105 protein-coding genes, 4 pseudogenes and 1 riboswitch (2 of these 110 running past the window's edge) are annotated in these 111,997 nt (G+C 65.2%); of the genes and pseudogenes, 61 read left to right on the top strand and 48 right to left on the bottom strand.

Going from position 1 to position 111,997, the window contains the following annotated elements; all coding sequences use genetic code 11:
* Window positions 1–658 carry the 3' portion of a TetR/AcrR family transcriptional regulator gene (locus PQV96_RS20915; protein WP_273624131.1) on the top strand. It extends 47 nt beyond the left edge of the window, so only the last 658 of its 705 coding nucleotides appear in the window; its start codon lies beyond the left edge, outside the window; the stop codon is at window positions 656–658.
* 12 nt (window positions 659–670) lie between these two features.
* Here the strand turns inward: PQV96_RS20915 and PQV96_RS20910 are convergent, their stop codons facing one another.
* The 9 genes from PQV96_RS20910 to PQV96_RS20870 all read right to left on the bottom strand — a co-directional run bounded on the left by PQV96_RS20910 (window position 671) and on the right by PQV96_RS20870 (window position 10,115).
* Window positions 671–4,153, bottom strand: a complete 3,483-nt coding sequence (locus tag PQV96_RS20910) for a DEAD/DEAH box helicase family protein (RefSeq protein ID WP_273624130.1) — start codon at window positions 4,151–4,153, stop codon at window positions 671–673.
* Complete coding sequence (locus tag PQV96_RS20905) at window positions 4,150–4,404, bottom strand: helix-turn-helix domain-containing protein (protein WP_273624129.1); 255 nt, start codon at window positions 4,402–4,404, stop codon at window positions 4,150–4,152. The genes PQV96_RS20910 and PQV96_RS20905 overlap by 4 nt, the downstream gene beginning before the upstream one ends.
* Window positions 4,405–4,936: 532 nt before the next feature.
* Window positions 4,937–5,308: a HepT-like ribonuclease domain-containing protein gene (locus PQV96_RS20900; protein WP_273624127.1), complete on the bottom strand. Its 372-nt coding sequence runs from the start codon at window positions 5,306–5,308 to the stop codon at window positions 4,937–4,939.
* Complete coding sequence (locus PQV96_RS20895) at window positions 5,305–5,595, bottom strand: nucleotidyltransferase family protein (protein WP_273624126.1); 291 nt, start codon at window positions 5,593–5,595, stop codon at window positions 5,305–5,307. The genes PQV96_RS20900 and PQV96_RS20895 overlap by 4 nt, the downstream gene beginning before the upstream one ends.
* Before the next feature lie 212 nt (window positions 5,596–5,807).
* Window positions 5,808–6,644: a hypothetical protein gene (locus tag PQV96_RS20890; protein ID WP_273624125.1), complete on the bottom strand. Its 837-nt coding sequence runs from the start codon at window positions 6,642–6,644 to the stop codon at window positions 5,808–5,810.
* Entirely contained in the window at window positions 6,645–7,739 is a 1,095-nt protein-coding gene (locus tag PQV96_RS20885) for a restriction endonuclease subunit S (protein WP_273624124.1), read from the bottom strand. It abuts the gene before it with no gap.
* A complete protein-coding gene (locus PQV96_RS20880) occupies window positions 7,736–9,298 on the bottom strand; it encodes a type I restriction-modification system subunit M (RefSeq protein ID WP_273624123.1) in 1,563 nt (520 codons plus the stop codon). The genes PQV96_RS20885 and PQV96_RS20880 overlap by 4 nt, the downstream gene beginning before the upstream one ends.
* Window positions 9,299–9,447: 149 nt before the next feature.
* Entirely contained in the window at window positions 9,448–9,918 is a 471-nt protein-coding gene (gene cueR / locus PQV96_RS20875) for a Cu(I)-responsive transcriptional regulator (RefSeq protein ID WP_273624122.1), read from the bottom strand.
* Window positions 9,915–10,115, bottom strand: a complete 201-nt coding sequence (locus PQV96_RS20870; RefSeq protein WP_198847673.1) for a heavy-metal-associated domain-containing protein — start codon at window positions 10,113–10,115, stop codon at window positions 9,915–9,917. Before PQV96_RS20870 ends, cueR begins: the two co-directional genes overlap by 4 nt.
* Before the next feature lie 134 nt (window positions 10,116–10,249).
* On the opposite strand from PQV96_RS20870, the gene PQV96_RS20865 reads away from it, so the two are divergent.
* From PQV96_RS20865 to PQV96_RS22330, 4 genes are all read left to right on the top strand, one after another.
* On the top strand, window positions 10,250–12,571 hold the full coding sequence (locus PQV96_RS20865) for a heavy metal translocating P-type ATPase (protein ID WP_420482170.1): 2,322 nt from the start codon (window positions 10,250–10,252) through the stop codon (window positions 12,569–12,571).
* Window positions 12,572–12,691: 120 nt separating this feature from the next.
* On the top strand, window positions 12,692–14,347 hold the full coding sequence (locus PQV96_RS20860; RefSeq protein ID WP_273624121.1) for a methyl-accepting chemotaxis protein: 1,656 nt from the start codon (window positions 12,692–12,694) through the stop codon (window positions 14,345–14,347).
* 175 nt (window positions 14,348–14,522) lie between these two features.
* On the top strand, window positions 14,523–14,735 hold the full coding sequence (locus PQV96_RS22335) for a hemerythrin domain-containing protein (RefSeq protein WP_337931196.1): 213 nt from the start codon (window positions 14,523–14,525) through the stop codon (window positions 14,733–14,735).
* A gap of 12 nt (window positions 14,736–14,747) precedes the next feature.
* Complete coding sequence (locus PQV96_RS22330; protein WP_337931194.1) at window positions 14,748–15,101, top strand: hemerythrin domain-containing protein; 354 nt, start codon at window positions 14,748–14,750, stop codon at window positions 15,099–15,101.
* A gap of 31 nt (window positions 15,102–15,132) precedes the next feature.
* Here PQV96_RS22330 and PQV96_RS20850 read toward each other — a convergent pair whose 3' ends face one another.
* The 5 genes from PQV96_RS20850 to PQV96_RS20830 form a co-directional block, all read right to left on the bottom strand.
* On the bottom strand, window positions 15,133–16,236 hold the full coding sequence (locus PQV96_RS20850) for an alkene reductase (RefSeq protein WP_198847780.1): 1,104 nt from the start codon (window positions 16,234–16,236) through the stop codon (window positions 15,133–15,135).
* Window positions 16,237–16,487: 251 nt separating this feature from the next.
* Entirely contained in the window at window positions 16,488–17,093 is a 606-nt protein-coding gene (gene gstA / locus PQV96_RS20845) for a glutathione transferase GstA (RefSeq protein ID WP_273624120.1), read from the bottom strand.
* Between the two features lie 112 nt (window positions 17,094–17,205).
* On the bottom strand, window positions 17,206–17,568 hold the full coding sequence (locus PQV96_RS20840) for a hypothetical protein (protein WP_066697984.1): 363 nt from the start codon (window positions 17,566–17,568) through the stop codon (window positions 17,206–17,208).
* A gap of 676 nt (window positions 17,569–18,244) precedes the next feature.
* Window positions 18,245–18,505: a YkgJ family cysteine cluster protein gene (locus PQV96_RS20835; protein WP_142085126.1), complete on the bottom strand. Its 261-nt coding sequence runs from the start codon at window positions 18,503–18,505 to the stop codon at window positions 18,245–18,247.
* A 67-nt stretch (window positions 18,506–18,572) separates the two neighbouring features.
* On the bottom strand, window positions 18,573–19,169 hold the full coding sequence (locus PQV96_RS20830; protein ID WP_142085128.1) for an NADPH-dependent FMN reductase: 597 nt from the start codon (window positions 19,167–19,169) through the stop codon (window positions 18,573–18,575).
* Between the two features lie 217 nt (window positions 19,170–19,386).
* Here PQV96_RS20830 and mnmG point away from each other — a divergent pair, with 217 nt between their 5' ends.
* From mnmG to PQV96_RS20715, 23 genes are all read left to right on the top strand, one after another.
* The gene (gene mnmG, locus PQV96_RS20825; RefSeq protein ID WP_273624119.1) at window positions 19,387–21,363 is read left to right on the top strand and encodes a tRNA uridine-5-carboxymethylaminomethyl(34) synthesis enzyme MnmG; all 1,977 of its coding nucleotides are present in this window, start codon (window positions 19,387–19,389) and stop codon (window positions 21,361–21,363) included.
* Window positions 21,360–22,043, top strand: coding sequence for a 16S rRNA (guanine(527)-N(7))-methyltransferase RsmG (rsmG, locus tag PQV96_RS20820; RefSeq protein ID WP_273624118.1), 684 nt, complete (start codon window positions 21,360–21,362; stop codon window positions 22,041–22,043). The genes mnmG and rsmG overlap by 4 nt, the downstream gene beginning before the upstream one ends.
* Before the next feature lie 134 nt (window positions 22,044–22,177).
* Window positions 22,178–22,792, top strand: a complete 615-nt coding sequence (locus tag PQV96_RS20815) for a LysE family transporter (RefSeq protein ID WP_044397197.1) — start codon at window positions 22,178–22,180, stop codon at window positions 22,790–22,792.
* 15 nt (window positions 22,793–22,807) lie between these two features.
* Complete coding sequence (locus tag PQV96_RS20810; protein WP_273624117.1) at window positions 22,808–23,608, top strand: ParA family protein; 801 nt, start codon at window positions 22,808–22,810, stop codon at window positions 23,606–23,608.
* A gap of 25 nt (window positions 23,609–23,633) precedes the next feature.
* The gene (locus PQV96_RS20805) at window positions 23,634–24,182 is read left to right on the top strand and encodes an RBBP9/YdeN family alpha/beta hydrolase (protein ID WP_273624116.1); all 549 of its coding nucleotides are present in this window, start codon (window positions 23,634–23,636) and stop codon (window positions 24,180–24,182) included.
* 35 nt (window positions 24,183–24,217) lie between these two features.
* Complete coding sequence (locus PQV96_RS20800) at window positions 24,218–25,135, top strand: ParB/RepB/Spo0J family partition protein (protein ID WP_066693070.1); 918 nt, start codon at window positions 24,218–24,220, stop codon at window positions 25,133–25,135.
* 305 nt (window positions 25,136–25,440) lie between these two features.
* Window positions 25,441–26,187 (top strand): class I SAM-dependent methyltransferase, encoded by a 747-nt coding sequence (locus PQV96_RS20795; RefSeq protein WP_273624115.1) that lies wholly within the window; start codon window positions 25,441–25,443, stop codon window positions 26,185–26,187.
* Window positions 26,188–26,523: 336 nt separating this feature from the next.
* Window positions 26,524–28,047 (top strand): COG3014 family protein, encoded by a 1,524-nt coding sequence (locus PQV96_RS20790; RefSeq protein WP_273624114.1) that lies wholly within the window; start codon window positions 26,524–26,526, stop codon window positions 28,045–28,047.
* Between the two features lie 43 nt (window positions 28,048–28,090).
* Complete coding sequence (locus PQV96_RS20785; RefSeq protein ID WP_066786019.1) at window positions 28,091–28,486, top strand: YcfL family putative periplasmic lipoprotein; 396 nt, start codon at window positions 28,091–28,093, stop codon at window positions 28,484–28,486.
* A 194-nt stretch (window positions 28,487–28,680) separates the two neighbouring features.
* Entirely contained in the window at window positions 28,681–29,295 is a 615-nt protein-coding gene (lpoB, locus tag PQV96_RS20780; RefSeq protein ID WP_044397274.1) for a penicillin-binding protein activator LpoB, read from the top strand.
* A gap of 11 nt (window positions 29,296–29,306) precedes the next feature.
* Window positions 29,307–30,272 carry a hypothetical protein gene (locus tag PQV96_RS20775; protein WP_273624112.1) on the top strand — a complete coding sequence of 322 codons (966 nt, stop codon included), beginning with the start codon at window positions 29,307–29,309 and terminating at the stop codon, window positions 30,270–30,272.
* 51 nt (window positions 30,273–30,323) lie between these two features.
* Window positions 30,324–31,307: an alpha/beta hydrolase gene (locus tag PQV96_RS20770; RefSeq protein WP_273624111.1), complete on the top strand. Its 984-nt coding sequence runs from the start codon at window positions 30,324–30,326 to the stop codon at window positions 31,305–31,307.
* 15 nt (window positions 31,308–31,322) lie between these two features.
* Window positions 31,323–31,559: riboswitch (cobalamin riboswitch) on the top strand.
* 156 nt (window positions 31,560–31,715) lie between these two features.
* A complete protein-coding gene (gene cobM, locus PQV96_RS20765) occupies window positions 31,716–32,522 on the top strand; it encodes a precorrin-4 C(11)-methyltransferase (protein WP_066694683.1) in 807 nt (268 codons plus the stop codon).
* Window positions 32,522–33,532: a sirohydrochlorin chelatase gene (locus PQV96_RS20760; RefSeq protein ID WP_207373671.1), complete on the top strand. Its 1,011-nt coding sequence runs from the start codon at window positions 32,522–32,524 to the stop codon at window positions 33,530–33,532. The genes cobM and PQV96_RS20760 overlap by 1 nt, the downstream gene beginning before the upstream one ends.
* Window positions 33,529–34,266, top strand: coding sequence for a precorrin-8X methylmutase (locus tag PQV96_RS20755; RefSeq protein ID WP_207373672.1), 738 nt, complete (start codon window positions 33,529–33,531; stop codon window positions 34,264–34,266). The genes PQV96_RS20760 and PQV96_RS20755 overlap by 4 nt, the downstream gene beginning before the upstream one ends.
* Before the next feature lie 13 nt (window positions 34,267–34,279).
* Window positions 34,280–35,428 (top strand): cobalt-precorrin-5B (C(1))-methyltransferase, encoded by a 1,149-nt coding sequence (locus PQV96_RS20750; RefSeq protein WP_207373673.1) that lies wholly within the window; start codon window positions 34,280–34,282, stop codon window positions 35,426–35,428.
* Window positions 35,425–36,765 (top strand): precorrin-6y C5,15-methyltransferase (decarboxylating) subunit CbiE, encoded by a 1,341-nt coding sequence (cbiE, locus tag PQV96_RS20745; RefSeq protein ID WP_273624110.1) that lies wholly within the window; start codon window positions 35,425–35,427, stop codon window positions 36,763–36,765. The genes PQV96_RS20750 and cbiE overlap by 4 nt, the downstream gene beginning before the upstream one ends.
* Window positions 36,766–36,773: 8 nt before the next feature.
* Window positions 36,774–37,616 (top strand): precorrin-2 C(20)-methyltransferase, encoded by an 843-nt coding sequence (cobI, locus tag PQV96_RS20740; RefSeq protein ID WP_273624109.1) that lies wholly within the window; start codon window positions 36,774–36,776, stop codon window positions 37,614–37,616.
* A complete protein-coding gene (locus tag PQV96_RS20735; RefSeq protein WP_273624108.1) occupies window positions 37,613–38,422 on the top strand; it encodes a cobalamin biosynthesis central domain-containing protein in 810 nt (269 codons plus the stop codon). Before cobI ends, PQV96_RS20735 begins: the two co-directional genes overlap by 4 nt.
* 3 nt (window positions 38,423–38,425) lie before the next feature.
* Window positions 38,426–38,896, top strand: a complete 471-nt coding sequence (locus PQV96_RS20730; RefSeq protein ID WP_273624107.1) for a cobalamin biosynthesis protein — start codon at window positions 38,426–38,428, stop codon at window positions 38,894–38,896.
* 13 nt (window positions 38,897–38,909) lie between these two features.
* Window positions 38,910–39,578, top strand: a complete 669-nt coding sequence (locus PQV96_RS20725; RefSeq protein WP_273624106.1) for an energy-coupling factor ABC transporter permease — start codon at window positions 38,910–38,912, stop codon at window positions 39,576–39,578.
* Between the two features lie 20 nt (window positions 39,579–39,598).
* Window positions 39,599–40,606 carry a precorrin-3B C(17)-methyltransferase gene (cobJ, locus tag PQV96_RS20720; protein ID WP_142085157.1) on the top strand — a complete coding sequence of 336 codons (1,008 nt, stop codon included), beginning with the start codon at window positions 39,599–39,601 and terminating at the stop codon, window positions 40,604–40,606.
* Window positions 40,603–40,998: a (2Fe-2S) ferredoxin domain-containing protein gene (locus PQV96_RS20715; RefSeq protein WP_273624105.1), complete on the top strand. Its 396-nt coding sequence runs from the start codon at window positions 40,603–40,605 to the stop codon at window positions 40,996–40,998. Before cobJ ends, PQV96_RS20715 begins: the two co-directional genes overlap by 4 nt.
* A gap of 84 nt (window positions 40,999–41,082) precedes the next feature.
* Here the strand turns inward: PQV96_RS20715 and PQV96_RS20710 are convergent, their stop codons facing one another.
* From PQV96_RS20710 to PQV96_RS20700, 3 genes are all read right to left on the bottom strand, one after another.
* A complete protein-coding gene (locus PQV96_RS20710) occupies window positions 41,083–41,706 on the bottom strand; it encodes a flavin reductase family protein (protein WP_066698100.1) in 624 nt (207 codons plus the stop codon).
* A 120-nt stretch (window positions 41,707–41,826) separates the two neighbouring features.
* Entirely contained in the window at window positions 41,827–42,729 is a 903-nt protein-coding gene (locus PQV96_RS20705) for a DMT family transporter (RefSeq protein ID WP_273624104.1), read from the bottom strand.
* A 131-nt stretch (window positions 42,730–42,860) separates the two neighbouring features.
* Window positions 42,861–43,073, bottom strand: a complete 213-nt coding sequence (locus PQV96_RS20700) for a hypothetical protein (protein WP_198847804.1) — start codon at window positions 43,071–43,073, stop codon at window positions 42,861–42,863.
* Here PQV96_RS20700 and PQV96_RS20695 point away from each other — a divergent pair.
* Complete coding sequence (locus PQV96_RS20695; protein ID WP_273624103.1) at window positions 43,063–45,627, top strand: bifunctional diguanylate cyclase/phosphodiesterase; 2,565 nt, start codon at window positions 43,063–43,065, stop codon at window positions 45,625–45,627. The two genes, PQV96_RS20700 and PQV96_RS20695, sit on opposite strands and share 11 nt — an antisense overlap.
* A gap of 231 nt (window positions 45,628–45,858) precedes the next feature.
* On the opposite strand, the gene PQV96_RS20690 is transcribed toward PQV96_RS20695, so the two are convergent.
* Window positions 45,859–46,755, bottom strand: coding sequence for an AraC family transcriptional regulator (locus PQV96_RS20690; protein WP_273624102.1), 897 nt, complete (start codon window positions 46,753–46,755; stop codon window positions 45,859–45,861).
* Window positions 46,756–46,820: 65 nt separating this feature from the next.
* Here PQV96_RS20690 and PQV96_RS20685 point away from each other — a divergent pair, with 65 nt between their 5' ends.
* The gene (locus PQV96_RS20685; RefSeq protein WP_067511713.1) at window positions 46,821–48,104 is read left to right on the top strand and encodes an MFS transporter; all 1,284 of its coding nucleotides are present in this window, start codon (window positions 46,821–46,823) and stop codon (window positions 48,102–48,104) included.
* Between the two features lie 313 nt (window positions 48,105–48,417).
* On the opposite strand, the gene PQV96_RS20680 is transcribed toward PQV96_RS20685, so the two are convergent.
* A complete protein-coding gene (locus tag PQV96_RS20680) occupies window positions 48,418–49,251 on the bottom strand; it encodes a tetratricopeptide repeat protein (RefSeq protein ID WP_273624100.1) in 834 nt (277 codons plus the stop codon).
* Between the two features lie 269 nt (window positions 49,252–49,520).
* Between PQV96_RS20680 and PQV96_RS20675 the strand changes: the two genes are divergently transcribed.
* A complete protein-coding gene (locus PQV96_RS20675; protein WP_273624098.1) occupies window positions 49,521–50,894 on the top strand; it encodes a hypothetical protein in 1,374 nt (457 codons plus the stop codon).
* A 4-nt stretch (window positions 50,895–50,898) separates the two neighbouring features.
* On the opposite strand, the gene pdeM is transcribed toward PQV96_RS20675, so the two are convergent.
* From pdeM to PQV96_RS20650, 5 genes are all read right to left on the bottom strand, one after another.
* The gene (gene pdeM, locus PQV96_RS20670; protein ID WP_273624097.1) at window positions 50,899–51,636 is read right to left on the bottom strand and encodes a ligase-associated DNA damage response endonuclease PdeM; all 738 of its coding nucleotides are present in this window, start codon (window positions 51,634–51,636) and stop codon (window positions 50,899–50,901) included.
* 68 nt (window positions 51,637–51,704) lie between these two features.
* The gene (locus PQV96_RS20665) at window positions 51,705–54,347 is read right to left on the bottom strand and encodes a ligase-associated DNA damage response DEXH box helicase (protein ID WP_273624096.1); all 2,643 of its coding nucleotides are present in this window, start codon (window positions 54,345–54,347) and stop codon (window positions 51,705–51,707) included.
* Complete coding sequence (locus tag PQV96_RS20660) at window positions 54,344–56,032, bottom strand: ATP-dependent DNA ligase (protein WP_273624095.1); 1,689 nt, start codon at window positions 56,030–56,032, stop codon at window positions 54,344–54,346. Before PQV96_RS20660 ends, PQV96_RS20665 begins: the two co-directional genes overlap by 4 nt.
* Window positions 56,029–57,090 carry a ligase-associated DNA damage response exonuclease gene (locus PQV96_RS20655; RefSeq protein WP_273625292.1) on the bottom strand — a complete coding sequence of 354 codons (1,062 nt, stop codon included), beginning with the start codon at window positions 57,088–57,090 and terminating at the stop codon, window positions 56,029–56,031. Before PQV96_RS20655 ends, PQV96_RS20660 begins: the two co-directional genes overlap by 4 nt.
* Window positions 57,091–57,299: 209 nt before the next feature.
* Entirely contained in the window at window positions 57,300–57,518 is a 219-nt protein-coding gene (locus PQV96_RS20650) for a hypothetical protein (protein WP_066691191.1), read from the bottom strand.
* 321 nt (window positions 57,519–57,839) lie between these two features.
* Between PQV96_RS20650 and PQV96_RS20645 the strand changes: the two genes are divergently transcribed.
* Window positions 57,840–59,426 (top strand): ABC transporter substrate-binding protein, encoded by a 1,587-nt coding sequence (locus tag PQV96_RS20645; protein WP_273624094.1) that lies wholly within the window; start codon window positions 57,840–57,842, stop codon window positions 59,424–59,426.
* Window positions 59,427–59,552: 126 nt separating this feature from the next.
* Here PQV96_RS20645 and PQV96_RS20640 read toward each other — a convergent pair whose 3' ends face one another.
* The 3 genes from PQV96_RS20640 to PQV96_RS20630 form a co-directional block, all read right to left on the bottom strand.
* Window positions 59,553–59,876, bottom strand: coding sequence for a YnfA family protein (locus PQV96_RS20640; protein ID WP_273624093.1), 324 nt, complete (start codon window positions 59,874–59,876; stop codon window positions 59,553–59,555).
* 66 nt (window positions 59,877–59,942) lie between these two features.
* Window positions 59,943–60,902 (bottom strand): GGDEF domain-containing protein, encoded by a 960-nt coding sequence (locus tag PQV96_RS20635; protein WP_273624092.1) that lies wholly within the window; start codon window positions 60,900–60,902, stop codon window positions 59,943–59,945.
* A 194-nt stretch (window positions 60,903–61,096) separates the two neighbouring features.
* Complete coding sequence (locus PQV96_RS20630; protein ID WP_273624091.1) at window positions 61,097–62,521, bottom strand: FAD-binding oxidoreductase; 1,425 nt, start codon at window positions 62,519–62,521, stop codon at window positions 61,097–61,099.
* Between the two features lie 207 nt (window positions 62,522–62,728).
* Between PQV96_RS20630 and PQV96_RS20625 the strand changes: the two genes are divergently transcribed.
* The 5 genes and pseudogenes from PQV96_RS20625 to PQV96_RS20605 all read left to right on the top strand — a co-directional run bounded on the left by PQV96_RS20625 (window position 62,729) and on the right by PQV96_RS20605 (window position 66,595).
* Entirely contained in the window at window positions 62,729–63,571 is an 843-nt protein-coding gene (locus tag PQV96_RS20625) for a GntR family transcriptional regulator (RefSeq protein ID WP_273624090.1), read from the top strand.
* Window positions 63,568–64,401, top strand: a complete 834-nt coding sequence (locus tag PQV96_RS20620) for a transporter substrate-binding domain-containing protein (protein WP_273624089.1) — start codon at window positions 63,568–63,570, stop codon at window positions 64,399–64,401. The genes PQV96_RS20625 and PQV96_RS20620 overlap by 4 nt, the downstream gene beginning before the upstream one ends.
* 68 nt (window positions 64,402–64,469) lie before the next feature.
* Window positions 64,470–65,144, top strand: coding sequence for an amino acid ABC transporter permease (locus tag PQV96_RS20615; protein ID WP_273624088.1), 675 nt, complete (start codon window positions 64,470–64,472; stop codon window positions 65,142–65,144).
* Window positions 65,145–65,147: 3 nt separating this feature from the next.
* Window positions 65,148–65,801 (top strand): amino acid ABC transporter permease, encoded by a 654-nt coding sequence (locus PQV96_RS20610; RefSeq protein ID WP_273624087.1) that lies wholly within the window; start codon window positions 65,148–65,150, stop codon window positions 65,799–65,801.
* Window positions 65,785–66,595: pseudogene (locus tag PQV96_RS20605) on the top strand (amino acid ABC transporter ATP-binding protein). The gene PQV96_RS20610 and the pseudogene PQV96_RS20605 overlap by 17 nt, the downstream one beginning before the upstream one ends.
* Window positions 66,596–66,801: 206 nt before the next feature.
* Here PQV96_RS20605 and PQV96_RS20600 read toward each other — a convergent pair.
* Window positions 66,802–67,200: an EF-hand domain-containing protein gene (locus PQV96_RS20600; RefSeq protein WP_273624086.1), complete on the bottom strand. Its 399-nt coding sequence runs from the start codon at window positions 67,198–67,200 to the stop codon at window positions 66,802–66,804.
* Window positions 67,201–67,492: 292 nt separating this feature from the next.
* Between PQV96_RS20600 and PQV96_RS20595 the strand changes: the two genes are divergently transcribed.
* Window positions 67,493–67,777: a hypothetical protein gene (locus tag PQV96_RS20595; protein ID WP_273624085.1), complete on the top strand. Its 285-nt coding sequence runs from the start codon at window positions 67,493–67,495 to the stop codon at window positions 67,775–67,777.
* Window positions 67,778–67,826: 49 nt separating this feature from the next.
* Window positions 67,827–68,396, top strand: a complete 570-nt coding sequence (locus tag PQV96_RS20590) for a cob(I)yrinic acid a,c-diamide adenosyltransferase (RefSeq protein ID WP_273624084.1) — start codon at window positions 67,827–67,829, stop codon at window positions 68,394–68,396.
* 53 nt (window positions 68,397–68,449) lie between these two features.
* Here the strand turns inward: PQV96_RS20590 and PQV96_RS20585 are convergent.
* Window positions 68,450–68,755, bottom strand: a pseudogene (locus PQV96_RS20585) (SDR family oxidoreductase); the annotation flags it as partial.
* A 101-nt stretch (window positions 68,756–68,856) separates the two neighbouring features.
* Between PQV96_RS20585 and PQV96_RS20580 the strand changes: the two are divergent.
* The 3 genes from PQV96_RS20580 to PQV96_RS20570 all read left to right on the top strand — a co-directional run bounded on the left by PQV96_RS20580 (window position 68,857) and on the right by PQV96_RS20570 (window position 71,307).
* Window positions 68,857–69,399 (top strand): hypothetical protein, encoded by a 543-nt coding sequence (locus tag PQV96_RS20580; protein WP_273624080.1) that lies wholly within the window; start codon window positions 68,857–68,859, stop codon window positions 69,397–69,399.
* A gap of 375 nt (window positions 69,400–69,774) precedes the next feature.
* Window positions 69,775–70,815: an IS630 family transposase gene (locus PQV96_RS20575; protein ID WP_044395424.1), complete on the top strand. Its 1,041-nt coding sequence runs from the start codon at window positions 69,775–69,777 to the stop codon at window positions 70,813–70,815.
* A gap of 174 nt (window positions 70,816–70,989) precedes the next feature.
* Window positions 70,990–71,307, top strand: coding sequence for a DUF4148 domain-containing protein (locus PQV96_RS20570; protein ID WP_207373694.1), 318 nt, complete (start codon window positions 70,990–70,992; stop codon window positions 71,305–71,307).
* A gap of 99 nt (window positions 71,308–71,406) precedes the next feature.
* Here PQV96_RS20570 and PQV96_RS20565 read toward each other — a convergent pair whose 3' ends face one another.
* The 3 genes from PQV96_RS20565 to PQV96_RS20555 form a co-directional block, all read right to left on the bottom strand.
* Window positions 71,407–71,832, bottom strand: coding sequence for a hotdog fold thioesterase (locus PQV96_RS20565; RefSeq protein ID WP_207373695.1), 426 nt, complete (start codon window positions 71,830–71,832; stop codon window positions 71,407–71,409).
* A gap of 130 nt (window positions 71,833–71,962) precedes the next feature.
* Window positions 71,963–73,477, bottom strand: coding sequence for an acetyl-CoA hydrolase/transferase family protein (locus PQV96_RS20560; protein WP_207373696.1), 1,515 nt, complete (start codon window positions 73,475–73,477; stop codon window positions 71,963–71,965).
* 309 nt (window positions 73,478–73,786) lie between these two features.
* A complete protein-coding gene (locus PQV96_RS20555) occupies window positions 73,787–75,073 on the bottom strand; it encodes a solute carrier family 23 protein (RefSeq protein ID WP_044397249.1) in 1,287 nt (428 codons plus the stop codon).
* 178 nt (window positions 75,074–75,251) lie between these two features.
* Between PQV96_RS20555 and PQV96_RS20550 the strand changes: the two genes are divergently transcribed.
* Complete coding sequence (locus PQV96_RS20550) at window positions 75,252–75,995, top strand: zf-TFIIB domain-containing protein (RefSeq protein ID WP_273624078.1); 744 nt, start codon at window positions 75,252–75,254, stop codon at window positions 75,993–75,995.
* 24 nt (window positions 75,996–76,019) lie between these two features.
* On the opposite strand, the gene PQV96_RS20545 is transcribed toward PQV96_RS20550, so the two are convergent.
* Window positions 76,020–76,451 (bottom strand): hypothetical protein, encoded by a 432-nt coding sequence (locus tag PQV96_RS20545; RefSeq protein WP_273624077.1) that lies wholly within the window; start codon window positions 76,449–76,451, stop codon window positions 76,020–76,022.
* A 185-nt stretch (window positions 76,452–76,636) separates the two neighbouring features.
* The gene (ubiM, locus tag PQV96_RS20540) at window positions 76,637–77,938 is read right to left on the bottom strand and encodes a 5-demethoxyubiquinol-8 5-hydroxylase UbiM (RefSeq protein ID WP_273624075.1); all 1,302 of its coding nucleotides are present in this window, start codon (window positions 77,936–77,938) and stop codon (window positions 76,637–76,639) included.
* Window positions 77,939–78,346: 408 nt separating this feature from the next.
* Between ubiM and PQV96_RS20535 the strand changes: the two genes are divergently transcribed.
* From PQV96_RS20535 to pssA, 4 genes are all read left to right on the top strand, one after another.
* On the top strand, window positions 78,347–79,177 hold the full coding sequence (locus PQV96_RS20535; RefSeq protein ID WP_273624074.1) for a M48 family metallopeptidase: 831 nt from the start codon (window positions 78,347–78,349) through the stop codon (window positions 79,175–79,177).
* A gap of 504 nt (window positions 79,178–79,681) precedes the next feature.
* On the top strand, window positions 79,682–81,067 hold the full coding sequence (ltrA, locus tag PQV96_RS20530; RefSeq protein ID WP_066691875.1) for a group II intron reverse transcriptase/maturase: 1,386 nt from the start codon (window positions 79,682–79,684) through the stop codon (window positions 81,065–81,067).
* A 198-nt stretch (window positions 81,068–81,265) separates the two neighbouring features.
* Entirely contained in the window at window positions 81,266–83,440 is a 2,175-nt protein-coding gene (locus tag PQV96_RS20525; RefSeq protein WP_273624073.1) for an acetoacetate--CoA ligase, read from the top strand.
* Between the two features lie 207 nt (window positions 83,441–83,647).
* Window positions 83,648–84,274 carry a CDP-diacylglycerol--serine O-phosphatidyltransferase gene (gene pssA / locus PQV96_RS20520; protein ID WP_044397089.1) on the top strand — a complete coding sequence of 209 codons (627 nt, stop codon included), beginning with the start codon at window positions 83,648–83,650 and terminating at the stop codon, window positions 84,272–84,274.
* A 76-nt stretch (window positions 84,275–84,350) separates the two neighbouring features.
* On the opposite strand, the gene PQV96_RS20515 is transcribed toward pssA, so the two are convergent.
* Window positions 84,351–85,274 carry a DMT family transporter gene (locus PQV96_RS20515; RefSeq protein WP_066698882.1) on the bottom strand — a complete coding sequence of 308 codons (924 nt, stop codon included), beginning with the start codon at window positions 85,272–85,274 and terminating at the stop codon, window positions 84,351–84,353.
* 52 nt (window positions 85,275–85,326) lie between these two features.
* Here PQV96_RS20515 and PQV96_RS20510 point away from each other — a divergent pair, with 52 nt between their 5' ends.
* From PQV96_RS20510 to yccS, 5 genes are all read left to right on the top strand, one after another.
* Complete coding sequence (locus PQV96_RS20510) at window positions 85,327–86,208, top strand: ion transporter (protein WP_273624072.1); 882 nt, start codon at window positions 85,327–85,329, stop codon at window positions 86,206–86,208.
* Between the two features lie 136 nt (window positions 86,209–86,344).
* Window positions 86,345–87,100, top strand: coding sequence for a septum site-determining protein MinC (gene minC / locus PQV96_RS20505; RefSeq protein ID WP_273624071.1), 756 nt, complete (start codon window positions 86,345–86,347; stop codon window positions 87,098–87,100).
* A 45-nt stretch (window positions 87,101–87,145) separates the two neighbouring features.
* Window positions 87,146–87,961, top strand: coding sequence for a septum site-determining protein MinD (gene minD, locus PQV96_RS20500; RefSeq protein WP_044397093.1), 816 nt, complete (start codon window positions 87,146–87,148; stop codon window positions 87,959–87,961).
* Between the two features lie 3 nt (window positions 87,962–87,964).
* Window positions 87,965–88,231, top strand: a complete 267-nt coding sequence (minE, locus tag PQV96_RS20495) for a cell division topological specificity factor MinE (protein WP_044397094.1) — start codon at window positions 87,965–87,967, stop codon at window positions 88,229–88,231.
* A gap of 139 nt (window positions 88,232–88,370) precedes the next feature.
* The gene (yccS, locus tag PQV96_RS20490) at window positions 88,371–90,563 is read left to right on the top strand and encodes a YccS family putative transporter (protein WP_273624070.1); all 2,193 of its coding nucleotides are present in this window, start codon (window positions 88,371–88,373) and stop codon (window positions 90,561–90,563) included.
* Between the two features lie 40 nt (window positions 90,564–90,603).
* Here yccS and PQV96_RS20485 read toward each other — a convergent pair whose 3' ends face one another.
* Both PQV96_RS20485 and PQV96_RS20480 read right to left on the bottom strand, forming a co-directional pair.
* Entirely contained in the window at window positions 90,604–91,194 is a 591-nt protein-coding gene (locus PQV96_RS20485; RefSeq protein WP_207375531.1) for an MOSC domain-containing protein, read from the bottom strand.
* On the bottom strand, window positions 91,191–91,712 hold the full coding sequence (locus PQV96_RS20480; RefSeq protein WP_207375532.1) for a flavin reductase family protein: 522 nt from the start codon (window positions 91,710–91,712) through the stop codon (window positions 91,191–91,193). Before PQV96_RS20480 ends, PQV96_RS20485 begins: the two co-directional genes overlap by 4 nt.
* 99 nt (window positions 91,713–91,811) lie before the next feature.
* On the opposite strand from PQV96_RS20480, the gene PQV96_RS20475 reads away from it, so the two are divergent.
* Both PQV96_RS20475 and PQV96_RS20470 read left to right on the top strand, forming a co-directional pair.
* Window positions 91,812–92,603 (top strand): alpha/beta fold hydrolase, encoded by a 792-nt coding sequence (locus tag PQV96_RS20475; RefSeq protein ID WP_273624069.1) that lies wholly within the window; start codon window positions 91,812–91,814, stop codon window positions 92,601–92,603.
* Window positions 92,600–93,730: a M14 family zinc carboxypeptidase gene (locus PQV96_RS20470; RefSeq protein WP_244939157.1), complete on the top strand. Its 1,131-nt coding sequence runs from the start codon at window positions 92,600–92,602 to the stop codon at window positions 93,728–93,730. The genes PQV96_RS20475 and PQV96_RS20470 overlap by 4 nt, the downstream gene beginning before the upstream one ends.
* A 60-nt stretch (window positions 93,731–93,790) precedes the next feature.
* On the opposite strand, the gene PQV96_RS20465 is transcribed toward PQV96_RS20470, so the two are convergent.
* A complete protein-coding gene (locus tag PQV96_RS20465) occupies window positions 93,791–94,354 on the bottom strand; it encodes an NAD(P)H-dependent oxidoreductase (RefSeq protein ID WP_142085224.1) in 564 nt (187 codons plus the stop codon).
* 39 nt (window positions 94,355–94,393) lie between these two features.
* A complete protein-coding gene (locus tag PQV96_RS20460) occupies window positions 94,394–95,731 on the bottom strand; it encodes a D-amino acid dehydrogenase (protein WP_066697990.1) in 1,338 nt (445 codons plus the stop codon).
* A gap of 119 nt (window positions 95,732–95,850) precedes the next feature.
* Here PQV96_RS20460 and PQV96_RS20455 point away from each other — a divergent pair, with 119 nt between their 5' ends.
* The 3 genes from PQV96_RS20455 (at window position 95,851) to PQV96_RS20445 (ending at window position 98,956) form a co-directional block, all read left to right on the top strand.
* Entirely contained in the window at window positions 95,851–96,762 is a 912-nt protein-coding gene (locus PQV96_RS20455) for a LysR family transcriptional regulator ArgP (protein WP_044397099.1), read from the top strand.
* 122 nt (window positions 96,763–96,884) lie between these two features.
* Window positions 96,885–97,508 carry a TetR/AcrR family transcriptional regulator gene (locus PQV96_RS20450; protein ID WP_066698001.1) on the top strand — a complete coding sequence of 208 codons (624 nt, stop codon included), beginning with the start codon at window positions 96,885–96,887 and terminating at the stop codon, window positions 97,506–97,508.
* Window positions 97,509–97,648: 140 nt separating this feature from the next.
* Complete coding sequence (locus PQV96_RS20445) at window positions 97,649–98,956, top strand: IS4 family transposase (RefSeq protein WP_273624068.1); 1,308 nt, start codon at window positions 97,649–97,651, stop codon at window positions 98,954–98,956.
* A 50-nt stretch (window positions 98,957–99,006) separates the two neighbouring features.
* On the opposite strand, the gene PQV96_RS20440 is transcribed toward PQV96_RS20445, so the two are convergent.
* The 3 genes from PQV96_RS20440 to PQV96_RS20430 form a co-directional block, all read right to left on the bottom strand.
* Window positions 99,007–99,429, bottom strand: coding sequence for a universal stress protein (locus PQV96_RS20440; protein ID WP_207374862.1), 423 nt, complete (start codon window positions 99,427–99,429; stop codon window positions 99,007–99,009).
* A gap of 125 nt (window positions 99,430–99,554) precedes the next feature.
* Entirely contained in the window at window positions 99,555–100,403 is an 849-nt protein-coding gene (locus tag PQV96_RS20435) for a metallophosphoesterase (RefSeq protein ID WP_207374863.1), read from the bottom strand.
* A gap of 67 nt (window positions 100,404–100,470) precedes the next feature.
* On the bottom strand, window positions 100,471–101,430 hold the full coding sequence (locus PQV96_RS20430) for a LysR family transcriptional regulator (RefSeq protein ID WP_207374864.1): 960 nt from the start codon (window positions 101,428–101,430) through the stop codon (window positions 100,471–100,473).
* Between the two features lie 128 nt (window positions 101,431–101,558).
* Between PQV96_RS20430 and PQV96_RS20425 the strand changes: the two genes are divergently transcribed.
* Window positions 101,559–101,999 (top strand): hypothetical protein, encoded by a 441-nt coding sequence (locus tag PQV96_RS20425; protein WP_044397104.1) that lies wholly within the window; start codon window positions 101,559–101,561, stop codon window positions 101,997–101,999.
* Between the two features lie 249 nt (window positions 102,000–102,248).
* On the opposite strand, the gene PQV96_RS20420 is transcribed toward PQV96_RS20425, so the two are convergent.
* From PQV96_RS20420 to PQV96_RS20405, 4 genes are all read right to left on the bottom strand, one after another.
* Entirely contained in the window at window positions 102,249–104,120 is a 1,872-nt protein-coding gene (locus tag PQV96_RS20420; RefSeq protein ID WP_273624067.1) for a phosphoenolpyruvate carboxykinase (GTP), read from the bottom strand.
* Between the two features lie 365 nt (window positions 104,121–104,485).
* Complete coding sequence (gene queC / locus PQV96_RS20415) at window positions 104,486–105,193, bottom strand: 7-cyano-7-deazaguanine synthase QueC (protein ID WP_142085244.1); 708 nt, start codon at window positions 105,191–105,193, stop codon at window positions 104,486–104,488.
* Window positions 105,194–105,277: 84 nt separating this feature from the next.
* On the bottom strand, window positions 105,278–105,421 hold the full coding sequence (locus PQV96_RS20410) for a hypothetical protein (RefSeq protein ID WP_167336948.1): 144 nt from the start codon (window positions 105,419–105,421) through the stop codon (window positions 105,278–105,280).
* Window positions 105,422–105,495: 74 nt separating this feature from the next.
* Window positions 105,496–106,695, bottom strand: coding sequence for a threonine ammonia-lyase (locus PQV96_RS20405; protein ID WP_273624066.1), 1,200 nt, complete (start codon window positions 106,693–106,695; stop codon window positions 105,496–105,498).
* A gap of 180 nt (window positions 106,696–106,875) precedes the next feature.
* On the opposite strand from PQV96_RS20405, the gene PQV96_RS20400 reads away from it, so the two are divergent.
* Window positions 106,876–108,309 (top strand): diguanylate cyclase domain-containing protein, encoded by a 1,434-nt coding sequence (locus tag PQV96_RS20400; RefSeq protein WP_273624065.1) that lies wholly within the window; start codon window positions 106,876–106,878, stop codon window positions 108,307–108,309.
* A 303-nt stretch (window positions 108,310–108,612) separates the two neighbouring features.
* Here PQV96_RS20400 and PQV96_RS20395 read toward each other — a convergent pair whose 3' ends face one another.
* Both PQV96_RS20395 and PQV96_RS20390 read right to left on the bottom strand, forming a co-directional pair.
* Complete coding sequence (locus PQV96_RS20395) at window positions 108,613–109,215, bottom strand: RNA ligase family protein (RefSeq protein ID WP_273624064.1); 603 nt, start codon at window positions 109,213–109,215, stop codon at window positions 108,613–108,615.
* A gap of 76 nt (window positions 109,216–109,291) precedes the next feature.
* Window positions 109,292–109,417 (bottom strand): annotated as a pseudogene (locus PQV96_RS20390) (helix-turn-helix domain-containing protein); the annotation flags it as partial.
* A gap of 372 nt (window positions 109,418–109,789) precedes the next feature.
* Between PQV96_RS20390 and PQV96_RS20385 the strand changes: the two are divergent.
* Together PQV96_RS20385 and PQV96_RS20380 are read left to right on the top strand one after the other, a co-directional pair.
* Window positions 109,790–110,229, top strand: a pseudogene (locus tag PQV96_RS20385) (hemerythrin domain-containing protein).
* 164 nt (window positions 110,230–110,393) lie between these two features.
* Window positions 110,394–111,997, top strand: the 5' portion of a protein-coding gene (locus PQV96_RS20380; protein ID WP_066787456.1) for a ribonucleoside triphosphate reductase. It continues 415 nt past the right edge of the window; 1,604 of the gene's 2,019 nt are visible here — the first part of the coding sequence; the start codon lies at window positions 110,394–110,396; its stop codon lies off the right edge, out of view.

Here is a 111,997-nt window from a genome sequence, read left to right as displayed (position 1 = left end):
CCGTCCGCGTGCGCAGGCGCAGCCATCGCCCTGGCCGCAGGCCCCCGAGCGCGAACAGCAGCGCGAGGCCAAGCGCAACGCGGTGTTGTCCACAGCGGCGCAGATGTTCAACGAGCGCGGCTTTCATGCCACGTCGCTCGACGACATTGCCGCGCGGCTGCAGGTCTCCAAGCCCACGCTGTACTACTACGTGAAGAACAAGGACGAGATCCTGCTGGAGTGCGTGAAGAAAGGCCTGCACCTCATTCTGGAAGGCATCGAGGCCTCGCGCCAGGCAGGCGGCAACGCGGTGGACCAGTTGCGCGCGTGCATGCAGGTGTATGCCGACATCGTCACCCAGCCGTTTGGCATGTGCATCATCCGCATCGGCGACGAAGAGGTGCCCGAGCCCAACCGCACCGAGCTGCGCCGCATGAAGTCCGAGATCGACCAGGCGTTTCGCCGCCTGGTGGCGCAGGGCGTGCAGGAAGGCACGCTCGCCCCGTGCGACCCGAAGATGACCGCCTTTGTGATTGCCGGAGCACTGAGCTGGATCGGGCGCTGGTACCAGAGTGGCGGCGAATACAGCGCGGCCCAGGTGGCCGAGCAGTGCATTGGCACGCTGATGCACGGCGTGCTGGGCCAGGGCCGCGTGGCGGAGGCCGCACCCAAGGGTTAGTGCAACAGCTGATTAAGCGGCTGCTTCCAAGGGTTGGAAGCTGTCCAGTGCTTCGAAAAGCAACGCCACTTTGGCCGGATCAAACACCCCTTCCGGGCCATGGGTGTGGATATCGGTGAACGGCGATGCATATAAGCGCGCTGGTGGCATCGCGCCATGCTCCGTCAGGTGCTGCACGATCTCTTCAATGAACTGCAGTTGGCTGGCGGTGGCGGTGCCCGCCTCGACGAGGCTGCTGAAGGCCGCAGCGGCGGCTTCGCGATCCAGCCCGACCAGTGATCGCACAAACGCCGGCAGGCTGGTGTGCAGCGTGCGCACACGCTCAATGTCGCCATCGGTGCCGCCCGCCTCATGCAGCAGGGCTTCCAGCTCTTGCAGGTCAGCGTCCGTCAGGGGCTGGTTGCGCCGCAGCTTGTGCAGCGCCAGCCGGTTTTCATGGGCGCGCAAAAACACCTTGGCCTTGGCGCGAAAACGGTCAAAGTCCACCGCGCTGGCCACCAGGGGCAAATCGACTTCAGCGGTCTCGCCAATGGCATCTTCAAAGTCGGTGTAGACCACCTTGCGGCTGCTTTTCTCGATGAGCTTGATGAGGCTGCGCAGCTTGCGGCGCGCTTGCTCCAGCATGGGCAAGGTCACGTCCTGCCACCACTCATCGCCTGCCACCGCCTCGATCAGCAGCAGGTGCTCGCGCACGACCGGAATGTTGGCTTTCTCCAGCAAGCCATTGGCAACTTGCTGCACCTTGGTTTGTAGCCGTGCCAAGGCCGGTTCGCTGCGCAGCAGGGCCAACTGGGTGTTCAGCAGCAGGGCGTCGAAGCGCTTGGCGTCTTCGTCGTCATCACGCACTGCGGTGGGCAGGCCCGACAAGTGCGCTGCCACCTCGGCCAGTTGCTCAGGGGTGGGGCGCTTCCACGCATCCGGCTGCGCCCAGGCCTCCACCCAGCGGCGCTGCGGGCGCACCACAAAGTTATTCAGCGACATGCCCGCCACCATGCTGTGCAGCAGACCAGCGGTGTCGCGGCGGATGGCGGCTTCGGTCAGCACGGGCGATTGCTGCGCTTCGTCGGCCACGCCGTTGCTGGACAAACGCTTGTCCAGCACTTCAATCAACTCCAGCCGCGCATTGAACAGGCGCTGCGACAGCGGCTGCGCCACCGCGCCTTCACTGCCCTCCAGCTCCTGGCTGAAAAATTCCAGGTTCTGGCAGAAGTCGAAGATGAAAAAGTCTTTCTTGTCCTGCTCCGGCCCGTACAGCTCTTTGCACAACCGCGTGCCGCGCCCCACCATCTGCCAGAACTTGGCCTTGGAGCGCACCATCTTGAAGAACACCAGGTTCACCACCTCGGGCACGTCGATGCCCGTGTCCAGCATGTCCACCGAAATCGCGATGTGCGGCGCCTGGTTTTTTTGCGAGAACTGGTCGATCAACGACTGCGCGTATTCGGTCTTGAAGGTGATGACCCGCGCGAACAGGCCGTTGTATTCCGGGTAGTTCGCATCAAAGCGCTTCTGGATGAACTCGGCGTGCCGCTGGTTCTTGGCAAAGATGATGGTTTTGCCCAGCCGGTCGCCGCCCGCCACTTTGTGGCCGCGCGCCATCAACAGGGCCAGCATTTTGTCCACCGTGTCGGTGTTGAATAGCCACTGGTTCACCGCCTCGGCGCTTACCTCGTCGGGGGCTTCGCCGCCTTCCTCGTCCCACTCCAGTGCGTCCCACTGGTCTTTTTCGTCATCGCTCAGCGCGTCGTAGCGAATGCCCTGGCGTTGGAATTTCAGCGGCACCGACACCGCGCGGGGCGGGGCCAGGAAGCCCTCTGCAATCGCATCGTCCAGCCCGTACGCATCCGTGGGCACACCGCTTTCCAGGCCAAACAGGCTGTAGGTGTTGCGGTCGATCTCGTTCTTGGGCGTGGCCGTCAGGCCCACCAGCAGGGCGTCGAAGTAGCTGAAGATGGCGCGGTACTTTTGATAGATGGAGCGGTGCGCCTCGTCCACCACGATCAAATCAAAGTGCCCCACGCCAAAGCGGCGCTGCCCGCCTGTACCTGCATTGCCGCCTTCATTGATGAGCCCCATCATCGTGGGGTAGGTGGACACATATACCCGCCCCTCGGTGGCGCGGTCGGTGACCAGGTTCACCGGTGCAGCATCGGGCAAGTGGGCCTTGAAGGCGTTCACGGCCTGGTTCACCAGTGCCACGCGGTCTGCCAAGAACAACACGCGCTTGGCCCAGTTGGCGCGCATCAGCAAGTCCACCAGCGCAATCACCGTGCGGGTTTTGCCCGCGCCCGTGGCCATTACCACCAGGGCCTTGCGGTGCTGTTCGCGCTCAAAGGTTTCGGCAATGCGGCGAATGGCGCGCTGCTGGTAGTGGCGCTCCACAATGCGCGCCGCAATCGGCAGGCTGGCCAGCGGCTTGCGCGTGGTGCGGCGCTGGTGCATCAGCTCCAGCTCGTCCTTGGTGTGAAAGCCTTGCACCGGGCGCGGCGGGCTGGTGGTGTCGTCCCACATCCAGTGTTCATAACCGTTGGTGCCGTAGATCACGGGGCGGTGGCCGGTGCTCTTTTGCAGGCAGTCGGCATACAGGCGGGCCTGCTGCTGGCCCTCTTGGGCACTGCGGCGGGTGCGCTTGGCTTCCACAAGGGCCAGGGGGATTTCGCCGCTCCACAGCACATAGTCCACAAAGCCCTCACCGCCGCTGCTGTTGGGCATGCCCTGTACTTCAAATTCACGGTCGCGCTTTTGGTCCAGCGCCCAGCCCGCTTCTTTGAGCAGCAGGTCGATGAACAGGTCGCGCGTGGCGGCCTCGTTGTAGTCGTGCGCGGTGGCGGGCTGCGCTGCGTTGGCCGCCTTGGCGGCGGCAATCTCGGCGCGGTAGCGGGCCAGTTCCGCATCAAGTTCTGCATTGCGGGCAGCGGCCTCGCGCAGGGCGGCGTCGCGCTCTGCCAGGGTCTGGGCTTGTTTGGCGAGTGCCTCTTGCGCGGCGGCCTGGGCGGCGCGGCTGGCCGCTTGTTCTTGGGCAGAGTCGATAGCGGCAGGGCGTGGCAGCAGATCGGCGCGAAACTGCAGTCCCGCCGCAGGCCGGTCACCCACGCGGCGCGCATAGTGCTGCGCCAGCCAAAAGGCCACATGGAACAGCTCGCGCAGCGCGCTCTGCGCATCCTGCGCAGCCACGGGGCGCACATCGTGCACCGCCTGGTTGCCCAGGCGGCGAATCACATCCATCTTGGCGTGCACCGCAGGGCCCACCAGTTGCTGAAAGCAGGGCTCAAACAGGTATGCCGACAAATCCGCCTTGTACGGCATGCGCAGGCACCCACCCCGGCCCCCTTCGGCCTGGTACAGCCAGGCCACGGCCAGCTCCAGCGTGCGGCGGGCATAAAAGCAGGCGGTGCGCGGGTCGGCATGGGCGGCGGCCTCGGCGCGGCGGGCTTCTGCCAGCAGGTCGGGCCAGTCGGGTTGCAGGAAGGCGAAGTTGGATGGCACTGTGCTCATGCACTCTCTCCCTGTTCGTTGTTTGCGGGTGATTTAGACCAACCCTCGATGTTCAGCGTCAACCCCAGCCCGCACACCAGCAAAACCAATTTTTGCAGCGAACAACTTTCTGGGTGGCTTTCTGCATCACGAATGAACGACGGGCTGACATTGCACACGGCGGCTGTTTGTGAACGTGTCATGCCTTGGCGCTTGCGTTCAGTGGCAAGGGCTTGGGCCAGTTGGGCAGAGTTGGTAGGCGTGAGGTTCATTTTTGTCCCTATGAGAGCAATCTCAACACCGAATCAGCTTTTTTGGTCGCTTTTGCTCTTATGAGGACACTTTAAGTGATGGGCTGTGCTTCACAGGCCATGGGTAGTTTTTTGCAAAGGCTCATCGCCGCCCGGTTGCTCAAGGATGACCTGGCGGCTGGTGTCATCCGCCTGGAGGATGAAGCTGCGCCGCTATGTGCCGCACTGGGCCTGATTTGTTTGACGGGTACTTGATGGAGGTGCCGATTGCTCGTCCGAAGCGCTGGGCGTGTTTCGCCTGCTGCTGTCCCCGCCCAATACTAAAAAGGCCAAGCTTTGGTGCCCTCACGGATGAGGGCGCCACCGGCGAAGTCATTGAATCCATTGGAAAATTCAGGGATTTTCTCTTTACCGCAGGTCGTGGTCGCTCTTCACAACTGCCCCACAAACACCCGCTGCTGCAGCGAGGCAAACAGCGCATCCAGCGCGGCCAGGGCGCGGCGGTGGGTGGCTTTGAGGGCTTCGATGGAGGCAATGCGGGCGTGGGTCAAACTCAGGTGGCGGCACCACCGTCTGCCAGCAAAGCCGCCACCAGCGCACGCAGCTCCGGCAGATCTGCGTGAATCGTGTTCCAGACCAGCTCGTAGTCCACCTTGAAGTAGCCATGCGCCACGCGGTTGCGCATGGTGTACATCAGCGCCCATGGCACCTGGGCGTGGCGTGTGGCAAAGGCGGGGTGCAGCTTCTCGACGTTGTGGGCGGCTTCGCCCAGGATTTCGAAATTGCGCACCACGGCGTCTTGCGTTTTTTCGTCGGCCAGAAAAGCATCTTCGGCCATGCCGTCCACATACCGGTGAATACGGTCGATGGCCTCCACGATGTGGGCCAGATAGTCGGGCACCCGCAGTGCGTCGGTTTTGCTCACAGTGCCTGCGCCTGCGCAATGACCTGGTCGCGGAACTTGGCGGGCAGGCCTTTGGGGGTGAGCACATCCACCGAGATGCCCAGCAGTTGCCCCAGTTCGAGCTGGATCTTGGCAATGTCCATGAGCGTGGTCTCGGGCGTGGGCTCCACCAGAATGTCCAGGTCGCTCTCCTCCGTGTCGTCGCCGTGCACCACCGAGCCGAACACGCGCACGTTGGTCACGCGGTGGCTCAGGGCAATGGCGCGAATGGCGTCGCGGTGGGTGTGCAGAGCGGTGGATGGGCGCATGGCTATGGCTCCTGGGGGCAAGGGGAAACTTGTATCACAAGGCTCCGGTAAACGCCCGCTGCTGCAGCGAGGCAAACAGCGCATCGAGCGCGGCCAGGAGCGGCGGTGGGTGGCTTTAAGGGCTTCGATGTTCGACATGAAGGTGGATAAGCCCACGAAAACTTTCGGCAATTCAGTTTGCAAAGCAACAGGCCTCACACCGCAACGGCTTGTCAGACATGGGATGCACCATACAGCTTTTCAGAATTTAATCCATTCGTTAAATACGGGACGAAACCAGCAAGAAGAATAGAAATTGCCATAACATCCTTCAGCTCTAGTTCTCGCAGTTTATTTGCTGCGGTTCCCCCGTGACGAATTCCGGGGTAGTCACAAGCAAAGCCATAGAGTGCCTTGATTGCATCTTTTATCTGATAATGGGGCCACGTGTTTGCCTGATTGCAAATTTGACCTAAAGTATTACTTGTTACGGTCGGCAGTTGGCCACCCAGCGCTTCCAGTAGATTTACCTGCTTTTGAATACAGGTCTTGATCTGGTTGGCGGAATCATCAGCTCTTAGATCTAGTAATGATAATTCAAAATCATTCATCAAAGATGATAAATGCGCATCGGTGTTCGTGTGACTCCGTAGATCGCGAAGTAAGTTTGAAAATATGCCAGGTAAGGTCGGGCAAAGCACGCATGGCTTACGCAGCTCGTATCGAAGGCTAAATTTTTTAACTGCAGCTTCTAACAACAAAAAATAGGGGTTGCAGAGGGCTTCTCCATTCAATTCGTCAAGCGTTTCCGAAATTTGCTCAAGAGCTAGCGCAAGCGCACGTTCATTCGAAAAGCTGTGTGTTGTCAAAGCATAGAACGCGTCCCGTGCCTCGAAAGTGTTGTCAACAATGTTAGCTAGTTCTTCAGCACTAAGCTGCACATTGAACGCCACAGAAATCGTTCGGAAGAGTTCGCAAAATAAATCGTCCGGAGCATCTTCTAGTTGCGCCAAAGGCTCCCAAATCTCACGTTTTAGCTCAGACCAAATCCCGATAAATTCACCGCGCATTCAAGGCTCCCCGGCGAAAGCTCTGCTCTGCAAAGCATTAAACAAATTATCAAAACCTAAAAGAGCTGATTTGTGTAATCCCTTAAGGTTTGAAATATGCTTCAGTCGATCCGTAAATAATTCTTGTAGCGGCACCGGTGGTACTGGGATTTCAATTTGCTCAAATGAGGATTTTTTCAATATTGGCAGTGTGGTTGAGGCACCCCAGGAAATAATCGTCGGTTTGAAGAAGCGCATAACTTCGTAGCCATAGTTATCACTGATATGGTTCCCCCAAACTACAGCATTTAGTTGTTGGTTGAATGCTGAATCTTTTTGAGCTATTCCGACCTTCCCGATAGTCGCACCGATACAGCAAACTAAGGTTGCACCAGCACGTACTACATTCACCTCTTTTGCACCAGCTTCCGTAACACTTCTTCGCACTGGCTCCTCACTTTCCAGATCACCTGGAGTAATGAAGGGTATAGGGCCGTCAAACATGCCTTCCTTTGAACTAGGCGGGGTGCCACCCGTTATCACTTGGCCTAAATCCTTCAACCTCTTTACTGGCCATTTTCTGGGATTAGTAGCAGGGTCCCCAAACATATCGAGAAAGAGGGACTGGGTGAGGCTGTCGAGCAGGGCTAGGGCGGTGCGGCGTTGGGTTCGGAGGGTTTCGGCTTGGTCGAGGATGGCGGCGATGCGGCGTTGTTCTTCCAGTGGGGGCAGCAGTATTTCGACCCTATAAGCATCTTCACGATTCAACCCAGGAACGGCAGCAGCCCTGTTCATTTGATTCAAACCAGCACCGCACAGGCGATGGAAGAGCCAGCGAATATCTGCTTTGGTTGCGCTGTGATCCACGTAGTAAGTGGTGTCGATAGGCCAGCAGGAGGCCGGGGAGAAATTGACTTCCCCGTGCGAGCCTTTGCGCCCAATCACGATGGTCGGGCCTTCGGTTAATGCCGAGTTGTGAGCCCCGACAATCCCATTTGAACCAAAGACAGAAATGTCTCCACCGGCACGCGCAGTTTCAGGCAGGCTTTTGCCGTACTTGAATTCGCATATGTCACCCAGACGAGTGAGCGCCCATTTCGCGGTTACTGCACTCACTTCAACATCCCCTCCAACACCCCCATCCCCCGCGCAATCTCATCCTCCAGCGCCCGCAGCTCCGCCAAGATTTCCCCCGGCGATCGATGCTGCACCTGTGCGTGCACCACTTCCTTGTACCGGTTGATGCTCAGGTCATACCCGTTGGCCTCGATATCCGCCTTGGGCACGCAGAAGCTCTGGGCGGTGCGGGGGCGGCTGCGTTCGGTGCCGTTGCGCTGGCCCCAGCGCTCCAGCACGTCGGGCAGGTTGTTCTTGGCGTGCTCTGATTCTGATAGCTGCTCGCGCTTGTCCAGTAAGGGCTGGAGGCCTAAAAGGCTTGTATCCAGCAAGGGCTGGCGTTTGTCGTCCAGGCTCCAGCCGTCGGCTTGCATGTCGTAAAACCACACGTGGTCGGTGCCGCCGCTCATGGTTTTGGTGAAGAGCAGGATGGCGGTGCTGACGCCCGCATAGGGCTTGAACACGCCGCCGGGCAGGCTGATGACGGCGTCGAGCTTTTGCTCTTCCACCAGCTTGCGGCGCAACTCCTTGTGGGCCTTGCTGCTGCCAAACAGCACGCCGTCGGGCACGATGACGGCGGCGCGCCCGCCGGTTTTGAGCAGGCGCAGGAACAGGGCCAAAAACAGCAGCTCGGTCTTTTTGGTTTTGACGGTTTGCTGCAAGTCTTTGGCGGTGTTTTCGTAGTCGAGGCTGCCCGCAAAGGGCGGGTTGGCCAGGATGAGGCTGTAAGCCTCGGCATCCCCCGCCGCGCCTTCGGCGAGGGAGTCGCGGTACTCGATGGCGGGGTGCTCCACGCCGTGCAGCACCATGTTCATGCTGCCAATGCGCAGCATGGTGTTGTCAAAGTCGTAGCCGTGGAACATGCCGTTGTGGAAGTGCGCGTTTTGCGCGGGCACACGCAGCATGTCGGGGTAGGTGCGGCGCAGGTATTCGCCTGCGGCGACTAGGAATCCGCAGGTGCCTGAAGCCGGATCGCAAATGGTGTCTTGCGGTGTGGGGGCCGTCAGGGCCACCATCAAGTCGATGATGTGGCGCGGCGTGCGGAACTGGCCGTTTTGCCCGGCAGAGGCGATTTTGCCGAGCATGTATTCGTACAGGTCGCCCTTGGTGTCGCGGTCATCCAGGGGGATGGTGTCGAGCAAGTCCACCACTTTGGCCAGCAGGCCGGGCGTGGGGATGGTGAAGCGGGCACCTTGCATGTGGCGGGCAAAGGCAGATTCAGCTGCCGGGCCGCCCGAGGTTTGCAGGCCACGCAGGAAGGGGAAGACCTGGTTGCTGAGCACGTCGAACATTTCGGCAGGCGCCATGTTCTTGAAGCGGGACCAGCGCATGTTGTCGTGCGGGCGGCCTTGCGCATCCACGCCTGCGGGGATGAGGCGCACGGGCTGGGTTTTGAGGCGCAGGGCTTTGTTGTCTTCGCGGGTCTGGTCGCTGTCGAGCGCGCGCAGAAAGAGCAGGTAGGTGATCTGCTCGATGACTTCAATGGGGTTGGCGATGCCGCCGGACCAGAAGGCGTTCCAGACTTGATCGACTTTGTTGCGCAGGTCACCGGTGAGCATGGGGGCAGTCTTTGGGGGCTATAGGAAAGCCTGAGAGTCTGCCATGCACGGTGTGGTGCCTTTGAGATGTGCGCTGTTTATTTGAGCGTTTTTGGCCTCTAGCGCTTATTGAATAAGCGCGGGCAGCTATTAAATGAATAGCAAATTGTTCAGCGTGGCGGTTTGCTGCCCAAGGCACCCGGCCCGCCCCCAGCCAGATCATCCAGGATGGGGCACTCCGGTCGGTCGTCCCCCTGGCAGCAGCCCACCAGGGTTTGCAGCGTGCGCTGCATGGCCTGCATGGCGGCGATGCGTTGGGTGAGCTGGTCGATGTGGCTTTGCGCGATGCGCTTGACCTGGGCGCTGGTGCGGCTGCGGTCGTGCCACAGGTCCAGCAGGGTGGTGATTTCTTCGATGGAGAAGCCCAGGTCGCGCGCGCGGCGGATGAAGTGCAGGGTGTGCACATCGGCCTCGGTGTACTGGCGGTATCCGCCTTCAGAGCGGGCCACGCTTTGCAGCAGGCCCAGCGATTCGTAATGCCGCACCATGCGGGCCGACACGCCAGCCAGGCGCGCGGCTTCGCTGATGGGCACGGGCCAAGCCTGTGGGGCGGGGCTGCGGCGTGGGCTGAGCGGGTTCATGCGGCGACGGTGTAGCCTTCTTCGGCAATGGCGGCGGCCAGTTGCTCGCGCGGGGCGGCGCTTTGCACCTGCACCTGGCCGCTGGCGCGGTCGATCTGCACTGTGGCGGCGGGGTCCACCTGCTGGATGGCTTGCGTAACGGCGCGCTCGCAGTGGCCGCATGTCATGCCCTGGACCTGGAAAGTTTGCGTTTGCATGGAAAAACTCCTGTGGATGGTTGGCGGGTGGGATTCACCCTGCATCCGATCATGAACCTTCACATCATGTCATGGTCAAGCCCCTTTAAAAATGCCTTGACCTTGCCATGGCGTCAAGGATTACTGTCGGGCCTATGACTATGAATACCACCCAACCTACCTCCGAAGGGGCCCAGTCGCTGGACCTGGGCATTGGCGGCATGACCTGCGCGAGCTGCGTGGGCCGTGTGGAACGCGCGTTGCGCAAGGTGCCGGGCGTGCAGGATGCGACGGTGAACCTGGCCACCGAGTCGGCGCGCATTGCCTACACCGTGCCCGATGGCACCGACGCTGCGGCCCTGCAGGCGCTGTTGCGGCGCGCGGTGCGCAATGCGGGCTACGAGCCGCGCGCGGCCGATGCCACCGATGCGCCGGAGGACGCCTCGCCCTGGGCGGGCTTTTTGCCGGTGGCGGTGGGGCTGGCGCTGTCGGCGCCCCTGGTGCTGCCCATGTTGGGCGACCTGTTTGGCCAGCATTGGATGTTGCCGGCCTGGGTGCAGTTTCTGCTGGCCACGCCGGTGCAGTTCATTCTGGGTGCCCGCTTCTACAAGGCAGGCTGGGCGGCGGCCAAGGCGCTGAGCGGCAACATGGACTTGCTGGTGGCGGTGGGCACCAGCGCGGGCTGGGGCTTGTCGATGTGGCTGTGGCTGACGGCGCCGACCGATCACCCAGGCAATGTGCCGCACCTGTACTTTGAGGCGTCGGCCGTGGTGGTCACACTGGTGCTGCTGGGCAAGTGGCTGGAGGCGCGCGCCAAGCGGCAGACCACCGCTGCCATCCGCGCGCTGCACGCCCTGCGGCCGGATGTGGTGCACCTGCTGTCGAAAACCGGCGAGGTGGACGTGCCCGTGGCCGAGGTGATGGTGGGCGACCGGCTGGTGGTGCGCCCGGGTGAGCGCATTCCGGCCGATGGGGTCGTGACCGAGGGGCAGACGCAGGTGGATGAATCGATGCTGACCGGCGAGCCGCTGCCGGTGGCGCGCGAGCTGGGCGGGCGGCTGACGGGCGGCTCCATCAACGGCGATGGCCGCATCGTGATGCAGGTGCAAGCCGTGGGCTCTGAAACCGTGCTGGCCCAGATCATCCGCCTGGTGGAAGACGCGCAGGCCGCCAAGGCGCCGCTGCAGCGCCTGGTGGACAAGGTATCGGCCGTGTTCGTGCCCGTGGTGCTGGTGCTGGCATTGATCACGCTGCTGGGCTGGCTGTGGGCGGGTGCGGGCACGGAGGCGGCGCTGATCCACGCCGTGGCAGTGCTGGTGATTGCCTGCCCCTGCGCCCTGGGGCTGGCCACACCGGCGGCCATCATGGCGGGCACGGGCGTGGCGGCGCAGCACGGCATTCTGATCAAGGACGTGCAGGCGCTGGAGGTGGCCCACCGGGTGGACACCGTGGCGTTTGACAAGACGGGCACGCTGACCGTGGGCCAGCCCCGGCTGGTGGCGCTGGAGCTGGCGGCGGGTGCAGACGAAGCCGCTGTGCTGGCAGCTGTGGCCGGTGTGCAAAGCGGCAGCGAACATCCCCTGGCGCGCGCCGTGGTGGCAGCGGCTGCGCAGCGCGGCATGGCGCCTGAAGCGGCCGATGGCGTGCGTGCCGTGCCAGGGCGGGGCACCGAAGGGGTGGTGCAGGGCCAGACCTGGCACATTGGCAGCCTGCGCTGGATGCAGGAACTGGGCGTGCCCGTGCTGCCTGCCGCAGCCGACGAGGGCGCTGCCAACGCGGGCCCGCTGGCGCAGCGTGCGCTGGCGTTGCAGCAAGAGGGCTTTACCGTGTCGGCCGTGGCCGGGCCCACGCCGCAGGGTTTGCGGGTGCTGGCGTTGCTGGCCTTTGGCGACGAGCCCAAGCCCGGCGCACGTGAGGCGTTGGCTGCGCTGAAGGCCCGGGGCATTCGCACGGTGATGATTTCGGGGGACAACCGGGGCGCGGCCGAGGCCATGGCGCGCCGCCTGGGATTGGACCCTGCTGCGGGCGAGGTGATGGCCGAGGTGCTGCCCGGCGACAAGGCTGCGCAGATCCAGTTGTTGCAGCGCGGCAACGCTGCAAATGTAAAAAGTGGGGCGGGCTCTGCCCCCCAGCCCCGCATTGTGGCGATGGTAGGCGACGGCGTGAACGATGCCCCGGCCCTGGCTGCTGCCGACGTGGGCATGGCCATGGGCAATGGCACCGATGTGGCCATGCATGCGGCGGGCATCACGCTGATGCGCGGCGACCCGATGCTGGTGGCTGCGGCGCTGGACATCTCCCACCGCACGGTGAGCAAGATCCGCCAGAACCTGTTCTGGGCGTTTGCGTACAACGTGGCGGGCATCCCGCTGGCCGCGCTGGGCTACCTCAGCCCCGTGGTGGCGGGGGCGGCCATGGCCCTCAGTTCGGTGAGCGTGATGGCAAACGCCCTGCTACTCAAACGCTGGCGCATGTGATAAACCGCAATGGTCGGCGGCCTGGATGTCTGGCAAACTGCAACAAATAGTTTCAAAACTGTAAACTAGTTCGCGCAAACACGGGCCTGGCCCAAGCATTCCATTGAGGACGACCTAATCATGAATCTCTTTTCGCTCATGCGGCAGTTCACCATCCGGTTTCGCATGTTGGGGGCCATCGCCGTGGTGCTGGTCTTGCTGGGCCTTTTGGGGGGCGCGGGCATGTTCGGCATGTTCCGCATCTATTCCATGAGCGAGGACTTCATGAACAGCTCCTTTCAGGAGGTGGGTTACTTGGCCCAGCTGCACAGCGAGATGGGCGCTATCCGCCAGTATGAGAAGGACATGATCATTGGCTACGAGAAGCCCGAAGCCGTGAAGGCCGCGCACACCCAGTGGCTGGAGAGCCAGGAGAAGGCCAAGAAGGTGGCCAACCAGTTCCTGCAAGGTGAAGAGGATGTGGACAACGCCGTGGTGCGCGACATCATCAAGCGCCTGGATAGCTACAAGGAAGCCTTTGCCCACGTGGCACGCCAGCTGGAAGCCGGCGGCTACGACACGGCCACCATTGCCAACCGCATGAGCGGCAAGGCCGTGGCCGAGTTTGCCGAGGCCGACAAGCTGATGAAGCAACTGGACGAAGTGCTGCGCAACGAGGTGCAGAAATCGGTGGCCGAACAGCAGGGCGTGTCTAACCAGACCAAGTGGCTGTTTGCGCTGGCGGTGCTGATCACCGTGGTGGTGGTGGTGCCGCTCACGCTGCTGAACATGCATTCCATCTGCAAGCCGCTGGACCAGGCACAGCGCTTGGCCAAGGCCATTGCAGGTGGGGATCTGTCGCAGTCCATCCGCACCGAAGGTCGCGATGAGGTGGCAGACCTGCTGCGCGCCCTGGACGAAATGCAGCGAGGCCTGGGGACCCTGGTGGCGCAGGTGCGCGACGCCAGCGGCAACATCGCCACGGCCAGCCAGGAGATCGCCACGGGCAACCAGGATTTGTCGCACCGCACCGAGCAAACCGCCAGCAACGCGCAGGCGGCCGTCAGTTCGCTGTCGGAAATCACCGCCACGGTGCAGCAAACGGCATCGTCTTCGCAAATGGCCAACCAGCTGGCGGCATCGGCTTCCACCACGGCAACGCGCGGTGGCTCGGTGGTGGCGCAGGCGGTGTCCAGCATGCACGAGATCTCTGCCTCCAGCCGCAAGATCGGCGACATCATTGGCCTGATCGATTCGATTGCCTTCCAGACTAACATCCTGGCGCTGAACGCGGCCGTGGAAGCCGCCCGCGCGGGTGAGCAGGGCCGGGGCTTTGCGGTGGTGGCCAGTGAAGTGCGCAGCCTGGCCCAGCGCTCGGCTGCCGCGGCCAGCGACATCAAGGTGCTGATCCAGAGCAGCGTGACTGCGGTGGACGGTGGCGTGCGCCATGTGGAAGACGCGGGCACGGCGATGAAGGACATCGTGAGCAGCGTGCAGCGTGTGGGCGACATCATTGGCGAAATCACGGCGGCGGCTTCCGAGCAGTCTGCCGGTATTGGTCAGGTGAACCAGTCGGTGGCTGAGATCGACCGCATGACGCAGCAGAACGCAGCGCTGGTGGAAGAGTCGGCCGCAGCGGCCGAGTCGCTGCGCGAGCAGGCAGCCCGCCTGTCGCAAGTGGTGCAGCAGTTCCGCTTGGCTGACTCCATGGGCTTTGCGGGCCACGGCAGCTTCTCGGCGCCCGCACCGCAAGGCTTGTGTGCCCCTGAACCGGCACCACGCGCCTTGCTGGGGTGAACCCCGCCACGGTCAGTACACAAAGCCCCCGTTTGGGGGCTTTGTTTTTGGTGGGTGGCCTGTGAGGTTGGCAGATAGGTGAAGCCGCTGCACCGGCTGTTTGTTGACTTGCGTCATGTCCCTATGGGTGGGGGCGTGGCACTCTCGTCGGTTCCGTTTTTTGTTGCCCCCATCCATGTCCGCTGTCAGCCTGCAGATCATTCGTGAAGAACACGCTTCCATTGCTGCAGTGCTGCGCTCTTTGCAAGTGCTGGTGGACCAGGGGCCGGGCGACAACCCGCCCTCGTTCTTCGATGGGGCGCGGGCGATTCTTTTCTACATAGACGAGTTTCCTGAGCGCGAGCACCATCCCAAGGAGTCCGAGCACCTGTTCCCCCGCGTGGCGTAGCGTGCGCCCCATGTGGCCGAGGTGATTGCGCGGCTGGATGGTGAGCATGTCCGTGGCGAAGCCGCAGTGCGCGAGCTGCAGCATTTGCTGCTGGCCTGGGAGCTGATGGGGGAGGGGCGCCGTGAGGTGTTTACTGAGGCGCTGTGGCGCTACCTGGCCTTTTACCGCGAGCACATGCGCCTGGAAGAAACCATGGTGCTGCCTGCAGCGCAGGCGTACCTGGATGACGATGACTGGGCTGCCGTGGATGCCGCGTTTGCCACCAACGTGAACCCGCTGGCCCATGGCCGCCCACGCGACCCGGCGTATGACCGGCTCTTCACCCGCATCGTGATGCGGGTGAAGAGCCCCTTGGGCCAGGGCTGAGCGGCCCTGCCTGGCCCAAGGGGCGCAGCGATCAGCCCGCCAGGGTGGGGTAGTCGGTGTAGCCCTTGGCACCGCCGCCGTACAGGGTGTCGCGGTTCAGCTCGTTGAGCGGCGCGTTTTGCTTGAGGCGTTCCACCAGGTCGGGGTTGGAGATGAAGGGGCGGCCAAACGCCACGATGTCGGCGCCGTTGGCCAAGGCGGCTTCTGCCAGGGCTCGGTCGTAGCCGTTGTTCACCATCCAGGCGCCCTTGCCACCGGCGGCGCGGTAGGCGTTGCGCAGTTCGGCGTAGTCAAAGGGGCGGTCGGGCAGCTCGCGCGGGCCACCAGTGGCGCCTTCGATGACGTGCACATAGGCCAGGCCCAGCTTGCCCAGTTCGCGCACCACGTAGTCAAACAGCGGCTGTGGGTTCTCGTCCACGATGTCGTTGGCGGGGGTGACGGGCGAGAGGCGAATGCCGGTGCGGCCGCCGCCGATTTCATCGACGATGGCGCGGGTCACTTCCAGCAGCAGGCGTGCGCGGTTCTTGATGCTGCCGCCGTAGTCGTCGGTGCGCTGGTTGGCGCCCGTCTTCAGGAACTGGTCAATCAGGTAGCCGTTGGCCGCGTGGATTTCCACGCCATCAAAGCCAGCGGCAATGGCATTGCGCGCGGCATGGCGGTAGTCCTGCACGATGCGGGGCAGTTCTTCGGCGTCGAGCGCGCGGGGCTCGGAGGTGTCTGTGAAGGTGGGCACGCCGTCCTTGAGCAGCACGGTTTTGGCATGGGCGCGGATGGCCGAAGGTGCCACGGGCTTGGCATGGCCAGGCTGCAGCGAGGTGTGCGAGATGCGGCCCACGTGCCACAGCTGCACCACGATCTTGCCGCCGGCCTCGTGCACGGCGCGCGTCACCTTCTTCCAGCCGTCAAGCTGCTCCGTGCCGTACAGGCCGGGCACGTCAGCGTAGCCCTGGCCTTCAGGGCTGATGGCGGTGGCTTCCGAGATGATCAGCCCGGCAGTGGCGCGTTGCGCGTAGTAGGTGGCGGTGAGTTCGGTGGGAATGGCGTCGGGTGCGCGGTTGCGCGTGAGCGGGGCCATTGCGATGCGGTTGGCCAGGGCGATGTCGCCTGCGTGGGTGGGTTCGAAAAGAGAAGTCATGGGCACTTTCTGAGAAAGAGGCTACACAAGGGCTAACCCGCAAAGAATACCGCCGTTGCGCAAAACGTGCAGGACGGATGCATCAACAAGGGCTTTCTTTTTGTGCTGCCCCCGATGACTGGTCGGTGTGGCTGGCGTTTCACGTGAAACGTCGTGGGCGGTGGAACTCCATGAAAAAAGCGCGGCCTTTTTGCAAAGGTCGCGCTGATCGGGCTCAGCTCTGGCCAGACTGCCGAGGTGGCTGGCGGCGCTTACTTGATCAGGCCTTCGGCCTTGAGAGCAGCCTGCACGCCAGGGCGTGCTTCCATGCGCTGCTTGAAGGCTTGCAGGTTCGGCAGGCCCGAGGTGTCCACGCCCACAAACTGGCCCCAGCGCGAGACGGTGTACAGGTAGGCATCGGCCACGCTGAAGCTGCCCATCAGGTAGTCCTTGCCCGCCAGTTGCTTGTCGATCCAGGCGAAGCGGCTTTGCAGGCGTTCGCGCACCAGGGGCTTGTAGTCTTCGGGCGTGCCGGGGGCAAACAGGGGGCTGTGGCCCTTGTGAAGTTCGGTGCCGATGAAAGTCAGCCACTCTTGCAGGCGGTAGCGGTCCATCGTGCCGTTGGCGGGTGCGAGGTTCTTGGCAGGCACCTGGTCGGCGATGTACTGCACGATGGCGGGGCCTTCGCGCAGGCGCTCGCCGCTGTCCAGCTCCAGCACGGGCACGTAGCCCAGTTCGTTGATGGTGTAGAAGTCCGTGCCGTCTTGCAGTTTGTGCGTCTTGGTGCTGGCCAGCACGGCATCAAAAGCCAGGCCGGCTTCGTGCAGCACGATGTGGGGCGAGAGTGAGCAGGCGCCGGGAGAGTAATACAGCTTCATGGGTGTGTGTCCTCAGATCAAGAAATCACGGAACGTGCATCGTATGCGGGGTGTGCGATGGTTGCACCCCTGCGGTTTTTCAGGGCGTGCTGTGAGCAGGTTCCAAGAGGCGTCAGACCTTGAGCGTGCGCTCGATGTCGGTCAGCTTGTAGCGCGCTAGCGCCAGGTTGCCCTTGTTCTTGTCCAGCACGAGGTAGAGGAACAGGCCAGGGATGTGGGGCACCAGGCGGATCAGGTGGTACTGGTCTGCGAGGGTGATGAGGATGTCCTCAATGCCCTTGCGCAGGCCCAGGCTCTCCATCGTTTTCAGCTTGGCCTGCACCACCTGCGCATTGCCGGCGGCCGCCAGGTCCAGGTTCATGCCGCTGCCCGCCTGGGCCAGGCACATGCCGCTGCGGTAGTCCACCAGCGCGACGGCCATCGCGCCGTCGATGCCCATGGCGGTGTTCATGGATTCTTTGAGATTGGTTGTCATGGTGTGTTGGTCGGTGAGCGATGGAGGCGAGGCCAGCACTTGCAGCTTGCCCAGTTGTTCCATCAGGATGAACCACAGCGTCTTGGGGTCGCTGTTGGGGAGTTGAAAAACCTGCACGTTGGGGTGCGGGCGGGTGCGCAGCGCCGCATCGATGGCATGGCGCGCCAGCAGGGCGTTCGGCAGCAGGAAAATCCAGACAGCCTTGGATGTGTGCAACACATCGGAGCCCAGTGCGGCTTCCAGCAAATGGATGGAGCCTGGCCCCATCAACACGGCTGTTGCCGCTACCTCTGGCTGCAGCTGCTCCAGGTCGCCCACTTGCGCGGGCCGGTGCCAGTCCACCAACGGGGCGCCCGCCACATGGGCCAGTGCCAGCTGGCGCCAGCAGCGCTGCTGGGTGGCGGTGGTCAGGGTGCCGGAGCCACTCAGCTGAGCCAGTGCGTGCAGGCCAATTTGGGCGGTGAAGTCCAAGACCGTGATGGTGTGCGAAAAACTCATGGAGAGGTCGGAGGCGGGTAGCTTTTTGTACGCAAAGTATGAAAAATGAACGAACTGTCGTATTTTGAACTGTGAGTTTATGTTTCTTGTGCGAGGCGTGCTCGTGCCTCGGTAAATAACACCACTTGCGGCCGGGTTGGATGCCGTGAGTGGTCGGGCCAGGGGTTGGCAAACCGCTTTAAGGCTGGGGACGCGTCAACTGCTCGAGCCGATCCAGCCAGAAAAGCGCGTGCTCACGCGATGCGCCGCACATCTCGGCGCTGGGCTGCAGACTGCCGCAAACAGCGGGGCGCTCGGGGCTGCCGAACAGATCGCACGCCAGGTTGGGCGTGAGGTGTGCGCACGGCTCGCCCGCCCGCTTGCCGTGGGGCATCTTCGGAGTGGGGGTGGAAATGGAAGGAGCGATGCAACAGGCACCACAGGCTGGGCGGCAGTTCATTGCTATAGGTTTGATAGCTGCCTGCGCTTGCTGGTTAAGCGCCAGAGCCTGTTTTGCCTTGAAATCCTCACGCGGCTGGTGCTTGCAGGCGTTCAGCCGCCCACAGCACCTGATCCACCACAGCGCGCACGCGATCGCGGTGGGCTTGCTGAACCAGGGCGCCTGATTCGTCAAAGGCGCTACCGGCGGATCCGAGGGCAAACGCCTTGGGCGCCAGCCAGCATTCCAGGTTGGTGAGCAAGGGGCCGAGGTGGCTTTGCGAACGCAGACCGCCCAGGGCGCCGGGCGACGCGCTGAGCATGCCCACCACCTTGCCGCGGAAGGAGCGGGTGCCGTCCTGCCATTCAGGGTGGCCCTTCACCGGGCTGGAGGCCCAGTCGATGGTGTTCTTGAGCAGGGCGGTGTAGCTGCCGTTGTACTCGGGCGAGCAGATGATCCAGGCGGGGTGGTCGAACAGCGCCTGCTTGAGTCGCACCACATCGGCAGGTGTGCCCTCGGCTTCGAGGTCAGCGTTGTAGAGCGGGATGTCAAAGTCAGACAGCTCCAGCACCGTGGCGCTGGCGCCGGCATCGCGCGCGATGGCGGCAGTGGCGTGGGCCAGTTTGCGGTTGAACGATTGCTGGCGGGTGCTGCCGGCGAAGATGAGGAGTTGGGCGTTTGGCATGGGCGCCATTGAAGCACACCGGCCGGGCAGGATTCCTGCGTGGGGGTGTTTCACGTGAAACACAGGGCCCCACAGACACAAAGCGCACAAAGTGGGAAAATCGGGGGTTACCCGCAATCGCGCCTGATGGACTGCCGAGGCCTTCCGCCTGGCTTGCAGAGCGAACCTCGCGCGGGTGTTTTGTTGATTGGGCCCCGCAGGGCCCCGGAGCCCTCCCATGTTGTACCCCCAGGAATTTGATGTGATCGTTGTCGGCGGTGGCCATGCTGGCACCGAGGCCGCCTTGGCCGCTGCCCGCATGGGCTGCAAAACCTTGCTGCTCACCCACAACATCGAAACCCTGGGGCAGATGAGCTGCAACCCCAGCATTGGCGGCATTGGCAAGGGCCATCTGGTGAAAGAGGTGGACGCGCTGGGCGGTGCCATGGCGCTGGCCACGGACGAAGGTGGCATCCAGTTCCGCACCCTCAACAGTTCCAAGGGACCCGCCGTGCGCGCCACGCGCGCGCAGGCCGACCGCATCCTCTACAAAGCCGCCATCCGCCGCATGCTGGAGAACCAGCCCAACCTGTGGCTATTCCAGCAGGCGGTGGATGACTTGATGGTGGAGGGCGACCGGGTGGTGGGCGCGGTGACGCAGGTGGGCATCCGCTTTCGCTCGCGCACCGTGGTGCTGACGGCTGGGACGTTCCTCGATGGCAAGATCCACGTGGGCCTGAACAATTACTCTGCCGGCCGGGCAGGTGACCCGCCTGCGGTGTCGCTCAGCGCTCGTCTGAAGGAATTGAAGCTGCCCCAGGGCCGCCTGAAGACCGGCACGCCACCGCGCATTGACGGCCGCACGATTGACTTCAGCCAGTGCGAGGAGCAGCCCGGTGACGGCATGCCCGGTGGTGTGAACGAGGGCACCGTGCCCGTGTTCAGTTTCATGGGCCATGCGGCCATGCACCCCCAGCAGGTGCCGTGCTGGATTACGCACACCAACGAGCGAACGCACGAAATCATCCGCAGCGGCTTTGACCGCAGCCCCATGTTCACCGGCAAAATCGAAGGCGTGGGCCCGCGCTACTGCCCCAGTGTGGAAGACAAGATCAACCGCTTTGCCGACAAGGACAGCCACCAGATCTTCCTGGAGCCCGAAGGGCTGACCACGCACGAGTACTACCCCAACGGCATCAGCACCAGCTTGCCGTTCGACATCCAGTACGACCTGGTGCGCAGCATGAAGGGCCTGGAAAACGCCCACATCCTGCGCCCCGGCTACGCCATCGAATACGACTACTTCGACCCGCGCTCGCTCAAGAGCAGCTTTGAAACGCGCCAGATCCAGGGCCTGTTCTTTGCGGGCCAGATCAACGGCACCACCGGCTATGAAGAGGCGGCGGCCCAGGGGCTGTTCGCGGGCATCAATGCCGCGCTCCAATGCCGTGGCGACGGCCCCTGGCTGCCCGGCCGGGATGAGGCCTACCTGGGCGTGCTGGTGGATGACCTCATCACCAAGGGCGTGACCGAGCCTTACCGCATGTTCACCAGCCGCGCAGAGTTCCGCCTGCAGCTGCGCGAAGACAACGCCGACATGCGTTTGACCGAAGTGGGCCGCAAGATGGGCTTGGTGGACGATGCCCGCTGGGATGCCTTCAGCCGCAAGCGCGATGCTGTTTCACGTGAAACAGAACGCCTCAAGGCCACCTGGGTGAACCCGCGCAACCTGCCCGCTTCGGAATCAGAGCGTGTGCTGGGTAAGAGCATTGAGCACGAATACAACCTGTTCGATCTGCTGCGCCGCCCTGATGTGACCTACGAAGCGTTGGTGAGCATGGATGGCGGCAAGTACGCCAGCGCCGATGTTTCACGTGAAACGCTGGGTGATTTGAGCGCCCCAGTGATCGAGCAGGTGGAGATCGCTGCAAAGTACTCGGGCTACATCGACCGCCAGAAGGGCGAGGTGGAGCGCGCTGCGTATTACGAAAAACTGCGCCTTCCGGCCGAGCTGGACTACATGCAGGTGACGGCCCTGAGCATTGAAGCCCGCCAGGCGCTCACCCGCCATCGCCCTGAAACGCTGGGCCAGGCGTCGCGCATCACGGGTATTACTCCCGCTGCCATTTCGCTGCTCATGGTGCATCTGAAGAAGGGTGGCTTCAAAGACTTTGCTTTGAATCCTGCCCAGGCCGAAGGTGAGGTGGCTGCATGAGTGCATCCACCACCGAAGCCCTGCAAGCACGCCTGCAGGAAGGTGCGGCTGCGATGGGACTGGAGCTGTCCGCCCCGCAGCTTGCGCAACTGATGGAGTTTCTGGCCCTGCTGCAAAAGTGGAACAAGGTCTACAACCTGACGGCCGTGCGCGACCCGCAGGAAATGCTGACCCACCACCTGCTCGACAGCCTGGCCGCTGTGCTGCCCTTGCGTCGCCATCTGGCGCAGTTGGCGCAAAGTGGTGCGGTGCAGGGCAGGGGGGTGCGCCTGCTGGATGTGGGCTCCGGCGGTGGCCTGCCCGGTGTGGTGTTTGCGATTTGCTGCCCCGAGCTGGACGTGAGCTGTGTGGACACCGTGGGCAAAAAAGCCGCCTTCATCCAGCAAGCGGCGGTGGCGCTGAAGCTGCGCAATTTGCACGGCCTGCACGCCCGGGTGGAAACGCTGACCGAAGCCTTTGACGTGGTGAGCTGCCGCGCCTTTGCTTCCCTGCCTGACTTTGTGGTGTGGTCGCGCTCTGCACTGGCTGCGTCCCACGGCGTGTGGCTGGCCATGAAGGGCAAGCACCCTGCGGACGAGATTGCTGCGCTGCCAGCAGACGTGAAGGTGTTTCACGTGGAACAGTTGGCTGTGCCGGGGCTGGATGCGGAGCGCTGCATCGTCTGGATGCAGCCCGTCTGAATGCGCGCTTTTGCGGGGCTGGGTGGTGCGGCCACTGCCTTGCTGCACGTTGCCGCCGCAGGGGTCGCGTAAACTCGTCACCTCATTCGGGGCGCGCCTTTTTGCTGCGCCCCTCCAGCGCACCGGGGAAAATCATGTTTGGCATTGCTGACTACGGCGCCTTTGTCGCCGCCATTGTGTTGTTTCTGGCCATTCCAGGCCCCGGCAATCTGGCACTTATCACCTCCACCTCCAAGGGCGGCATTCGCGGCGGGCTGGCGGCCACGCTGGGCGTTATTGCTGGCGACCAGGTGCTCATGTGGGCGGCAGTGGCTGGCGTGGCGGCCTTGCTGGCCACGTACCCCACGGCATTTGCTGCCGTGCAATGGCTGGGCGCCGGTTACCTGGCCTGGCTGGGCTTCAAGATGCTGACCGCCAAGCCCGGTGCCAAACCCGTGCTCCACATCGAGCCGCGCCACTATTTCAAGCAGGCAGGGTTGATCACGCTGCTCAACCCCAAGGCCATTGTTTTCTACATGGCGTTCTTCCCCTTGTTTGTCGATCCGGCGCGCCACCAGGGCATGCTCACCTTTGGTGTCATGGCTGCCACCATCGCAGCGCTGACCTTCGCCTATGGCCTGATCGTGGTGCTGTTGACCCACCGGCTGGCCGAGCGCATGCGCGCCAATCCTTCCATTGCCCGCGTGCTGGAAAAGCTGGCTGGCGTCTTCCTCATCGGTTTCGGCATCAAGCTGGCCATTTCCAAGTAATTCGGGCACCTTCACATGGCTAAGATTTTTTGTATCGCCAACCAAAAGGGCGGTGTGGGCAAAACCACCACCACCGTCAACCTGGCTGCGGGCCTGGCCAAGATTGGCCAGCGCGTGCTGATGGTGGACCTGGACCCCCAGGGCAACGCCACCATGGGCTCGGGTGTGGACAAGCGCCAGCTGGAGCTGTCGGTGTACGACGTGCTGCTGGAGTCCGCCTCGGTCAAAGAGGCAGCGGTGCTGTCGGACAAGTGCGGCTACTGGGTGCTGGGCGCCAACCGCGAACTGGCCGGCGCCGAGGTGGAACTGGTGGCCCTGGAGCAGCGTGAAAAACGCCTGAAGGCTGCGCTGGCTGCGGCCGATGCGGACTATGACTTCGTGCTCATCGACTGCCCGCCGTCCCTGAGCATGCTCACCCTCAACGGCCTGTGCAGCGCGCATGGCGTGATCGTGCCCATGCAGTGCGAATACTTCGCGCTGGAAGGCCTGACCGATCTGGTCAACACCATCAAGCAGGTGCACGCCAACCTCAACGCCGACCTGCAGGTCATTGGCTTGCTGCGGGTGATGTTTGACCCGCGCATCACGCTGCAGCAGCAGGTGAGCGAACAGCTCAAGGACCACTTTGGCGACAAGGTGTTCAACACCGTGATTCCCCGCAACGTGCGCTTGGCCGAAGCCCCCAGCTACGGCTTGCCCGGTGTGGTGTTCGACCCCTCTGCCAAGGGCAGCCACGCGTTTGTGGATTTCGCCAAAGAGATGGTGGACCGGGTCAAACGCATGGGCATTGCAGTCAAAAAGGCCTCCAAGGCTTGATTTACAAGCGCAAGCAGCTATAAAAATGATAGTAATCAGCCCCCGCAACACCTTGCTGCTGCCCGGCTGGCAGAACTCTGGCCCCGACCACTGGCAAAGCCGCTGGGAAGCGCTGCACGGCTACCACCGCGTGGAGCAGCACGACTGGATGCGCCCGCTGCGCGGCGACTGGTCGGCCCGGCTGGAAGAGACCGTGGCCGACGCCGACGGCCCGGTGCTGCTGGTGGCGCACAGCCTGGGCTGCATCCTCACCGCCTGGTGGGCGGCCCACACGCGCCACGCCGCCAAGGTACGCGGCGCCTTGCTGGTGGCCCCGGGCGATGTGGAGCGGCCTGACCTGGCCGCACAGATCCACGGCTGGGCACCCATCGCGCGCCAGCCGCTGCCTTTCCCCGCCCTGCTGGTGGGCAGCCGCAATGACCCGTATTGCAGCCTGACGCGCGCCGAAGCCCTGGCCCAGGCCTGGGGCGCCCGCTTTGTGGATTACGGCGAACGTGGGCACATCAATGCGGAATCTGGCCTGGGCGATTGGGCCGAAGGCCATGGCTGGCTGCAGCAACTGGCTGCCGCTTGAGCGATGGTCCGCATACTTTTCAGGAATTTGTAGACATGGTTACCAAAAAACCCAAGGGCCTCGGCCGTGGCCTCGAAGCATTGCTCGGCCCCAAGGTCGAAGAAAAAGTCGAGCAGGCCCAGGCCGTTCAAGCAGGCTTGCCCAGCTCGCTGCCTCTGACCGAACTGGTGCCCGGCGTGTACCAGCCGCGCACGCGCATGGACGAAGGCGCGCTGTATGAGCTGGCCGAATCCATCAAGGCCCAGGGCATCATGCAGCCGATTCTGGTGCGCCGTCTGGTGGACGGAGAGAACGCGGGCAAGTACGAAATCATCGCGGGCGAGCGGCGCTTCCGCGCCTCTCGCCTGGCTGGACTGGCGGAAGTGCCTGTGCTGGTGCGCGAGGTGCCCAACGAGGCCGCTGCGGCCATGGCGCTGATCGAGAACATCCAGCGTGAAGACCTGAACCCGCTGGAAGAAGCGCAGGGCCTGCAGCGCCTGATTCGCGAGTTTGGCCTCACGCACGAGCAGGCCGCGCAGGCCGTGGGCCGCTCGCGCAGCGCGGCCAGCAATTTGCTGCGTTTGCTCAACCTGGCCGAACCCGTGCAGACCATGCTCATGGCGGGTGACATCGACATGGGCCACGCCCGGGCACTGCTGGCGCTGGACCGCGCCGCGCAGATCACCGCGGGCAACCAGATCGCGGCCAAGAAGCTGTCGGTGCGTGAAGCCGAAAGCCTGGTCAAGAAGATCGGTGCCGAATTCAACCTGGTGCCCCAAAAACCCAAGAAGGAAAAGTCGCGCGACATGAAACGCGTGGAAGAAGAACTGTCAGACCTGCTGATGGCCGCCGTGGAAGTGCGCGTCAAAAAGCGCGTGAAGCGGGCAGGGCGCATGGAGGACATGGGCGAGCTGGCCATCCAGTTTGGTTCTCTGGAAGAACTCAACGGCCTGATCGAGCGCCTGCGGGGCTGAGCTGCCCTCGTTTTTTGGCCTCGCGTGGATGGGCCAGCCGCAGGGCTTGCGCCCGCCTTGCGCGCCCGCGTTGACAGTCTGCCGGGCCAGACTGTGAACTTTGCCACGCGCCGGGCCGTTGCCTGGGGCTGAACCCCTCGGCCTGCGCAGCCAAGCCGCCTACACTGCTGCGCTGCAGGGCGGCCGCAAGAAGCGTCGTACTGCCTTCTTCCAGCCCCGGCCATGCACCACCTCTTCATCCATTGCACCGCCTTGCCTGCACCCACAGCGTGCCGGGGCGGGGTACTGCCTGCCACCGCGGGGGCATGGGCATGACGTTGCGCCTGCCCTGGCCGCTACCGGCCTTGCTGGCCTGGGCTGCGGCCTGGCTCTTGTTCATGGTGTTACAGCCCCTGGTAGCGCCACTATGGGCCCTGCTGCTGCCTTGCCTTTTGGGAACGGCTGCCAGCGTGTGGGGCGAGAGCTGGTGGCGGCGCGGCCTCATCGCTGCCGGGTTTCCGCTCTCGCTGGCCCTGGTGGGCGGGGTGGCGTTGCCCGCCTGGGCCTGGCTGGTTCCGCTGGCCTTGCTGCTGCTGGTGTACCCGCTCAATGCTTGGCGCGATGCGCCCGTGTTCCCCACGCCGCGCCACGCTTTGAAGGCGCTGCCTGCCCAGGCTCCGCTGGCACCTGCTGCCCGGGTACTGGATGCCGGTTGCGGCCTGGGTGACGGCCTGCTGGCGCTGCGCTCCGCCTATCCGCAGGTGGCGCTGGATGGCATCGAATGGAGCTGGCCGCTGCGCGTGGCCTGCGCGTTGCGCTGCCCCTGGGCCCGGGTGCGCCGCGCTGATATGTGGAAGACCGACTGGAGCGGCTACCAGATGGTGTACCTGTTCCAGCGGCCCGAAAGCATGGCCCGCGCCGCCGCCAAGGCCCAGGCCGAGATGGCCCCCGGCACCTGGCTGGTGAGCCTGGAATTTGCCGTGCCCGGCGTGTTGCCCCATGCCCAGTTGCGTGCTCCTGGTGGCCGTGTGGTGTGGATTTATCGCCTGCCTTTGCGGGGCCAGAGTAAGTGAACGCTATGGCATTGGTGCTTTGCCAGACTCACTGTGCAGCCCTTTGGAGGGGCCCCTAGGGTTGTAGAAAAGTCACAGCGGTTTGATACATTCCCACTTGGCGACATTTGCCAACATAACTTCCAGAAAACTCACAGTTTGAGGGGACTGCCTGACACGCTTGCGCACCGGGAGGGGGCGCACCGTTGCACCGATTCACCTTTCACCGCTCGCAACCCGTACCTTGTCTGCCGGCTTTGGTGCGCGCAGCAGGGCTGGCGTCAGCTTTGGCTGGTAGCGTGCGGTGGGGGCTGCAGGGCTTTCTGACATCCCGTACATCGTTCTTGTAGGAAAAAAATGAAATCTCTTGCGCACTTTCGCCCCCGTCTGCTGTGGGTATTGACCTTGAGCGCGGCCTTGACCGGTTGCGCCAGCATGCAAAGCCACGACAAGCTGGCCAGCGATGTGCAGTCGGCAGGCCGCACCGGCGGCATTCCTGCAGCCTTGGCCCAGCTGGAAGCCTCTGCCAAGTCCGAGGACGATAAGACCGCGCTGCTCTACAACCTGGAGCGGGGCGAGCTGCTGCGCATGGATCGCCGCTACGAAGACAGCACCAACGCCTTCTTGCTGGCAGACATCAAGGTCAAGGAATGGGAAGAAACCGCCAAGACCAACCCTTCCAAGCTGATGGGCACGGTGGGCGCTGCGCTGATCAGCGAGCGGCTCAAGAACTACGAAGGCCAGGACTACGAAAAGGTGTGGCTCACCACCCGCCTGGCCATGAACCGCGTGGCCGTGGGCGACTTTGAAAACGCCCGTGTCGACATCAAGCGCACGCACGAACGCGAGGCCATCATTGCCGAGTTCCGCTCCAAGGAAACCCTGGCGGCTGAAGAAGAAGCCAAGTCCAAGGGCGCCGCGGCAGGCGGCAAGGAGCTCAACGGCTACCCCGTGGAAACCTTGAACGATCCCGAAGTGCTGGCGCTGAAGAACGGCTACCAGAACGCCCTGAGCCACTACCTGGCGGGCTTCATGTACGAAGTGCTGGGCGAGTCTGGCCTGGCCGCTCCCGGCTACCGCAAGGCGATTGAGCTCAAGCCCGAAACCGGCGTGCTGGAAGAGGGTTTGCGCGGCCTGGACAACCGCACCAGCTTCACCTGGAAGCGCCGCCAGCGCATGACGGACGTGCTGTTCGTGGTGGAAGCGGGTGATGCGCCCGCCCGCAAGCCCAAGGCGTTCACCATCCCCGTGCCCACAGGCCGTGGCATGGTCACTGCCAGCATTTCCTACCCCGTGATTGAGCCCTCGAAAGACCCGCTGCTGACCACGCTGTCGGCCGCAGGCACCGACCTCAAGCTGGAAAAAGTGGTGGACGTGAACGTGATGGCCCGCCGTGCCCTGAAGGACGAAATGCCCGGCATGGTGCTGCGCGGCGTGACCCGTGCCATCGCCAAAGGCGTGATGCAGAACGAGTTGCAAAAGCGTGGCGGTCTGGTGGGTGGCCTGATTGGCGCTGTGGCCTCGGCTGCGACCGAGGTGGCCGATGACCGCATGTGGCGCATGTTGCCCGGCCGTGTCTACATCGCCCGCGGCTACCTGCCTCCGGGTGAGCACGTCGTCACAGTGAACGGCCGTGCGCTGCCTGACCCCGTCAAGATCGACGGCCAGTACGCTCTGGTGCCCCTGCGCCTGTACGAAAACACCGTGCTGATGGGTTCCGTCGCGAGCCTGGGCAAGCTGGCTCCCGCCAGCGCCGCGCCGGTAGAGGCTGCCGCTCCAGCGGTTCCTGTTGCCAAGCCCGCGCCACGCGCCAACACCCGCCCCGCCAAGCCTGTGGCCAAGTCCCCCGTAGCAGCGCCTACACCGGCTGCCAAGAACTGATGGGCACCGACCCTCATACGATTTGCCTGAAGGAATCTTTTCAATGACCAACCGCATCCTCCTGAGCGCCCTGTGCGCTGCCTGCATGGGCTTGGCCGGCGCTGCCGGCGCCCAGCAGCACGACCCCGCAACCCCTGCCGCCGTGGCCGCGAAAGTGGCCCTGCGCGGTGAAGCCAACGGCATCGCCGTGCGTGAAATGCGCCTGGTGCGCAAGAACGACATCCTGTCGGTGCAGGCCGACCTGTCCAGCTCTGTGCGCAGTGACCGCACCCTGTTCTACCGCTTCAAGTGGCTGGACAACGTGGGCAACCAGGTGGGCGATGGCGAGTCGTGGAAGCAACTCACCGTGCTGGGCCTGGGCCAGCAAACCATCAAGAGCGTGGCCCCCACAGGCGCAGCCGTGGACCTGCGCCTGGAAATGAACGTCGAGCCGCGCTGAAGATATGAAGCTCCCCCTGAGTCGCTGCGCGCCTTCCCCCTCTCTCACGCTGCGCGTGGGAGGGGGACGCAGCCAGCGCGGCGGGGCGGCGCGGCCAGCAAAGGCCCTTGCGCGGCTGCCTGCGGCGGGGGAGCGCCAGTTTCAAGAGCCTCCGGTAGTGTGAACCGCCCTGTCTTATGAAAGATATCAAAACCATGACCAAGAACACCTTCCAGCGCACCGCGCTCATCGTGGCCTTTGCTGCCAGCACCCTGGCCTTGTCGGCCTGCCAGAACCTGTCTTCCCCTACTGTGCGTTTTGACCGCCAGGTCAACTATGGCGACGCCAAGGGCGTGGAGCTGGTGACCAACGAATTCGGTTCGTCCGACCTGCAGATGATTGCCGAGAAGATGACCGGCAGCCTGCTCGAAACCGGCATCTTCCAGGGCCGCCCCACGGTGACCATCTCCACCGTCAAGAACAAGACCAGTGAGTACATCGACACGACCAACGTGATGAACTCGATCCAGACCGCGCTGGTCAAGTCGGGCAAGGTGCGTTTCACCCGCTCCATCAACGAAATGCAGCAAGGCGTGGATGAGCTGCAGCGCCAGAACCAGAGCGGCCTGTACAAGCAGAACACCACCGCCAAAGTCGGCCAGATGACGGCGGCCAAGTACCAGCTAGAAGGCGAGCTGACCAGCATCGTCAAGCAAAACAACACCACCAAGGACGTGTTCTACAAGTTCACGCTGAAGATGTTTGATGTGCAGGAAGGCACGATCGAATGGCAGGACGAGAAAGAAATTCGCAAAACGAGCAAGAAGTGACGGAGCACACCATGCAACGCAGAACCACCTTGCACACGGCCCTGGCCGTGGTCGCCGCCACCACGCTGGCCTGGGGCAGCAGCGCCCTCGCGCAAAACGCGGCCCCCAAAATTGCCGTGACCGATCTGGCCTACGCACAGCGCGTGTCGGAATATTTCGTGGCCGGTGCCTACCAGCGCAGCGCCCAGATGAGCGCCCGCAGCAGCCAGGGCGGCAGCCACAGCCATGGCATGTACGGCGGTGGTGGCTCGTATTCGGGCAGCCAGTCGGTGCAGGCCTCCGAGCAGGCCAGCGGCACCTACGTGGCCGGCACCTACAGCTACATCGAACAGCGCGAGCTGGGTGGCTACACCAACGACATCAAGGGAGCCTTGCTGCAAGGCACCTACTTCCGCCTGGTGCAGGGCAAGGGCTTTGACGCGGGCACGCCGCAGCCTTCCAAGGCTGAGCAGGTGCTCAACCAGGTGCAGGGCGGCAAGATGGCCACGCCCAAGGCGCAGCCCCAGGTCACCGACGTGATCGCCCGCATCAAGAAGGGCGAGTTCAACGGCGCCGACTACGTGCTGTTTGGCGTGGTCTCCAGCATCGATTTCACCGATGCGCTGCACCCCATCCAGGGCACCAGCAACGCCACACGCCAGTACGGTCTCCAACTGCTGGCCGACTTCTCGCTGATCAACACCAAGACCTACGAGATCAAGGCGGCGTTCTCCGCCCAGGGTGAAGGCAACGACACCAAGATCCTGTCCACCCGTGGCGACATTGCTCCGCCCAATCGAGCCAAGGTCATCCGCGAGACGTCGCAAAGCCTCGCGCAAGACGTGTACCTGCAACTGGCCAACCAGCTCGGCTACACCGACGCGCACCTTTCGCGCGGTGTGCGTCCACCCCAGCCCATGGGGTACCCCGCTGGTGGTGGCCAGGCCCAGCCTGTGCCAGTGCCGCAGCAGCCTGAACAGGTGCTTATCCTCAAGTGATGGGCGGGGTAGGCCGGGTTGCACAACGTGGGCATGACCTGCGCTACTGAGGTGACCCAGCCCCACCGCCCCGGCGTTGCCCAGGCCAGCCTTGTGCTGGCCTTTTTTCTGGCTGCGCTCAGCCTGCAAGCCTGCTCGGTTCCGGGGCCTGGTGCGCCAGCCAGTGGCGCTGAACGCTTCTCTGCGCAGCGCTTGCCAGGGGCACACGGTGAGGCGCTGTGGGCCCTGCAGCGGGGCCCGCTGGTGCCACCCCTGCGCTACCGCGTGGTGGTCGTTCCTGGCTCGGGCTGCGCCGGTATGGGGCCCTTCGCTGATCGCTACTTTCGGGGCCTGTTGCACGCGCAGGTGACTGTGCTGCACAAGCCGGGCGTACACCCTGCAGATACCACGCCAGCGGCCGATTGCCCCGCGCGCTTTGTGCAGGCCGATCACCTTTCTGCATGGGCCAACCACGCGCGCGCCGCGCTGCAGCAGGTCACTGCTGTGCAAGGTCACAGCCATGCCGACGTGCCGTGGTTGCTGGTGGGTATTTCGGAAGGGGTGGAATTGCTGCCTTCCCTGGCAGCCAGCGCAGGCGCTGGGCTGGCGGGCCTGGTGATGATGGCCGGCAGTGGGCTGGACCCGCGCGATGCCGGCCAGATGCAGGCCGAGCGCCTCGGGCATGCAGCAGACTGGGCTGCGCTGGGCCGTGCCCAGGCCGGGCCTGGTGCGGACACGCAGGTGGTGCAGGGGCGCAGCCTGCGCTACTGGCGCGACCTGTGGCAATGGCCCGTGCAACAACCCTTGCTGCAGGGCCCATGGCCCGTGCTGCACGCCTGGGGTGATGCTGATGAAATGGTGCCCCCCGCCGCCTACCAACAATTTGCCCAGCGTGCCCAACACCGCAGCGCACCCTACTGCGCGCTGCGCCTGGCCGGTGCCAACCACGGCCTGCAGGCGGGTGAAGTGGATGGCTTGCAGCAGGTGTGGGCCGCTGTGGAGGGATGGGGACGAACACCCCAGCGCGGGCTGTGCGCCAGCGTGACCTTTCGTTGACCCGATTCTCACAGGCCCTATACTCGCCCCGTTGGTGCTCGTGCCGTTATTGCAACGGCACAGTTAAACGGGAATCAGGAGAGCGCGGCCCACCACGAGTCGCCCTTAACCTGAGCTGCCCCCGCAACGGTAAGCGAGAGAAGGCTGCATGCCTTCAGCCTGCTTCGCATGTCCACTGGGTTCTGACAGCCTGGGAAGGATTCGCAGGAACATCTCGCCAGCCCGGAGACCGGCCGACAAGCGGGTGAGCCACGTGCCCACCCATTTCACAGAACCTGCGGGGAGGCAGGGGTCTGGGTCAGTCCGGGTCGTTTTCATGTTGAATTTCCTTGTGCTGGCGATGGAGCCAGCGGCGCAGCATTTGGCGGGTCATGGTGCATCCATGGGCAGCTGGGGCTGGCGCCGGCCATGACGGTCGGTACCGTCTGGTTTGTGGGCGCGGGCCCGGGCGATCCGGAGCTCATCACCGTCAAGGGCCGCTCCCTGATTGAGCGGGCGGGAGCCATCCTGTTTGCCGGTTCGCTGGTCAACGAGGCCGTGACCCGCTGGGCACCGCCCGGCTGCACCATTGCCGACAGCAAGGACATGACGCTGGAGCAGATGGCCGCGTGGCTCATTGCCCAGGCGCAGCAGCACGCGGTAGTCATCCGCCTGCAGACGGGAGACCCTGCCTTGTATGGCGCGCTGATTGAAGTGGTGCAGCCGCTCGATGCCGCCGGGGTGCCCGTGCGGGTGGTGCCTGGCGTGTCCTCTGCCATGGCCTCGGCCGCTGCGGCGGTGGAGAGTTTCACGCTGCCCGAAGTCACGCAGAGCGTGATCTTCACTCGCGTGGAAGGCCGCACGCCCATGCCCGAAGGTGAGTCGCTGGCCGAGCTGGCGCGCCACCACTGCACGCTGTGCATCTTCCTGTCCATCACCCTGCTGCACAAGGTGCAGGAGCAACTGCGCGCCGCGGGCTGGGCCGATGACGCCCCCATGCTGGTGGTGCACAAGGCCAGCTGGCCGGGTGAGGAACTCATCATCCGCGGCACCTTGGCCGACATCCGCCAGCGCTGCCGCGACGCCAAGGTGGTCAGCCAGGCCATGGTGATTGCCAGCCCCAACCTGGGTGCGCGCCACTGGCCCACGCTTGCCAAGTCCAAGCTGTACGACGCCAGCTTCACCCACCGCTTTCGCAAGGCCAGTGTGCCTGCCACGCCCACGGAGACTTCCTGATGCAAACCCCAGCCACGCCCCTCGGTACACACCACGGCGCACGCCACGAAGACACCATCCTGCTCATCGGCCACGGCTCGCGCGAGCCCGAGGGCAACGACGAAATCCACCGCTTTGTGGCCCAGTGGCGTACGCGCCAGCCCGGCTGGAATATTGAGGTGTGCTTCATCGAATTTGCCGCCCCTAGCCTGCATGATGGCCTGCAGCAAGCCGGGCGTAACGCGCGCCGCGTGCTGGTGCTACCGCTCATCCTGAATGCGGCAGGCCACGTGAAGATGGAGATTCCCGAAGCCATCGAACACGCCCGCGAGCACTGCCCCGGCACTGAGTTTTTGTACGGCCCACACCTCACCGCATGCGACCCCATCCTGGATGTGCTGCGCCGCAACCTGCGCAAGTGCATGAGCGAGCTGGACATGCCCGACCCCACCACCACCGGTGTGGTGTTGCTGGGGCGTGGCTCGTCTGACCGCCAGGCCAATGGCGATGTTGCCAAGATGGCCCGCTGGCTGATGGAGGAGACGGACCACGAACTGGTGGACCTGGCCTTCACCGGCATCACCTGGCCGCGCCTGGAGCGCGCCGTGCAGCGGCAGGTGATGTTGGGCATGAAGCAGGTGGTGGTGTTGCCGTACTACCTGTTCACCGGCACGCTCATGCAGCGCATTGCCCGCCAGGTGGATCACCTGCGCCAGCAGTACCCGCAGGTGCGGTTTGCAGAGGCCTCGTACTTCGGGTTTGAAAAAGAAATCTTTGCCCTGCTGGAGCAGCGCGTGGCCGACCTGCGCGCGGGCGTGCCCGACGCCAAGCTGCCCTGCGATGGCTGCAAGTACCGCGAGATTGCCCACGACCTGGGCCATGGGCACAGCCACGAACACACGCATGCCCACGCACCGGCCACAGAGGCGGTGGTGCATGTGCACGGCCATGGGCCTGCGCATGATCACGAACATGCCCATGCTGCCCATGCTGCCCATCAACCCGTCCACGCAGAGGGGCAGCCTGCATGAGCACCATCAACACCGTCACCGAACAGCTCACGCGTGCGGGCCAGGCCATCGAGCACGATAGCTTTGCCATCATTGACGCAGAGGTCCAGGCGCACAGCTACACCGCAGAGCAGTGGCCCATCGTGCGCCGCATGATCCACGCGAATGCGGACTTCGATTTCAATGGTCTCACGGACTTTCACCCGCAGGCCGTGCACGCTGGCATCACCGCCATGCTGCGCGGCGGCACCCCGGTGGTGGCCGATGTGGAAATGATCTGCTCAGGCCTGTCCATTCCGCGCCTGGCGCACTTTGGCATGCACACCCACCAGTTCATCTCAGATGCGGACGTGGTGCTGCAGGCCCAGCAGCAAGACACCACCCGTGCCGTACAGGCCATGCGCAAAGCCCACCGCCTGGGCTTGCTGCAAGGGGCTATCGTCGGCATTGGCAACGCACCCACGGCGCTCATCGAGCTGGCCCGCCTGATTGCAGAGGAGGGCGTGCGCCCGGCACTGGTCGTGGGCATGCCAGTGGGTTTTGTGTCTGCCGCTGAATCCAAGGACCTGATTGCCGCGCAGAACGAAGTGCCCTGGATCGTGATCCGCGGCCGCAAGGGCGGATCCACGCTGGTGGTGGCTGCGTTGCACGCCTTGCTGGCCCTGGCGGAGTCGCGCCAGAAGGCGCTGGTGGCGCAGGCGACCACGCAGGCCGCACAGACTGCACCGTTGGCGCAAACGGGCCTGCACGCGTGAAGGCACTGCGGCCATGATGGAAAAAACCGTTCGCCGTGGCACCCGCACCGGCTTCACCACCGGGGCCTGCTCTGCGGCCGCTGCGCGTGCGGCCGTGTTGGGCCTGGTGCACGGCGCGGTGCCTGAGGTGGTGGATTGCCTGTTGCCCAACGGCGATACGGTGCGCTTTGCAGTGAACGACGGGCGCTGCGATGTGAGCACCCCCGATGCCACAGCCCCTGCCACCGCCCATGCCATGGTCATCAAGGACGCAGGCGATGACCCTGATTGCACCGACAAGGCCCACCTCACTGCCGATGTGCGTGTGCTGCCCGGCGAGGCCGGTGTGGTGCGCCTGTGTGGCGGCTTTGGTGTGGGCACCGTCACCATGGCCGGGTTGGGTCTGGAGGTGGGTGGCCCCGCCATCAACCCCGTGCCCCGCCGCAACATTGAAGACAACGTGCGCGGTGCAGGGGCACCGCTGCTGACCCATGCGGGGCTCGAAGTGACCATCTCCGTGCCCCAGGGCGTGGAGATGGCGCGCAAGACGCTCAACGCCCGTCTGGGCATTCTGGGCGGCATCTCCATCCTCGGCACCACCGGCATCGTCAAGCCGTATTCCACCTCGGCCTACCGCGCCAGCGTGGTGCAGGGCGTGCAGGTGGCGGCCACGTTGGGCCACGGTGTGGTGGTGCTCACCACCGGCGGGCGCACCGAACAGTTTGCGATGAAAGAGCGCGCTGGTCTGCCCCCCGCCTGCTTTGTGCAGATGGGCGACTTCTTGCGCTACGCGCTCGACGAAGCCGTGGCCCAGGGCCTCACTGAAGTCGTCATTGGCGGCATGGTGGGCAAGCTGACCAAAATCGCCCAGGGCGAAACCATCACCCACGCCAACCGTGCTGAGGTGGACACCGAACTACTCGCCCAACTGGCCGCCCGCATTGGCGCGCCGCCCGAGGTGTGCGCCGAGATTGCCTCCGCCGAAACCGCCCGCTTTGCCGCCGAGCGCATGCAGGCCCTGGGCCTGGCCACGGCCTTCCATGAAGCCCTGGCCCAGGCCGTGGTGCGCACCCTGATGGCCCCGGACCGCTACGGCGGCAAGTTCCGCCTGCAGGTGCTGGTGTGCGACTTTGACGGCCAGAAGATGGCCGAAGCCGATTCAACTCTTTTCCCACCGACATGACCGACCCTCAACCTTGCCGAGTGATCGGCGTGCTGGACGATGGCGCTGCCAGCCTGAGCCCTACCGCACTGGCCCTGCTGCGCCGTGCCGATGTGGTGGTGGGCGGCAGCCGCACGCTGGCCCTGCTGGACGACGACATCGCCCCCCACGCCCAGCGCCGTGATTTGACGGGCCAGCTCAGCGCCGTGCCCGGCTGGATTGCCGCCGCGCGGGAAGCGGGCCAAACCAGCGTGGTGTTGGCCACGGGCGACCCGCTGTGCCACGGCATTGCCAGCTACCTGGCATCGCGCCTGTGCATTGAGGCGGTGGAGGTGCTGCCCAATCTATCGACCGTGCAGCTCGCCTGTGCCCGCCTGGGCCTGGCCTGGCAGGATGCGCGCATTGTGTCCGTGCACAGCAAGGATGCGGGCGAATGGCATGTGGGGGCCGAGCCCGGCCACGGCCTGTATGCCCTGGCGCAAAGCCTGCGCCAGCACGACCGCCTGCTGGTGCTCACCAGCCCCGACAACACGCCGGACCGCATTGCCCGCCTGATGGTGGCCGAAGGCCTGGGCGACGACTTCCAGATGGCCGTGGCCGAGCGCCTGTGCACGCCCGACGAGCGTGTGGTGGCTGAGCTGTCACCGCACGACGCCGCGCAGCAGACCTTTGCCGACCCCAACGTGGTGGTGCTGGTGCGCAGCCAGGTGCGCCCCCAGCCCGTGCGCATGGGCCTGGCCGACAGCGCCTACCACCAGCGCCAGCCCGACAAAGGCCTCATTACCAAGCAAGAGGTGCGTGCCGTGTCGCTGGCCCGCATGCAACTGCGTGCCGACAGCCGCGTGTGGGACATTGGCGCGGGCAGCGGCTCGGTGGGGCTTGAAGCCGCGCGCCTGTGCCCGCAAGGCCATGTGTGGGCCATCGAGAAAAACGAGGCTGACTTCGCCATTGCAGGCCAGAACGCCCGCGCTTTTGGCGTGAGCAACCACACGCTGGTGCACGGCAAGGCCCCTGAGGGGCTGGATGCGTGGCCGGATCCAGACGCTGTTTTCATCGGCGGCTCAGGCGGCGAGCTGCAAGAGCTGATCGCCCTGTGCCTGCGCCGCCTGCGCACGGGCGGCTGGCTGGTGATGAACTTTGTCACGCTCGAAAACCTGGCCAGCGCCACCCAAGCGCTGCAAGCCCAAGGCGCGGTGTGGGATGTGCTGCAACTACAGGCCGCCCGCAGCAAGCCCATCCTGCACATGCACCGCATGGCGGCAGAAAACCCGGTGTGGATCGTGTGTGCGCAGCGCGGCGAGGGCAGTGCGACGCCAGCCGCGTCAGCCGTGCAAACCGCGCAAGGGGAGGGCGCATGAGCGAGACCATGCTTCAGAATACCTCTGCACTGGGCCGCCTCATCGGCGTCTCCCTCGGCCCCGGCGACCCTGGCCTCATCACCCGCGCAGCGTGGGCGCAGCTGCAGCGCACCGACGCCGTGTGGACCTACCCCGCGCGCAGCACCAAAACGCCCAGCTACGCGTTTGACATCGTGCACCGCGCCGGGCTCACACCGCCCGCGCAGCACCAGACGCTGCTCTTCCCCATGACGCACGACGGCGACAAGCTCGCCCGTGCCTGGATGCGCGCCGCCGAAACGGTGCTGCCCTGGCTGCTGGCGGGGCAGGACGTGCTGTTTCTGGTGGAGGGCGACGCCAGTACCTATGCCACCTTTGGCCACCTGGCCCGCACCGTGCAGGCGCTGGATGCGCGCATTGACGTGCCGGTGATTGCAGGCGTCAACGCCTTTACTGCCGCTTGTGCCGCCCGCGGTATGCCCCTGGCGGAGCAGGACGACACCATTGCCATCGTGCCCGCTGCCTACGGTGTGAGTGCGGTAGACCGTTTGCTCACCGACTTCGACACCCTGGTGCTCATGAAGGTCAAGCCGCTGATGGACGACCTGATCAACTGGCTGACCCTGCGCGAGCTGCTGCCCCACACCCAGTTCATCGAGCGCGTGGGTGCGCCCGACGAGCGCAGCGTGAACGGCTTGGACCTGCCCGCGCTGCGCGGCACCAAGGTCAGTTACCTCTCGCTCATGATCGTGAAGAACCCGCACCGTATACGGGGTGAGCGCATCAAGGGCTGCCTTAAAAAGACATCGCCTGCGCCGTTGCCTGCTGTGGATGGCAGCGGCCTCTCTGCCGAACAGGAAACCGTTGAATGACTGCATCCTCTGTATCACCCACCGTGGTGCTCTCTGCCCCCGTGAACCCTGAGCAGGAGGCCCGCGTCTGCATCGTCGCCATCACCCGCCACGGCGCGGCGCAGGCTGCCCAGCTGGCGCGTGACTTGCCCGAGGCCCACATCTGCACCGCCGCCAAGTTTGCGCAGGCGTTTGACGGCCTGCCCAACCCCGTGCGCGCCTACGAAGGTGCCCTGCGTGACGAGATGGCCCCGCTGTTTGCGGGCTACGACCAGTTGGTGTTTTTCGTCTCGCTCGGTGCTGTGGTACGCCTGATTGCACCGGTGCTGAAGTCCAAGGACGAAGACCCCGGCGTGACGGTGGTGGACGATGCGGGCCAGTTCGTCATCCCGGTGCTCTCCGGCCATGTGGGCGGCGCCAACGCCATGAGCGAGCGCATTGCCGACTTGCTGGGCGCGACGCCCGTGCTCACCACCGCATCCGATGTGGGCAAGACCATTCCCGTGGACATTCTGGGCCGCCACCTGGGCTGGCAGGTGCAGGCCCCCAAGATCAACATCACCCGCGTGTCGGCCCATGTGGTCAACGGCGAGCCCATTGCCCTGGTGCAAGAGGCGGGCAGCACCCGCTGGTGGACCCGGCCCACGCCGCTGCCCGCCAATGTGGAATGCCTCACCGCGTTTGCGCAGGTGCGGCCCGATCACCACAAGGCCGTGCTGTGGGTCACCCATGCTGATGTGCCCGACACCCTGTGGGCCGACTGGGCCGAGCGCCTGGTGGTGTACCGCCCGCCCGTGGGGCAGACTGCAGACGCCACCACGGCCTGAGCCATGTCTGCGGTAGCAAGCCAATCATCCGCGCCAGTGGCACCAGCCCTGGCCATCGGCCTGGGCTGTGACCGGGGCACGCCCCTGGCCACGGTGCAGCAATGCCTGCAGCAGGCACTGGCGCTGGCTGGCGGCACGCTGGCCGATGTGGCGGTGCTGGCGAGCATCGAAGCCAAGGCCGACGAAGCCGCTTTTTTGCAACTGGCCCAGCAGCACGGCTGGCCCTTGCGGTGGTACAGCGCCGCACAACTGGCGGCGGTGCCTGTGCCCAACCCCTCGGCTACTGTGCAGCGCTACATGGGCACCCCCTCGGTGAGCGAGGCCGCTGCCCTGCTGGCTGCACAGGCCGATCTGAGCGCCCTGGTGGTGGAAAAGCACAAATTCCGCGGGCCCGATGGCAAGAACGCCACCGTGTCCATCGCCCGCATGGCCGCTGCGCCCTCCACCCCTTTTTCACCCCTGTCCGTTTCTTGAAAGGAAACCTCCCATGCACATCGAAATCGGCATCATCTCCCCCGAAAAGCTGGCCTACGCAGGCGTCGCGGCCAAGGCCCTTTTGGGCACCCATGCCCTGGGCCTGCTCAAAAGCCCCACCGCCTGGCTGCGCACGGCGCTGGCAGCGTTCTTCTTCAGCGTGCTGATGCAGGCATGGTACCTGCCCGTGGGCCCGTCGGAGCTGCACCTGGTGGGCGCCATGCCGGTGTACCTGCTGTTCGGCTTCATCCCCACGCTGTTTGGCTTTGGCCTGGGCCTGCTGGCGCAAGCCCTGGTGTTTGAGCCGCAGGACATGGCCCACCTGGCCGTCAACTTCCTGAGCCTGGCCGTGCCGCTGGTCACCGTGCACCACACCCTGGGCAAGAAGATGCAAGGCATCAGCGTGGCCAATGTGCTCAAGCTCGACGCCGTGTACTACGCAGGCGTGACCCTGATGGTGGGCTTCTGGCTGTCCATCAGCAACGATGCCGCCCCGGTGGCTGACTGGGCTCTGTTTGCGGCCTCGTACACCAGCCTGGTCGCTGTGGAGCCACTGCTGACCATCGGCCTGGTGGCCCTGGCGGGCCGTCTGCGTGGCAGCCGCGTGGGTCAACGCCTGCTCGCCGCCTGCATTGACGAAGGCCTGCTGCGCCGCGCAGCGCCTGCAGTGGCGTCTGCTTGATCTGCACAAGGGCTGACCCCATGACCGCAGGAAAAATCATGCTCGTGGGCATCGGCCCCGGCAGCACCGAGCACATGACGGCGCGCGCCCGCGCCGCCATTGCCGAGGCCGACACCATCATCGGCTACGTCACCTACATCAAGCTGGTGGCTGACCTCATCGAGGGCAAGGAGATCATCCGCAAGTCCATGACCGAAGAGCTGGATCGCGCCATCGAGGCGCTGGAGCGCGCCCGCCAGGGCAAGAAGGTGGCGCTCATCTCTTCGGGCGATGCAGGCGTGTACGGCATGGCCGGGCCTACGTTTGAAGTGCTGTTCCAGGCCGGGTGGACACCGCCCGCCGTGGACGAGAACGGCGTGCCCGAAGCAGGCGGCATTGTGGTGGAAGTGGTGCCCGGCGCCTCGGCCCTCAACAGCTGCGCGGCCCTGGTGGGCGCGCCGCTCACGCACGACTTTTGTGCCATCTCGCTGTCGGATTTGCTCACGCCCTGGCCCACCATTGCGCGCAGGCTGGATGCCGTGGCTTACTCCGATTTTGTGGTGGCCCTCTACAACCCCAAGAGCGGCCGCCGCACGCGGCAGATTGTGGAAGCGCAGCGCCTTTTCCTGCGCCACCGCAGCCCTGATACGCCCGTGGCCATCGTCAAGAGCGCCTACCGCCGCCGTGAGCGCATCGAGTTCACCACGCTGGCGCACATGAGCGATGCCGACATCGGCATGCTCAGCACCGTACTCATCGGCAACAGCAACACCGTGGTGCAAAACGGCCTGATGGTCACGCCACGCGGCTATGCCAACAAATACGACGTGCAGGCGGGCGGCACCACGCGCGAGGGCGAGCGCCCTGGCCGGTCGCTCTCCACCGGGCTCAACGGCTGGCTGGAGAATCTGTTTGCCGACCATGCTGCGGGCGACAGCATCGAAGCCCTGGCCCAGCGCCACCGCCTGCCGGTGGAATACATCCGCGACACCCTTGAAAACCCGCTGGAAGCCGCAGCGCAAGATGCGCCCGAGGAGGTCGATGCATGAACACCGAGAGCACCGACACCACGAACGCGGCTGTGGCCGCCGATGCAACGCCCTCCGAGGTCGTGCGCCCCAAGATCAGCGACTACCGCCGTCACCTGCTCATTTGCACCGGCCCCCGCTGCACGCAAAACGGCGAGGCGCAAGACCTGTTCGACAGCTTGGGCGCCAAGTTCAAGGCTGCGGGTTTGAACGATGGAGAACTGCGTGTGAAGCGCAGCCGCGTGGGCTGCTTTGCGGCCTGCAAGGGCGGCCCGGTCATGTGCGTGCAGCCCGATGGCACCTGGTACTACAACGTCACCCCCGCCAACATGGACCGCATCATCACCGAGCACCTGGTGGGCGGGCAGCCAGTGCAGGAGCTGGTGTTTCACCAGGGGCCTACCGGGGGGTGATGGGTTGCTATTTGTTTTGTAGCTTCTAGCGCTTATTGCATAAGCGCTAGTGGTCAATTTGGCTGGTGGCCACTCTCTGCGCGTTCAGCGCGGCCGGTGCATCTTGAACAACTGCTCCGGCCCCACGGTGAAGTAATCGGCAGGGCCGCCTGCGCGCAGGATGTGGCCTGCGCTGGCCGTGTCGTACACGCCGTCTTTCAGCAAGGCGGTGTCGATGTGCACGGCCACCACCTCGCCCAGCACCAGCCAGGTGGGCACCTGCACGCCGTCGGCCCCTTGCAGTTGCAAGACCTGCGTGCGGCGGCATTCCAGGGTGACGGGGCTTTCGGCCACGCGTGGCGGGCGCACCTGCGTGCTGGCCAGGGGGGTGAGGCCCGCCAGCTCAAATTCGTTTACCTCGGGCGCGACGGCGGCGCAGGTCTGGTTCATGGCCTCGGCCAGATCGCGGGTGGCCAGGTTGCACACGAACTCGCCGGTTTCCTCGATGTTGCGCAGCGTGTCTTTGGCGCCGATGCTGGCAAAGCCCACGATGGGCGGCACGTAGTTGAAGGCGTTGAAGAAGCTGTAGGGCGCCAGGTTGAGCGCGCCCTGTGCGTTGCAGGTAGAGATCCAGCCAATCGGGCGCGGGCCGACGATGGCGTTGAACGGGTCGTGCGGCAGGCCGTGGCCCTTGCGGGGTTCGTAGCTGTGCAGGGTGCGTGCGGTCATGGGTTGCTGTCCTTGTTCCATGCGATCATTTTGCTATTAAAAACATAGCTTCTTGCGCTTACTGAATGAGCGCTAGAGCCCGATTCTGCTTGAAGGTTGGCTGCGCTGCCGCCGCGTGCCTCATTTGCCCTGGCGCGCCAGCCACACGCCGGCCACGGCCACCACCATGCCCACCAGGGCAAGGCCTGACAGCGTTTCATCAAACAGCGCCCAGGCGATGAGGGCTGTGGTGGGTGGGGTCAGGTAAAACAGGCTGGCCACGTTCACGGCGCTGCCCCGGCCAATCAGCAGGTTCAGCAGGCTGACTGCGCCCACCGACAGCACCAGCACCAGCCAGCCCAGGGCAAACATGAACTGGCCCGTCCACTGGATCTGCATGGTTTCAGTCAGGCTGGCGAGCACGGCCATGGCGGCCACGCAGGGCAGGTACTGGATCACCGAGCCCGAGCGCAGGTCAAACGCCGGGCAAAAGCGCTTTTGGTACAGCGTGCCGCAGGTGATGCCCACCAGCGCCACCACAGCGGGCAGCAGCATGGCCAGCAGCGCCTGGCTGGGCACGGAGGCAATTTTTTGCGCCATCACCAGCGCCACACCCGCAAAGCCCAGAGCCAGACCGCACCACTGCGCAGGCCGCACCCGTTCGCCCAGCAACAGCCCGGCGGCCAGGGCGGTGAGCAACGGCTGCAACCCCACCACCAGCGCCGTGATGCCCGAAGGCAGGCCGTGGCCAATGGCGGTGAACACCCCGCCCAGGTACACGCCGTGCACCAGCAGGCCCGATACCGCAATGTGCAGCCACTGCCGCGCACTGCGCGGCCAGGGCGCGCGAAACCACCGGGCCACCGCCAGCATCAGCACCGTAACGATGGCAAACCGCACCGCCAGAAAAGTCAGCGGCTCCACAAACGGCAAGCCCAGCTTGGCGCCGATGAAGCCTGTGCTCCACAGAGCCACGAACAGCAGGGGGTAGGCGGTGTCGCTCAGGCCAGGGCGGGGCGTGCTCTGCACAGCGGAAGAATTCATGGGGCGGGCCAATCAGGAAGAAGCCATGGAAACGACGATGGGGGCGAGGCCGTCCCACGTGCGCGGCGCTGGGGCTTTTTGCCGCGCATTGCGTACTCTGCCACGCCTGGGCCGCCTGCGCAGGGCAGGGGTCACGGGTGGCTTTCCTCGCGCGCCTGCCTCAATGCGGCCCAGGAGCAGCTCGCCCCCGTCTTGGTGGTGGGCGGCAGGTCGTCGAAAACCCGTTGAAACTGCTGCCTCAGCGCAACGTTGTTCGGTTTTGCAGCAACGCCAGCGGCCCGTTTGCCGATCAGCCCCCTCGGCATGCGCAACAACGTGCGGATACCGCCCGCCATGAACGACACGCGCTCCCCGCTTTCAGAACCAGAGGTCACCTCCAGCGAATTGGAGCGCCTGCGTGCCGCAGTACACCGGGCTGAGCAGGCCGAGCGCTTGCAGCGCGCCCTGTTTGCCATCTCAGAGCTGTCCAGCTCCGACCTGGAAATGCCCCACATGCTGCAGCAGTTGCACGCCATCGTGGGCTCGCTCATGTACGCGCGCAACCTGTTCATGGCGCTGTACGACGAGGCCAGCGACAGCCTGGACTTCATCTACATGGTGGACGAAGCCACCCCAGACCAGCCCCAGAGCGGCCAGCGCATCCCCATGGCCGACTACGCCCAGGCGCTGACCTGGTACCTGGTGCGCGACGGCCTGCCCCGGCGCGGCTCGATGCAGGCGCTGGCGCAGCAGGTGCCCGGCCCCTTGCGGGCGCGTGGCGCCCATGCGCAGGACTGGCTGGGCGTTCCCCTGCGCGAGGGCCGCCACGTGCGCGGCGCCCTGGTGGTGCAAAGCTACGACGAGCCCAATCGCTACGGCCCCGAAGAACAGGCGCTGCTGGAGTTTGTGGCCAGCCACGTGCTCACCGCCGTGCAGCGCAAGCAAAGCCAGCAGGCGCTGGAGCAGGCTGTGCAGGTCAGCACCGCCGAGCTGGCCCGCGCCAATCAGACCCTGGTGGCCGAGGTGGCCCGCCGCCAGCGTGGCGAGCGGCTGCAGGCCGCCCTCTACCGCATTGCCGAGCGCGCCAACGACATGGGCAGCATGGACGACTTCTACCGCGCTGTGCATGACACCGTGGGCGATCTCATAAACGCCCGCAACTGCTACATCGCCCTGGTGTCGGAAGACGGGCAGGCGCTGGAATTTCCCTACTACGTGGACGAGCAGGGTGGCAAGGGCATCAGCCGGCGCATGGGCCGGGGGCTGACCGAATACGTGCTGCGCACCCGCAAGCCGCTGCTGGTGAGCCGGGCCGAGGCCGATGAGCTCATTGCCCAAGGTGTTTTCCAGACGGTAGGGCCCCGTGCCAATTCCTGGCTGGGCGTGCCGCTGGTGTGCGACGGGTGGGCGCTGGGCGTGATTGCGGTGCAAAGCTACCAGGCCGACGTGGCGTATTCCGACCGCGACCGGCTGCTGCTGAGCTTTGTCTCGCACCAGATCGCCAGCAGCCTGGTGCGCCGCCGCACCACCGATTCATTGCAACGCGCCAATGCCGAGCTGGCGCAGCGCGTGGCCGAGCGCACAGGCCAGCTGCAAGAGCAGATCGCCGTGCGCGAGCGGGTCGAGGCCCAGCTGCAGCACCAGGTGATGCACGATGCCCTGACCGGCCTGCCCAACCGCAGTTACCTGCTGGAGCGCCTGACCTGGCTGCAGGCACGCCTGCAGCGCCACGAGCATCGCCGCTTTGCGGTGATGTTTGTGGATGTGGACCGCTTCAAGCTCATTAACGAAAGCATGGGCCACCATGCGGGCGATGCGGTGCTGCAAGAGGTTGGGCGGCGCCTGCTGGCCACCCTGGGTGATTCGGACATGATCGCCCGCGTGGGCGGTGACGAGTTTGCCGTGCTGCTGAGCAACGCCCAGACGCTGGAAGCCGCCATGCGCTCGGCACGGCGCATGCTGCAGGTGCTGGACGAGCCCATGGTGGTGGAGGGTAAGCAGCTGTTCGCGTCCGTCAGCATCGGCATCATGATGTGCGACCAGCCGGCCGCTGCCCCCACCGATTTGCTGCGCAACGCCGACACGGCGATGTACCGCGCCAAGCTCAATGGCCGGCGCCGGTTTGAGCTGTATGACGCGCACCTGCACAGCGATCCCTTGCGCGTGCTGACCATCGAGAACGCTTTGTGGTCTGCCCTCAAGCAGCGCCAGTTTGTGCCGCACTTCCAGCCCATCGTGTCGCTCAAAGACGGGCAGGTGCTGGGCTATGAAGCCCTGGTGCGCTGGCAGCACCCGACCGAGGGCTTGCCAGGCCCGGCCGACTTTTTGCAGGTGGCCGAAGACAGCGGCAGCATGGAAGCCATCGACTGGCAGATTTTTGCCGCTGCCAGCCGTGCCATTGCCGCCCAGACCGACTTCACCGGCTACCTGGGCCTGAACGTGGCGCCGCGCCACTTTCGCAACCCGCACTTTTGCCAGCAACTGCTGGACATGCTGAAAGCCGCTGGCCTGCCGCCCTCGCGCCTGTGCCTGGAAATCACCGAAGGCGCCCTGATCGACGACCCCGAGCGCACCTGCGACCTGCTCAACGAGCTGCGCAGCCACGGCATGTCGCTGGCGCTGGACGACTTTGGCACCGGGTACTCGTCGCTGGGGTACCTGCACCGCTTCCCGCTGCTCACGCTCAAGATTGATCGCAGTTTCGTCGCGCCCCTCACCAGTCCCACCGCCCACCAGGGCAGCGCCAGCGCCGCCGTGGTGCGCGCCGTGGTGGCGCTGGCGGGCTCGCTGGGGCTGAGCGTGGTGGCCGAAGGCATCGAAACCCAGGCCCAGGCCGATGCCCTGTGCGCCCTGGGTTGCCACTTGGGGCAAGGCTTCTTGTTTGCCAAACCAGGGCCATTGCCTGCTTCTTCGGCCTGATTCCATTTCTAAGAGCGGCTAACAAAACCCTTCTGGCGTCGTTGCCGTGTCTTGTCGTACTACCCGTACTGCCTGCGACGCGGCGCCTAGCCAGAACCGCTGCGCTGGGTTTTGTTATCCGCTCTAAATCACCCCTGACGTTGTTGCTTCGTCTTGCCGTGCTTTAGCACTGTCTGCGGCTTCGCGCCTGGTCAGGAATGATTTGGAAATGGAATGGGAGCCAGGTGACCGCTACCGCTGCCCCAAAAACTGCGCCGGGGGCTGCCCCACCGACTTGCGCACCATCGCACTGAACGCGCTGGGGCTGTAGCCCAGCTCGGTGGCGATCTGGCCCACAGGCATGCGGCCCGCCGCCAGCGACACCGCCTTGGCCAGAATCACCTGCTGGCGCCACTGCGTGAAGGTGCTGCCCAGCTCGGTACGAAACAGCCGCGCCACCGTGCGCAGGCTGGCGCCCGTGTCTTGCGCCCAGGCCTCCAGCGTGGTGTGGCGCGTGGGGTCGGCCAGCACGGCTTCGCACAACTGGCGCAGGCGCTTGTCGTGGGGCAGGTCCACGCCCAGCTTCACGGGGGCTGCGCGGGCCAGCTCGTCGCACAGCAGGGCGCTCAGGTGGCGTTCGCGCAGCAGCGTGGCTGCGTCGGGCGGTGGGCCGTCGTCGGGGGTGGTGGGCATTTCGCGCACCACGGCGCGCAGCAGGTCTGAGGCTTCCAGCACCCGGCACTGGCGCCACGCTGCTTGCTCGGGCGGTGCAGTGCGCAAACCCAGGGCCGGGGGGCCGCAGCGCCCGCGCGGCTGGTGAAAGTACAGCGTGCGCATTTCGGCGTCTTCCACCATCGTCACGGCATGCTCCATGCCCGGCGGTATCCACAGCGCGCGCGATGGCGGCACGATGTAGGTGCCCCGGTCCACCGTGAGCTGGATCACGCCGGTGGTGGAAATTGCCACCTGTGCCCACGGGTGGCTGTGCGGCATCACCCGCGTGTCGGCCCGCAACTGGCGCACCTTGGCGCGCACCGGGCGCTGGGCCGTGGGCACAAACAGGTGCGGGGTCAGTGAATCGACATACGCCACCGGGCGCCGTGCGCGGCGTGGCGCTGGTGCGCTGGAGGTTGTTGCAGGTTTTGGCATGTTTGCGATAGTAATTGACCGGCTATCGTCAAACTGCCGAGCCCGGCGTGCCTAAGATCAACCCCATGACCTCTGCATCCTCTGGCACTTCATCCGGCGCCGTGCCGTTTCGGCAAGACGCCCGCACCATCGGGCTGGTGGGCCTGGCCCATGGCAGCTCACACTTCTTTCACATGCTGCTGCCCCCGCTGTTCCCGTGGCTGATTGCCGAGTTCGGCTTCAGCTATTCCGAACTTGGGGTGCTGGTGTCGGTGTTTTTCGTGATCTCCGGGGTGGGCCAGGCCCTGTCGGGCTTCCTGGTGGACCGGGTGGGCGCGCGGCCCGTCATGTTCTTTGCGCTGTCGAGCTTTGCGGCCTCTGGGCTGGTGGCTGGCACGGCCCAGGGCTATGGGGGGCTGGTGGTGGCTGCCGCCCTGGCCGGGCTGGGCAACGCACCCTTCCACCCGGTGGACTTCACCATCCTGAACAAGCGCGTATCGCCCCAGCGGCTGGGGCATGGCTTTGCGGTGCACGGCATCAGCGGCAACCTGGGCTGGGCCACCGCGCCAGTGTTCATGGCAGGCATTGCCACGGCCACGGGTTCATGGCGCACAGCCAGCCTGTGCGGCGCGGCGTTTGCGCTGCTGGTGCTGGCCATCATGGTGATCAACCGCGACGCGCTGGACGACCGCCAGGGCGAATGGGCCCACCAGGCCAAGGGCGCCGCCAGTGCGCAGGCTGCCAAGCCCGAGCATCCCATGGCCTTCCTCAAACTGCCTTCGGTGTGGCTGTGCTTTTCGTTCTTCTTCTGGAGCACCTGCGCCCTCAGCGCCATCCAGAGCTTTGCCAGCCCCGCGCTGCAATCCATGTACGGCCTGCCCTTGAGCGTGACGGCCATGGTGGTCACGGGCTACATGCTGTGCGGCGCCGCCGGCATGGTGGCCGGGGGCTTCCTGGTGGGCCGCGTGCAGCGGCTGGAAAAAGTGATTTCGGTGTGCCTGCTGGCATCCGCCGTGTTGCTGGTGGTGGTGGGCGCCGGGGCCAGCTGGCTGCCGGGCCTGGCGGCCGTAGTGGTGGCTTCCATCGCCGGTCTGGGCACGGGCCTAGCAGGCCCCTCGCGCGACATGCTCATCAAGCGTGCCGCGCCACCCGGCGCCACGGGCCGTGTGTACGGCACCGTGTACTCAGGCCTGGACCTGGGCTTTTGCCTGGCCGCCCCTGTGTTCGGCGCCATGCTGGACCGGGGCATGACCTCGGGCATCTTCTTCGGCTCTGCCGCTACGCTGGCGCTGAGTGTGGTGTCTGCGGCATTTGTTGGTGTGGGTCTGGTGGCACGGATGGCGCGGCCAGCGGCGGTGACGGCGGGGTGAGGGTGTGATTGGGGGGGCTCGTTTTGCGCCCCCTTCGGCACCTTCGTTGGTGATGTGCTCGCTATAGTTGGGAGGCCGGTTTCGGCCAGGAGCAGTCGGTGAGAATGGTTGCCCGGATGGCAGCTTCAGGCTGGCTGCCGACGTGCACGGTGGGTGTGGCGTCAGTCGGCTCTCGACCCCAAGCCGTCTTCATATTCACGGTTGGTTGCACGAGGTGCTTCGATCTTCGACGTCCAAGACCGTCCACACATTGCGCCCGACCACTTCTCATCGCCCGGTAAAAAAGGGCCTCCAACGAGGCCCTTGCACTCCATCAGTCGGCATCCCGCGCCCGCGACTCGCGCGCCTTGCGCGCCCAGTAGCGGGACTTGGCCGCGTCGCGGGCCACGCCTTCGCCGCGTGCGTACATGACAGACAGGTTTTGCTGCGCATCGGCATCGTCTTGCTCGGCGGCCTTCGTGTACCAGTGCACGGCCTGCTTCTTGTCTTGTGCCACGCCCTCGCCGTCGTCATAAGAAACCGCCAGGTTGAACTGCGCGCGCACATGGTTTTGTGCAGCCGCCTTGCGGTACCAGGCCACGGCTTGCTGGTGGTCTTGCGGCACGCCTTCGCCTTCGTCGTACGCTACCCCCAGGTTGTATTGCGCGTCAGAGTCGCCCTGGTCCGCCGCCTTGCGGTACCACTGGGCGGCCATCTGGTGGTCCTTGGCTACGCCTTCGCCCTTGTCGTACGAAACGCCCAGGTTGTACTGGGCCTTGGCCAGCCCCTGGTTGGCGGCCTTGGTGTACCAGAAGACGGCCTGTTTGTAGTCTTGCGGCACGCCTTCGCCGTCGTCGTACGAAACGGCCAGGTGGTATTGCGCATCGGCATGGCCTTGCTCGGCGGCTTTGCGGTACAGCGCGGCGGCCTTGGCGTGGTCTAGCTGAACGCCTTTGCCAAAGTCGTGCATCAGCCCCAGGTGAAATTGTGCCTCGGGGTCGCCTGCCTGTGCGGCGGGCTGCAGTTCTTTGGCCGCCAGGGCGAACTGGCCCCGGTCGTAGGCGCGCACGCCTTCGGCGGTGCCAGCCCAGGCCGCGCCGGCCAGCAGCGCGGCGCCCAGGCAGGCCGCAGAAATCCAGGGAAGAAAACGTGAATGTTGGAAGTGCATGGTTTGAAGCGGCTTGGCGCTCCTCGCGCTGCCGCGTTGTTGTGAACGATGTGAACGCCCTGGTGTTACCACTAGCGCACGGTGGCAGGGCCCTGTGGCTGCGGCGTGGTGGAAGTGTGCCCGCGCCGTGGCGTGGCGGCACAGCGGTTGCCAACCGTTACATGCGCAGAAGCGCCCTGTGTTGCCCGGGCGCAGCGCACGGCGTGGTTTGACGTGCATGGATGTGCTCCCTACGATGGCCCTTCTTCCCGCACCCCGGAGCCGCGCCCATGCCTGCACCCCATTGGATTCACTCTGCCGCCACGCGCTGGGCCTGTACCGGAATCGCGCTGGCCGCCGCCGCCTGCGCACCCTTGTCGCCCAAGCCTGAGAAAACGTCAGAAGCCCCGCCCGTGGCTGCGGCCTGCCCACCGGCGCTCGCGGCCCTGGCCCGCTGCCTGGCGGGGCAGGATTCTGCGGGGGCCTACTACCTTATTGCCATGCCCCACCAGTGGAACGGCCACCTGGTGCTGCACGCCCACGGTGGGCCAGCTCTGGGTGCGCCTCGGCCCGAACGCTCGGCGGCAGACCTGGAGCGCTGGGCCATCATGGTCAAGGCCGGTTATGCATGGGCGGGCAGCACCTTCCGCCAGGGCGGCGTGGAAGTGCGCGCTGCGGCGGAAGACACCGAACGCCTGCGGCAGATCTTTGTGGGCCATGTGGCGCAGCCGCGCCGCACCATCCTGCACGGGCAGTCGTGGGGTGCCAGCGTGGCGGCGCGGGGGGCCGAGATGTTCACTTCCACAACCCAAGGCCAGCGCCCATATGACGCCGTGTTGCTCACCAGCGGTGTGCTGGCAGGGGGCTCGCGCTCGTACGACTTTCGCACCGACCTGCGCGTGGTCTACCAGTACCTCTGCAACAACCACCCCCGGCCCACTGAGGTGCAGTACCCGCTGAACATCGGCCTGCCCGCTGATGCGACCCTGACCCCGACCGACCTGGCTGTGCGCGTGAACGAATGCCTGGGGCTGGACAAGCCCGCATCTGCCCGCACGCCAGAGCAACAGCGCCGCGTGAAGGTGATCACCGACGTCATCCGCATTCCGGCCAGCTCCATCCAGGGCCACATGAATTGGGCGACGTTCCACTTCCGCGACGTGGTGCAGCACCGCACCGGGGGCGCCAGTCCGTTTGGCAACGAAGGCGTGCGCTACCGGGGTTCTGGCGACGATGCAGCACTGAACGCCGGTGTGCTGCGCTACCGTGCCCACCCGGCAGCGCTGGCCCGCTTTGCGCAAGACACCGACCCCACCGGCCGCATCCCTGTGCCGGTGCTCACCGTCAAAGGCATCGACGACGCGACCGCGTTCGTGGAACTGGATGCCGCATTCAAAACCACGATGGAGCAGGCGGGCACCAGCGGCCACCTGGTGCAGACCTTCACGCGGCATAGCAGCCACAGTTACCTGAGCGACCCGACCTATCCCACGCTGATGGCGGCCCTGCTGCGCTGGGTGGAAGAGGGCACCCGGCCCACGCCCGCCAGCATTGCCAGCCAATGCCCGGCGCTGGAGGCCACCTTTGGCAAGGGCTGCGCTTTTGTGCCGGAATACCGCCCCGCTGCGCTGAACACCCGCGTGCCCGAGAGGGTGCCGCAGTGATCCATCAACCGCCGGGCACCTGCACCACCCGCGTGCCCGCAATGGCATAGGGCCGTGCGCCTGCGGGCAGGGCGTTGGCGTGCGTGCCGGTGAAGGCGCCGAAGGCGGGCAGCACCAGCAGCCCTGGTGGCCCTGGCTGCCATGCAAAACAGGGTAGGCGCATGCGGTCCCGCGCCGGGCCGTGCAGCACCACCGAGGGGTGCAAATGCCCCGCCAGCACGGTGTTCCCCGCTACGGCCTGCGGGTGGTGCGCTGCCTGCAAGGGCACGCCAGGCACTGGGGCCCAGGGCTCTTCCTGCAAGGCAATGTTCAGGTCAGCGGGCGGGGTGCCCGCATGGCGGTCGTGGTTGCCCAGCACCAAGTCCATGGCCACTTGCGCGTGTCGAGCCCGCCAGCCGCGCAGTTGCTGCCACAGGGCGGGTTGCGCGCCGCTGCGCGCATGCAAAAAGTCGCCCAAAAACACCAGCCGCTGTGCGCCGGTGGTGGTGAGCAACGTATCCAGCCGGGCGATGTTGTCGGCCGTGGTGCCCGTGGGCACGGGCTGGCCCGCATGGCGAAAGCTGGCTGCCTTGCCAAAGTGCACATCGGCCACAAACAGGCTGCGGGCCTCGGGCCACCACACGGCGCGCCCTGGCAGCAGCCACAGCAGCGTGCCGCAGGGCAGCGTCAGGGGGCACGCGCCCGCTGGATTGGCATGTGTGGGCGGGCTGGGCGTGTTGGTGGGCGATGTCAGGACAGCCATGGAGCGCCGAGCATACCGACGGCGGTGGCCATGTGTGCCGGGGTGGCCCAATGGCCCCGGCTGCAGGGTCAGAACCCGTGCCGCCCCCGGCGTGGGCGCTTGGGGCGGGCGCGGGCGGGCAGATCGGGCGCATCGCGGTGCAGGTCCCAGTGGGTGGTGTCGCGCGTTGGTGCCAGGTGCGTGCCCATGGTGTTGTCTGCGGCCATTTCCAGCGCCTGCACCATGCGCTCCAGCCGGTCGCCCAGGCTCTCTGTGCTCAGCCGCTCGCGAAAGCGCTCCACCATCAGCGGCAGGGCAAAGGGCGTGGGGCGTTCCAGCGTGTGCACGGACAGTTGCTGGCCCTTCATGCGTTGCAGGGTCTGGGCCAGGCGGTCCATGTCCAGTTCCTGCACCAGCAGCTCGGCGCGGGCCTGGGCCAGCAGCAGGTTGTCCGGGTCGTACTGCGCGAACACGTCGTAGTAAAGGGACGACGAGGCTTGCAATTGCCGGCTGCTGCGCTGCTCGCCCGGGTGGCTCTGGAAGATGAGCCCGGCGATGCGCGCAATTTCGCGAAAGCGCCTGCGCGCCATTTCAGTGGCGTTCAGGCTGGCCAGCACCTCGGCTTCCAGCCCTCCCTCCATTCCTTCCCCCAGCGTGCTGTGCGTGGCCGCGCCAATCAGGTGCGGCAGCAGCGCGGGCCAGTCCACTGGTTTGGCTGACAGCAGCTCCAGCCCGTAGTCGTTGACGGCAATCGAAAATGTGTTGGGCACCTGCTGCGAGGCCCTCCATGCCAGCAGGCCCGCCAGCCCCAGGTGCACCAGCCGCCCCGCCAGCGGGTACAGGTACAGGTGCCAGCCCTCGCGCGTGTGCAGCACCTCGGCCACCAGGCGGCTGGGTGTGGGCAGGGCCGACCACGCATCCTGCAACGCCAGCAAGGGCTGCGCGCAGCGCATCTCGGGCGATGCGAACACGCCGCGCTCGGCCTGCTCCAGCTGGCGCAGCATGGCATCGGCCAGCGTGTTCGACAGCGGCATGCGCCCGCCGTTCCAGCGCGGCAGCGCAGCGCTGCCTTTGGGGGCCGTGCGCACATAGGCCGTCATCTGCTGCGTGCGCACCAGCTCCAGCAGGCGGCCGGCAAACATGAACACATCGCCGGGCTTGAGGCGCGCGATGAAGCTCTCTTCCACCGAGCCCAGCTTCCCGCCACTGACGAACTGCACCTGCATGCTCGCATCGCTCACGATGGTGCCGATGTTGCTGCGATGCCGCCGCGCCAGCCGCGCATCGGGCATGCGCCACACGCCGTCTTCGTCGGGCACCACGCGGTGAAAGTCGGGGTAGTTGGCCAGTGATGCGCCGCCCTGGCGCACGAACTGCAGCGCCCATTGCCAGTCGTTGTCGGCCAGCGTGGCGTAGGCTGGGGCACGGCGCACCTCGGCCAGCAGGGCATCGGGCACAAAACCTCCGCCGAGTGCGATGGTCACCAGGTGCTGTACCAGCACATCCAGCGGCGCGCGGGGCGTGTGGCGGTCTTCAATGCGGCCTTCGGCCAGCGCCTGGCGGGCAGCGGCGGCCTCCACCAGTTCCAGGCTGTGCGTGGGCACCAGCGTGATGCTGCTGGTGCGCCCCGGCGCGTGGCCGGATCGGCCCGCGCGCTGCACCAGCCGCGCCACGCCTTTGGCCGAGCCGATCTGCAGCACCTGCTCCACCGGCAAAAAGTCCACGCCCAGGTCCAGGCTCGATGTGCACACCACGGCTTTCAACGTGCCAGCCTTCAGCCCCGCCTCCACCCAGCCGCGCACCTCGCCGCTGAGCGAGCCGTGGTGCAGGGCAATGGCGCCCGCCCAGTCGGGCCGCGCCTCCAGCAATGCCTGGTACCAGCGCTCGGCCTGCGAGCGGGTGTTAGTAAAAACAAGCGTCGATGCGCTGGCCTCGATGGACTGCACCACCTGCGGCAGCAGCGACAGGCCCATGTGCCCGGCCCAGGCAAAACGCTCCACGCGTGCGGGCAGCAGCACCTGCACCTGCAGTGCTTTGTCGATGCGGCCCTGCACCAGCAGCGGCTTGGCGCGGCGCGGCGCACGCGGGGGCAGGGTGGGCACCAGGGTGGCCAGTGCTTCGGGCAGGTTGCCCAGCGTGGCCGACATGCCCCACACCAGCAGGCGCGGGTTCCAGCCCGACAGGCGCGCCAGCGCCAGTTGCACCTGCACGCCGCGTTTGTTGCCCACCAGCTCGTGCCATTCGTCCACCACCACCAGTTGTACGTGGGCCAAGTGCTCGTGCGCGTCGGCGCGGGCCAGCAGCAGCGACATGCTTTCGGGTGTGGTCACCAGCACGGTGGGCAGGCGCCGGTCTTGCGCGGCGCGCTCGCCGCTGGCGGTGTCGCCGGTGCGCAGGCCGCTGGTCCAGTGCGGGGCCAGGTCGGGCAGGGGCTCTTGCAGGGCGCGCAGCGAATCTGCCGCCAGCGCGCGCATGGGCGTAATCCACAGCACCGTGAGGGATGGGGCCTTGATTGCTTCTTTTTTAGGAGCTGCTTGCGCAATATCTACGGGCGCTAGAGCCGAAAAATGCTCCAAAGCGCCGAGCCACACGGCGTACGTCTTGCCCGCGCCGGTGGTGGCGTGCAGCAGGCCCGAGCGGCCCTCGGCCATGGCCTGCCACACCTGTTGCTGGAAGGCAAACGGCTGCCAGCCCCGCGCGGCCATCCAGCGCTTTGCGGCCCCTTCGCTCATGCGCTGCTTTCTGGCAGCAGCGCGGCCAGCGTCTGCAAGGTGTCGGCCTCGGCCACGGGTTTGTCTTGCCGCCAGCGCAGCATGCGCGGAAAGCGCACGGCAATGCCGCTTTTGTGGCGCGGGCTCTTCGCAATGCCTTCAAAGCCCAGCTCGAAGACTTGCGTGGCCTCCACGCTGCGCACGGGGCCAAAGCTCTCGCGCGTGGTCTTGCGGATGATGGCGTCCACCTGCGCAATCTCGGCGTCCGTCAGGCCCGAGTACGCCTTGGCAAAGGGCACCAGTTGCCGGTTGGCGTCGTCGGGCGGGCCGTTCCACACGGCAAAGGTGTAGTCGGTGTACAGGCTCGCGCGCCGCCCGTGGCCGCGCTGGGCATAGATGAGCACCGCGTCCACGCTCATGGGTTCGATCTTCCACTTCCACCACACGCCCACGTCTTTGGTGCGGCCCACGCCGTAGTGCGCATCGCGGTGCTTGAGCATGAAGCCTTCGGTGCCCAGGCTGCGCGCGGCCTCGCGCTGGCGGGCCAGGTCTTGCCAGTCAGCGCCTCGCAGCAGCGGGCTCGGGCGCAGCGCAACCGCAGGGGTTTCGCCGATGGTGGTGGAGGGCGGCTGCAGCAAGGCCTCCAGATGCGCTCGCCGGGCTTGCTGGGGCTGCTCGCGCACATCGTGCCCTGCGTGCTCCAGCAGGTCATACGCCACCAGCACCACGGGCAGTTCGCGCAGCAGCTTGGGCGTCAGCGTCTTGCGGCCCAGGCGCTTTTGCAGGTCGGCAAAGGGGCGCGGGGCGGGTTCGCCGGGCAGCCACACGAGGATTTCGCCGTCGATCACCGTGCCGTCGGGAAGGCTTTGCAGCGCGGCGCTGGCCAGTTCCGGGAAGCGGTCGGTCACCAGTTCTTCGCCACGCGACCACACCCACACGGCCCCGGCACGCCGCACGATCTGCGCGCGGATGCCGTCCCACTTCCATTTCACCTGCCAGTCCTCCACCGGACCCAGCAGTGCGGGCATGTCGGCCACTGGCTGGCTGAACGGGTGCGCCAGAAAGAAGGGGTAAGGGTGACCGGCAGCGCCATCGGTGGCTTGGCCTGCATCGCCTTCGGCCGGTGCCACCAGTGCGGCGTAGTCGGCGGCCTGCGGCTGGCGGCCGATTTGCGTGTAGCCCATCAGCCGGTGGGCGATGCGCTTGGCGTCCAGCCCGCTCACGGTGGCCAGTGCCTGCGTGACCTGCAGGCGCGACACCCCCACCCGGAAGTTGCCGGTGATGAGCTTGAAGTACACCAACCGCTGCTCGGGTGCCAGCCGGTTCCACTGCGCGCGCAGGTGGGCGTCTGCTTCATCGGGCGGCAGGGAGCGCAGTGGCAGCAGCTGCGCCATCCACTCGGCCAGCGGCACATCAGCGGGCTCGTCGGGCGGGGGCAGCAGCAGGGCGATGGTTTCGGCCAGGTCGCCCACGGCCTCGTAGCTTTCGTCAAACAGCCATTCGGGCAGGCCGGCGGCCTCTTGCGCCAGGGCTTTGAGGCGTTTGGTCGGCACCATCTGGCGCGGCTTGCCGCCCGCCAGAAAGTACACGGCCCAGGCCGCATCGCCGGGTGCCGCCACGCGCAGGTAGGCCACCAGGGCGGCCAGCTTGGCCGACTGGGCGGTGGTGGCATCCAGCGCCTGGAAGAGGGCGGCGAATTGCTTCATGGCGCGGCCTCGGCGGCGGAGGCGCTGGCCGGCTGCTCGGCCGCAGCGCCCGTGTCGTCTTCGTTGTCGTCCCCACCGTACTCGGTGGCGAACACCTGCGCATCCAGCCCTTGTTCGCACAGCCAGCGCACCATCACGTCGGTGCTGCCGTGGGTGACGATGATGCGCTCTGCCCCCGTGGCGCCAATGGCCTTTTGCAGGCCGGGCCAGTCGGCGTGGTCGCTCATCACAAAGCCGCGGTCCACGCCCCGGCGGCGGCGCGCACCGCGCACCAGCATCCAGCCGCTGGCAAATGCGTCGGAATGTTCGCCAAACCGCTTGAGCCAGGGCGTGCCCGCAGCCGAGGGCGGGGCCAGCACCAGGGCGCGGCGCAGGTCGGCCTTGGTGAGTTGCGGGTCTGTTACGCGGTGCGTGGGCGGCAGGGGCACACCGGCTGCGCGGTACACGGCGTTGAGCGGCTCCACCGCGCCGTGAACCACGATGGGGCCAATGCTGCTGTCCACCCCGTGCAGCAGGCGCTGTGCTTTGCCAAACGCATAGGCGTAGAGCACGCTGGCCTTGCCTGCCGCCGCATTCGCGGCCCACCAGGCGTTGATATCGGCAAACAGCACGGGCTGCGCTGGCCAGCGGTAGATGGGCAGGCCGAAGGTGGATTCGGTGATGAAGGTGTGGCAGCGCACGGGCTCAAACGGGGGGCAGGTGCCGTCGTCTTCGAGCTTGTAGTCGCCCGAGGCCACCCACACCTGGCCTTCGTGTTCGATGCGCACCTGGGCCGAGCCCAGCACATGCCCGGCCGGGTGCAGCGACACCGTCACACCCTGGTGCGTGATGGCTTCGCCGTAGGCCAGGGTCTGCAGGGTGATGTCTGCGCCCAGCCGGTTGCGCAACGTGCCCGCGCTGTCGGTGTGGGCCAGGTAATGGGCCGAACCGCGCCGGGCGTGGTCCGAATGCGCGTGGGTGAGCACGGCGCGTTCCACCGGCCGCCAGGGGTCGATGTAGAAATCACCCGCTGGGCAGTACAGCCCCTCTGGGCGCAGGACGACAAGATCGTTGGGCATGGTGACGGGGCGCAGCGCGCAGCCGCGCGGGGCATGGCCGGGCAAGGCTGCAACCGGCCAGGCCATCGTAGCCGCCGCTGCGCCGCCGCGTGTGGGCCAGCGCCGATTCTTGGTGAAGGTGCGCGGATATGTACGCGAACAGGTACGCGCACAGCCCCCGTGGGTCCCTCGCTTGCCTCAGGCGGGGGAGGGAGTCTGGTTCGCGGCGTTTATTGGCTGTCAGCGGCCGAGGCAGCGGCTTCCGTGCGCTGCGTGGCTTCGGCCAGGCCAGCCTTGATCTTTTCGGCCTGCGCGGTGGCCTGCTTGGCTTGCTCGGCCTGCAACTTGGTGGCCGTGACGGCGGTGGTGGCCACCTCGGCCCCGCAGGCGGTGAGCACGCCGCACAGAAGGACCAGGAAAGCGCTGCGGTGCAAGCTCAGGGGGGTCATTCGTAACTCCGTGGAAAAAAGCGGTGTGGATCGTGCTGGAGATTTTTGCTACTGTTTTAATAGCTGGTTGCGCAATCAGGATAAGCGCTACAGGGTGTTTTGGTGCATAAGCCCTGCACGCCGCTCGCCCTGCGCTGTGCAGTGTAGCCGGGGCCGCAGCGCAGCGGTGGCGCCTACCCCAGCGTGGGTTTGCGTGCAATCAGCTACCGGACCAAGACACACTCTTGCCACACTGGGCGTGCAGGGGCTTGGGCGCCGGGGCGGGCTGCCGCATATTCAGCGTTCCTTTCATTCAACCCTCCTTACCAAGGAATTGAGGCTATGCAATTCAAGCGCTCTGTGCTGGCGGCGGCCACCGTTGCCCTGGCAGCCAGTGTTCTGCCCGCCATGGCAAAACCGTTCAAGTGGGCTGGTTCCAGAGATATCCAGACCATGGACATCCACTCGCAAAACAGTGCCCTGGGCAACGGCATCCACGGCGCGGTGTACGAGTCGCTGGTCATGTTCAACAGCCGCACGCTGAAGGTGGAACCGGTGCTGGCCACCTCGTGGCAGCAGGTCAGCCCCACGCAGATGCGCTTCAAGCTGCGCCAGGGCGTGAAGTTCAGCGACGGCTCGGCCATGACGGCCGATGACGTGGTCTATTCGCTGCAACGCGCGATGAGCAAGACCTCCACCTACGCCATCTACACCCAGGGTATGGACCGCATTGCCAAGGTGGATGGCGAAACCATCGACATCTTCTTGAAGAACCCCAACCCCGTGCTGCTCAACCAGCTGACCGAGCTGCGTATTATGAGCAAGGCCTGGGCCGAGAAGCACAACTCGATGGAGCCCAAGGACATCAAGGGCAAGGAAGAAACCTACTCCCACCGCCACGCCATGGGTACCGGCCCGTTTGTGCTCAAGGAATGGGTGCCCGACCAGAAGATCGTCTTCACCGCCAACCCGCACTGGTGGAACGCGGGCAAGACCGAAGGCAACGTCACCGAAATCACCTACACCCCCATCAAGTCCGAAGCCACGCGCATTGCCGCGCTGCTCTCGGGCGAGGTGGACATGGTGCGCGACACCAGCATCCAGGACCTGGCGCGCATCAAGGCCAACCCCCAGCTGAAGGTGATGGAGATGGTGGAAAACCGCACCGTGTACCTGGCGCTGGACCAGTTCCGCGACGAGCTGCCCGGCAGCAACATCAAGGGCAAGAACCCGCTCAAGGACCTGCGCGTGCGCAAGGCGCTGTACCAGGCCATCGACACCGCCGCGCTGCAGCGCGTGACGATGCGGGGGCTGTCCAAACCCACCGGCGCCATCGTCTCGCCCCTGGTCAACGGCTGGACAGAAGCCGTGGACAAGCGCCTGCCTTTCGACGCCAATGCCGCCAAGGCACTGTTGGCCGAGGCGGGCTACAAAGACGGCTTTGAGGTGGACTTTGCCTGCAGCAACAACGCCATCATCCAGGACGAAGAGCTGTGCCAGGCCATCACCTCGATGTGGTCGCGCATCGGCGTCAAGGCCAAGCTGCGCACGCTGCCCGCCGTCACCTACTACCCCATGGCCCAGCGGCACGAGGCCAGTATTGCGCTGCTGAGCTGGGGCGTGCCCACGTTTGATGCGCTGTACACCCTGCAGTCGCTGGCGCGCACCAAGGCCACCGGTGCCGATGGCAGCTACAACCTGGGCCGCTACAGCAACCAGCGCATGGACTACATCGTGGACCGCGTGAAGACCGAAACCGACCTGCCCGTGCGCAACCGCCTGCTCACCGAAGGCCTGCAACTGCACAACGACGAGGTGGTTCACATCCCGCTGCACAACCAGATGCTGGCCTGGGCCATGAAGAAAAACGTGGAGCTGGTGCAGCGGCCGGACAACCGCATTGACTGGCGGCTTATCAAAGTGAACTGAGGCTGTAGTCCACGCAGCCTTTGCGGCGTGCGCTGCCCCGACCAGCGCACCCGTGGAACCGGCTCTGCCGGGCCACCGGGTGCGTCCCCTTGGGGGGAAGGCGCCGAAGGCGACTCAGGGGGGCTCTCAATACTCTGGCTGCAGCATGATGATCGCCATGCCTGCCAGCGCCACCAGCACCCCCGCCACATCCCACGCAGTGGGGCGGATGCCGTCCACCGCCCACAGCCAGGCCAGCGCCACCCCGATGTACACCCCGCCATAGGCCGCATACACGCGGCCCGCGCCAGCGGTGTCGTGCAGGGTGAGCAGCCAGGCAAACAGCGCCAGGCTGGCCGCCGCTGGCAGCAGCAGCCACACCGGCTTGCCCTGCTTGAGCCACAGCCAGGGCAGGTAGCAGCCGACGATTTCGGCCAGGGCCGTGGCGATGAAAAGCAGCAAGGTCTTCATGGAGGAACAGGGGGAGCAGGGAGCGCGTGGAGAGAGGGGGCTGCGCTGCGCACCCGCAGCGCAGGCTCAGCGGCGCGCTTTTTTGGTTTTGTACATCAGCGAATCGCCCTCGCTGATCAAGGCGCCGATCGTGTGGTGGCGCTTCGGGTCGAACTCTACCAACCCGTAGGAGAACGAAATGTCGTAGCCCCGCGCTTCGGCTTCGTTGGTGGCGTCCAGCGCCTGCTGCAGGCGTGCCATGGCGCTTTCGGCCGCTGCTTCGCTGTGGTTGGTGAGCAGCACCAGAAACTCGTCACCCCCGAGCCGCGCCACCACGTCCGAGCCACGGAATGCCTTCATCAGATGCTGCGCAAACGTGACCAGCACCCAGTCGCCCTCGGCATGGCCCAGCTGGTCGTTCACCTGTTTGAGGTGGTCCAGGTCAATGAACACCAGCGCCGCCGGTATGTTCTGGCGCGTGCACAACTGCAGGCTGTGTTGGGCCAGCATCATGAAACCCCGGCGGTTGGACAGGCCGGTGAGTTCGTCCACCGTGGCCCACTCGATGGCGGAAAACTCCCGCTCCACCATCAGGGCCAGGTCCACCAGCATCTCCACGTCTTCGTCGCTGAAGGCGCGGGGCTTGGAGTCGATGATGCACAGCGTGCCCAGCTTGCGCCCGCCGGGGCCGCGCAGGGGGCAGCCCGCATAGAACCGCACATGCGGTGGGCCGGCGACCATGGGGTTGTCGCAAAAGCGCTCGTCTTGCAGCGCATCGGGGATGACAAAGGCGCCGTCGCCCAGGATGGCGTGGCCGCAAAAAGAGATATCGCGCGGCGTCTCGCTCAGCTCCATGCCCGCGCAGGATTTGAACCACTGGCGGTTTTCGTCCACCAGGCTGACCAGCGCAACGTCCACCCCGAACAAGCGCCTGGCCATGCGCGTGAGGCGGTCAAACCGCTCCTCGGCGATGGTGTCCAGCACATTGAGTGAGCGCAACTCCGCCAGGCGAGCATCCTCATCCGGCGGGATATCGGGGGTTTTCAAGGCAGTTCCTCCTGGCCCAGACTGTAACGCGTGTGCGCCAAAAGCGCATGTCCTGGGCTACGCGACAGCAGGGTTGATGGGCAGAGTGCGCACCCGCCATCAGCCTTGCAGAAAAATAGGCCTCTAGCGCTTGCTGGATAAGCGCTACCAGCTATCAAATCAGGAGTGAAAGCGGGGTGGCAGCGGCCCTGTGGTCACAGCGCAAAGATTTTCCCGGGGTTCAGGATGTTCTTCGGGTCCAGCGCGCGCTTGATGGCGCGCATCATGTCCACCGCGCCTGCGCCGGCTTCGTCCAGCAAAAAGCCCATCTTGTGCACGCCCACACCATGCTCGCCGGTGCAGGTGCCGCCCATGGAAAGGGCCCGGGCCACCAGCTTGTGGTTCAGGGCTTCGGCGGTGACGCGTTCTTCGGGGATATTCGGGTCCAGCAGGTAGCCGAAGTGGAAGTTGCCGTCGCCCACATGGCCCACCAGGAAGTAGGGCAGGCCGCTGGCCTCGGCCTCGTCCACCGATTCGAGCAGGCAGTCGGCCAGGCGGCTGATGGGCACGCAGGTGTCGGTGCTGATGGCTTTGCAGCCGGGGCGGCTTTGCACGGCGGCAAAGTAGGCGTTGTGCCGCGCCGTCCACAGCCGGGTGCGCTCTTCGGGGGTGCTGGCCCATTCAAAGGCATTGCCGCCAAATTCGCTGGCGATGTCCTGCACGGTTTCGGCCTGCTCCTTCACGCTGGCGGGCGAGCCGTGGAACTCCATCAGCAGCATGGGTTCCTCGCGCAGGTTGAGCTTGCTGTGGGCGTTGACCATGCGCACGCTGTGGCGGTCGATCAGCTCCACGCGCGCAATCGGCACGCCCAGCTGAATGATCTGGATGGTGGTGCGCACGGCCGCTTCAATGCTGGGGAAGGAGCAGATGGCGGCGCTCACTGCTTCAGGCAGCGGGTACAGGCGCACCGTCACTTCGGTGATCACGCCCAGCGTGCCTTCGCTGCCCACCATCAGGCGCGTGAGGTCGTAGCCCGCGCTGCTCTTCTTGGCGCGGGTGCCGGTGCGGATGATTTCGCCGCTGGCCGTGACCACTTCCAGCGCCAGCACGTTCTCGCGCATGGTGCCGTAGCGCACGGCGTTGGTGCCGCTGGCGCGCGTGGCGCACATGCCGCCAATGCTGGCGTCGGCGCCGGGGTCGATGGGGAAGAACAGGCCGGTGTCCTTGATGGCCTCGTTCAATTGCTTGCGCGTGATGCCCGGCTGCACCGTCACCGTGAGGTCATCTGCGTTGATGCTGAGCACCCGGTTCATGCGGCTCACGTCGATGCTGATGCCGCCCTGCACGGCCAGCAGGTGGCCTTCGAGCGAGGAACCCGCGCCGTACGGAATCACCGGCACTTCGTACTGGCTGGCCAGCTTGACGGCATCGGCCACATCCTGGGTGCTTTCAGCAAACACCACGGCGCTGGGCGGGGGCGCCTGCAGCGAGCCTTCGTCGCGCCCGTGCTGTTCGCGCACGGCCTGGGCGGTGGAGCACTGCGCGCCGAAGCGGGCCTGCAGCGCATCAATGAGCGCCTGGGGCACGTCGCGCAGTTGGATTTGCGGGAGCAGGTGGGCAGCGGCGGTGGGGGCGTTCATGGGCTTGTCTCCTGGAGGGCAATGAAATGATTCTAGGACGCTTGCCTCATAGCGGCTGAACGCATGTCTTTCAGCGCCACGCTGGTCTGTGCTGCGGGGAGTAGAGCTCGCAACCGCTCTGGGCATGGGTGTGCACAGGCATGGTGTGCCAGTGTGGTGCATCCAGCTTGTATACCAGTTGGCACGGAACCTGCGTAAGTGCAGGCAATGACCACCGCCAACGACATCAGCAACCGCATCATGGAAGCCGTGATGGCCCAGAAGCTCGCCCCCGGCTCACGCCTGGGCGAGCAGCAACTGGCCATGCTGTTTGACTGCAGCCGAACCATCGTGCGCGAGGCGCTGACCCGGCTGTCCACGCGCGGCATCGTCACCGTGAGTGCGCGGCGTGGCTGGTATGTGGTGGAACCCTCTGAACACGAAGCACGCGAGGCCTTTGAGGCCCGCCGGGTGATTGAGCTGGGCCTGTTGCACCAGCTCAAGGCCAAGGCGCTGGACAAGGCCGCGTTGCGCCAGCTCAAGCTGCACCTGCAACGCGAAAAGGCCGCCCTGGCAGGCACCGATGTGGGGCTGCGCACCTACCTGCTGGGCGACTTTCATGTGTGCCTGGCCGAATGCCTGGGCAATGCCCTGCTGGCCGACACGCTGCGCGACTTCACGGCGCGCACCACGCTGATTGCGATGCTCTACCAGTCATCGCACGATGCAGCGCAGAGCTGCGAGGACCATGTGCGCATTGTCGAAGCGCTGGAGGCCGGGGACATTGCCCGCGCCGAGTTGCTGATGGCCGAGCACATCGGCACCGTGCAGGCTGCCTTGCGCCTGCAAGCCAGCACCGACCCGCTGGCTGGCCTGCGCGATGCGCTGGCACCGGTGGGTCCTGTGGCGTCTGTTTCTTCCGCTGCCTCGGCACAGTCTGCGCCTGATATGCCCGGCAAGCCTGCCGCAACGGCTACACCCGCCAAGCGCCGCAGCCGCACCCGTTCACCCTCCCGTTCCACCCCTTCGCCGTCGGACGACGGTTCTGCCTACCTAGGAGCCTTGCTATGACTGCCTCGCTGAGTTTTTCTGCTTCTGTCCGCCTGGGCGCACGCCGCCGCACCCTGGCCCTGCTGGCCGCTGCCGGTGTGGGTGCTGCGCTGCTGGCCCCTGCCGCCCACGCCCAGAACGCGCTGGACAACATCCTGAAAGCCAAAGAGATCAAGATCGCCATCCCCACCGACTACCCGCCCTACGGCTTTGTCGGCACCGACCTCAAGCCCCAGGGCCTGGACGTGGAAATGGCGAACCTCATTGCCGCCAAGCTGGGTGTGAAGGTCGAGCTGATCCCCGTCACCAGCGCCAACCGCATTCCTTACCTGCAAACGCAAAAGGCCGATTTGGTCATCTCCACCCTGGGCAAGAACCCTGAGCGTGAGAAGGTGATCGACTTCACTGCCGCCTACGCCCCGTTCTTTCAGGCCGTGTTTGCGAGCAAGAGTCTCAACATCAAGAGCTTTGCCGACCTGACGGGCAAGACCGTGGCCGTGACGCGCGGCGCCATGGAAGACCAGGAGCTGGCCAAGGTGGCCCCCGCTGGCGTGGACGTGAAGCGCTTTGAAGACCATGCCGCCAGCATCTCGGCCTTTGTGTCGGGCCAGACGCAGGCCATTGCCACCAGCGCTTCTACCGCCGGCACCATCATGGTGAAGAACCCCAACCTGCAGACCGAGTTCAAGCTGCTGCTCAAAGACAGCCCCAACTTCATCGGCGTGGCCAAGGGCGAAGACAAGCTGCGCACCCGCGTGAACGAGATCATTGCCGAGGCCAAGAAGGCCGGTGACCTGGACAAGCTGTCGAACAAGTGGCTGGGCCGCCCTGCGGGCGACCTGCCCCAGTAAGCAGGCACGACGATTCCCATCCATTGCACAGGGCTGCTGCGTGACAAGCGTCGCAGGGTTTGCCCACCATGCTGATTCAACTGGACTTTTCTGCCGTGCTGGCCTCGTGGCCGCTGCTGGTGCGCGGCGTGGTGTGGACCATTGGCCTCACCATCGTGGGCACCGTGCTGGGCCTGCTGCTGGGCACGGCCTGCGCATGGGCGCGCGCTCGCAACCTGGGTCACCGGCCCACCGCGCTGCGCTGGGCCGTGGCCAGCTATGTGGAGCTGGTGCGCAACACGCCCTTCATCGTGCAGCTGTTCTTCCTTTTCTTTGGCCTGCCTGCGCTCGGGCTCAAGCTCTCGCCCGAGTTCGCCTCAGTGCTGGCCATGGTCATCAACCTGGGCGCGTATTCCGCCGAGATCATCCGCGCAGGCATTGAGGCCACGCCCCGTGGCCAGATCGAAGCCGCGCACAGTCTGGCGCTCACGCCCGGCCAGACCTTCCGGCGCGTGGTGCTGCCGCCCGCGCTGCAAAAGGTGTGGCCCGCCATGGTCAGCCAGATCATCATCGTGATGCTGGGCTCTGCCGTGTGCGGACAGATCTCCACGCCCGAGCTGAGCTATGCCGCCAACCTGATTTCGAGCAACACCTTCCGCGCGTTTGAGGCGTTCATCCTGGCCACGGCCGTGTACCTGTTGCTGTCAATGGCCACCCGCCGCCTGCTGATGTGGATGGGTGCACGTTTTCTGGTGGGGAGATAAGCCATGGTGGAGTTTTCAATATGGGACATCCTGCGCAACCTGCTGATGGCGGCGCGCTGGACGGTCACCCTCTCTCTCATCGCCTTCATCGGCGGCGGCCTGGTGGGCCTCATGCTGCTGGTGGCGCGCCTGTCCAAGGTGCGCGGCGTGGAGCGTGCCGTGGGCGCGTATGTGCAGGTGTTCCAGGGCACGCCGCTGCTCATGCAGCTGTTCCTGGCGTACTTTGGTATTGCGCTGTTCGGCATCAAGACCTCGCCGTGGACGGCGGCGGCCGTGGCGCTCACGCTCTATACCAGTGCCTACCTCACCGAGATCTGGCGCGGCTGCGTAGCGTCTATCCCCAAAGGCCAGTGGGAGGCGGCGCAGAGCCTGGCGCTGAACTTTGCCGAGCAACTGCGCCATGTGGTGCTACCCCAGGCACTGCGCATTGCGGTGCCGCCCACGGTGGGCTTTCTGGTGCAGGTCATCAAGGGCACGGCGCTGGCCTCGGTGATCGGCTTTGTGGAGCTGACCAAGGCAGGCAGCATGATCTCCAACGCCACGTTCCAGCCCTTCCTCGTCTACGCCTGTGTGGCGCTGTTGTACTTTGCCCTGTGCTTCCCCGTGAGCCTGGTGGCGCAATCGCTTGAAAGGAAACTCCATGCCAACCGCCGTTGAAGCCACACCTGCCGCCGCCGCTGCTCCCGCGCATCCGCACGATGGCATCCTGGTCGGCCCACCGCCCATCGTTGACATCACCGCGCTGCGCAAGTCCTACGGCACCAACGAGGTGCTCAAGGGCATCGACATGAAGGTGGCGCGCGGTGAGGTCATCTGCATCATCGGCAAGAGTGGCTCGGGCAAGAGCACGCTGCTGCGCTGCGTGAACGGGCTGGAGGAGTTTCAGGAAGGCGCCTTGAGCGTGAACGGCAAGAAGTTGCTGCACGATAACCCCGCCGCCATGCGTGAGCTGCGCCAGCAGGTGGGCATGATCTTCCAGAGCTTCAACCTCTTTCCGCACCTCTCGGTGGGGCGCAACATCATGCTCGCGCCCACGCTGGTGAAGACGTGCAGCGCGCAAGAGGCTGAGGCCCAGGCGCGCAAGCTGCTGCAGCGCGTGGGCCTGGCCGAAAAGTTTGACGCCATGCCCGACCAGCTCTCGGGCGGGCAGCAGCAGCGCGTGGCCATTGCACGCGCCCTGGCCATGGAGCCGCAGGTGCTGCTGTGCGACGAGATCACCTCGGCGCTGGATCCTGAGCTGGTGGGCGAGGTGCTGCGCGTGGTTGAGTCGTTGGCGCAAGAGGGCATGACGCTGATGATGGTCACCCACGAAATGGCGTTTGCCCGCAAGGTGAGCGACCGCGTGATCTTCATGCACCAGGCGCGTGCACGAGGAAGGCACGCCTACGCAGCTGTTTGGCAGCCCGCAGACGCCCGAGCTGCAGCAGTTTTTATCTTCATTGCACGACTGAGCGCGGGCATTGCTGTCGATGTGCCGCCAGTGCAAAAAAAGCCCGGACGTCCACCACCGTCCGGGCTGTTTCATGAATGGGCATGGGCAGCGCACATGCCCGCGTGATCAGGGCTAGGAGCCTGTTGAATTCGGAAATCGTCGGCGGCACATTGACCTCAGCGGTCCATTTTGGCTTCGCCGCTCCAAGCCGTACAGGCTCCTAGGTCATGACTTGAGTGCGGCTTCGAACTCTTCGCGCGAGAGCATCTTGTCCTGGTTCTTGTCCAGCGCCTCGAAGCGCTCGCCAATCGCCGGGAAGGTCGATGCCTCCTGGGGGCTGAGCATGCCGTTGCGGTCGGTATCGGCGCGATCAAAAGCCGCCGCTGCGCTGCTGGTGGTGGTCTTGCCGCCGCCAAAGGTGGCCTGGGGTGCGGCGGGGTTGCTGCTGGCAGGCCCGATGACGGACTTGGAGGCTTGGGACGGGCTGCTGGTGCTGCCGCTTTGCGCCTGCACGGCGCCTGCGGTGCCAAACGTCAGGGCGGCAAACAGCAAGACGCTGCTGGCTTCGAAATGGTGTGCCCAGGTGCGAGCGTGGGCGGGTGCAGTTCGTTGCGTCGTCTTCATGGATGCAGAGCTCCGGAAAGTTGAACAAGCCTGCATTGCAGCGCAGCATGGGCATGCAGGCCAGCACTTTTGCCGGCTGTTGCCCCCACCAACATTTGCCAGCGCCGTGTAACGGGTTCTGCGGCGGTGTGTGGTGGGCGTGTGAGTCCTTGTGACGAGGGATTGATGCTAAATTGGCCTGCAGCGCATGCTGGATAAGCGCAGGCAGCTATCAATAGCGTAGCAACATGGTTGGCGCCAAGGGCAGGGCCGCAGGGGCACAATCGGGCTTTCTTTCCACACCGGTGCTGCCATGACCCAAGCCCCCAAAGCCCTTCAAGCCCTCGCAGCCGTGGCTGTGCTCGTGGCAGCGGCCGCGTTGCTCAACCCGTCTGCCGAACGCCACCGCAGCCAGATTCAGAAAACCCTGGCCGAGCGCAGTCCGCTGGCGGGTGCCCTGGGCCTGGGTGCGCTGGCGGCGTTTGTGTCCAACTACCATTCGTTGGGCGTGGCGTCGTACACGAGCATCCGGGGGCGCACCGTGTCCGTCGGCTTCATGGGCATGGTGTTCGTGCTCGATTCGCACCAGGACCTGTGAGCCCGCCAGCGCCGCACTCTCATTCCCTACCCCCTTCAGGAGTTATTGCATGGGCAACCGCCTCACCGAAATTGCCACCCGCACCGGAGACGCCGGCACCACGGGCTTGGGCAACAACCAGCGGGTTTCCAAAAACAGCCTGCGCATCCACGCCATGGGCGATGTGGATGAGCTGAATTCGCACATCGGCCTGCTGCTGTGCGAGCCACTGCCCGAGGCTGTGCGCGAGCTGCTGGTGCAGGTGCAGCACCAGCTGTTCAACCTGGGCGGCGAGCTGTCGATTCCGGGCTTTGAACTGCTCAAGAAAGACGCCGTGCTGCAACTGGACGAGGCGCTGGAAGAGCACAACGCGGCCCTGCCGCGCCTGCGGGAGTTCATCCTGCCTGCAGGCACCCGCGCGGCGGCGCAGGCCCATGTCTGCCGCACCGTGGCCCGCAGGGCCGAGCGCGCCGTGGTGGCGCTGGGCAATGAAGAGACGCTCAACGATGCGCCGCGCCAGTACCTCAACCGCCTTTCCGACCTGATGTTTGTGCTGGCCCGCGTGCTCAACCGCATGAACGGCGGCGACGACGTGTACTGGAAAAGCGAGCGGCTGGCGCGGCAAGAGGCATCAGAATAATTCCGCAAATGCCAGTAAGGCCCAGGGCTTGGTGAAAGGCCTGGGCTACAGCATCAAACCACCATGGGCGTGGCTGCGCCATCCATGGTGAGCACCACCCCGGTCACGTAGCTGGCGCGCCCGGATGCCAGGAACAGCACCACGTCTGCCACTTCTTCGGGCCGCGCCAGGCGCCCCAGGGGCACCTTGCGTGTGGCCTGCGCCAGCGCTTCTTCCTCGGAAATATGGAGCATGCGGGCGGTGGCCTCCATGCCCGACTGCAGGCGCTCGGTGTGCGTGGCGCCGGGGTTGACCGCGTTCACGCGCACACCCATGGGGCCGTAGGCCGCAGCCATGCCCGCACTCACCAGCATCAGCGCCACCGCGAGCAGGCGCTGGCGGCCCTGGATGTGCATGGAGGCCACCCGGGCGCGGTGGCGCTTCCACCACCTGGGGCGACGTGCGGCGCTAGGGCGTATCGGTGCCGGTGTCCTGGGCTTTGTCCGACGGCTGGAGTCTGACCGTCGCCCCTTCTGTGGACTGGTTTGGCGAGAAAAGTGCCAGCAACGGCGAGTCCCGCGTCTGGGGTGCCATGGTGTCGGGGGTGAAGCAGTGTGGCTGCGGCAACCGCTTGGGAGTGGGCCTGGGGGTCTATGACCAGATTGAGAAGACCAGCGTCTTCCCGGTGGTGATCGTGGACTGGCGCCCGAACGACCGCTGGCGCTTGGTCAATCCGCTGCCCAGCGGACCGACCGGCGCTGCGGGGCTGGAGCTGGACTACCGCAGCGTGCGTTTTCGGTTGAATGACCGTGCCTTGGCCCCTGGGGGTGTGGGTGAGGAAAGCGGGGTGCCGCTGTTCTTGCGCGTCACGCGCAATCTAGGCCCGCAAATGGCGCTGAACCTGTACGGCGGTGCCGTGGTGGGCGGCAAGCTGCGGCTGGAAGATGCCTCCGGCAATTTGATCAAGAAGCAGAGTTTCAAGACCGCCCCGCTGATCGGGGTCTCTTTGGTGGGGCGTTTTTAGGCGCCAGAGCGACTGGCTGAGGTGAATCACGCCACCCCGTGCGCTGGTTGCACGGGGTGGCGTTTTTCATTCAGTTCGATGCGTATGCCCTGTCTTTCTGGGACGGCCGCAGTGCTTTGCCTGCACATGCCCTCGCATGTCTGCCTTGCGGTGCGTTGCAACGGCGCGCCGTTGACTTTGGATGGCTGGCGGGGCATACCACAGCCCTGTTGCCCACAGTGGAGGTGGGTTTTTATCCATGTTGAAAATGGATCGAATCAAAAAGTTCCTGATGAATTATTTCATTTTGGTGAACATTTAGTTCCGAGATAGGCGATTTATTGATCGGGCCCCATAAAGATTGAACTTTCTGCTGATTTTCGCGTTCGAAGCAGCATGGACAAAGAAGACGCGAGATACCAAACCCTGGAGCAGCTTCACGAGCGGCGCAAGCAAGTCATCCGACTGCACAAACGGGGCATCAAAGTCATGGAACTGGTGCAGATGTCGGGCTTGAGCTACCCGGCTGTGCGCAAGGTGCTTGATCTGTTCGAGCAAGGCGGCTGGCCAGCCATCAAACCAGCCGGTCGTGGTCGCACGAAAGGCGATGCCCGATTGCTCACGCCCGAGCAAGAAGTCCACATCCAAAAGACCATCTGCGACAAACGTCCCGAGCAATTGAAGATGGACTTCTTCCTGTGGAGTCGCGCCGCCGTGATGCAGCTTATCGAACAGGAATGTGGCTTGAAATTGGGTGTGCGCACCGTGGGCAAATACCTGGCACGCTGGGGTTTCACCCCACAAAAGCCCATCAAGAAGGCATACGAACAACGCCCCGAAGCCGTCAAGGCCTGGCTAGATGAACACTACCCGGCCATCGAGGCCAAGGCCAAGGCTGAGGGCGGCGAAATCCACTGGGGCGATGAGACCGCACTGGTCAACACCGATGTACGCGGCAGGAGCTATGCACCAGCAGGTGAGACACCCGTGGCGTTCACGGTGGGCAGCACACGCCAGAAGCTGTCGATGATCGCCACGGTGACCAACCGGGGCAAGGCACGCTGGATGATCATTGACGAGGCCTTCAACAGCGACAAGTTGATTGAGTTCCTGGAGGCCTTGATCAAGGACGCGGGCAAGAAGGTGTTCCTGATCCTTGACAACCTGCGTGTACATCACAGCAAACCGGTCAAGGCGTGGCTGGCAGAGAGAAAGGAACAGATCGAGGTGTTCTACCTGCCCAGCTACAGCCCGGAACTCAACCCAGAAGAGCGTTTGAACGCCGACCTCAAGCAGGCCATGGGCAAGCGGGTCCCGGTCAGAACAAAGGCAAAACTGCGCGATGCGGCCAACGAACACATGGCCATGCTGGAGAAGTCACCCGAGCGGGTGATGAGCTACTTTCAGGATCCCCGCGTCAAATATGCCGCCGCTTGAGACTTCATGGGGCCGGAGCAATATCTCCGTACTAACCCTAGATACAGTCACTCCCATCGATGAGCGACACGTTCAACTGCCACTCATCGACGCAGGTCGAAACCGGCAGCTTCCGTGAAAGTGGGCCGCCGGGGCCGGCATCTGAATGTTGATCTGTAAGACAGGATTTTGATCATGAAGAACTTCCGCACTATCGCCGCTCTCTCCTTGTTTGCTCTTGGCTCTGTGGCTGCCCATGCCCAATCTTCCGGTGCCTTTGGCGACAACTCCAACTACCCTGCTGCAGCATCCACCGCCAGCGCACTGACCCGCCAAGCCGTGATCGCTGACTTGCAAGCAGCGCGTGCCAATGGCGGCATGCCCCACGATGCAGAGGGTTCTGACGTGGCCAACAGCGCTGCAGCCGTGAACAGCGCCCGCAGCCGTGCTGAAGTTCGCGCCGAAGCCATTGCCGCCCACAAGGCTTACCAGACCGTTCAAGGCGAACACTGATCCCTGGCCGCCGCAGGCGGCACATGGCAAAACAAAGCCCGCAGACCTTTCGGCCTGCGGGCTTTGTTGCATGGTGCGGCAGGGGCGGGCCCCAGCGCGTCAGCCTTTGGGTGCGAGCACAGCCATGGTGATGCGTGACACGCAGGTCAGCTCACCCGCATCGTTCACCATGTCGATTTGCCACACTTGTGTGGTGCGGCCAATGTGCACCGGGCGGGCCGTGCCGGTGACCCAGCCGCTGGTAGCGGCACGCAAATGGTTGGCATTGATGTCCAGCCCCACGGCGCGGTGGCCCTCGGGGCTGGCATAAAAGGCGCCCATGGAGCCCAGGGTTTCAGCCAGCACCACGCTGACTCCACCGTGCAGCAGCCCGAAAGGCTGACGCGTGCGCTCGTCCACCGGCACGCGGCCCCGCAGGAAGTCGTCGCCCACTTCCGTCATTTCAATCCCTAGGTGGCTCACCGCAGTATTGGCACCGCTGGTGTTGAGGTGCTGAACAGAGATGGGTTTTTTCCAGATGGACATGGTGTGCAAGGCTCCAGCGAGGTAACGAAAAGACGAGGGCCGCGCGTGACGGGCGCGGGGTGGTGCAACGATTATCGGCAGGATCTGAGAGCCTCTTTGCTGACTCTGCGGTGCACGCGGGCAGCAGCCCTCAGCGCATTGAGCCTGTTTCCACGTACTTCTGATGCCAGGAGAGCGCCTCACCCAGCAGGTGGGGCGTGTGCTGACCCAGCGCGCCTTTGCGCGCGCGTGCGAGATAGTCGCGCAGGGCGGGGCGGAAGTCGGGGTGCGCGCATTTTTCAATGATGATTTCCGCCCGCTGTGTGGGCGAGTGCCCGCGCAGGTCGGCCAAGCCTTGTTCGGTGACCAGAATCTGCACGTCGTGCTCGGTGTGGTCTACATGCGAGGCCATGGGCACGATGCAGGAGATGGCGCCGTCCTTGGCCAGCGAGGGCGTCATGAAGATCGACAGGTAGGCATTGCGTGCGAAGTCGCCCGAGCCTCCAATGCCGTTCATGATGGCCGAGCCCATGATGTGCGTGGAGTTCACGTTGCCGTAGATGTCGGCTTCGATCATGCCGTTCATGGCGATCAGGCCCATGCGGCGGATCAGCTCGGGGTGGTTGCTGATCTCCTGCGGGCGCAGCACGATGCGCTCTTTGTAGAACTCGATGCGGTCATTGAAGTCCTGCATCGCGGCGGGGCTCAGCGACAGGGCCGTGGCCGAGGCGCTGGCCAGCTTGCCCGAGCGCAGCATGTCCAGCATGCCGTCCTGCAGCACTTCGGTGTAGGCGGTGAGGTTTTCGAAAGGCCCGGCGTTCAGGCCTGCCAGCACGGCATTGGCAATATTGCCCACGCCCGACTGCAGCGGCAGCAGGTCAGCGGGCAGGCGGCCCAGCTTCACTTCTTGCTGCAGGAAATTGATGATGTGGCCGGCAATGCGGTTGGATGTGTCGTCGGGCGCGGCATACACCGAGTTGCGGTCGGGCTGGTGGGTTTTGACCACCGCAATCACCTTGGAGGGGTCACAGCGCATGTAGGGCTCGCCAATGCGCTGGTGCGGCTCCGTCATCTGGATGGGCCTGCGGTTGGGCGGAACATCTGTGCCGTAGTAGATGTCGTGCATGCCCTCCAGAGCCGGGTTGTGCCAGGTGTTCACTTCCAGAATGATCTTGTCCGCCTGGTCGAGCCAGGTCTTGTTGTTGCCCACGGATGAGGACGGAATCAGGCGCCCGTCGGGCAGCACCCCCGCCACTTCCACCACCGCCACGTCCAGCTTGCCCAAAAAGCCGAACCACACAAACTGGGCCACGTGCGACAGGTGGATGTCCACGTACTGCATTTGCCCGGCATTGATCTGCTTGCGGCAGGTGGGGTCGGACTGGTAGGGTAGGCGCATATCGATGCCGTCCACCTGGGCCAGCGCTCCATCCAGCTCGGGGGCGGTGGAAGCACCCGTCCACAGCCCGATCTTGAAGGGCTTGCCCTGCGCGTTTTGCTGCTGGATATGCCGTGCCAACGCCTGCGGCACCGCCTTGGGGTACCCCGCCCCGGTGAAGCCGCTCATGCCCACATGGGCCCCTGCGGGGATCATGGCAGCCGCTTCGTCTGCGGTAACGATGCGCGAAAGAAAGTCTGGGTACAAAACCCGGTCGGCAAGTGACATGGGAGAGAGCGAAGAAAGGGTGGGGTAGAGGGCAATCGACCGGTGCTCGCATCGCGCGAGCACCCGTGTGTCGCTTCAGAGAAGCGGAATGCTAACAAAATGCCTTGCCGCGCTTTAGGGTTAACCCGGGTCTGTCGGTCAACCCTTGGCACTTGCCTCAATGTCGATGTGGAGCACAACGTGCTGCCCGGCACGGGCCTGCCTCCGTCCAAGAAGGCTGCCAAGGAAAAGAGGGCCCAGAAAAAAGCGCCCTGAGATCGGGCGCTTGGGGCATGCCTGCCGCGCACGCGGCGGCAGGCTGAGAGAGGCTCAACCCTTGCGGTTGAGCAATGCGTACAGAATGATCGCGCCGAAGGTGGCGGTGCCGATGCCGCCCAGGGCAAATTCACCAAACTTCAGCGTGAAGTCGCCCGTGCCCAGGATCAGGGTGATGGCCGCCACGATGAGGTTCTTGTTCTGCGAGAAGTCCACCTTGTTGTCCACCCAGATCTTGGCGCCCGCCACGGCGATCAGGCCGAACACCACGATGGAGACACCACCCATCACCGGCAGCGGAATGGTCTGGATCAGCGCGCCAAACTTGGGCGAGAAGCCCAGCACCAGAGCGAACACGCCAGCGAGCAGGAACACCGCGGTGGAGTAGATCTTGGTGGCGGCCATCACGCCGATGTTTTCTGCATAGGTGGTCACGCCCGTGCCGCCAGCGCTGCCGCTGACCATGGTGGCAATGCCGTCGCCAATGAAAGCGCGGCCCATGTAGCGGTCCAGGTCCTGGCCGGTCATGGCTGTCACGGCCTTGATGTGGCCCAGGTTCTCCGCCACCAGGATGATGGCCACCGGGGCGATGAGCAGCATGGCGCTGCCGCTGAACACAGGGGCTGCAAAGTTGGGCATACCAAACCAGGGCGCATTGGCCAGGGCCGACAGGTCCATGGGTTTGCCCAGGCCCATGCCGTTGGTCAGCACCGCATAGACGATGCTGGCGGCAATCAGCCCCACCAGAATCAACAAACGCTGCACCATGCCGCGTGTGAGCACGGCCACCAGGCCCACGCACACAAAGGTGACGGCCTGCATCCAGCTGTCGAAGTTGCTCGCGGCCATGTTCTTGATGGGGATGCCTGCCAGGTTCAGGCCGATCACCGCCACCACCGAGCCCGTGACCACGGGGGGCATGCAGCGCTCAATCCACCGGGTGCCAATGGCCTGCACCAGTGCGCCGATCAGCGTGTACAGCAGGCCGCAGGCAATGATGCCGCCCAGTGCCACGCCGATATTGGCGTTGGCACCCTTGCCCGCGTAGCCCGTGGCGGCAATCACCACGCCAATGAAGGCAAAGCTGGAGCCCAGGTAGCTGGGCACCTTGCCGCCGGTGACCAGAAAGAAGATGAGCGTGCCCAGCCCGCTCATGAGAATGGCCACGTTGGGGTCGAACCCCATCAGGATGGGGGCCAGCACCGTGGCGCCGAACATGGCAATCACGTGTTGCACACCCATCACCGCTGTTTGCGGCCACGGCAGGCGCTCGTCCGGGCCAACGACACCGCCTTGCTGCAGCACGTCGGGGCTTTTGACTTTCCAGTCCATCAATCCCATGGTGTATTCCTTGTAAAAATTCGTGTGCTGGATGCTAGTGGATTTCTGCCCGTTGTTGTGCCGCGTGACGGCGCTGCCTGGCAGGCGGGTGGAGCCTGGGGCGCGCGGACAGCCGTTAGGATGCGAGGCGTTGCGCCCGCTTGGGGCGTGAGATGAGTCATCTGCCACCCTGCCCGCCATGAAGCCCACCCCCTTGTGCCCCTCTTGCCGCCTGCCCATGGAGGCCCATCGGCTCGACGGCCACGACCATGGGTTGGGCCATGGCGTGGTGGAGCTGGACATTTGCTTTGGCTGCCAGGGCATCTGGTTTGACCACCGCGAAAACCTCAAGCTCAGCCCCCAGGCTGTGGTGGAGCTGTTCTCGCTGCTGCACCAACACCGCACGGATGAGCGCCGCCCCCTGCAGCGCCAGCTGGCCTGCCCGCGCTGTGTGCGCCCGCTGGCGCAGTCGTTCGACGTGGTGCGCAGCGGGCGCTACATGGTGTACCGCTGCGCGCAGCAGCACGGGCGCTTCAGCGCGTTTTCGTCTTTCATGGTCGAAAAAGGCTTTGTGCGCCACCTCACGCGCGCGGAGGTGGATGATTTGGCCCGGCGCGTGGACGCCATCTACTGCACCGGCTGCGGCGCGCCGGTGGACATTCGCAAAGACCACGCCTGCCCGCACTGCCGCGCCGCGTTCTCGCTGATTGACCCCGAGGCCGTGAAAAAAGCGCTCGAAGGCTACCGGGTGGCGGCGGCGCCCGCTGCCGCACCCTCCGCCCCCGACCTGGCCGACGCCTTGGTGATGCTGGAGCGGGACCGCAACCGCGCGCAGCGCGAACAGCAGAGAAAACGCTTTTCCGGCGAAGCGGAAGATTCCATCACTGGCGACCTCTTCGCTGCCGGAGTGGCCGTGGTGGTGGGCATGCTGATGGGCAAGTGACTGCCCCGGTCTTTTGACAGGTCCTCAAGCCTTGGCGGGCTTGCGGCTGCTTTTGCTGGCCTTCTTCTTGCCCGAGCCCGCTTTCTTGCCGCGCAGGTGCAGCCCCCAGCTCACCAGCACCCAGAGGTAAGACGCCAGCACCGAATACGCCGCGATGGCGGGCAGTGACAGGGACGGCGCGGCGATGGAGCGTGGGTTGCTCAGTGTTTCGAGCAGCTGCTTGGTGCCTGCGCCCAGCACCGGGACGGCCTGCGCCGTGCCAGGGCGTGCCATGCGGGCAGCCATGAAGACGAAGAACTCCATCAGCAGGGCACCCACCAGGTAGCAGGCCAGCAGCGCCATCAGGTACGAAAAAGACCGACGGTCGCCTTTGGCAAGGAACACAACGGCCGACAGCAGCACCAGTGCGGGCAGCAGCAGGGCCACGGCGGGCCAGGCAGACATGAGGGTGGGCATGGTAGTGAAAGCGGTGAAGTAAGGCGAGGAAGACCGAGGGCAGGGCGGCGGAACCGCAGCGCAACGGCCGGGCAGAAGCCCTGCCCGCGCGGCTGCCGATCATAGTGGCCCGTGCGCGCCGCCTTCGCGGGCTACCGCGCCCTCAACGTAACCGGGCTTTACCAAGTGCCAGCCGGGCTGGCCCTTCAGCGCCCCGGCCTGGCAGCCGCCAGGGCCGTGCCCAGCCGTGCCAGCGGCGTTTGCCACGCCGGTGTTTTGCCGGTGAGCTGCCCCACGATGGCCGCCTTGAGCGGCGGCAGGTGCCGCGCGCCTTGCAGCACCGCTTGCCGCAGCAGGCGGGGCAGGGGGCGGGCGTCGGTGTACAGCCGCACGATGGCGTTGGTGCCTTGATAGATGGGCCAGGCGTGCAGGTGGTGGGCGCGGGCATAGGGCGCCAGCGCGGCGGCGTCGCCCAGGTCCTGCCCCCGCTGGCGCGCGGCCTCTAGCGCTTGCGTCAACCGCTCCACCCCCGCCAGGCCCAGGTTGTAGCCATGGGCGGTGACCGGGTGCATCCCCACTGCGGCGTCGCCCAGCAGGGCGCAGCGCGGGCCGGTGAAGCGCTGTGCGTACACAGCGACCAGCGGGTAGGCGTGGCGCTGCTCGATCAGCTCCATGTCGCCCAGCCGGTGCTGGAACTGCGCCTGCACCTCGGCCGTGAATGCGGTGGGCTCCAGCGCCATCAGGCGTGCGGCGTCGGCGGCCTGCGCCGTAACCACGACCGAGCACTGCGGGTGGCCCGCATCGTCGTCCGGCAGGGGCAGCACCGCGAGCGTGCGTTCGTAGCCAAAGCATTCGTGGGCGGTGTCTGCGTGGGGCTCGGTGTGGCGCATGCGGCAGACGATGACGGTGCGCCCAAAGTCGGTCATCTGGGCGCCAATGCCCAGCTGGCGGCGTGCAGCAGAAAAGCGGCTGTCGGCCGCCACCACCAGCGGTGCGCACAGGCGCTGGCTGGCCTGGCCGGGGGCGGCAGCGTCGGTGTAATCGACTTCTGCGTGCGTAGGCAGGGTGGCCACCCGGTGCACTTGCGCACCCGGCACGATGCGCACGCCCGGCGTGCTGGCGGCCACGCCATAGGCCGTGCGGCGCAGGGCGTGGTTGGGCACGATGAAGCCCAGCGGCATCGATGGCGCTGGCGTTGCGCCAGCGCCGTGCGCCACCTGCAATTGCATGGCGCTGTGTGCGCCCACCGGGCCGTCGTGCACATGGGCGGCGCGGATGTGCCCAATCTCGCTGGCGGCCAGGCCCGCCCACGAACCCAGGCGCTGCAAGGTGGCCACGCTGGGGTGGGTGAGCGCGATCTCGCGGCCGTCGGGCGCGGGCTGCTCCAGCGTGGCGGCGGGGTTCTGGTCCAGCACGGTGGCGGTAAAGCCCGCTTTTGCCAAAGAGATGGCCAGCGACAGGCCCGCTGGCCCGGCGCCCACGATGAGTACGTCGCTGTGCATGTGCATGAAAGGGGGTGCGATTGGCGCAAAAAAAAAGAGCAGGCATTGTGGGCCGGGGTATGCGGCCGCGCCTTGCAATGCATCAAAGGGGCCCTGAAAAACACTGTGGTGCGGGTGCACGCCGTTCACCCGCAAAGCGTGGCATATGTAACGCAACGTGATGTGACGGAGTAGTGTTTCCCTCCCAAGGCATCCATCTGGTGTTACAAAAGGCGACGCGTTGCATACCGTAGGCGAAAGATACGAACGGTTGCAATTGCCTGGGGGTGGGAAGTCGTTGTGCGCGGGTGCATGGAACAATGGCGCGCCGTTCTGACAACAACATCCCACCGCATCACGGTGAGCGCGCCCTGCCATCACCACCGTGGCAGCGGCAGCACCTGTGGCGGTGCTTATTTCAACGAGGGAATCAACATGAAAAAAATGACGTACATCGCCCTGGCGTGCGCACTGGCGCTCACCGGCTGCGTGACCACCGAGGGGGGCTCGGCCAGCGGGTTGTCGGCCGTGGCTTCGGCCTTGAACACCACGGGTGCCTTGGGCTCGGGCGGGTCCAGGACGGAAAACCAGGTCGGCGCGGCGGTGGATGTGTTCAAGGCTGTGACAGTCTCGGACGAGGAGCTCAAGTCGGTGGCGCTGCAGTACCGCGCCTATGGCGATCGCACCGAGAAGCTGGCGCCGCCTAACAACAAATACTCCCAGCGCCTGGAGCGCCTGACGCGCAAGCACGTCAATGAAGACGGCCTGAATCTCAACTTCAAGGTGTACCTGAGCAAGGACGTGAACGCCAACGCCACGGCTGACGGCTCCATCCGCGTGTATGCAGGTTTGATGGACATGATGAACGACCAGGAGCTGCTGGGCGTCATCGGCCACGAAATCGGCCACGTCAAGCAAGCCCACACCATGAGCGCCATGCGCACCGCCTACATGGCCTCCGCTGGCCGCAAGGCTGTGGCGGCCTCCAGCGGCACGGCAGCCAAGCTGGCCGATTCCGAACTGGGCGCGCTGGGCGAAAAGATATTCAACAGCCAGTTCTCGCAAAGCCAGGAAACCGAGTCGGACGACTACGGCCTGGCCTTCATGCAAAAGCACAAGTACAACGTGAAGGCACTGGAGTCGGCCTTCCGCAAGCTGGCGTCGCTCAGCGGCAAGCAGGGCGGGCTCGACCAGATGCTGTCCTCCCACCCCGATCCAGGCTCGCGTGCCGACCGCATGCGCGACAAGACGGGTGGCAAAAAGTAATGCTATTGAAATGATAGCTGCTGGCGCTTTCTGCATAAGCGCTAGAGGCCAATTTCATTCAAAGAGCCCCGCACTGCGGGGCTCTTTTTTTGTGGTGCGCCCAGCATGGGCGCACACCTGCGGGTGCAAGTCCTGCTGCGAGCTGGTCACAGTGAGCAAAGTGAAGCGCAACTGCATGAGGGTGACCGAATGTGGGGAGGAAGCGTGGAGCGTAAATCGTGAGCCGATGAACAAGAACCGCATAGAAGGCGCTGCCGAGCAGGGTGAGTGGGCCATTTACCACGAAGCTCTTGTGACCAAGGCTTGGGCGGCGTAGATGCGGCGGTTGTGCGATGAAGGTGTGCGACCCTTACCTGGGGAGATCTCGCCTTGTGCCTGAAAGGGTGACGGTTATGCCGTAGCGAGAAGTCAGCAAAGGTCGTAGTAGTGCAAGTCCGAAACCCGAAGGGGAGGTGTGGCGAGCACGAAGGGCCGAACGAGAGTGAGTGAACGAGGACACGTGTGATGTCAAAGGCCATGCGTCAGATGCCAGGGCGACCTGGGCGGGTGAGCGCAGCGCACGGTGAAGCCGTGCGTGATCTCATCAGCGACGAAGCCAGCGGCCCGCCGCGTGAACACCCGGACACAGGGTCGGCAAGGCAGCCTGCAGGCACAGGTGGCTTGCTGGAAGCGGCGCTGACGAGACAGAACCTGCAACTGGCGTGGAAACGGATCAAGGCCAACAAGGGCGCAGCCGGGGTGGACGGGCTCGACATCGAGCAAACCGCCCAGGTGATACGCCAGAGATGGCCCGACATACGCCAAGCGCTGTTGCAAGGGCGCTACCGGCCCAGCCCGGTACGCAAGGTGATGATTCCCAAACCTGACGGCAGCCAGCGCGAGCTGGGCATCCCGACGGTGCTGGATCGGCTGATCCAGCAGGCACTGCTACAAGTGCTGCAGCCGCTGATAGACCCCACCTTCAGCGAACACAGCTACGGGTTTCGTCCCGGTAGGCGTGCACATGACGCAGTCAAGGCTGCGCAGACGTACGTCCAATCGGGCAGACGCGTGGTGGTGGACGTGGACTTGGTCAAGTTCTTTGACCGGGTCAACCATGACATCCTGATCGACAGGCTCAAGAGGCGCATAGACGACGCTGGCGTCATCCGGCTGGTGCGAGCGTACCTGAAAGCCGGGATCATGGATGACGGGGTGGTGGTCGAGCGCCATCTGGGCACGCCGCAAGGCGGGCCGCTATCCCCATTGCTGGCCAACGTGCTGCTTGACGAAGTAGACAAGGCGCTAGAGGCGCGGGGCTGCAGCTTTGCGCGCTACGCTGACGACTGCAATGTCTACGTGGGCAGCACCAAGGCCGGCGAGCGGGTGATGGCCTACCTCAGGAAGCTATACGGCGGCCTGAAGCTTGAGGTCAACGAAGCCAAAAGCGCGGTGGCCTCAGCCTTCGGGCGCAAATTCCTGGGTTATGCGCTGTGGGTGGCCAAGGGCAAAGAAGTCAAATGTAAGGTGGCCGCCAAGCCGCTGCAAAACTTCAAGGCCCGCATCCGGCAACTCACACGCCGCTCGGGCGGGCGCAGCATGGAGGAGGTCGTTGACAAACTGCGGCCCTACCTGCACGGATGGAAGGCGTACTTTGGGTTGGCGCAGACACCCGGGGTCTGGCGGGAGCTGGACGAATGGCTGCGCCACCGACTGCGAGCCATCCAGCTGCGGCACTGGAAGCGATCCAGGACGATCTACCGGGAACTCAAGGCACTGGGGGCGTGCGACGATGTGGCCAACCAAGTGGCGGGCAACTGCCACCGTTGGTGGCGCAACAGCAATGGAGTCATCAGGCGCGTGCTGACGATTGCGTACTTCGACTGGCTGGGAGTGCCCAGGCTGTCCTGACCTCAAACTCTCGAACCGCCCGGTGCGGACCCGCATGCCGGGTGGTGTGGCAGGGGCGCCTCCTATCAGGGAGGCCCCCTATGCCGATCCGCCGCGCGGCACCAAGGTAACCCCCTGCCTGCCAGAGGCCCCGGCCAGCCGTCAACCGCGTGACTGCGCAGGGTGGCTACTTCACAGCGGCGCTGCTACGCTGGCGGCATGGAGACAAAACACCTTCCCCACGGCCGGGGCACATCGGCCCAGGGCACCACGCCGCCCTACGTTCCGCAAATCCGCCTGTACCAGCAATGGTTGCACGCAACCCGCGGCCTGCAGTTCGACAGCTACGACGCGCTGTGGCGCTGGTCCACCACCGAGCTAGATGCCTTCTGGCAAAGCGTGTGGGATTACTTTGACCTGCAGTCGCCCACGCCCCACACGGGCGTGCTGGCCAAAAACACCATGCCGGGGGCGCAGTGGTTTCCGGGCGCCCAGGTGAACTACGTGCGCCAGGTGATGCGCCATGTGGATGCGGCGCACGCCGCAGGCGTGCCCGCCATCATCAGCCGCAATGAAAAAGGCAACCACCGCGAACTGCCCTGGCCCGAGCTGCGCCGCCAGGTCGCGTCGCTGGCGCTGCACCTCAAAGCCCAGGGCGTGCAGCCGGGCGACCGCGTGGCGGCTTACCTGCCCAACGTGCCCGAGGCCATGATTGCCTTCCTGGCCACTGCCAGCATTGGCGCAGTGTGGAGCATCTGCGCGCCCGACATGGGCACGCACGCGGTACTCGACCGCTTCCGCCAGATCGAGCCCAAGGTGCTCATCAGCGTGGACGGCGTGAGCTACGGCGGGCGCGACCACGACCGCACCGGCGTGCTGGCCGAGTTGCGCGCCGGGCTGCCCAGTCTGCAACATGTGCTGCTGCTGGGCAATCTGAATGCTTCAATTTCCATAGCTGGTTGCGCAAGCTGGGTAAGCGCTACAGCCCGAAATGATGCAGAAACTGCGGCATTTGAGCCCATGTGGCTGGCGTTTGACCACCCGCTGTGGATCGTCTATTCCAGCGGCACCACCGGCCTGCCCAAGCCCATCGTGCACGGTCATGGCGGCAGCATGCTGGTGGCGCTGCAATTGAAGGTGCTGCACAACGACATTGGCTGCAGCTATGAGGCCAACAGCTTTGGCGAGCGCTACCACTGGTACAGCTCCACCGGCTGGGTGATGTGGAACGCGCAGATGAGCGGCCTGCTTTCGGGCACCACCTGCGTCATCTTTGACGGCAACCCCGGCGGCAGCAAAGAGCACCCCGACTGGGGCGTGCTGTGGCGCTTTGCGGCCGAAACCGGCGTGACCTTCTTCGGCGCGGGTGCGGCATTCTTTGCCAACTGCATGAAGGCGGGCATCACGCTGAGTGACTATGGTGACCTCACGCGCATCCGCGCCCTGGGCACCACCGGCTCGCCGCTGTCGCCCGAGGTGCAGCAATGGGGCACGGCGCAGTTCCGAATCATCCGTGGCATGGCGGGCGAGACGCCCGCCACCGCCGGGCTGTCCACGCCTGCGCAGGCAGGCGTGGAGCCGCAGCCCGACGTCTGGTGGAACAACATCTCCGGCGGCACGGACTTTTGCGGCGCCTTCATCGGCGGCAACCGCGAGATGCCCCAGGTGCCGGGCGAGATGCAATGCCGCATGCTGGGCGCAGCGGTGGAAGCCTGGAACGCCGAGGGCCAGCCGGTGACGGACGAGGTGGGCGAGCTGGTGTGTGCGCAGCCCCTGCCGTCCATGCCGCTGTACCTGTGGGGTGACAAGGACGGTTCGCGTTACCTCTCGAGCTACTTTGACATGTACCCGCCAGGCCACGGCCGCCAGCCCGGTGGTGGCGACGGCCCCGCCAGCATGGGCGCGGTGTGGCGGCATGGCGACTGGCTCAAGATCGGCGCCAACGGCGGCTGCACCATCTATGGCCGCTCTGATGCCACCATCAACCGCCACGGCCTGCGCATGGGCACGAGCGAGATCTACAGCGCTGTCGAGGCCTTGCCCGAGGTGCTGGACAGCATGGTGGTGGACCTGGAATACCTGGGCCGCGAGAGCTACATGCCCCTGTTTGTGGTGCTGCGCCCCGGCCAGGCGCTGGATGAGGCCCTGCGCGCGCGCATCAACGCGGCGGTGCGCACCGCGCTCAGCCCCCGCTTTGTGCCCGACGACATCTTTGCCGTGGCCGAAGTGCCCCGCACCCTGAGCGGCAAGAAGCAGGAACTGCCCATCAAGAAGCTGCTGCTGGGTCAGCCCATCGAGAAGGTGGTGAACAAGGACGCGATGGCCAACCCCGGCTGCCTGGACTGGTACGTGGCCTTTGCGGCCGAGCGGGCGCAGACCTTGCCTGCGGCCTAGCCGTACGCTGGGACCCAAGGCGTATCGACTGGCTGTGGTGACGAAAGCCGCGCCGGGCGTGGGGCAGCGGCTGGGGGGCTCGTCCTGCTGTTAACCTGCAGGGTGGCCGCCTGAAACCCGCTGCGCCGTCATAGATACCGGGGCGTTGGCCACCTGCACGCCCATAATTGAACTTTGCTTTGACTGTGCTCCACAGACGCACTTCCCATGAACACACCCCAGCACCCCAAACGTTTTTCCATGATCCGTGAATTCCATCTGGCGGACTGGTTCACCCTTGGCAACGCGGTTTGTGGCGTCGGGGCGCTGTTTTCAGCCATGTCGTACCTGGCCACGCAGGATGTGGTGCACATCTACTTTGCCGCCGCCCTGGTGCTGGCGGCGCTGATTTTTGATGTGCTGGACGGCCGCATCGCCCGCTGGCGCCAGAAAAGCTCGGCCATGGGGCGCGAGCTGGATTCGCTGGCGGACGTGATCTCGTTTGGCGTGGCGCCCGCCATCATTGCCTACGGCTGCGGCATGCAGGGCCTGTACGACCGCGTGGTGCTGGCCTACTTCGTGGCCTGCGGGGTATCGCGCCTGGCGCGCTACAACGTCACGGCCGAAACCCTCTCGGGCGATGATGGCAAGGTGAAATACTTTGAGGGCACGCCCATTCCCACCTCCATCGTGCTGGTGGGCCTGCTCGCGCTGGCCGCTGCCCAGGGGGCCGTGGGCCCTGACCTGTGGGGCGGCAAGGTGGTGCTGGCGGGCTTCACGCTGCACCCGCTGGTGCTGCTGTTTGCGGCGTCCGGCTCGCTGATGATCAGCCGCATCCGCATTCCCAAGCTCTGATTTGCTATTGAAAATATAGCTGCTGGCGCTTGTTATATAAGCGCTAGAGGCTATTTTTGCTCAATTTTCAGCAGCATCAGGCAGCCGTGGGCTTGCGGTTCACCAGCACAATGCCCACCGCCACCAGGCCCAGCGCCGCCACCAGGCCTGCGGTGATGGGCTCGCCCAGCCAGCCCGCGCCAAACAGCAGCGCAAACACCGGCGTCAGAAACACAAACGAAGACATCTTGGTGGCCGGGTAGCGCGCCAGCATCCACATCCAGGCCAGGTAGCTTGCAAACGCCCCCACCAGGGCCTGCACGAGGAGCGATGCCCAGGCAAACGCGCTGAAGTCCCACGACCAGGTCTCGCCCAGCGCCAGCGACAACAGGGGCAGCAGGGCGGTGCTCACCGCCACCTGGTAGAGCAACTGGTGCTCTGGCGCCACCCGGGCCAGGGCCGTGCTGCGGATGACCACCGTGGTCAGTGCCCACATCAGCCCCGCCACCAGCCCCAGCGCATCGCCCAGCCAGGCCAGCGGGTGCGCGCCTGCAGCGCCGCCTGCCAGCCCGTCGCCCAGCGCCAGCCCCACGCCCACAAACGCCGCCGCCAGGCCCAGCCATTGCCAGGTGTAGAGCCGCTCGCCGGGAATAAAGCGCGGCAGCAGCAAAGCCACCCAGAACGGTGAGCTGTACAAAAACACCGTCAACCGCGAGGCCGAGGTGTATTGCAAACCCACGTAGATGCACGCGAACTCGCCCGCAAACAGCGCCCCGGCCAGCAGGCCGGCCCGCCAGCTTCCCTGCGGGGCTGCAGCGCCAGGGGCGACCCGCCCGCGCCACAGGCACCAGGCGCCGATGGCCGCCGTGGCCATGGCAAAGCGCACAAAGGCCTGGAACACCGGCGGCACCTCGGCCACCGTGGCCTTGAGCAGCACCTGCTGGAACCCCCAGAACATGCAGCAGGCCAGCAGCAGGGTGATGGCGAAGGAGTCGAGGTGGGCTTTGCGGGTGGGGCTCATCGCTTGATTATGGTCAAGTGACAGCCGCGCCGCTTCGGGTTTCAATAGCGGAATGCCCCACGCCCCTTCCAGCCCCGACACCCCAGGCACCGACACCGCTTTGCAGGGCTGGCGTCTGCGCCTGTACACCATCATTTTTGAAGCCGACACGCGCGCGGGGCGGTGGTTTGATGTGGCGCTGATCGTGCTCATCCTGGCCAGCGTGGCCGTGGTGGTGGCTGACAGCGTACCTGCCCTGCAGGCCCGTTGGCACCAGGTGTTCTGGGCCGCCGAATGGGTGTTCACGCTGCTGTTCACCATCGAATACGTGGCGCGCCTGCTGTGCGTGCGCCAGCCACTGCGCTACGCCACCAGTTTTTTTGGCATCGTGGATCTGCTGGCGCTGCTGCCCACTTATCTGGCGCTGCTGCTGCCCGAGGCCCATGTGCTCATCGACGTGCGTGTGTTGCGGTTGCTGCGCATCTTCCGGGTGTTCAAGCTCACGGCGTACATGACCGAATACAGCAGCCTGGGGCAGGCGCTGCGGGCCAGCCGCCGCAAGATCACTGTGTTTCTGACGGCGGTGCTCATGATCGTGCTGGTAATGGGCACCCTGATGTACGTGGTGGAAGGCCCCAGCAACGGGTTTGAGTCCATCCCCACGGCCGTGTACTGGGCCATCACCACCATGACCACGGTGGGCTTTGGCGATATCACGCCCAAGACGGACATGGGCCGCTTCATCGCCTCCGTCATGATGCTGCTGGGCTGGGGAACGCTGGCCGTGCCCACGGGCATCGTGACGGCCGAAATGGCGTCGCAGCGGGGGGCGGCGCCGCAGGTGCCCACCACCCGCACTTGCCCCGAGTGCCTGAGCGAAGGCCACCTGCCCGAGGCGCGCTACTGCCTGCACTGCGGAGCGCATTTGTCGCCCTGGCAGCGCGAGGGTGCCTGAGCGTCCATTCCAGGGCAACTTCTGATGCAAGCGAATGTGAGCGGTCGCCCCGCCGTGCACCGCCGGGCCATGCGCTGCCGCTACACTCAGGCCTTTGGGTTGCGCCCGGTGGTGCAGCCATTGAACCTTCCCCTCCATGGCCACTGAAACGGCGGCGCAATCCCGCACCAGTTTTGACCTCAAAAGTGCTTCACTGCCCGTGGTGGCGGTGGTGCTCAAGACCACGGACGCGGCGCAGTTTGCCGTGGACCTGGCCGAGCGCGTGGCCGATGCGCCCGGTTTTTTCGACTTTGACCCCGTACTGATCGACCTTGCGCCCGTGCGCGAGGCCGAAGAACCCATCGACTTTGCCGCCATTGCCGAGCAACTGCGCCAGCAGCGCACCTTGCCCGTGGCTGTGCGTGGTGGCAGCCCCGCCCAGATGGAAGCCGCCCGCGCCGCAGGCCTGGCCGCCGCACCCGATGCCCCACCGGCCCGTGCAGAAGCCCCCGCCCCCGTGGAAGTGGTGCGTGAAGTGATCCGCGAGGTGGAGGTGGTGCGCGAAGTGCCCATGCCCGGCCCCGGCACGGTGGTGGTGGACAAGCCCTTGCGCTCAGGTCAGCAGGTGTATGCGCGCGGCGCCGACCTGGTGGTGATGGCCGTGGTGAGCTTTGGCGCCGAGGTGATTGCCGACGGCAACATCCACGTCTATGCCCCGCTGCGCGGCCGCGCCATTGCTGGCGCCCGGGGCAACACCGAGGCCCGCATTTTCAGCACCTGCCTGGAGCCGCAGCTGGTTTCCATTGCAGGCATCTACCGCACCACAGAAACCGCCTTGCCCGACAACGTGGCAGGCAAGCCCGCCCAGGTTCGCCTGGACGGTGAAAAACTCATCATTCAGCCTCTGGCTTGATGGGCCCCATCCGATTCGTATCAACCCACTGAGAACTAACAAGACATGGCCAAAATCGTCGTCGTGACCTCCGGCAAAGGTGGCGTGGGCAAGACCACCACCAGCGCCAGCTTTGCCTCCGGCCTCGCCCTGCGCGGCCACAAGACTGCCGTGATCGACTTCGACGTCGGTCTGCGCAACCTGGACCTCATCATGGGCTGCGAACGCCGCGTGGTGTATGACCTGATCAACGTCATCCACGGCGAGGCCAACCTGAATCAGGCCCTGATCAAGGACAAGCAGTGCGACAACCTGTTTGTGCTGGCCGCCAGCCAGACCCGCGACAAGGACGCCCTCACGCAAGACGGCGTGGGCAAGGTGCTGTCGGACCTGGCCGGCATGGGCTTTGAATACATCGTTTGCGATTCGCCCGCCGGCATTGAAAGTGGCGCCCTCATGGCCATGCACTTTGCCGACGAGGCGCTGCTGGTGACCAACCCTGAGGTGTCCTCCGTGCGCGACTCCGACCGCATCCTGGGCATGCTGGGCAGCAAGACCAAGCGCGCCATCGAAGGCGGCGAGCCCGTCAAGGAGCACCTGCTCATCACGCGCTACAACCCCAGCCGCGTGGAAGACGGCCAGATGCTGAGCCTGGAAGACATCCAGGACATCCTGCGCATCAAGCTCATCGGCGTGATTCCTGAATCTGAAGTGGTGCTGCAGTCGTCCAACCAGGGCACGCCCGCCATCCACGCGCAGGGCAGTGATGTGTCTGAGGCGTACAAGGACGTGATCGACCGCTTCCTGGGCCAGGAAAAGCCCCTGCGCTTCATCGAGGCAGAAAAGCCCGGCTTCTTCAAACGCCTTTTCGGGAGCAAATAAGCCATGGCTTCGTTCCTCTCCTTTCTCCTGGGTGAGAAGAAAAAAACCGCCAGCGTTGCCAAAGAACGTCTGCAGATCATCCTGGCGCACGAGCGCAACGGCCGCAGCGCCGCCGAGCCCGACTACCTGCCCGCCCTGCAGCGCGAGCTGGTCGCCGTGATCTCCAAGTACGTGAAGATCAACCCCGAAGACCTCAAGGTGCAACTGGAGCGCCAGGACAACCTGGAAGTGCTCGAAGTGAAGATTGAACTGCCCGACACCGTGCGCTGAACGCCGAACCCCGTCAGGCTCCAGGCCCGCCCCGCAGCCCTGCGGCGCGGGCTTTTTTGTGCCGGTGCTGCGGTGACTGGCCTGACAATTGCTTAAAAAATCAGGGTAAACCCTATATCAATGGGTAGAGAGCATTTTGGTGGACACAACCTGGAAACTCAGCTGGCAGCGTGCCAGCAACCACGAAGGCTTCACACGCGGGGCGCGGGCGTTTTTGGCGCTGGCCGTGGTGCTGGCCTACGGCTGGTGGGCCGATTGGCAGACCGAGCTGATGCCCGTGCTGCTGGGCGTGATCGCCAGTGCCCTGACCGAGACCGATGACAGCTGGCGCGGCCGCTTGCGCGCGCAATTGCTGGCCATGGGCTGCTTCACCCTGGTGGCGCTGGCGGTGTGTGCCACGGTGTCGTGGCCCTGGGTGCTGATGGGCGTGATGGCGCTGTCGGCCTTCACCTTCACCATGCTGGGGGCGCTGAGCGAGCGCTACCGCGCCATTGCCTTTGGCTCGCTGGTGCTGTTCATCTACGAAGCGCTGGCCGCCCACACCAGCCGCGACGCGGCCGTGGTGGCCACGCCCCTGATGCTGGGCGGGGCCGCCTGGTATGGCGTGGTGTCGGTGCTGTGGAACGCGGTGATGCCCCGTGCCCCCGTGCGCTATCGGCTGGCCAAGCTCTATGCCATGTTGGGCGAATACCTGCGCCTGAAGGCCCTGCTGCTGGAGCCCGTGCGCGACGAAGACCTGGAGCGCCGCCGCATGGCGCTGGCCCTGCACAACGGGCGGGTGGTCGATGCGCTCAATGCCACCAAAGAAAGCCTCATCAGCCGCATGGGCCGGGGCACGCCACCGCTGTGGCTGCAAACCGCCATGCACCAGTACCTGGCCGCACAAGACGTGCACGAGCGTGTCAGCTCTTCGCACGAGCATTACGACCTGCTGGCCCAGTCGTTCTTTCACAGCGACGTGCTCTACCGCTGCCAGCGCGTGCTCACGCTGCTGGGCGAGCAGGCGCTCAAATTCTCGGTGGCCATCCAGCAGCAGACCGAGCCCGTGCACTCGGGTGTGACCTCGCGCGCCATCGAGGACATGGAAGCCGCCCTGGCCCACCAAGAGGCGCTGGAACGCGAGCACCCCAACGCCGCGCAGGCCCGCCCCCTGCGCTCGCTGCGCGCGCTGGGCCACAACCTCACCGCGCTGGCGCGCGTGTTTGCCGGTGCTCTGACACTGCCGCCTGAGGCGCCGGGCGCCGCCGCTGTGGACTACAGCCTGTTTGACCGTGAGCCCCGCACCCTGCGCGACGCCTGGGACCGTATCCGAGCGCAGTGCCGCCCCCAGTCGCCCTGGCTGCGCCACAGTGTGCGCCTGAGCTTGTCGCTCGTGGTGGGCTTTGCCGTCATGCAGGCCACCGCCGACCCGCACGGCTACTGGATCTTGCTGACCATCGTGTTCGTCAGCCAGCCCCAATACGCCGCCACCCAGACCCGCCTCATGCAGCGTGCCAAGGGCACGGCGATGGGGCTCGCGCTCGGGTGGGCGGTGATCCAGCTGTTTCCGGGCGAGCTGGTGCAGGCCGCATTGCTGGTGCTGGGTGGCGCGGTGTTTTTTGGGGCGCGGCACACCCGCTACACCCTGGCCACGGCGGCGGTTACGACCTTGCTGCTGCTCAGCTTTTACCAGATGGGCGCGGCCAGCGGCGTGATCTCTGCGCGCCTGCTCGATACCGTGGTGGGCTGCGTGATCGCGGCCGTGGCCTCGTGGCTGGTGCTGCCGTCGTGGCAGTCGCGCCACTGGCCCCGGCTGGCCGCCCAGGTGCTGCAGACCCAGGCGCTGTACCTGCGGGAGATCCTGGCGCAGTACCAGGGCGGCAAGTGCGACCACCTGGCCTACCGCCTGGCCCGGCGCAATGCCCACAACGCGGATGCCGCCCTGTCCAACTCGTACAGCGCCATGCTCAAGGAGCCCTTGCATGTGCGTGGCAATGCCGAGGTGGTGGGGCATTTCCTGTGCCTGTCGCACACCCAGCTCAACTACCTGTCGGCGCTGGGCGCCCAGCGCGGTGGCGCAGCCGCTCAGCCCATGGACGAGGCCACGCGTGAGCTGGCGCAGAGCCTGCTGGCATCCCTGCAGCAGCTGGCGCTGGAACTGGAGCGCGCGCAGCAGTCCGGCCGGGTGCGCAACACCCACAGCGCCCCGGCGGTGGCCCAGGTGCTGCGCGAGTGGGGCACGGTACCGGCAGCGCCCAGCGCGCACAGCCTCATGGCAGCGCAGCTGCAGCTGGTGGGCAAGGTGTTTCCGCAGCTACAGGCGCAGGCGCGCCAGCTGGTGACCACGGAATAGGGTTGGCGGATTACGGCGCGGGAGTCGTGCCGCAGCCAGATCAACGTGCGTGCTTGGCGAACTTGCCCGCAAAAGCCTGGGCAATGCTCAGCCCGCGTTGCCCTGCGACCAGCGTCGCGGTCTGCCCGGCGGCGATGGTGCCGGGCCCCTCTACCGCCAGGTAGTAGCCGCAACAGCCCGCCACCGCCATGGCGCGGCCGGCCTGGGCAAAGCCCATCACGGCGTTGAACTTGAAGCAGGGCTCGCGCGGCGCCGCCACGCGCAGCACGCAGTCCGGGAAATGCCACTCGTCGCCCACAAACACCTCATGCTCCAGTGGGCCGTCAATGGTGAGGTTCTCGCCCATGAAGCCCGGTGGCAGCGCTTCGTCGAACAGGCTCACGCCCCGCTCGCGGCGCTGGGCCTGCCAGAACGCATAGTGCGCGGCGGGGTAGGCATACACCGCCTTGGTCAGGCCGCCGTGCACGCTCAGGTCGGCCTGCTCGTCCCCCGCCAGCCCCAGCGGGCCCACGGCCACGGGGCCGGCGACGGAGGTTTTGCCGATGGCGGTGAGCACCGACCGCTCGCCCACCTTCAGGCGCCGGGCGGTGCCAACGTTCACGTGGCGTACGACGATGGCGGGCGCCGTCATAGCGGGTGCTCGGTGTAGAACTTGCCGCCGTGGTACAGCAGGGGCGATGCGCCCTCGCGGTGCTCGCAGCGCTCCACCTCGCCCACGAAGATGGTGTGGTCACCCTCTTTGTACTGGCTGCGGTTGAAGCATTCAAACGTGGCAGCAGCGCCGGCTAGCAACGGGGCGCCGTTGATGCCGGGGCGGTGTTCCACGTCGGCCCAGCGGTCAATGCCGCGCGTGGCAAAGCGTTCGGCCAGGGCTTTCTGGTCAGCAGCCAGCACATGGATGGCGTAGTGCGAGCCATTGGCAAAGGCGGGCATGCTGCTGGCGCCGTGCGACAGGCTCCACAGCACCAGCGGGGGCTCCAGCGACACCGAGTTGAACGAACTGGCCGTGAGCCCCACCAGCTCGCCCGCTGCATTGCGGGCGGTGACGATGGTCACGCCCGTGGCAAACATGCCCAGCGCGTTGCGGAATTCGCGCGAGGAGAAGCTGGGCGGCAGTGCCAGGGCAGGGCGGGGCAGGGGGCTGTTCACAAAGTTCGGGCGCGGGGCCGGCGTCAAAGGGGGATGGAACTATTATGGAGTGCCACCTGCGCGCGCGTGCGGCGCAGGCAACCCGGCACTCTTTTTTGTATGGCTTTGCTTCCGACTTTCTCAATCCTGGGCTCCGGCCCCACGGTGCTGATGCTGCACGACGCCGACGGCGATTACCTGACCTTTGCCCCCCAAGTGGAGATGCTGGCCAGCGCAGGCTACCGCGCCGTGGCGTGGAACATGCCCGGGTATGGGCACAGCGCACCGATTGAGCCCTACACCTTCAAAGGCCTGGCGCAAAGCTGCGTGGCACTCATCGAGGCCCTGCAGTGTGGCCCGGTCACCCTGGTGGGCCACGGCATGGGTGCCATGCTGGCCCTGGAAGTGGCCGTGCGCCGCGCCGAAGTGGTGAACCGCCTGGTGCTGTGCGCCGGGGGGCCGGCGCTGGATGCCCAGGCCGTGCAGGACTGGCTCGCCCCGCGCGAGCGGGCGCTGGACGCCGCGCAGCAGCCGGGCGGCAGCATGCAGCAGCTGGCGCAGACCCTGGTGCCCCAGTGCATTGGCCCTGGCGCCTTGCCCGAAGGCGTGCGCCTGGCCGAACACGCGCTGGCGCAAGTGCACCCCGCCACCTACCGCCGCGCCTTGCAGGCCATGCAGGGCTTTGACCGCTGGGCCCGGGCCTGGGTGAATGTGCACACCCCCACGCTGCTGCTGGGGGGCGATGCCGACCACTGCACCCCACCCGCGGCACTGCAGGCGCTGGCCGAGTTGATGCCCGACGCCCAGCACCTGAGCCTGCCCCACATTGGCCACTGGCCGCAGCTGGAAAACCCCGAAGCGTTCGACGCGGCACTGCTCGACTTCCTGGCCAAGCAGCGGGTGCTGCATTGAACGCCGCCGCACCAACGCCAGCCCCCGCATCTGCCGTGCGCTGGCTGGGTTTCACCTTGCTGGCCGCAGGCTGTGTGGCCGCCGCGTGGTGGGGGCCTGCCCAACTGTGGCCCACCACGGCGGCGCCCGATGGGGTGTATGGCCGGGCGGGCGATGGGCCCTCGTGCCTGGCGCTGCTGTCTGCCCAGGCTGAGAAGGGGGCCTTGCAGGCCGACGTGCCACGCCCGGCCAGCCCAGCTTCCCCGCCGGTCACTGCGGTCGCAGAGCCTTTTTTGCCCGAGGTGGCCGAGGCCGCCTGCACCACGCTGCTGCCGCGCTTGCCTGGGCTGTCGCGCGCGCAGTGCGTGGCCACCCGGTTGCAGGCCAGTGGTGCCTTGTCGCGCCAGGGGGCACCGCTGTATTGGCGGGATGTGCCGTCGCACGCCGGTGCTGCCGCTAAAGGCCAGCCCGCTGCAGAGCCGCTGCGCGTGCTGGTGGTGGGCGCCATGCATGGCGACGAGCTCACCGCCGCATCGCTGGCCCTGCGCTGGATTGGCATGGCGGCGGCCGAGGGGGCGGCGGACGCGGGCGAGCCAGCGCCCGTGCACTGGCGCTTCATCCCCGTGCTGAACCCCGACGGCCTGCTGGCCCCCAAGCCCACGCGCGTGAATGCGGGCGGTGTGGACCTGAACCGCAACTTCCCCACGCCCGGCTGGGCCGAGGAAGCCCCGGTGTACTGGGAAAAGCGCACCCGCAAGGACCCGCGCCGCTGGCCCGGCCACACGCCGCTGTCCGAGCCCGAATCGCGCTTTTTGCACCAGCAGATGGACCAGTTCCAGCCGCAATTGGTTGTCAGCATCCACGCGCCCTACGGCGTGCTGGACTTTGACGGCCCCCACGATCCGCCGCTGCGGCTGGGCCGCCTGCGCATGGACAAGCTGGGCGTGTTCCCCGGCTCGCTCGGGCATTACGGCGGGCTGCACCGGGGCGTGCCGGTGGTCACCATCGAGCTGGAGCACGCCCTGCGCATGCCGCCCGATGCCGAGGTGCGCGCCATGTGGCGTGACCTGCGCCACTGGATGAACACCCGGCTGCTGGAGGGCGCCGACGCTGTGGCCGGGGTGAAGCCACCTGGCCTGCAGCGTTGATCAGGGTGGAATTTGCATGAAATCGGGCTCTGGCGCTGATGTAGAAAGCGCCAGCAGCTCTTATTTTGGTAGCAAAAAGTGCGCAGCCTGTGCCACGGCCTGCGCATCTGCCTGCACCGCACCGGGCGGCCCGCCCTTGCCCCACAGGGCGCCGCCCCAGGGCATGGACAGGAACTTGGCGCACAGCTCTACCGAGTCGATCATCGGCTGGGCCTTGGCGCGGTCGCCGCTGGTGGTGATGAGGAATAGCGACTTGGCGGCCATTTGTTCCTTGAAGGGCAGCCCGGGCACGCGCATCCAGCCGCTCCAGTGATCCAGATAAGTCTTGAGCGGCGAAGGAATGCTGAACCAGTACACGGGCGACACGAACACGATGTGCGTGGCCGCCAGCGTGGCGTCGAGCAGGGTTTTCAGATCGCCCTCGGGCGCGGGGTAGGTGCCCACGGTGTGGCGCAGGTCCACAAACGGCGGCAGGCTCATGCGCGCCAGGTGGTGCCAGGTTTGCACCGTGCCCGCAGGCAGCGCAGCGGCGGCCTGCTGGGCCAGCCATTCGGTGTTACCCAGGTGGCCGCTTTCGCGGGTGGAGGTGGTGAGAAAGAGGTAATGCGGTGTGGTGTTCGACATGCCGCCGATGGTAGCTGCGGCATGCCGGGTGCGTCGTCGCTAGGCCGCCACGGTGCCGCGCACCGCGCGCGGGGCCTGCACGCCCAAAAAGCCGAAGTTCATCGCGGGCACTTCGCCGCTCAGCAGCTCGGCCATGGCCTTGCCCGAGCCTGCGCCGTGCGTCCAGCCCAGCGTGCCGTGGCCTGCATTCACCCACAGCTTGCCCACGCGGGTCTGGCCGATGAAGGGGATGTTGGTCGGCGTGGCGGGGCGCAGGCCCGTCCAGTACTGGGGGTTGCCGCCTTCTTCGGGTGTGCGGGTGTCGCACACGCCGGGCAAAATTTCGGCAATCCGGCGCGACAGCATGTGGCAGCGGGCGCGGGCCACGGGGCTGTCCAGGCTCATGTCAAAGCCGCCCAGCTCGATGGTGCCGGCCACGCGCAGGACGTTGCCCAGGCGGCTCATGGCGATCTTCTTGCCGTCGTCGATGGTGGAGACCATGGGCGCGCCTTCGGGCCTCAGCAGCGGGAAGGTGGCGCTGTAGCCCTTGCCGGGGTAGATGGGCAAATCCACGCCCACGGTGCGCAGCAGCGGCGCGCTGTACGAGCCGCAGGCCACCACAAAGGCATCGGCCTTGAGGATGAAGTCTTTTTGGCCGCTAGCGCCCGTGTTGCGAGCGATAACAGCTACAGAATCAATAGCATCACCAATCTTGTTCAGGCGCAGCACATCGTGCCCGTACAGGAACTGCGCACCCCGCGCGGCGCAGCGGCGGGCCAGTTCTTGCGTGAACACGCGGGCGTCGCCGCTTTCGTCGGTGCTGGTGTAGGTGCCGCCGGTGATCTTGTCGCCATAGGCCTTGAAGGCTGGCTCGATCTTCAGCAGCTCATCGCGGCTGACCAGGCGGCGCTGCACGCCGAATTTGCGCATCAGCTCCACCGCGTGGCCTGCGGCGTCAAACGATTTCTGGTCGGTGTAGAAGTGGGCGATGCCGCGTTCGAGGCGGTTGTATTCAATGCCGGTGCTGGCCACCAGGTCCTTGAGGGCCGCGTGGCTGTAGGCGCCCAGCGCCACAATCTGCTGCACGTTGCGCTCAAACGCCGTGTCGTTGCACTGCGCCAGAAACTTCAGGCCCCAGCGCCATTGGTCCCAGTCGAACTGCGGGCGAAACAGCAGCGGTGCCTCTTTGTCGAACATCCACTTGAGCGCCTTGAGCGGCGCTTCGCGGTTGGCCCACGGCTCGCAATAGCTCACCGAGATCTGTGCCGCGTTGGCAAAGCTGGTTTCAAGGGCAGCGTCGGGTTGGCGATCGACGACGACCACCTCATGCCCGCGTTCGAGCAGGTGCCACGCTGTGCTGATGCCGATGATGCCGGCGCCGAGGACAATGGTTTTCATGAGGGCGCAGTGTGCGGCACATTGCGCTGAACAAAAAGCAAAATTAAACTTAATCAAAATTCATCAGGGCAGCTAATGTTGGGCCGCCTGTTTTCCGTCCCTTTTGCAGCGTTTCAGCCATGAGCACTTACGACCCCGCCGCCCTCGAATGCCTTGCCGCCATCGTGGAGGAGGGCGGCTTTGAGCGCGCCGCCCAGCGCCTGAACGTGACCCAATCCGCCGTGTCGCAACGCCTGCGCGCGCTGGAGGCGCAGGTGGGCTCGGTGCTCATCGTGCGCAGCCGCCCGCTCAAGCCCACCAGCGCGGGGCAGTTGCTGCTCAAGCACACCAAGCAGCTGCGCCTGCTGCGCGCCGACCTGGAGCGCGACCTGCAGGAGCTGGCCCCCAGCGCCCCGGGGGGCTCACGCGAAGACGAGCGCATCTCCATCGCCATCAATGCCGACAGCATTGCCACCTGGGCCATGGGCGCGCTGCACGACCTGGTGCGCCAGCGCCTGCCGCTCGAAATCATCACCGACGACCAGGATTTCACCCAGGAATGGCTGCGCTCGGGCCAGGTGCTGGGCTGCGTCACCACGCTCAAGCAGGCGCTGCGCGGCTGCAAGATGGTGCCGCTGGGCGCCATGCACTACGTGGCGGTGGCCTCAGCCGACTTTGCCCGCAAGCACCTGCCCCAGGGGCTGACGCCGCACAACTTTCGCGATGTGTCGTTTCTGTCGTTCAACCGCAAGGACGATATGGCCGCCGAATTCGTGGCGCGCACCTTTGGGCTCAAGCGCGTGGCGCTGAACCACCTGTTCGTGCCCAGCACCGAAGGGCAGATGCGCGCCGTGTCGGCAGGCTGGGGCGTGGGTGTGATGCCCGAACTGCTGGCCCGGGGCCCGATTGCCGATGGCAGCCTGGTGGATTTGGTGCCGGGGCATTTCCTGCCCATTCAGCTGTACTGGCACTGCTGGAATCTGGAGTCGGAGCTGCTGGACGCACTGACGGAAGCCCTGAAGGCGACGGCGGCCAACACGCTGGTGACCTGAGCGGCTGGCCTGCACTGGCTCGCATCCGTACGCATGGGTCTGTCGGCGAAACGACGGTAAAGACGTGAACGTAGTAGTTGTAATGCAACTACTGCATTTGTTTTTTTACCGTAATGGATAAGATGCGTGCCATGTCGACGCCGCCCACCAAAGTTTCTTTCAAAGAGCAGATGCACCTCGCCCGCGAGGAGGCCATTCTGCAAGCCACCTGCCGCCTGCTGGGCGAAAAGGCGTATGACGCCATGACCATGGACGACGTGGCCAACGCGGTCGGCATCGCCAAGGCCAGCCTCTACAAGCACTTCAGCAGCAAGGAAGAGTTGTGCAGTGCAGCCATGGTGCAGATTCTGGCGAGAGTGCGTACTTACCTTGATGGGCTTGCCGCAGAGATGCCACCCGTGGAAAAGCTGCAGGCGCTGGTGCGCTGGTCGCTGGAGCGGCTCATCACCAACGAGATGCCACTGCTGCCCAGCCGCAACTCCAGCCTGCGCGCCGTGCTCATGGCCAACAAGGATTACCTCAATGGGCTGGTCACTGTCAGCGACCAGATCGGGGAATGGATCGTGCAGGCCCAGGGCCAGGGCGTGATCAACCCCACCTTGCCGCCCCTGGTGGTGCTGTACACCCTGTACGCCCGCGCGTGCGATCCGGTGGTCACCTTCCTCAAGGATGGCGGCCAGTACTCGGACGCCGAGATCGTGGAGTTGGTGGTGCGCACCTGTTTTGACGGGCTGTCGGCACGCTGATCCTTGGGCCGCCGCATGGCGGCTGCGTTCTCGCACCGGGCAAAAAAAAGCCCCGCCAGGGCGCAATGCCAGTCAGTTAAGCCCGCAGGCGGCTTGATCCAGTAAAAGGGAGCGTGTTCAACACGTTCCCTTTTTTCTTGATGAGCCTGCTTGCAAACGCCTTGCGCCAGACCCTGCCCCGAGTACCTGATCGCATCGAGCAGCTCAGCGCGTTGATAGACCCCACCTGGATCGCACAGGCGCTGGGGACCAGCGGCAAGGCCTCCATCCGCCGGCGCAAGCTGCCTGCCGAACATGCCGTGTGGCTTGTGATCGGACTGGCGCTGTTTCGCGACCGGCCACTGTGGCAGGTGGTGCAGCAGCTGGATTTGAGCCTGGATGGACAAGCGCCGCCCGCACCGAGCGTCAGCGTGCAAGCCCGCCAGCGCCTGGGCGAGGAGCCTCTGGCCGAGCTGTTCGCTCTACTGACCCAAGCCTGGAGCCGTCCTGCGGTGAATGTGCGCCAGCCACTGCGCGTACTGGCTGTGGATGGTGTGGTCTGGTCGGCGCCGGACACCCCTGAGAATCGAGTCGAACTGGGCAGCTGCAGCAACCAGCATGGCCTCTCGCCCTGGCCGCAGATCCGCGCCACTTGCCTGATGGACACACACAGCCACGAGATGCTTGATGCCAAGCTCGGCGCCATGGACTGCGGCGAATTGAGCCTGGCAGCGCAGTTGCGCGGCGAGGATCACTCCGTGACCCTGTTTGACCGAGCGTACTTCTCGGCAGCGTTCCTGTTGGACTGGCAGGCTGCGGGTACGCAGCGCCACTGGTTGATGCGCGCGCGGGACAATCTGCGCCATGAGATCGTCCAGCAACTGGCGCGCGGCGATGCGCTGATCCGCATGCCGGTGTCCCCACAAGCGCGCAAGGCACACCCGCATCTGCCCAGCCACTGGCAGGCACGCCTGATCGAGGTGAGCGTGGGTGGACGGCTGCGCCGCTTCATCACATCCTTGCTGTGTCCCCGCACGCATCCGGCGCAGGAGCTGGCCGAGCTCTACCGCCAGCGTTGGGAGATCGAGTTGGGGTTCCGGGAGATCAAGCAGACCCTGCAGGAGGGTGAGCCGGTGCTGCGCAGCAAGCAGCCCGCGCTGGTGCGCCAGGAGCTGTGGGGTGTGCTGATCGCCTACACGCTGCTGCGCCGCTGGATGCGCGAGATGGCAGCGCACGTCCAGGTCGAGCCCCAGCGCATCAGCTTCCACACAGCCAGCTACGCCATCGTGAACTTACTGGCGGTCCCCAGCCTGGACTCTGCCGGCACCTTGCCCAAGCAGTTGGCAGCCCTGTTGGCGCAATCGCGACACTTCGTGCTGCCGCCACGCCGCACTGGGCGCAGCTTCCCAAGGGTCGTCAAAAAACGCGCTTCCAAATTCCCAACAAAAAAAATGCCAGTCAGCTCTTAACTGACTGGCATTGGGCCAGGGCGGGGCTTGATGCGGCGCGGGGCCGTCGCTTAGCGAACGATCAGCAGCGGCACCTTGCAGTGGGCCAGCACTTGCGTAGTGACCGAGCCAACCACCAGCGTGGCCAGTGCGCCGTGGCCGTGGGAGCCCATCACCAGCAGGTCGAACTTGCCGGTGTCTGCCACCTTGGCGATGGTTTCGCCCACGGGGCCCACCTTGTACATGCACTTGGCTTCCACGCCATGGCGGCCGAGGAACTTGGCCACCGGCGCCATGATCTTGTCGGCTTCTTCAGCGTGGTAGCTGTCCACCACTTCCTTGCCCAGGGCAGCGCGTGCGCGGGTGGGCAGGGGCGACTGCACTGTCAACACCGTGTAGCTGTGGCTGGTGCCCAGCAGGTCTTCGTGGGTGGCCAGATAGGCAAGCATCTTCTTGGTGTAGGCGCTGCCGTCGACCGCAAGCAGAATGTTCATGGAAAGCTCCAGGTTGATGTTGTTCAGACTAATGCGCGCAGGCGGTTGTTGTCTTGACCTGGGTCATATTTTTCGTCGTGCGCCGCCAAAAGACCTTCGTAGAAGTCAGAGGCCTTTGCTTCCGATCATACGGTGAGGCACAGCTGGCTCTGAAAGGTGGCCTGTTCCCCCTTACGGGCATACCCCAGCGGGTTCGCCACCACCCGGCATTGCCAGGCTTCCTGGGTGGCTGGGTCGGTGCCGCTCACCGTGTAATCGCTGGGCGCATGCAGGTGGCCGTGCAGCCAGAGTTGCGCGTGGGGCAGCAGGTGATCCAGTGCGTTGCAAAAGCCTGCGGTGCCGGGCACCAGGCCGTAGCGCGGGTCTGCGCTGCGCAGGCTGGGGGCGAAGTGCGTGACGGCCACGGTGGTCCCTGCGAATGGCGTGCTCAGCGCCGCTTGCAACCATTCCTGGCAAGCCAGGGCTTGCGCGCGCATGGATTCGGCCAGAAATGCTTCGCCGCTGCGGGTACCGCCGGTTTTGCGCAGGTAAAAGTTGGCAGCCCTGAAAGCCTTGTCGCGCAGTTGCAGGCGCCGGGTGAGCGAGTCAGTTTGTTCGTGGTCAGCCAGCGCGTCAAAGTCGCTCCAGAGCGTGGTGCCCACAAAGCGCACCTGTTTTAGCACCAGGGTTTCGCGTTCCAGCCAGGCAATGCCCAGCTTGTCGCAGGTACGGCGCAGCCGCTGGTGGGCTTCGTCGAAATCTTGCGCGTCGTATTCGTGGTTGCCCGGCACGAAGAGCACGGGTGTGGGCCACGCACCCCACTGAGGTAACGGTGAAAACCGGGCCAGGCCGAAATCTTCATCGCCCAGCTGGCCGCCTTCCTGGTAGGAACCAATGTCGCCCGCCAGCACCAGTACATCGGCGCCCGGTGCGGGCTCTGGCACAAAGTGGGGATGGGCTTCCAGGTGGAGGTCGGACAGCAGCTGAATCTTCATGGGTGCAGTGTAGGCCGTGAGGGCTTTTGGACAGGTTCTCAGGCGTACTGTGGGCCTGCGGGTGTTGTCAGTCACGAAACATGCTGCGGGCTGATCGGGCCAGGGCGTGCAGCAGCCACTCCATGGCCTTTTCCTGCGGCCCGCGTCGGCGCCACAGGGCATCCACGTGCACGGCAGGCACATTCAGCGGCAGGGGACGTTGCACCAGTTTGTCGGCAATGCCCGTCACCGGGATGAAATGCCGCGGCAGCACGGTCAGCAGGTCTGAACCCACCACCACCCGGCCCGCCGTGAAGAACTGGTTCACGGTGATAACCACCCGCCGGGTGCGCCCCAGCGAGGCCAGTGCTTCGTCAATGAAACCAAACGGCCGACCGGAAAAGCTGACCAGCATGTGCCGCGCTGCGCAGTAGGTGTCGAGGCTCAACTCGCCCGTGGCCAGCGGATGCCCCTGGCGCATCACACACATGTACTCGCCGTCGTACAGGCGGCGGCTGTCATAGGCCACGGCCCCGCCCGCTTGGGCGCGGGCAGTCAGGTCGGCCAGGGCTGCAGGGAAGTAGCCCACGGCCATGTCGGCAGACTCTTCGTCCAACAGCCGCCGGGGGTCGCGGGTGGTAAGCGGCAAGACCCGCACGGAGATGCCCGGCGCCTCGCGTTCAATGATTTGCACCAGCGGCGGCACCAGCGTGGCGGCCGTCGCGTCGGCCATGGCCAGCACAAAGGTGGATGTGGCCGTGGCGGGTTCAAAGTTGCCGGGCGCCAGGGCCTCCTGCAGCAGCGCCAGCGCATCGCGCACGCTGGGCCACAGGGCCAGCGCCCGGGGGGTGGGCTCCACCCCCTGGCCGCTGCGCACCAATAACTCGTCTCCCACCACCTCGCGCAGGCGGCGCATGGCGTTGCTCACGGCGGGCTGGGTGATGGAAAGCTTGTGCGCTGCCTTGGTCAGACTGCGCTCCGCCATCACTTCATCGAACACGCGCAGCAGGTTCAGATCGAGCGAGCGAAAGTTCAGATGCGAGGTCATCTTTCAATCATCACTGATATGAATGTAGAAAATTCAAAATATAAATTTGAATAGATAAAGGGTAAACCCTAAGATTCACGCATTCGCCCGGCAATCTCGCCAAAAGCGTTTGAAAAGGGACTACCAAAATGACCAGCTTCGCACACGTTGATTACCCCACTGAACACCCTGGCGTGGTTCGCGCTGAAAACGCCGCCGCCGCCATCAAGGACATTGCGCACAATTTCGACGGTGCGCGCGGTGCTGCTTCGTTGCTTCTGGCTGCGGTGGTTTCAGCGCTGATGGTGGTGGCCAACCAGGTGATCGACACCTGGAGCGAAGGCCACCTGCTGGCCGCTTGGATGGTGCTGTGGGTGGTGGCGTTTGCCGCTTTGGCCCTGCTGACCCTGCCCGCACGCCGCATGGCCGTTGCCCTGCGCGCTGGCACCCAGGCTTGGGCTGAGCGCCGTCGCCGCGCTGCCGAAGACGCACGCACATGGCAAGTGGCGATGCAAGACCCACGCGTCATGGCTGAACTGAACCACGCCATGGGCATTGCCACCGTGCAGGACGTTCGCCGCTACTACTGATGCATCAGGAAGGGCCGCACCAACACTGCCACTTTCTGTAAAAAGCCATGGTCGCCTAGAGCGTTCATGGCTTTTTTCATGGGCCCGTGGAATCGAGCCGAAACGCCGAGGCCGGGTCTTCCCCACGGAGTTCAGCGCTGCCCGGATAAGGTTTCAATTTGCCATGAAAAAAAGCTGACCCACCGCACGGTGGGTCAGCTTTTTGGCTGGGCAGCCCACAATGTGGGCTACCTTGAATCGACCGATTTCTTAGGCCGCTAAACGCTTTTCGAGTTGAGCCTTGGTGTCCAGCAGCGCTTGAGGGAGGTGATACGCCAGCTGCTCGAAGTGGGCCGTGTGCAGCTTGAACTCTTCGGCCCAGGCGGCCTTGTCGATGCTGGTCACTGCGGCGAACTGCTGGGCGCTGAAGTCCAGACCCGTCCAGTTGATCTCTGCATATTGTGGTGCCACGCCGAACATGGTTTCCTGGCCTTGTGCCTGGCCTTCGATGCGGTCGATCATCCACTTGAGCACGCGCATGTTGTCGCCATAACCCGGCCAGACGAACTTGCCGGCTTCATCCTTGCGGAACCAGTTCACGCAGAACACCTTGGGCAGCGCCTTGCCGGTGGCGGCAATTTGGCCTTCCATGTTCAGCCAGTGCTGGAAGTAGTCGCTCATGTTGTAGCCGCAGAAGGGCAGCATGGCAAACGGATCGCGGCGCACCACGCCTTGGGCGCCAAAGGCGGCAGCGGTGGTTTCAGAGCCCATGGTGGCAGCCATGTACACGCCTTCGGTCCAGGTGCGGGCTTCAGTCACCAGCGGCACGGTGGTGGAGCGGCGGCCGCCAAAAATGAAGGCGTCGATGGCCACGCCGTTGGCATCGTCCCACTGCGGGTCGAGCGCTGGGTTGTTGGTGGCAGCCACGGTGAAGCGCGAGTTGGGATGGGCGGCCTTGGCGCCGGTTTCCTTGGCGATCTGGGGCGTCCAGTCCTTGCCTTGCCAGTCGATCAGGTGATCGGGCAGCTTGCCCGTGTCCTTTTCCATGCCTTCCCACCACACGTCGCCGTCGTCCGTCAGGGCCACGTTGGTGAAGATCACGTCCTTGTCCAGGCTGCGCATGCAGTTGGGGTTGGTGTGCATGTTGGTGCCGGGGGCCACGCCAAAGTAGCCCGCCTCGGGGTTGATGGCGTACATCTTGCCGTCGGCATGGGGCTTGATCCAGGCGATGTCGTCGCCGATGGTCGTGACCTTCCAGCCCGCAAAGCCGGCCTCGGGCGGCACCAGCATGGAGAAGTTGGTCTTGCCGCAGGCGCTGGGGAAGGCGGCTGCCACGTGGTACTTCTTGCCTTCGGGGTTGGTGACGCCCAGGATCAGCATGTGCTCGGCCAGCCAGCCCTGGTCGCGGCCCATGGTGGAGGCGATGCGCAGGGCCAGGCACTTTTTACCCAGCAGCGCGTTGCCGCCGTAGCCCGAGCCGTACGACCAGATTTCACGCGTTTCGGGGTAGTGCACGATGTACTTGACCTTGGGGTTGCAAGGCCAGCTGGTGGAGTCTTTCTCGCCAGCGGCCAGGGGCGCGCCCACGGTGTGCATGCAGGGCACGAACTCGCCATCCACGCCCAGCACGTCGTACACGGCCTTGCCCATGCGGGTCATCAGGCGCTGGTTCACGGCCACGTAGGCGCTGTCGGTCAGCTCCACGCCAATGTGGGCGATGTGGCTGCCCAGCGGGCCCATGCTGAAGGGCACCACGTACATGGTGCGGCCCTTCATGCAGCCGTCGAACAGCGGCTGCAGCGTGGCGCGCATTTCAGCAGGGTCCATCCAGTTGTTGGTGGGGCCGGCATCTTCCTTCTTGGCCGAGCAGATGTAGGTGCGGTCTTCCACGCGGGCCACGTCCGATGGGTCAGACCAGGCCAGGAAGCTGCCGGGGCGCTTGGCAGGGTTGAGCTTCTTGAAGGTGCCAGCCTGCACCAGTTGGTCGCACAGGCGGTCGTACTCTTCCTTGGAGCCGTCGCACCAGTAGATGCTGTCGGGCTTGCACAGGGCTGCCATATCGGCCACCCAGGCCAGCAGGCGCGGGTTTTTGACGTAAGCGGGGGCGTTGAGGTTCAGGCCCTGCATGGTGGGTGCGTTCATCGGGAGCTTCCTAAGTTGAAAAAACGGTTTTCCAAAGGAAGCGAACCGGGCGGTTCACGACGGCAAAGACCTGGCGCAATTGCGATGCTGAGCGCTGCCTTTGAAAAAACGGCTTTTCGACGGAGAGCTCCGCAAATGCCGCCTTCACAAGCACTTGCAGGCCCTGCGCCTGTGCTCAGTCGGCGGGCAGAACATGCGAAGGCCCCACGGGTTGGAGGCGTCTCCACGCATTCCGCGGGTCGGCTGGGATGACGATTTTATGAATCTGCCGCCAATTTGTCTGTCAGACTCGGGTCAAAACAATGCAAAAATTGCATGGGGTTATGCGTGATTATTGCAGCCGCCCCAGCCAGCCCTTGTCTTGATCAGCGGGCCAGAGTGGCGTTCCATCGCTCAAATCCGGCCTTGCGCAGGGCGCATGCGGGGCAGGTGCCGCAGCCGTAGCCCCAGGCGTGGCGCTCTTCGCGCACCCCGTGGTAGCAGGTGTGGGATTGCTCCAGCACGATGTCCACCAGCGCGTCGCCGCCCAGGGTGCGAGCCAGGTCCCAGGTCTGGGCCTTGTCCAGCCACATCAGCGGGGTCTCGATGGTGAAGCGCTGGCCCATGCCCAGCGACACCGCCACCTGCAAGGCCTTGAGGGTGTCGTCACGGCAGTCGGGGTAGCCCGAGAAATCGGTCTCGCACATGCCCCCCACCAGTGTGTGCAGACCGCGCCGGTAGCCCACGGCCGCCGCGAGCTGGAAGAACAGCAGGTTGCGGCCCGGCACGAAGGTGTTGGGCAGGCCTGCAGCGGTCATCTGGATTTCGGTCTCGCTGGTCAGGGCCGTGTCGCTGATGTGGCCGAGCACGCTCAGATCCAGCATATGGTCGTCCCCGAGCTTGCTGCTCCACTGCGGGAACTGGCTGCGCATGGCTTCGAGCACCGCGTGGCGCGCCTGCAGTTCCACATGGTGGCGCTGGCCGTAGTCAAAGCCGATGGTCTCGACATGCGCAAACTGGCTCAGCGCCCACGCGAGGCAGGTGGTGGAGTCTTGTCCGCCAGAGAACAAGACAAGTGCGTGGCCAGAGCGCATGGGGGGAATCCTTCTGAAAAAGCGGGGTGCAGACGAAAAAAAACCCCGCAGTGCGGGGCTTGTGGGATGGGCGTGGGCAATGCCTCAGGCCATCTTCACGGCGATGAATGCCAGCAGGAACATCATGATGCCGCCCACCACAGGGAGCACCACGGGCATGGCGGAGACCACGTTTTCCACCGGGTCAGACGATGGCTCGGAAGAGTTGTGCGAGGTGTGATCCGACATGGTGATTGCTCCAATGCTGAAAGTTGGCCGATTCTAGCGGTTCTGCCACGGGGTTGCGTTGTGCCGCGTGGCGCTCACATGAGCGCGGCTTCCATGCCGGCGGTGCGCAACTGGTCCAGCACCTGCTTGACGTGGGATTTGCCCCGCGTTTGCAGCACCAGCTCAATTTCCACATTCTGTGCGGCCAGCATGGTGAAGGCGCGCTGGTGGTGTACTTCCTCGATGTTGGCGCCTGCGTCTGCCACCGTGGCGGTGATGCGCGCCAGCACGCCGGGCACATCGCGTGCGCTGACCTTGATGCGCGCCAGGCGCCCCGAGCGCACCATGCCGCGCTCGATGATGGCCGCCAGCAGCAGCGGGTCGATGTTGCCGCCGCACAGCACCAGGCCCACGCGCTTGCCCTGGAAGCGTTCGGGGTAGCGCAGCAGCGCTGCCAGCCCTGCGGCGCCCGCGCCTTCCACCAGGGTTTTCTCAATTTCGAGCAGCATCAGCACGGCCTGCTCAATGTCGCCCTCGTCCACCAGCACCAGGTCATCCACCAGGCGCTTGACGATTTCCTGCGTGATCTTGCCCGGCGTGCCCACGGCAATGCCCTCGGCGATGGTGGATGTGCCCTGCGGGTGGTGCGTGCCCTTCACCGCGTTGACCATGGCCGGAAAGCGCGCAGTCTGCACGCCGATGATCTCAATGCCCGGCTTGATCGCTTTGGCGGCTGTGGCCACGCCCGAAATCAGCCCGCCGCCGCCCACGGCGATGACCAGCGTGTCCAGGTCGGGCACGGCCTGCAGCATCTCCAGCCCCAGCGTGCCCTGGCCCGCTGCCACCGCCTCGTCGTCGTAGGGATGCACAAAGGTCAGGCCCTGCGTGTCAGACAGCATGTAGGCGTGGGCGCGGGCCTCTTCCAGCGTGTCGCCGTGCAGTACGACTTCGGCGCCAAATCCCCGCGTGCGTTCCACTTTCACGCCGGGTGTGAAGCGCGGCATCACGATGACGGCGCGCAAGCCCAGGCGCTGCGCGTGGTAGGCCACCCCTTGCGCGTGGTTGCCTGCGCTCATGGCGACCACGCCATGCGCTCGCTCTTCGGCCGTGAGCAGCGTGAGCTTGTTGCAGGCCCCGCGCTCCTTGAACGAAGCGGTGAACTGCAGGTTCTCGAACTTGAGGAACACCTGCGCGCCCACGATCTGCGAGAGCGTTCGGGATTCCACACACGGCGTGTCCAGCACCTGGCCTTGTAGGCGCAGTGCGGCATCCTGGATGTCTTGAAGGGTGATCATGTGCGGCATTGTGGCAATAAATGTCGCACGGCGAGGTCCATTTTTGCGGTACACGCCTCACGCCTACATTCGCTGCACTGGCGGGTGGCGATGAAAAGTAACAAGGCGTATCGTCGCGAGACATTGCAGCAGCCAGGGCCGATGTCCCGGAAAAAGCCCGAGCGCCAGGATTTTTAGACCATGCACCCAGAACGCCAGCGCAAGATCCGTGAGCTGTTCGACGATTACATCGAGATGTACGCCGCACGGGACGACCGGCTCACCGCGCGCTTCAGCCAGAGCGTCACCGGATACTCCGGCAGCGACAGTCGGCTGATCCGTGACCGCGAGGAATGGGTGCGCATCACACGGCAGGACTTTGCGCAGGTGCCGGGCCGCATCCGCATCGAAATGCTCGACCTTGCACTGCAGGACCTGTGCGACGACGTCGTTGTCGCGACCGCCTGTTTCCACATCCACCTGCCCAGTGCCGTGCATCAACTTGCCAAGGAGGTGGCGCGGCTGGTGCTGGTCTTCCGTCTGGAAGGTGCTGATTGGCTGATCGCGCACTGCAGCTATTCCATCCCCTACCAAAGCGTGCAGGATGGTGAGGTGTTCCCCCTCCAAAGTCTGAAGGAGCAAAACAGTGCATTGCAGGCCCTGGTTGCCGAGCGCACCCAGGCGTTGCAAGAAAGCCAGGACCTGTACCGCCTGCTCACCGAAGACGCGCAGTACGTGCTGTGGCGCACGGACAGCCAGCTCGTCCTCACCTACATCAGCCCGGCAGACGAACGCCTGCGCGGCTTTCGGGCCGACGAGGTGGTGGGCCGCCATGTGTTTGACATGTTCAACGAAGAAGGCGTGGCCGTGCTCAAAGCCATGATCGCGCGCCGCGTGCAGGAAGAGGCGTCCGGCACGCCGGTCGGGTTTCTGAACTTCGAGGTGCAGCACCGCTGCAAGGACGGCCGCCGGATCTGGGGCGAGGTGCTGTCCAAGCCCGAGCGAAACGCGCAGGGCGAGATCATCGGCTACCACGGCATCACCCGCGAGATCACCGAGCGCAAGCGCCTGGAAGAACAGGTCCACCAGCTCGCCTTCTACGACCCTCTGACCCACCTGGCCAACCGCCGCCTGATGCTGAACCACCTGGAGCAGGCCATGTCGGCCAGCAAACGCAGCCAGCGCCATGGCGCTCTGCTGTTCCTTGACCTCGACAATTTCAAACCCCTCAACGACACCCATGGCCACGGTGTGGGCGACCTGCTGCTGATCGAAGTGGCCGAGCGCCTGAAAGCCTGGGTGCGCGAAGCCGACACCGTGGCCCGCTTTGGCGGCGACGAGTTCGTTGTGCTGCAGAGCGAACTGAGCACGCAACCCGGCGAGGCCGCCGAACAGGCGGTCGCCATCGCGGAGAAGGCCCGCACCCGCCTGGCCGAGCCCTACGTGCTGCAGTCCGCGCCCTCCGCCCCGTCCATTCGGCATGAATGCACCGCCAGCATTGGCGTGGCGGTTTTCCGTGGGCGTGATGAAAGCCAGAACACAGTGATTGACCGGGCCGACGCGGCAATGTACCGGGCCAAGGAAGAGGGCCGTAACCGGATCCAGTGTGCGTCGGGCCCTGCCGCTGCGGGCTGATCTGCACACGGGCGGCGGGCACACGCCATGCGTGGTGGGTTTTTCAAAAATGATAGCTGCTGGCGCTTGCTGTATAAGCGCTAGGGATGTCCTGCATAACCCTCGCGAGTCGGTGGTAGTGCGGATCGGGATCGGCTGCAATGCGTCTTTTTGCAGCCAATAGCCGGGCTATTGGCAAGAAAAGCAACGCAGCGGACTGCCCGAGGCCGCGCTATCACGGACCGCAGGGAGTTATGCAGGACATCCCCAGAGGCCATTTTGATGTAAATCACCACGCCCTGTGCATCAGCGGCGTCTTTTCGCTCACACCACCCGGTTCCACTCCAGAGCCCGGCTCTTCCAGTGCGCCTCAATCGTCTGCGTGAAGTCCGCGCGCACCAGTTTTGCGCGGCTCTCCAGCCAGTCGGCGTTCTCGCGCCGCACCACGATGCCTTCGAGGTGGCCCTGGCGGAACTGGCTGTCGTGGGCGTGCACCCAGTCGCGCAACTGGTCCAGCGTGACTTCGCCTGCGTACAGGCGCGGCACGGTCTTGAAGCCCATCTCTGCGGCCCAGGCGTTGCGGCGCGTGGTGCTCCAGAAGCGCTGCTCCTGGCGGTCGTACACGTCAAACAGCATCCACCAGTCGGGCAGGGTGGCGTAGTCGAGCGAGTGGCGCGCGGCGCACCATTCGCCGAAGGCCACCAGGTGCGTGCCCAGGGCGTCGAAGAGCTTGTCTTCGTGCGCGGCCAGCCAGGGGCCCAGGCGGGCGAACTGGCCGTGGAAGGGCTGGGGCAGGTACTGGCCCCGGTTCTGCGCGCGCAGCACGCCGTCGGGCGAGACCGAAAAGCCCAGGTTGGCGCCGTCGAGCTTTTCCTCCAGCACCACGGGGCCGCTGAGGAGGTCCTCGGCCTCGGCGGGCAAGAGCACTTTGTCGTCGCGCGGCGCGCCGCAAAATGGCCCGCAGCGCTTATGCAGAAAGCGCCAGCAGCTATGTTTTTAATAGCTAATCCTTCAGCGTAAGGCGGCGCGCCAGCTTGTGCAGGTTGCTCGCGTCGATGTCCAGCGCGCGGGCGGCGCCCGCCCGGTTGCCGCCGCGGCGGGCGAGGGCGGCCTGGATGCACTGGCGCTGCAGGCGCACGGCTTGCGGCTGCTCGGTCACCAGGTCGGCAAAGACGGCTTCCACAGCCAGGGTATTTAGAGCGGCTAACAAAACTCTTCTGGCGTCGTTGCTGTGTCTTGTCGTACTGCTCGTACTGCCTACGACACAGCGCCTAGCCAGAACCGCTTCGCTGAGTTTTGTTAGCCGCTCTTATCACCATGGATGGGTATCTTGAACGATGAATAGTGATGGTGAAAATGACCGTGATGCCTGCAAGCCTCTGATTCATAACGCATGGTGCGGTGGCCTGAAGCTTGCGATGGAAGGGTGTCCCATCGGTGTGGCGCGTGCGCTTTGGCGCACCACCCGCCGTGCCCGTTTCAACACCCCAGGAGTCCTTCCGTGAACATCGACAAATTCAAGCACCAGCATCTCGACATCCTGCGCAGCATCGATCTGCTGCGGCAGTTGACCCACGCCGGGGTGGAGCGCAATGCGGCCGAGATCGCGCAGCGCATCGTTGCCATGAGCAGCACCATCAAGCTGCATCTGGCGGTGGAAGACCAGGCGCTGTACCCCGCCCTGCAGCGCAGCGGCAATGCCAGCCTGGCGCGCATGGGCCGCCAGTATCAAAGCGACATAGTCAAAGCGACATGGGCCCGATCGCCAGCGCCTACGACGCCTTTGCGCGCCGCTGGAACACGGCCGAAAGCCTGCGCACCGACGAGAAGGGCTTCCGCGCCGAAGCCAACGTGGTGTTGCGCAAGGTGTACGAACGCATGCAGCGCGAGGACCACGATTTCTATCCCCGCATCGAGGAGCAGGAGGCCGTGCACGCCTGACAGCGCCGCGCCCGCGCGCATTGCTTTCGCCGGCCTGTGGGCCGGCTTTTTTTACCCTCGCTTACCGGTGCGTTTGTGTTGGGTCAAACTACCTATGGTGTTTGATGGGTATCGTGGACACCATAGGTAGTGTTTTTACTCCGTTTCGTAGATTGGTCGAACCCATGGCATCCACCCTTGTTACCTTGCCCCGCGAGGTCGTTTTGCGCAGCGGTCAGCGCGTTCCTTTTGACGCAGAACGCATCCGCGCCGCACTGGCCAGCGCAGGCCAGGCCTCGGGTGAATACGGCGCCGAAGAAGCCGCGCTGCTCACCGCGCAGGTCACCAAGGTGCTGATCCACCGCTTTCATGGCGAAGCGCCCACGGTGGAGCAGATCCAGGACGTGGCCGAGCAGACGCTGATCGCCGCCAACCACCTGGCCACCGCGCGCGCGTACATCGTCTACCGCGAGCAGCACGCCACGCTACGCGCCGACAGGCAGACGCTGGTGGATGTGGAAAGCTCCATCAACGAATACCTCACGCGGGCCGACTGGCGCGTGAGCGCGAATGCCAACCAGGGCTACTCGCTGGGCGGGCTGATCCTGAACGTGGCGGGCAAGGTCACGGCCAACTACTGGCTCTCGCATGTCTACATGCCCGAGATCGGCGAGGCGCACCGCAACGGCGACATCCATATCCATGACCTTGACATGCTCAGCGGCTACTGCGCGGGCTGGTCGCTGCGCACACTGTTGCACGAGGGCCTGAACGGCGTGCCCGGCAAGGTGGAGGCGGGGCCGCCCAAGCACATGAGTTCCGCCGTGGGGCAGATCGTCAACTTTCTGGGCACGCTGCAAAACGAGTGGGCGGGTGCGCAGGCGTTCTCTTCGTTCGACACCTACATGGCGCCGTTTGTGCGCAAGGACGGCATGGACTACGCCGCCGTGCGCCAGTGCATCCAGGAGCTGGTCTACAACCTCAACGTGCCCTCGCGCTGGGGCACACAGACGCCGTTCACCAACCTCACCTTCGACTGGACTTGCCCCGACGACCTGCGCGAGCAGGTGCCTGTGATCGCAGGCGAAGAAATGCCCTTCGCTTACGGCGATCTGCAGGCAGAGATGGACCTCATCAACCGCGCCTACATCGACGTGATGACCACGGGCGATGCCAAGGGCCGCGTGTTCACCTTCCCCATCCCCACGTACAACATCACCAGGGACTTTCCTTGGGAGAGCGAGAACGCAGAGCGGCTGTTTGACATGACGGCCAAGTACGGCCTGCCGTACTTCCAGAACTTTGTGAACTCGGAGCTGGAGCCCAACATGGTGCGCTCCATGTGCTGCCGCCTGCAGCTGGATTTGCGCGAACTGCTCAAGCGCGGCAACGGCCTGTTCGGCAGCGCCGAGCAGACGGGCAGTCTGGGCGTGGTCACCATCAACTGCGCACGCCTGGGTTACCAGCACGCGGGCGACGAGGCGGGCCTGTTTGCCGCGCTGGACCGCCTGATGGAACTGGGCAAGCAGAGCCTGGAGACCAAACGCAAGCTGATTCAGCGGCTCATGGACCAGGGCCTGTTCCCCTACACCAAGCGGTATCTGGGCACGCTGCGCAACCACTTCAGCACGCTGGGCGTGAACGGCATCAACGAGATGGTGCGCAACTTCACGCACGGCCGCGAAGACATCACCAGCGACTTTGGCCACGCGCTGGCCCTGCGCCTGCTCGACCACGTGCGCGAACGCATGACGCAGTTCCAGGAAGAAACAGGCCACCTCTACAACCT

It is taken from the genome of Acidovorax temperans (assembly GCF_028596105.1).
GTDB lineage: Bacteria > Pseudomonadota > Gammaproteobacteria > Burkholderiales > Burkholderiaceae_C > Acidovorax > Acidovorax temperans.
This window is presented reverse-complemented; position numbering and strand designations above follow the sequence as displayed.

Bases quoted from the DNA above. Each gene is read 5' to 3' on its own strand.
- PQV96_RS20910 (WP_273624130.1), bottom strand. From the start codon at position 4,153: ATGAGCACAGTGCCATCCAACTTCGCCTTCCTGCAACCCGACTGGCCC.
- PQV96_RS20905 (WP_273624129.1), bottom strand. From the start codon at position 4,404: ATGAACCTCACGCCTACCAACTCTGCCCAACTGGCCCAAGCCCTTGCC.
- PQV96_RS20895 (WP_273624126.1), bottom strand. From the start codon at position 5,595: ATGCGCCCATCCACCGCTCTGCACACCCACCGCGACGCCATTCGCGCC.
- PQV96_RS20890 (WP_273624125.1), bottom strand. From the start codon at position 6,644: ATGCGCGGTGAATTTATCGGGATTTGGTCTGAGCTAAAACGTGAGATT.
- PQV96_RS20880 (WP_273624123.1), bottom strand. From the start codon at position 9,298: ATGCTCACCGGTGACCTGCGCAACAAAGTCGATCAAGTCTGGAACGCC.
- cueR (WP_273624122.1), bottom strand. From the start codon at position 9,918: ATGAACCCGCTCAGCCCACGCCGCAGCCCCGCCCCACAGGCTTGGCCC.
- PQV96_RS20870 (WP_198847673.1), bottom strand. From the start codon at position 10,115: ATGCAAACGCAAACTTTCCAGGTCCAGGGCATGACATGCGGCCACTGC.
- PQV96_RS20865 (WP_420482170.1), top strand. From the start codon at position 10,250: ATGACTATGAATACCACCCAACCTACCTCCGAAGGGGCCCAGTCGCTG.
- PQV96_RS20860 (WP_273624121.1), top strand. From the start codon at position 12,692: ATGAATCTCTTTTCGCTCATGCGGCAGTTCACCATCCGGTTTCGCATG.
- PQV96_RS22335 (WP_337931196.1), top strand. From the start codon at position 14,523: ATGTCCGCTGTCAGCCTGCAGATCATTCGTGAAGAACACGCTTCCATT.
- PQV96_RS20850 (WP_198847780.1), bottom strand. From the start codon at position 16,236: ATGACTTCTCTTTTCGAACCCACCCACGCAGGCGACATCGCCCTGGCC.
- gstA (WP_273624120.1), bottom strand. From the start codon at position 17,093: ATGAAGCTGTATTACTCTCCCGGCGCCTGCTCACTCTCGCCCCACATC.
- PQV96_RS20840 (WP_066697984.1), bottom strand. From the start codon at position 17,568: ATGACAACCAATCTCAAAGAATCCATGAACACCGCCATGGGCATCGAC.
- PQV96_RS20835 (WP_142085126.1), bottom strand. From the start codon at position 18,505: ATGAACTGCCGCCCAGCCTGTGGTGCCTGTTGCATCGCTCCTTCCATT.
- PQV96_RS20830 (WP_142085128.1), bottom strand. From the start codon at position 19,169: ATGCCAAACGCCCAACTCCTCATCTTCGCCGGCAGCACCCGCCAGCAA.
- mnmG (WP_273624119.1), top strand. From the start codon at position 19,387: ATGTTGTACCCCCAGGAATTTGATGTGATCGTTGTCGGCGGTGGCCAT.
- rsmG (WP_273624118.1), top strand. From the start codon at position 21,360: ATGAGTGCATCCACCACCGAAGCCCTGCAAGCACGCCTGCAGGAAGGT.
- PQV96_RS20815 (WP_044397197.1), top strand. From the start codon at position 22,178: ATGTTTGGCATTGCTGACTACGGCGCCTTTGTCGCCGCCATTGTGTTG.
- PQV96_RS20810 (WP_273624117.1), top strand. From the start codon at position 22,808: ATGGCTAAGATTTTTTGTATCGCCAACCAAAAGGGCGGTGTGGGCAAA.
- PQV96_RS20805 (WP_273624116.1), top strand. From the start codon at position 23,634: ATGATAGTAATCAGCCCCCGCAACACCTTGCTGCTGCCCGGCTGGCAG.
- PQV96_RS20800 (WP_066693070.1), top strand. From the start codon at position 24,218: ATGGTTACCAAAAAACCCAAGGGCCTCGGCCGTGGCCTCGAAGCATTG.
- PQV96_RS20795 (WP_273624115.1), top strand. From the start codon at position 25,441: ATGGGCATGACGTTGCGCCTGCCCTGGCCGCTACCGGCCTTGCTGGCC.
- PQV96_RS20790 (WP_273624114.1), top strand. From the start codon at position 26,524: ATGAAATCTCTTGCGCACTTTCGCCCCCGTCTGCTGTGGGTATTGACC.
- PQV96_RS20785 (WP_066786019.1), top strand. From the start codon at position 28,091: ATGACCAACCGCATCCTCCTGAGCGCCCTGTGCGCTGCCTGCATGGGC.
- lpoB (WP_044397274.1), top strand. From the start codon at position 28,681: ATGACCAAGAACACCTTCCAGCGCACCGCGCTCATCGTGGCCTTTGCT.
- PQV96_RS20775 (WP_273624112.1), top strand. From the start codon at position 29,307: ATGCAACGCAGAACCACCTTGCACACGGCCCTGGCCGTGGTCGCCGCC.
- cobM (WP_066694683.1), top strand. From the start codon at position 31,716: ATGACGGTCGGTACCGTCTGGTTTGTGGGCGCGGGCCCGGGCGATCCG.
- PQV96_RS20760 (WP_207373671.1), top strand. From the start codon at position 32,522: ATGCAAACCCCAGCCACGCCCCTCGGTACACACCACGGCGCACGCCAC.
- PQV96_RS20755 (WP_207373672.1), top strand. From the start codon at position 33,529: ATGAGCACCATCAACACCGTCACCGAACAGCTCACGCGTGCGGGCCAG.
- PQV96_RS20750 (WP_207373673.1), top strand. From the start codon at position 34,280: ATGATGGAAAAAACCGTTCGCCGTGGCACCCGCACCGGCTTCACCACC.
- cbiE (WP_273624110.1), top strand. From the start codon at position 35,425: ATGACCGACCCTCAACCTTGCCGAGTGATCGGCGTGCTGGACGATGGC.
- cobI (WP_273624109.1), top strand. From the start codon at position 36,774: ATGCTTCAGAATACCTCTGCACTGGGCCGCCTCATCGGCGTCTCCCTC.
- PQV96_RS20735 (WP_273624108.1), top strand. From the start codon at position 37,613: ATGACTGCATCCTCTGTATCACCCACCGTGGTGCTCTCTGCCCCCGTG.
- PQV96_RS20730 (WP_273624107.1), top strand. From the start codon at position 38,426: ATGTCTGCGGTAGCAAGCCAATCATCCGCGCCAGTGGCACCAGCCCTG.
- PQV96_RS20725 (WP_273624106.1), top strand. From the start codon at position 38,910: ATGCACATCGAAATCGGCATCATCTCCCCCGAAAAGCTGGCCTACGCA.
- cobJ (WP_142085157.1), top strand. From the start codon at position 39,599: ATGACCGCAGGAAAAATCATGCTCGTGGGCATCGGCCCCGGCAGCACC.
- PQV96_RS20715 (WP_273624105.1), top strand. From the start codon at position 40,603: ATGAACACCGAGAGCACCGACACCACGAACGCGGCTGTGGCCGCCGAT.
- PQV96_RS20710 (WP_066698100.1), bottom strand. From the start codon at position 41,706: ATGACCGCACGCACCCTGCACAGCTACGAACCCCGCAAGGGCCACGGC.
- PQV96_RS20705 (WP_273624104.1), bottom strand. From the start codon at position 42,729: ATGAATTCTTCCGCTGTGCAGAGCACGCCCCGCCCTGGCCTGAGCGAC.
- PQV96_RS20695 (WP_273624103.1), top strand. From the start codon at position 43,063: ATGAACGACACGCGCTCCCCGCTTTCAGAACCAGAGGTCACCTCCAGC.
- PQV96_RS20690 (WP_273624102.1), bottom strand. From the start codon at position 46,755: ATGCCAAAACCTGCAACAACCTCCAGCGCACCAGCGCCACGCCGCGCA.
- PQV96_RS20685 (WP_067511713.1), top strand. From the start codon at position 46,821: ATGACCTCTGCATCCTCTGGCACTTCATCCGGCGCCGTGCCGTTTCGG.
- PQV96_RS20680 (WP_273624100.1), bottom strand. From the start codon at position 49,251: ATGCACTTCCAACATTCACGTTTTCTTCCCTGGATTTCTGCGGCCTGC.
- PQV96_RS20675 (WP_273624098.1), top strand. From the start codon at position 49,521: ATGCCTGCACCCCATTGGATTCACTCTGCCGCCACGCGCTGGGCCTGT.
- pdeM (WP_273624097.1), bottom strand. From the start codon at position 51,636: ATGGCTGTCCTGACATCGCCCACCAACACGCCCAGCCCGCCCACACAT.
- PQV96_RS20665 (WP_273624096.1), bottom strand. From the start codon at position 54,347: ATGAGCGAAGGGGCCGCAAAGCGCTGGATGGCCGCGCGGGGCTGGCAG.
- PQV96_RS20660 (WP_273624095.1), bottom strand. From the start codon at position 56,032: ATGAAGCAATTCGCCGCCCTCTTCCAGGCGCTGGATGCCACCACCGCC.
- PQV96_RS20655 (WP_273625292.1), bottom strand. From the start codon at position 57,090: ATGCCCAACGATCTTGTCGTCCTGCGCCCAGAGGGGCTGTACTGCCCA.
- PQV96_RS20650 (WP_066691191.1), bottom strand. From the start codon at position 57,518: ATGACCCCCCTGAGCTTGCACCGCAGCGCTTTCCTGGTCCTTCTGTGC.
- PQV96_RS20645 (WP_273624094.1), top strand. From the start codon at position 57,840: ATGCAATTCAAGCGCTCTGTGCTGGCGGCGGCCACCGTTGCCCTGGCA.
- PQV96_RS20640 (WP_273624093.1), bottom strand. From the start codon at position 59,876: ATGAAGACCTTGCTGCTTTTCATCGCCACGGCCCTGGCCGAAATCGTC.
- PQV96_RS20630 (WP_273624091.1), bottom strand. From the start codon at position 62,521: ATGAACGCCCCCACCGCCGCTGCCCACCTGCTCCCGCAAATCCAACTG.
- PQV96_RS20625 (WP_273624090.1), top strand. From the start codon at position 62,729: ATGACCACCGCCAACGACATCAGCAACCGCATCATGGAAGCCGTGATG.
- PQV96_RS20620 (WP_273624089.1), top strand. From the start codon at position 63,568: ATGACTGCCTCGCTGAGTTTTTCTGCTTCTGTCCGCCTGGGCGCACGC.
- PQV96_RS20615 (WP_273624088.1), top strand. From the start codon at position 64,470: ATGCTGATTCAACTGGACTTTTCTGCCGTGCTGGCCTCGTGGCCGCTG.
- PQV96_RS20610 (WP_273624087.1), top strand. From the start codon at position 65,148: ATGGTGGAGTTTTCAATATGGGACATCCTGCGCAACCTGCTGATGGCG.
- PQV96_RS20600 (WP_273624086.1), bottom strand. From the start codon at position 67,200: ATGAAGACGACGCAACGAACTGCACCCGCCCACGCTCGCACCTGGGCA.
- PQV96_RS20595 (WP_273624085.1), top strand. From the start codon at position 67,493: ATGACCCAAGCCCCCAAAGCCCTTCAAGCCCTCGCAGCCGTGGCTGTG.
- PQV96_RS20590 (WP_273624084.1), top strand. From the start codon at position 67,827: ATGGGCAACCGCCTCACCGAAATTGCCACCCGCACCGGAGACGCCGGC.
- PQV96_RS20575 (WP_044395424.1), top strand. From the start codon at position 69,775: ATGGACAAAGAAGACGCGAGATACCAAACCCTGGAGCAGCTTCACGAG.
- PQV96_RS20570 (WP_207373694.1), top strand. From the start codon at position 70,990: ATGAAGAACTTCCGCACTATCGCCGCTCTCTCCTTGTTTGCTCTTGGC.
- PQV96_RS20565 (WP_207373695.1), bottom strand. From the start codon at position 71,832: ATGTCCATCTGGAAAAAACCCATCTCTGTTCAGCACCTCAACACCAGC.
- PQV96_RS20560 (WP_207373696.1), bottom strand. From the start codon at position 73,477: ATGTCACTTGCCGACCGGGTTTTGTACCCAGACTTTCTTTCGCGCATC.
- PQV96_RS20555 (WP_044397249.1), bottom strand. From the start codon at position 75,073: ATGGGATTGATGGACTGGAAAGTCAAAAGCCCCGACGTGCTGCAGCAA.
- PQV96_RS20550 (WP_273624078.1), top strand. From the start codon at position 75,252: ATGAAGCCCACCCCCTTGTGCCCCTCTTGCCGCCTGCCCATGGAGGCC.
- PQV96_RS20545 (WP_273624077.1), bottom strand. From the start codon at position 76,451: ATGCCCACCCTCATGTCTGCCTGGCCCGCCGTGGCCCTGCTGCTGCCC.
- ubiM (WP_273624075.1), bottom strand. From the start codon at position 77,938: ATGCACATGCACAGCGACGTACTCATCGTGGGCGCCGGGCCAGCGGGC.
- PQV96_RS20535 (WP_273624074.1), top strand. From the start codon at position 78,347: ATGAAAAAAATGACGTACATCGCCCTGGCGTGCGCACTGGCGCTCACC.
- ltrA (WP_066691875.1), top strand. From the start codon at position 79,682: ATGTCAAAGGCCATGCGTCAGATGCCAGGGCGACCTGGGCGGGTGAGC.
- PQV96_RS20525 (WP_273624073.1), top strand. From the start codon at position 81,266: ATGGAGACAAAACACCTTCCCCACGGCCGGGGCACATCGGCCCAGGGC.
- pssA (WP_044397089.1), top strand. From the start codon at position 83,648: ATGAACACACCCCAGCACCCCAAACGTTTTTCCATGATCCGTGAATTC.
- PQV96_RS20515 (WP_066698882.1), bottom strand. From the start codon at position 85,274: ATGAGCCCCACCCGCAAAGCCCACCTCGACTCCTTCGCCATCACCCTG.
- PQV96_RS20510 (WP_273624072.1), top strand. From the start codon at position 85,327: ATGCCCCACGCCCCTTCCAGCCCCGACACCCCAGGCACCGACACCGCT.
- minC (WP_273624071.1), top strand. From the start codon at position 86,345: ATGGCCACTGAAACGGCGGCGCAATCCCGCACCAGTTTTGACCTCAAA.
- minD (WP_044397093.1), top strand. From the start codon at position 87,146: ATGGCCAAAATCGTCGTCGTGACCTCCGGCAAAGGTGGCGTGGGCAAG.
- minE (WP_044397094.1), top strand. From the start codon at position 87,965: ATGGCTTCGTTCCTCTCCTTTCTCCTGGGTGAGAAGAAAAAAACCGCC.
- PQV96_RS20485 (WP_207375531.1), bottom strand. From the start codon at position 91,194: ATGACGGCGCCCGCCATCGTCGTACGCCACGTGAACGTTGGCACCGCC.
- PQV96_RS20475 (WP_273624069.1), top strand. From the start codon at position 91,812: ATGGCTTTGCTTCCGACTTTCTCAATCCTGGGCTCCGGCCCCACGGTG.
- PQV96_RS20465 (WP_142085224.1), bottom strand. From the start codon at position 94,354: ATGTCGAACACCACACCGCATTACCTCTTTCTCACCACCTCCACCCGC.
- PQV96_RS20460 (WP_066697990.1), bottom strand. From the start codon at position 95,731: ATGAAAACCATTGTCCTCGGCGCCGGCATCATCGGCATCAGCACAGCG.
- PQV96_RS20455 (WP_044397099.1), top strand. From the start codon at position 95,851: ATGAGCACTTACGACCCCGCCGCCCTCGAATGCCTTGCCGCCATCGTG.
- PQV96_RS20450 (WP_066698001.1), top strand. From the start codon at position 96,885: ATGCGTGCCATGTCGACGCCGCCCACCAAAGTTTCTTTCAAAGAGCAG.
- PQV96_RS20445 (WP_273624068.1), top strand. From the start codon at position 97,649: ATGAGCCTGCTTGCAAACGCCTTGCGCCAGACCCTGCCCCGAGTACCT.
- PQV96_RS20440 (WP_207374862.1), bottom strand. From the start codon at position 99,429: ATGAACATTCTGCTTGCGGTCGACGGCAGCGCCTACACCAAGAAGATG.
- PQV96_RS20435 (WP_207374863.1), bottom strand. From the start codon at position 100,403: ATGAAGATTCAGCTGCTGTCCGACCTCCACCTGGAAGCCCATCCCCAC.
- PQV96_RS20430 (WP_207374864.1), bottom strand. From the start codon at position 101,430: ATGACCTCGCATCTGAACTTTCGCTCGCTCGATCTGAACCTGCTGCGC.
- PQV96_RS20425 (WP_044397104.1), top strand. From the start codon at position 101,559: ATGACCAGCTTCGCACACGTTGATTACCCCACTGAACACCCTGGCGTG.
- PQV96_RS20420 (WP_273624067.1), bottom strand. From the start codon at position 104,120: ATGAACGCACCCACCATGCAGGGCCTGAACCTCAACGCCCCCGCTTAC.
- queC (WP_142085244.1), bottom strand. From the start codon at position 105,193: ATGCGCTCTGGCCACGCACTTGTCTTGTTCTCTGGCGGACAAGACTCC.
- PQV96_RS20410 (WP_167336948.1), bottom strand. From the start codon at position 105,421: ATGTCGGATCACACCTCGCACAACTCTTCCGAGCCATCGTCTGACCCG.
- PQV96_RS20405 (WP_273624066.1), bottom strand. From the start codon at position 106,695: ATGATCACCCTTCAAGACATCCAGGATGCCGCACTGCGCCTACAAGGC.
- PQV96_RS20400 (WP_273624065.1), top strand. From the start codon at position 106,876: ATGCACCCAGAACGCCAGCGCAAGATCCGTGAGCTGTTCGACGATTAC.